This is a genomic window from Chryseobacterium sp. Marseille-Q8038 (assembly GCF_965111995.1).
Window position 1 is genome coordinate 1 of sequence record NZ_CBCOPN010000001.1, and the last position, 115,343, is coordinate 115,343.

General features: G+C 35.7%; 110 protein-coding genes and 3 pseudogenes (1 of these 113 running past the window's edge). 46 read left to right on the top strand and 67 right to left on the bottom strand.

Annotated features, from left to right (window positions below; all coding sequences use genetic code 11):
- Positions 1-401: 401 nt before the first annotated feature.
- Positions 402-611 (bottom strand): annotated as a pseudogene (locus ACWPWS_RS00005) (arsenical-resistance protein); the annotation flags it as partial.
- A 76-nt stretch (positions 612-687) separates the two neighbouring features.
- Positions 688-2,058 carry a hypothetical protein gene (locus ACWPWS_RS00010; protein WP_454045010.1) on the bottom strand — a complete coding sequence of 457 codons (1,371 nt, stop codon included), beginning with the start codon at positions 2,056-2,058 and terminating at the stop codon, positions 688-690.
- A gap of 617 nt (positions 2,059-2,675) precedes the next feature.
- Here ACWPWS_RS00010 and ACWPWS_RS00015 point away from each other — a divergent pair.
- Together ACWPWS_RS00015 and ACWPWS_RS00020 are read left to right on the top strand one after the other, a co-directional pair.
- Entirely contained in the window at positions 2,676-4,295 is a 1,620-nt protein-coding gene (locus tag ACWPWS_RS00015) for a helix-turn-helix domain-containing protein (RefSeq protein ID WP_454045011.1), read from the top strand.
- Positions 4,296-4,451: 156 nt separating this feature from the next.
- A pseudogene (locus ACWPWS_RS00020) lies at positions 4,452-4,610 on the top strand (efflux RND transporter permease subunit); the annotation flags it as partial.
- A 101-nt stretch (positions 4,611-4,711) separates the two neighbouring features.
- Here the strand turns inward: ACWPWS_RS00020 and ACWPWS_RS00025 are convergent.
- Both ACWPWS_RS00025 and ACWPWS_RS00030 read right to left on the bottom strand, forming a co-directional pair.
- A complete protein-coding gene (locus tag ACWPWS_RS00025; RefSeq protein ID WP_454045012.1) occupies positions 4,712-5,173 on the bottom strand; it encodes a hypothetical protein in 462 nt (153 codons plus the stop codon).
- A 40-nt stretch (positions 5,174-5,213) separates the two neighbouring features.
- Positions 5,214-6,125: pseudogene (locus tag ACWPWS_RS00030) on the bottom strand (IS3 family transposase); the annotation flags it as partial.
- Positions 6,126-6,406: 281 nt separating this feature from the next.
- Between ACWPWS_RS00030 and ACWPWS_RS00035 the strand changes: the two are divergent.
- Positions 6,407-8,140, top strand: coding sequence for an ATP-dependent nuclease (locus ACWPWS_RS00035; RefSeq protein WP_454045013.1), 1,734 nt, complete (start codon positions 6,407-6,409; stop codon positions 8,138-8,140).
- Between the two features lie 13 nt (positions 8,141-8,153).
- Positions 8,154-9,839 (top strand): UvrD-helicase domain-containing protein, encoded by a 1,686-nt coding sequence (locus tag ACWPWS_RS00040; RefSeq protein WP_454045014.1) that lies wholly within the window; start codon positions 8,154-8,156, stop codon positions 9,837-9,839.
- A 55-nt stretch (positions 9,840-9,894) separates the two neighbouring features.
- Here the strand turns inward: ACWPWS_RS00040 and ACWPWS_RS00045 are convergent, their stop codons facing one another.
- The 5 genes from ACWPWS_RS00045 to ACWPWS_RS00065 form a co-directional block, all read right to left on the bottom strand.
- Complete coding sequence (locus tag ACWPWS_RS00045) at positions 9,895-10,860, bottom strand: hypothetical protein (protein WP_454045015.1); 966 nt, start codon at positions 10,858-10,860, stop codon at positions 9,895-9,897.
- 44 nt (positions 10,861-10,904) lie between these two features.
- Positions 10,905-12,512 carry an Eco57I restriction-modification methylase domain-containing protein gene (locus ACWPWS_RS00050; RefSeq protein ID WP_454045016.1) on the bottom strand — a complete coding sequence of 536 codons (1,608 nt, stop codon included), beginning with the start codon at positions 12,510-12,512 and terminating at the stop codon, positions 10,905-10,907.
- The gene (locus ACWPWS_RS00055) at positions 12,499-15,477 is read right to left on the bottom strand and encodes an Eco57I restriction-modification methylase domain-containing protein (RefSeq protein WP_454045017.1); all 2,979 of its coding nucleotides are present in this window, start codon (positions 15,475-15,477) and stop codon (positions 12,499-12,501) included. Before ACWPWS_RS00055 ends, ACWPWS_RS00050 begins: the two co-directional genes overlap by 14 nt.
- 161 nt (positions 15,478-15,638) lie before the next feature.
- Positions 15,639-16,757: a site-specific integrase gene (locus tag ACWPWS_RS00060; RefSeq protein ID WP_454045018.1), complete on the bottom strand. Its 1,119-nt coding sequence runs from the start codon at positions 16,755-16,757 to the stop codon at positions 15,639-15,641.
- A 117-nt stretch (positions 16,758-16,874) separates the two neighbouring features.
- Positions 16,875-17,225, bottom strand: a complete 351-nt coding sequence (locus ACWPWS_RS00065) for a helix-turn-helix domain-containing protein (protein ID WP_454045019.1) — start codon at positions 17,223-17,225, stop codon at positions 16,875-16,877.
- A 585-nt stretch (positions 17,226-17,810) separates the two neighbouring features.
- Between ACWPWS_RS00065 and ACWPWS_RS00070 the strand changes: the two genes are divergently transcribed.
- The 4 genes from ACWPWS_RS00070 to ACWPWS_RS00085 all read left to right on the top strand — a co-directional run bounded on the left by ACWPWS_RS00070 (position 17,811) and on the right by ACWPWS_RS00085 (position 21,439).
- Complete coding sequence (locus tag ACWPWS_RS00070; protein WP_454045020.1) at positions 17,811-18,827, top strand: hypothetical protein; 1,017 nt, start codon at positions 17,811-17,813, stop codon at positions 18,825-18,827.
- An 83-nt stretch (positions 18,828-18,910) separates the two neighbouring features.
- Positions 18,911-19,717 carry a trypsin-like serine peptidase gene (locus ACWPWS_RS00075; protein ID WP_454045021.1) on the top strand — a complete coding sequence of 269 codons (807 nt, stop codon included), beginning with the start codon at positions 18,911-18,913 and terminating at the stop codon, positions 19,715-19,717.
- A gap of 175 nt (positions 19,718-19,892) precedes the next feature.
- Complete coding sequence (locus ACWPWS_RS00080) at positions 19,893-20,885, top strand: HNH endonuclease (RefSeq protein ID WP_454045022.1); 993 nt, start codon at positions 19,893-19,895, stop codon at positions 20,883-20,885.
- 17 nt (positions 20,886-20,902) lie between these two features.
- Positions 20,903-21,439, top strand: a complete 537-nt coding sequence (locus ACWPWS_RS00085; protein ID WP_454045023.1) for a hypothetical protein — start codon at positions 20,903-20,905, stop codon at positions 21,437-21,439.
- Between the two features lie 15 nt (positions 21,440-21,454).
- On the opposite strand, the gene ACWPWS_RS00090 is transcribed toward ACWPWS_RS00085, so the two are convergent.
- Genes ACWPWS_RS00090 through ACWPWS_RS00105 form a run of 4 tightly spaced genes read right to left on the bottom strand, consistent with a single transcriptional unit; the run spans position 21,455 to position 28,785 of the window.
- On the bottom strand, positions 21,455-21,985 hold the full coding sequence (locus tag ACWPWS_RS00090) for a hypothetical protein (protein WP_454045024.1): 531 nt from the start codon (positions 21,983-21,985) through the stop codon (positions 21,455-21,457).
- A 4-nt stretch (positions 21,986-21,989) separates the two neighbouring features.
- Positions 21,990-26,879, bottom strand: coding sequence for a hypothetical protein (locus ACWPWS_RS00095; protein ID WP_454045025.1), 4,890 nt, complete (start codon positions 26,877-26,879; stop codon positions 21,990-21,992).
- 2 nt (positions 26,880-26,881) lie between these two features.
- On the bottom strand, positions 26,882-27,949 hold the full coding sequence (locus ACWPWS_RS00100; RefSeq protein ID WP_454045026.1) for a ComEC/Rec2 family competence protein: 1,068 nt from the start codon (positions 27,947-27,949) through the stop codon (positions 26,882-26,884).
- Positions 27,950-27,981: 32 nt separating this feature from the next.
- The gene (locus ACWPWS_RS00105; RefSeq protein WP_454045027.1) at positions 27,982-28,785 is read right to left on the bottom strand and encodes a hypothetical protein; all 804 of its coding nucleotides are present in this window, start codon (positions 28,783-28,785) and stop codon (positions 27,982-27,984) included.
- Positions 28,786-28,991: 206 nt separating this feature from the next.
- On the opposite strand from ACWPWS_RS00105, the gene ACWPWS_RS00110 reads away from it, so the two are divergent.
- Positions 28,992-29,252 carry a hypothetical protein gene (locus ACWPWS_RS00110; protein ID WP_454045028.1) on the top strand — a complete coding sequence of 87 codons (261 nt, stop codon included), beginning with the start codon at positions 28,992-28,994 and terminating at the stop codon, positions 29,250-29,252.
- Positions 29,253-29,586: 334 nt separating this feature from the next.
- Here ACWPWS_RS00110 and ACWPWS_RS00115 read toward each other — a convergent pair whose 3' ends face one another.
- A complete protein-coding gene (locus tag ACWPWS_RS00115; RefSeq protein ID WP_454045029.1) occupies positions 29,587-29,808 on the bottom strand; it encodes a GtrA family protein in 222 nt (73 codons plus the stop codon).
- A 477-nt stretch (positions 29,809-30,285) separates the two neighbouring features.
- Between ACWPWS_RS00115 and ACWPWS_RS00120 the strand changes: the two genes are divergently transcribed.
- From ACWPWS_RS00120 to ACWPWS_RS00135, 4 genes are all read left to right on the top strand, one after another.
- A complete protein-coding gene (locus ACWPWS_RS00120; RefSeq protein ID WP_454045030.1) occupies positions 30,286-30,666 on the top strand; it encodes a hypothetical protein in 381 nt (126 codons plus the stop codon).
- A 223-nt stretch (positions 30,667-30,889) separates the two neighbouring features.
- Entirely contained in the window at positions 30,890-31,285 is a 396-nt protein-coding gene (locus ACWPWS_RS00125; protein WP_454045031.1) for a DUF3408 domain-containing protein, read from the top strand.
- A 145-nt stretch (positions 31,286-31,430) separates the two neighbouring features.
- Positions 31,431-31,634 carry a hypothetical protein gene (locus ACWPWS_RS00130; protein WP_454045032.1) on the top strand — a complete coding sequence of 68 codons (204 nt, stop codon included), beginning with the start codon at positions 31,431-31,433 and terminating at the stop codon, positions 31,632-31,634.
- Positions 31,635-31,745: 111 nt separating this feature from the next.
- Positions 31,746-31,898, top strand: a complete 153-nt coding sequence (locus tag ACWPWS_RS00135; RefSeq protein ID WP_454045033.1) for a hypothetical protein — start codon at positions 31,746-31,748, stop codon at positions 31,896-31,898.
- A gap of 290 nt (positions 31,899-32,188) precedes the next feature.
- Here ACWPWS_RS00135 and ACWPWS_RS00140 read toward each other — a convergent pair whose 3' ends face one another.
- Positions 32,189-32,656 carry a hypothetical protein gene (locus ACWPWS_RS00140; protein ID WP_454045034.1) on the bottom strand — a complete coding sequence of 156 codons (468 nt, stop codon included), beginning with the start codon at positions 32,654-32,656 and terminating at the stop codon, positions 32,189-32,191.
- 7 nt (positions 32,657-32,663) lie between these two features.
- Positions 32,664-33,917 (bottom strand): C10 family peptidase, encoded by a 1,254-nt coding sequence (locus ACWPWS_RS00145; protein ID WP_454045035.1) that lies wholly within the window; start codon positions 33,915-33,917, stop codon positions 32,664-32,666.
- A gap of 825 nt (positions 33,918-34,742) precedes the next feature.
- Between ACWPWS_RS00145 and ACWPWS_RS00150 the strand changes: the two genes are divergently transcribed.
- Genes ACWPWS_RS00150 through ACWPWS_RS00230 form a run of 17 tightly spaced genes read left to right on the top strand, consistent with a single transcriptional unit; the run spans position 34,743 to position 42,622 of the window.
- A complete protein-coding gene (locus tag ACWPWS_RS00150; protein ID WP_454045036.1) occupies positions 34,743-35,147 on the top strand; it encodes a single-stranded DNA-binding protein in 405 nt (134 codons plus the stop codon).
- A 23-nt stretch (positions 35,148-35,170) separates the two neighbouring features.
- Entirely contained in the window at positions 35,171-35,443 is a 273-nt protein-coding gene (locus tag ACWPWS_RS00155; RefSeq protein WP_454045037.1) for a hypothetical protein, read from the top strand.
- A 26-nt stretch (positions 35,444-35,469) separates the two neighbouring features.
- Positions 35,470-36,003, top strand: a complete 534-nt coding sequence (locus tag ACWPWS_RS00160; RefSeq protein ID WP_454045038.1) for an antirestriction protein ArdA — start codon at positions 35,470-35,472, stop codon at positions 36,001-36,003.
- A gap of 50 nt (positions 36,004-36,053) precedes the next feature.
- Entirely contained in the window at positions 36,054-36,227 is a 174-nt protein-coding gene (locus ACWPWS_RS00165) for a hypothetical protein (RefSeq protein WP_454045039.1), read from the top strand.
- A gap of 11 nt (positions 36,228-36,238) precedes the next feature.
- Positions 36,239-36,655: a hypothetical protein gene (locus ACWPWS_RS00170; protein ID WP_454045040.1), complete on the top strand. Its 417-nt coding sequence runs from the start codon at positions 36,239-36,241 to the stop codon at positions 36,653-36,655.
- 25 nt (positions 36,656-36,680) lie between these two features.
- Positions 36,681-37,100, top strand: coding sequence for a hypothetical protein (locus ACWPWS_RS00175; protein ID WP_454045041.1), 420 nt, complete (start codon positions 36,681-36,683; stop codon positions 37,098-37,100).
- Between the two features lie 48 nt (positions 37,101-37,148).
- Positions 37,149-37,397: a hypothetical protein gene (locus ACWPWS_RS00180; RefSeq protein WP_454045042.1), complete on the top strand. Its 249-nt coding sequence runs from the start codon at positions 37,149-37,151 to the stop codon at positions 37,395-37,397.
- A 2-nt stretch (positions 37,398-37,399) separates the two neighbouring features.
- Positions 37,400-37,768, top strand: a complete 369-nt coding sequence (locus ACWPWS_RS00185) for a DUF1281 family ferredoxin-like fold protein (RefSeq protein WP_454045043.1) — start codon at positions 37,400-37,402, stop codon at positions 37,766-37,768.
- 50 nt (positions 37,769-37,818) lie between these two features.
- Positions 37,819-38,226, top strand: a complete 408-nt coding sequence (locus ACWPWS_RS00190; protein ID WP_454045044.1) for a hypothetical protein — start codon at positions 37,819-37,821, stop codon at positions 38,224-38,226.
- A gap of 1 nt (position 38,227) precedes the next feature.
- The gene (locus ACWPWS_RS00195) at positions 38,228-38,410 is read left to right on the top strand and encodes a 3-isopropylmalate dehydratase (protein WP_454045045.1); all 183 of its coding nucleotides are present in this window, start codon (positions 38,228-38,230) and stop codon (positions 38,408-38,410) included.
- On the top strand, positions 38,407-38,664 hold the full coding sequence (locus tag ACWPWS_RS00200) for a hypothetical protein (RefSeq protein WP_454045046.1): 258 nt from the start codon (positions 38,407-38,409) through the stop codon (positions 38,662-38,664). Before ACWPWS_RS00195 ends, ACWPWS_RS00200 begins: the two co-directional genes overlap by 4 nt.
- 11 nt (positions 38,665-38,675) lie before the next feature.
- Positions 38,676-39,059 (top strand): hypothetical protein, encoded by a 384-nt coding sequence (locus tag ACWPWS_RS00205; RefSeq protein WP_454045047.1) that lies wholly within the window; start codon positions 38,676-38,678, stop codon positions 39,057-39,059.
- A gap of 29 nt (positions 39,060-39,088) precedes the next feature.
- The gene (locus ACWPWS_RS00210) at positions 39,089-39,649 is read left to right on the top strand and encodes a PRTRC system protein E (RefSeq protein ID WP_454045048.1); all 561 of its coding nucleotides are present in this window, start codon (positions 39,089-39,091) and stop codon (positions 39,647-39,649) included.
- Between the two features lie 18 nt (positions 39,650-39,667).
- Positions 39,668-39,886: a PRTRC system protein C gene (locus ACWPWS_RS00215; protein ID WP_454045049.1), complete on the top strand. Its 219-nt coding sequence runs from the start codon at positions 39,668-39,670 to the stop codon at positions 39,884-39,886.
- Between the two features lie 18 nt (positions 39,887-39,904).
- On the top strand, positions 39,905-41,095 hold the full coding sequence (locus ACWPWS_RS00220) for a hypothetical protein (protein WP_454045050.1): 1,191 nt from the start codon (positions 39,905-39,907) through the stop codon (positions 41,093-41,095).
- Complete coding sequence (locus ACWPWS_RS00225; RefSeq protein ID WP_454045051.1) at positions 41,085-41,816, top strand: PRTRC system protein B; 732 nt, start codon at positions 41,085-41,087, stop codon at positions 41,814-41,816. The genes ACWPWS_RS00220 and ACWPWS_RS00225 overlap by 11 nt, the downstream gene beginning before the upstream one ends.
- Positions 41,813-42,622 carry a PRTRC system ThiF family protein gene (locus tag ACWPWS_RS00230; RefSeq protein WP_454045052.1) on the top strand — a complete coding sequence of 270 codons (810 nt, stop codon included), beginning with the start codon at positions 41,813-41,815 and terminating at the stop codon, positions 42,620-42,622. The genes ACWPWS_RS00225 and ACWPWS_RS00230 overlap by 4 nt, the downstream gene beginning before the upstream one ends.
- Positions 42,623-42,834: 212 nt before the next feature.
- Here ACWPWS_RS00230 and ACWPWS_RS00235 read toward each other — a convergent pair whose 3' ends face one another.
- The 4 genes from ACWPWS_RS00235 to ACWPWS_RS00250 form a co-directional block, all read right to left on the bottom strand.
- Positions 42,835-43,218, bottom strand: a complete 384-nt coding sequence (locus ACWPWS_RS00235; protein ID WP_454045053.1) for a hypothetical protein — start codon at positions 43,216-43,218, stop codon at positions 42,835-42,837.
- Between the two features lie 68 nt (positions 43,219-43,286).
- The gene (locus ACWPWS_RS00240) at positions 43,287-43,673 is read right to left on the bottom strand and encodes a hypothetical protein (protein WP_454045054.1); all 387 of its coding nucleotides are present in this window, start codon (positions 43,671-43,673) and stop codon (positions 43,287-43,289) included.
- A 141-nt stretch (positions 43,674-43,814) separates the two neighbouring features.
- Complete coding sequence (locus ACWPWS_RS00245; protein WP_454045055.1) at positions 43,815-46,247, bottom strand: hypothetical protein; 2,433 nt, start codon at positions 46,245-46,247, stop codon at positions 43,815-43,817.
- A 124-nt stretch (positions 46,248-46,371) separates the two neighbouring features.
- Positions 46,372-47,133 (bottom strand): XRE family transcriptional regulator, encoded by a 762-nt coding sequence (locus tag ACWPWS_RS00250; RefSeq protein ID WP_454045056.1) that lies wholly within the window; start codon positions 47,131-47,133, stop codon positions 46,372-46,374.
- 76 nt (positions 47,134-47,209) lie between these two features.
- Between ACWPWS_RS00250 and dinB the strand changes: the two genes are divergently transcribed.
- Positions 47,210-48,358: a DNA polymerase IV gene (gene dinB, locus ACWPWS_RS00255; protein ID WP_454045057.1), complete on the top strand. Its 1,149-nt coding sequence runs from the start codon at positions 47,210-47,212 to the stop codon at positions 48,356-48,358.
- A gap of 11 nt (positions 48,359-48,369) precedes the next feature.
- Positions 48,370-51,417: a DNA polymerase III subunit alpha gene (locus tag ACWPWS_RS00260; RefSeq protein WP_454045058.1), complete on the top strand. Its 3,048-nt coding sequence runs from the start codon at positions 48,370-48,372 to the stop codon at positions 51,415-51,417.
- Between the two features lie 45 nt (positions 51,418-51,462).
- Here the strand turns inward: ACWPWS_RS00260 and ACWPWS_RS00265 are convergent, their stop codons facing one another.
- The 27 genes from ACWPWS_RS00265 to ACWPWS_RS00395 all read right to left on the bottom strand — a co-directional run bounded on the left by ACWPWS_RS00265 (position 51,463) and on the right by ACWPWS_RS00395 (position 73,899).
- Complete coding sequence (locus tag ACWPWS_RS00265; protein WP_454045059.1) at positions 51,463-52,008, bottom strand: YcxB family protein; 546 nt, start codon at positions 52,006-52,008, stop codon at positions 51,463-51,465.
- A gap of 334 nt (positions 52,009-52,342) precedes the next feature.
- Positions 52,343-52,669, bottom strand: a complete 327-nt coding sequence (locus tag ACWPWS_RS00270) for a hypothetical protein (protein WP_454045060.1) — start codon at positions 52,667-52,669, stop codon at positions 52,343-52,345.
- Positions 52,666-53,154 (bottom strand): HEAT repeat domain-containing protein, encoded by a 489-nt coding sequence (locus ACWPWS_RS00275; protein WP_454045061.1) that lies wholly within the window; start codon positions 53,152-53,154, stop codon positions 52,666-52,668. The genes ACWPWS_RS00270 and ACWPWS_RS00275 overlap by 4 nt, the downstream gene beginning before the upstream one ends.
- Positions 53,138-53,356 carry a hypothetical protein gene (locus ACWPWS_RS00280; protein ID WP_454045062.1) on the bottom strand — a complete coding sequence of 73 codons (219 nt, stop codon included), beginning with the start codon at positions 53,354-53,356 and terminating at the stop codon, positions 53,138-53,140. Before ACWPWS_RS00280 ends, ACWPWS_RS00275 begins: the two co-directional genes overlap by 17 nt.
- Positions 53,357-53,406: 50 nt before the next feature.
- A complete protein-coding gene (locus tag ACWPWS_RS00285) occupies positions 53,407-54,312 on the bottom strand; it encodes a hypothetical protein (protein ID WP_454045063.1) in 906 nt (301 codons plus the stop codon).
- Between the two features lie 3 nt (positions 54,313-54,315).
- Positions 54,316-55,713 carry a hypothetical protein gene (locus ACWPWS_RS00290; protein ID WP_454045064.1) on the bottom strand — a complete coding sequence of 466 codons (1,398 nt, stop codon included), beginning with the start codon at positions 55,711-55,713 and terminating at the stop codon, positions 54,316-54,318.
- On the bottom strand, positions 55,706-56,458 hold the full coding sequence (locus ACWPWS_RS00295; RefSeq protein ID WP_454045065.1) for a hypothetical protein: 753 nt from the start codon (positions 56,456-56,458) through the stop codon (positions 55,706-55,708). The genes ACWPWS_RS00290 and ACWPWS_RS00295 overlap by 8 nt, the downstream gene beginning before the upstream one ends.
- Positions 56,459-56,546: 88 nt before the next feature.
- Positions 56,547-58,589, bottom strand: a complete 2,043-nt coding sequence (locus tag ACWPWS_RS00300; RefSeq protein WP_454045066.1) for a type VI secretion system Vgr family protein — start codon at positions 58,587-58,589, stop codon at positions 56,547-56,549.
- Between the two features lie 345 nt (positions 58,590-58,934).
- Positions 58,935-59,210 carry a molybdenum ABC transporter permease gene (locus ACWPWS_RS00305; RefSeq protein ID WP_454045067.1) on the bottom strand — a complete coding sequence of 92 codons (276 nt, stop codon included), beginning with the start codon at positions 59,208-59,210 and terminating at the stop codon, positions 58,935-58,937.
- A gap of 139 nt (positions 59,211-59,349) precedes the next feature.
- Positions 59,350-59,877 (bottom strand): hypothetical protein, encoded by a 528-nt coding sequence (locus ACWPWS_RS00310; RefSeq protein WP_454045068.1) that lies wholly within the window; start codon positions 59,875-59,877, stop codon positions 59,350-59,352.
- Positions 59,878-59,944: 67 nt separating this feature from the next.
- Positions 59,945-60,397, bottom strand: a complete 453-nt coding sequence (locus ACWPWS_RS00315) for a TraQ conjugal transfer family protein (protein ID WP_454045069.1) — start codon at positions 60,395-60,397, stop codon at positions 59,945-59,947.
- An 11-nt stretch (positions 60,398-60,408) separates the two neighbouring features.
- The gene (locus ACWPWS_RS00320) at positions 60,409-60,969 is read right to left on the bottom strand and encodes a conjugal transfer protein TraO (protein ID WP_454045070.1); all 561 of its coding nucleotides are present in this window, start codon (positions 60,967-60,969) and stop codon (positions 60,409-60,411) included.
- A gap of 19 nt (positions 60,970-60,988) precedes the next feature.
- Positions 60,989-61,888, bottom strand: coding sequence for a conjugative transposon protein TraN (traN, locus tag ACWPWS_RS00325; protein ID WP_454045071.1), 900 nt, complete (start codon positions 61,886-61,888; stop codon positions 60,989-60,991).
- Positions 61,889-61,912: 24 nt separating this feature from the next.
- Positions 61,913-63,241 (bottom strand): conjugative transposon protein TraM, encoded by a 1,329-nt coding sequence (gene traM, locus ACWPWS_RS00330; RefSeq protein ID WP_454045072.1) that lies wholly within the window; start codon positions 63,239-63,241, stop codon positions 61,913-61,915.
- Positions 63,231-63,512 (bottom strand): nitrogen regulatory IIA protein, encoded by a 282-nt coding sequence (locus ACWPWS_RS00335; RefSeq protein ID WP_454045073.1) that lies wholly within the window; start codon positions 63,510-63,512, stop codon positions 63,231-63,233. Before ACWPWS_RS00335 ends, traM begins: the two co-directional genes overlap by 11 nt.
- Before the next feature lie 10 nt (positions 63,513-63,522).
- Positions 63,523-64,146, bottom strand: coding sequence for a conjugative transposon protein TraK (traK, locus tag ACWPWS_RS00340; RefSeq protein WP_454045074.1), 624 nt, complete (start codon positions 64,144-64,146; stop codon positions 63,523-63,525).
- 29 nt (positions 64,147-64,175) lie between these two features.
- On the bottom strand, positions 64,176-65,159 hold the full coding sequence (traJ, locus tag ACWPWS_RS00345) for a conjugative transposon protein TraJ (RefSeq protein WP_454045075.1): 984 nt from the start codon (positions 65,157-65,159) through the stop codon (positions 64,176-64,178).
- Between the two features lie 4 nt (positions 65,160-65,163).
- Positions 65,164-65,796 carry a DUF4141 domain-containing protein gene (locus ACWPWS_RS00350; RefSeq protein WP_454045076.1) on the bottom strand — a complete coding sequence of 211 codons (633 nt, stop codon included), beginning with the start codon at positions 65,794-65,796 and terminating at the stop codon, positions 65,164-65,166.
- 19 nt (positions 65,797-65,815) lie between these two features.
- Positions 65,816-68,323 (bottom strand): TraG family conjugative transposon ATPase, encoded by a 2,508-nt coding sequence (locus tag ACWPWS_RS00355; protein ID WP_454045077.1) that lies wholly within the window; start codon positions 68,321-68,323, stop codon positions 65,816-65,818.
- Complete coding sequence (locus ACWPWS_RS00360; RefSeq protein ID WP_454045078.1) at positions 68,320-68,658, bottom strand: DUF4133 domain-containing protein; 339 nt, start codon at positions 68,656-68,658, stop codon at positions 68,320-68,322. Before ACWPWS_RS00360 ends, ACWPWS_RS00355 begins: the two co-directional genes overlap by 4 nt.
- A 9-nt stretch (positions 68,659-68,667) precedes the next feature.
- Positions 68,668-69,498, bottom strand: a complete 831-nt coding sequence (locus ACWPWS_RS00365) for a DNA adenine methylase (protein WP_454045079.1) — start codon at positions 69,496-69,498, stop codon at positions 68,668-68,670.
- A 30-nt stretch (positions 69,499-69,528) separates the two neighbouring features.
- A complete protein-coding gene (locus ACWPWS_RS00370; protein ID WP_116011302.1) occupies positions 69,529-69,834 on the bottom strand; it encodes a DUF4134 domain-containing protein in 306 nt (101 codons plus the stop codon).
- Between the two features lie 213 nt (positions 69,835-70,047).
- On the bottom strand, positions 70,048-71,589 hold the full coding sequence (locus ACWPWS_RS00375; protein WP_454045080.1) for a hypothetical protein: 1,542 nt from the start codon (positions 71,587-71,589) through the stop codon (positions 70,048-70,050).
- 216 nt (positions 71,590-71,805) lie between these two features.
- Complete coding sequence (locus ACWPWS_RS00380) at positions 71,806-72,420, bottom strand: conjugal transfer protein TraD (RefSeq protein WP_454045081.1); 615 nt, start codon at positions 72,418-72,420, stop codon at positions 71,806-71,808.
- A gap of 2 nt (positions 72,421-72,422) precedes the next feature.
- The gene (locus ACWPWS_RS00385) at positions 72,423-72,698 is read right to left on the bottom strand and encodes a DUF3408 domain-containing protein (protein ID WP_454045082.1); all 276 of its coding nucleotides are present in this window, start codon (positions 72,696-72,698) and stop codon (positions 72,423-72,425) included.
- Positions 72,699-72,728: 30 nt separating this feature from the next.
- Complete coding sequence (locus ACWPWS_RS00390; protein ID WP_454045083.1) at positions 72,729-73,127, bottom strand: DUF3408 domain-containing protein; 399 nt, start codon at positions 73,125-73,127, stop codon at positions 72,729-72,731.
- Positions 73,120-73,899, bottom strand: a complete 780-nt coding sequence (locus ACWPWS_RS00395) for a ParA family protein (protein ID WP_454045084.1) — start codon at positions 73,897-73,899, stop codon at positions 73,120-73,122. Before ACWPWS_RS00395 ends, ACWPWS_RS00390 begins: the two co-directional genes overlap by 8 nt.
- A 779-nt stretch (positions 73,900-74,678) precedes the next feature.
- Here ACWPWS_RS00395 and mobA point away from each other — a divergent pair.
- Both mobA and mobB read left to right on the top strand, forming a co-directional pair.
- Entirely contained in the window at positions 74,679-75,110 is a 432-nt protein-coding gene (mobA, locus tag ACWPWS_RS00400; protein WP_454045085.1) for a conjugal transfer protein MobA, read from the top strand.
- Entirely contained in the window at positions 75,107-76,369 is a 1,263-nt protein-coding gene (gene mobB / locus ACWPWS_RS00405) for a conjugal transfer protein MobB (protein WP_454045086.1), read from the top strand. Before mobA ends, mobB begins: the two co-directional genes overlap by 4 nt.
- A gap of 15 nt (positions 76,370-76,384) precedes the next feature.
- On the opposite strand, the gene ACWPWS_RS00410 is transcribed toward mobB, so the two are convergent.
- The 7 genes from ACWPWS_RS00410 to ACWPWS_RS00440 form a co-directional block, all read right to left on the bottom strand.
- Positions 76,385-77,410: a hypothetical protein gene (locus ACWPWS_RS00410; protein ID WP_454045087.1), complete on the bottom strand. Its 1,026-nt coding sequence runs from the start codon at positions 77,408-77,410 to the stop codon at positions 76,385-76,387.
- Positions 77,411-77,427: 17 nt separating this feature from the next.
- Positions 77,428-77,757, bottom strand: coding sequence for a hypothetical protein (locus ACWPWS_RS00415; RefSeq protein WP_454045088.1), 330 nt, complete (start codon positions 77,755-77,757; stop codon positions 77,428-77,430).
- Positions 77,758-77,783: 26 nt separating this feature from the next.
- Entirely contained in the window at positions 77,784-78,629 is an 846-nt protein-coding gene (locus ACWPWS_RS00420) for a DUF2314 domain-containing protein (RefSeq protein WP_454045089.1), read from the bottom strand.
- A 62-nt stretch (positions 78,630-78,691) separates the two neighbouring features.
- Positions 78,692-79,684, bottom strand: coding sequence for a hypothetical protein (locus ACWPWS_RS00425; RefSeq protein ID WP_454045090.1), 993 nt, complete (start codon positions 79,682-79,684; stop codon positions 78,692-78,694).
- Complete coding sequence (locus ACWPWS_RS00430; RefSeq protein ID WP_228434861.1) at positions 79,681-80,052, bottom strand: hypothetical protein; 372 nt, start codon at positions 80,050-80,052, stop codon at positions 79,681-79,683. Before ACWPWS_RS00430 ends, ACWPWS_RS00425 begins: the two co-directional genes overlap by 4 nt.
- Positions 80,053-80,072: 20 nt before the next feature.
- Positions 80,073-81,158, bottom strand: coding sequence for a putative toxin (locus ACWPWS_RS00435; protein WP_454045091.1), 1,086 nt, complete (start codon positions 81,156-81,158; stop codon positions 80,073-80,075).
- A gap of 23 nt (positions 81,159-81,181) precedes the next feature.
- On the bottom strand, positions 81,182-82,570 hold the full coding sequence (locus ACWPWS_RS00440; protein ID WP_454045092.1) for a transglutaminase family protein: 1,389 nt from the start codon (positions 82,568-82,570) through the stop codon (positions 81,182-81,184).
- A gap of 594 nt (positions 82,571-83,164) precedes the next feature.
- On the opposite strand from ACWPWS_RS00440, the gene ACWPWS_RS00445 reads away from it, so the two are divergent.
- The 5 genes from ACWPWS_RS00445 (at position 83,165) to ACWPWS_RS00465 (ending at position 91,741) form a co-directional block, all read left to right on the top strand.
- Positions 83,165-83,695, top strand: coding sequence for an RNA polymerase sigma factor (locus ACWPWS_RS00445; protein ID WP_454045093.1), 531 nt, complete (start codon positions 83,165-83,167; stop codon positions 83,693-83,695).
- A gap of 82 nt (positions 83,696-83,777) precedes the next feature.
- On the top strand, positions 83,778-84,590 hold the full coding sequence (locus tag ACWPWS_RS00450; RefSeq protein WP_454045094.1) for a FecR family protein: 813 nt from the start codon (positions 83,778-83,780) through the stop codon (positions 84,588-84,590).
- A 157-nt stretch (positions 84,591-84,747) separates the two neighbouring features.
- The gene (locus tag ACWPWS_RS00455; RefSeq protein WP_454045095.1) at positions 84,748-87,840 is read left to right on the top strand and encodes a SusC/RagA family TonB-linked outer membrane protein; all 3,093 of its coding nucleotides are present in this window, start codon (positions 84,748-84,750) and stop codon (positions 87,838-87,840) included.
- 101 nt (positions 87,841-87,941) lie between these two features.
- Complete coding sequence (locus tag ACWPWS_RS00460) at positions 87,942-89,222, top strand: RagB/SusD family nutrient uptake outer membrane protein (RefSeq protein ID WP_454045096.1); 1,281 nt, start codon at positions 87,942-87,944, stop codon at positions 89,220-89,222.
- A 2-nt stretch (positions 89,223-89,224) separates the two neighbouring features.
- Positions 89,225-91,741: a prolyl oligopeptidase family serine peptidase gene (locus ACWPWS_RS00465; protein ID WP_454045097.1), complete on the top strand. Its 2,517-nt coding sequence runs from the start codon at positions 89,225-89,227 to the stop codon at positions 91,739-91,741.
- Between the two features lie 17 nt (positions 91,742-91,758).
- Here ACWPWS_RS00465 and ACWPWS_RS00470 read toward each other — a convergent pair whose 3' ends face one another.
- The 7 genes from ACWPWS_RS00470 to ACWPWS_RS00500 all read right to left on the bottom strand — a co-directional run bounded on the left by ACWPWS_RS00470 (position 91,759) and on the right by ACWPWS_RS00500 (position 98,178).
- Positions 91,759-92,019, bottom strand: coding sequence for a DUF6520 family protein (locus ACWPWS_RS00470; protein ID WP_454045098.1), 261 nt, complete (start codon positions 92,017-92,019; stop codon positions 91,759-91,761).
- A 1-nt stretch (position 92,020) separates the two neighbouring features.
- On the bottom strand, positions 92,021-93,619 hold the full coding sequence (locus tag ACWPWS_RS00475; RefSeq protein WP_454046877.1) for a DoxX family protein: 1,599 nt from the start codon (positions 93,617-93,619) through the stop codon (positions 92,021-92,023).
- A 131-nt stretch (positions 93,620-93,750) separates the two neighbouring features.
- Complete coding sequence (locus ACWPWS_RS00480) at positions 93,751-94,542, bottom strand: hypothetical protein (protein WP_454045099.1); 792 nt, start codon at positions 94,540-94,542, stop codon at positions 93,751-93,753.
- A gap of 180 nt (positions 94,543-94,722) precedes the next feature.
- Positions 94,723-96,723: a conjugal transfer protein MobC gene (gene mobC, locus ACWPWS_RS00485; protein ID WP_454045100.1), complete on the bottom strand. Its 2,001-nt coding sequence runs from the start codon at positions 96,721-96,723 to the stop codon at positions 94,723-94,725.
- 125 nt (positions 96,724-96,848) lie between these two features.
- Positions 96,849-97,139: a hypothetical protein gene (locus ACWPWS_RS00490; RefSeq protein WP_454045101.1), complete on the bottom strand. Its 291-nt coding sequence runs from the start codon at positions 97,137-97,139 to the stop codon at positions 96,849-96,851.
- A 135-nt stretch (positions 97,140-97,274) separates the two neighbouring features.
- Positions 97,275-97,712 carry a DUF1896 family protein gene (locus ACWPWS_RS00495; RefSeq protein WP_454045102.1) on the bottom strand — a complete coding sequence of 146 codons (438 nt, stop codon included), beginning with the start codon at positions 97,710-97,712 and terminating at the stop codon, positions 97,275-97,277.
- 217 nt (positions 97,713-97,929) lie between these two features.
- Positions 97,930-98,178 (bottom strand): hypothetical protein, encoded by a 249-nt coding sequence (locus ACWPWS_RS00500; protein ID WP_454045103.1) that lies wholly within the window; start codon positions 98,176-98,178, stop codon positions 97,930-97,932.
- A 261-nt stretch (positions 98,179-98,439) separates the two neighbouring features.
- Between ACWPWS_RS00500 and ACWPWS_RS00505 the strand changes: the two genes are divergently transcribed.
- The 6 genes from ACWPWS_RS00505 to ACWPWS_RS00530 all read left to right on the top strand — a co-directional run bounded on the left by ACWPWS_RS00505 (position 98,440) and on the right by ACWPWS_RS00530 (position 108,470).
- Positions 98,440-100,191, top strand: coding sequence for a helix-turn-helix domain-containing protein (locus tag ACWPWS_RS00505; RefSeq protein ID WP_454045104.1), 1,752 nt, complete (start codon positions 98,440-98,442; stop codon positions 100,189-100,191).
- Positions 100,192-100,301: 110 nt separating this feature from the next.
- Positions 100,302-100,889 carry an RNA polymerase sigma factor gene (locus ACWPWS_RS00510; RefSeq protein WP_454045105.1) on the top strand — a complete coding sequence of 196 codons (588 nt, stop codon included), beginning with the start codon at positions 100,302-100,304 and terminating at the stop codon, positions 100,887-100,889.
- Between the two features lie 61 nt (positions 100,890-100,950).
- Complete coding sequence (locus tag ACWPWS_RS00515) at positions 100,951-102,099, top strand: FecR family protein (protein ID WP_454045106.1); 1,149 nt, start codon at positions 100,951-100,953, stop codon at positions 102,097-102,099.
- 123 nt (positions 102,100-102,222) lie between these two features.
- A complete protein-coding gene (locus ACWPWS_RS00520; protein ID WP_454045107.1) occupies positions 102,223-105,753 on the top strand; it encodes a SusC/RagA family TonB-linked outer membrane protein in 3,531 nt (1,176 codons plus the stop codon).
- Between the two features lie 17 nt (positions 105,754-105,770).
- Positions 105,771-107,147: a RagB/SusD family nutrient uptake outer membrane protein gene (locus tag ACWPWS_RS00525; protein ID WP_454045108.1), complete on the top strand. Its 1,377-nt coding sequence runs from the start codon at positions 105,771-105,773 to the stop codon at positions 107,145-107,147.
- Between the two features lie 18 nt (positions 107,148-107,165).
- On the top strand, positions 107,166-108,470 hold the full coding sequence (locus tag ACWPWS_RS00530) for a TlpA family protein disulfide reductase (protein ID WP_454045109.1): 1,305 nt from the start codon (positions 107,166-107,168) through the stop codon (positions 108,468-108,470).
- Positions 108,471-108,506: 36 nt separating this feature from the next.
- On the opposite strand, the gene ACWPWS_RS00535 is transcribed toward ACWPWS_RS00530, so the two are convergent.
- From ACWPWS_RS00535 to ACWPWS_RS00560, 6 genes are all read right to left on the bottom strand, one after another.
- Entirely contained in the window at positions 108,507-108,782 is a 276-nt protein-coding gene (locus tag ACWPWS_RS00535; protein WP_454045110.1) for a DUF6520 family protein, read from the bottom strand.
- A gap of 88 nt (positions 108,783-108,870) precedes the next feature.
- A complete protein-coding gene (locus ACWPWS_RS00540; protein WP_454045111.1) occupies positions 108,871-109,332 on the bottom strand; it encodes a MauE/DoxX family redox-associated membrane protein in 462 nt (153 codons plus the stop codon).
- A gap of 269 nt (positions 109,333-109,601) precedes the next feature.
- Positions 109,602-111,689: a DNA topoisomerase 3 gene (locus ACWPWS_RS00545; RefSeq protein ID WP_454045112.1), complete on the bottom strand. Its 2,088-nt coding sequence runs from the start codon at positions 111,687-111,689 to the stop codon at positions 109,602-109,604.
- An 11-nt stretch (positions 111,690-111,700) separates the two neighbouring features.
- Positions 111,701-113,152 (bottom strand): DUF4099 domain-containing protein, encoded by a 1,452-nt coding sequence (locus ACWPWS_RS00550; RefSeq protein ID WP_454045113.1) that lies wholly within the window; start codon positions 113,150-113,152, stop codon positions 111,701-111,703.
- 78 nt (positions 113,153-113,230) lie between these two features.
- Complete coding sequence (locus tag ACWPWS_RS00555; RefSeq protein ID WP_454045114.1) at positions 113,231-113,545, bottom strand: helix-turn-helix domain-containing protein; 315 nt, start codon at positions 113,543-113,545, stop codon at positions 113,231-113,233.
- 407 nt (positions 113,546-113,952) lie between these two features.
- The gene (locus ACWPWS_RS00560; protein ID WP_454045115.1) at positions 113,953-114,804 is read right to left on the bottom strand and encodes an RteC domain-containing protein; all 852 of its coding nucleotides are present in this window, start codon (positions 114,802-114,804) and stop codon (positions 113,953-113,955) included.
- Positions 114,805-115,175: 371 nt separating this feature from the next.
- Between ACWPWS_RS00560 and ACWPWS_RS00565 the strand changes: the two genes are divergently transcribed.
- A protein-coding gene (locus ACWPWS_RS00565; RefSeq protein WP_454045116.1) for a hypothetical protein crosses the window boundary here: on the top strand, positions 115,176-115,343 show its 5' portion. The gene runs 39 nt beyond the window's last position; only the first 168 of its 207 coding nucleotides appear in the window; the start codon lies at positions 115,176-115,178; the stop codon falls past the right edge of the window.

The window sequence follows — 115,343 nt, forward strand, 5'->3', positions numbered from 1 at the left end:
AAAATAACTCATTAATAATTGAAAAGACATTTCAAATCGATCTCAATGTCAGTAAGATCATTTCAGTAAACAATGATATCACTAAAGGATTTCCCGCTGGTTCTATAAATTATACCATCTTGAATAAATCTGGTGACTAGTGATGAATTCCTTAAATTTATAGGAAGTATTGCCATTTCATTTTCAAAAATCCAATAATCTGAATCCCTCCAATTACTCGGATGTATTTTGGTGATCATTGCTGCATTTATCCGCGTATTTTGACCCTCGTCGTTTCTACATGTAAGAAATCCGTCATGTTCACGAAATTCCTGAAATGCATTTTGCTTGGGTAATTAATTCCGGTACCCATCAAACAATCCGTTACATCATCCTTATCTAGAGCCAACATATCAACTGCGGTTTATTGTGGGTACAAATTTTCTATTGTACCATTCTATACCTTTTGATTTAACTAAGATATATCAGCTTAGGAAGCCGGTCAGAAAAGGAATACCCAAATAGATAAGAACACTTTCTGTGACGTCCTTCATTGAAATACTGACATTGAAGTTGGCTAGTCCTAATTTACCGGGCAGTATATTGATAAATAACCATACAAAGAGGCTATAAGTAAAGACAAGTAATGAAATCACTTCTTCCTTACTTTTAATGGTTAGGTTGTAAATTAACAATTTTATTTTAGCCTTACTGAGCCAGTTTAGTGATGGAAATACCTCCGTAGTCTACAATATTATTGGTAGTAGCATTACAGCTGAAACGAACCCTTACTCTGTCTCCGGAATTTAAAAATCCTGTCCAGTATAAAGTATTGCCATTGTCTACAATAGTACCAGCAAGATCAGAATAAGTATGTTTTATCATTGTATTCCAGCTTGTTCCTCCATCAGTACTTCTTTCATAATACGCCGCTGTATGCCATGTAGGTGTTGCTGTTCCCGTACTTGTATGTCTATTAGAATTTTGCATGACTATTATGTAGACTCCATCCATACCAGATGGAACTGTAAAAACATTATTCGTCCATGCATTATGAATATCGAGGCCTTCGTTTGTAAACTGACCAATGGCAGCATTAGGAATAAATTGCCCTTGCACATTCTGTGTTCCTGGTGCATTTGCAAGTACAAGTACTTTTGATGTTCCTGCATCTGTTGGCACTCCTTCAACATATCCAAGCACACCATTTGCATCTGCAACTACTGTTCTGGCAGCAGTAAAAGTTTGGTTTTGGGTAGTAGATGCTGTACCTCCAGGGGTTGTATAGATAGCATTTGCAGCACCATTTAGTGGAAGGCTTCTAAACCGGGCAATGCCACTAACATCAAATCTTTCTGTAGGGGTATTACTGCTTATACCCACATTTCCCCCTCCTGTAATAATCATCTTTTCATTCCCCGCAGCACCTCCTCCTGCGCTTGTGATAAATCGAATCGGCGCTGCCGATCCAGAATTTAAATGTGTTCCTATATTAAGTGCAGTAGAAGCACCCAAAGCATACATCTGCGTAGCGCTATTGGTGTCGGAATACAACTGAAATTGACTAGCTCCATTATTTGTTAACCCTATTGAAGCCCTACTTCCACTTCCTGAGCTTTGAACTAATCCACCAGTCCCATTATTGAAAGTTGTATTCTGTATGTTTGAAAATCTCAAAAATTTTCCGTCCTGTGTGACAGTCCGATCCGATGTCAGTGTGCCATTGTCTTTATAGATATTTATGTCTGGTGTACTAGACGGCCCCGATCCAGTGAATACCCGCCACACTGATCCATCAAAGTAGTAATAGCCCGCTGCATCTACATTTACTACCTGTCCAGAAAGGGAAGCTGCTGATGCTGTAGCATAGATAATGGCCCCTGTTTGAGCTGTGGTATACGTTTTGGTAGCCAACTCATCACCTGTAAGCCTTGGTGCGAGGATGCCATCTAGGGCAGTAGGTTCTGTTGGTTTTCCCACTACATCAAGTGTGGCTTTTGGAGTTTCAGTATTAATACCTACTTGAGAGAAGAGAGGCATTGAGAAGCTTAAAGCTCCTAAGAATAAATAAATTTTCATGTTTGATTTGGGTTTTAAGGGTTGATCTATATTGATTGTGTTATTGTTTTTAAAAGCAGGAAAGGTATGATCTCCCTGCTTAATCAAATATTAAAGTTACTTATGAAAGTTGTAGTAAGACCTGAATGAGGGGTAAGGGTTAAAGGTAATAGACTAAGTTCTTTCTCATGATTTATGACGCAAATGTAATTGAGGTTTCCTAGTTGGTGCAAAACAATTATGGAAGCAATATTTAATTTATGCTAAGTAATTTGGTTTAAATTGATAGAAATATGTGTGAAGTGTTTTTTATAGCGTAAGTAGTAATTAATCAGATAGTTATTTTTGAAAAAGATTGGAATAAATAATTAAAATATTCTATTAAAAATATTACTTAAAGAGAAAGGAATCTATACATTTGTATTGCCAAATGAAATAACTTCAACTTACTAATTTATTTTTTCATGAAATTATTTTTCTATGTATTCCCTGTCTTTTTCTTTTTACCCCAAGTCTGCAATCAGTACAGCAAGAAAATGGATCTGCTTAATAAATATTTTCCAGAATTATGAGAACATTTACTCTTTGTATATAAAATTGAAAAAAATATTAAATTGTATTAAACAGATTTAAGAATTATGTCTAAAAACTTTTATTTTCTATTGTTACTGATTTTCGGAATTTCTTGCTCTAATACTAATAAAGAACAATTGAAAGCGGAATATAGCTTTCAAAAAAAAGAAATCCGCGAACTTAGCCAATTAGAGTTCTCCGGAAATACTCCATTGCTCATTAAAGAGGCGCAAAAAGCGAAGCAAAAAGCAAAAAAAATTGACTATGATTATGGTGTATTCCGCTGCAATATATTTCTGATGTTAGCTTTTAACGGAAGCGGAAAATACAAAGAGGCGACTTTATTAGGTCAAGAAAATGAGGAATTGGTCAAGAATATAAAAGATGAGTTTTTTATTTCTGCAAACTATTCAAATCTAGCATCTTCGTATTCATATTTAGGTCTTCTCGATGAATCTGAAAATTGTTTGAATAGAGCATTAAAACACAGCCTAAAGATTGAAGATAAAGACAAAAGATATTACACGTTGAGTGCAATATATGACGGGTTGGCATATGTTGAAACAATGAAAGGGGAATCTGCTCCCAATTTGGATGAGGTAAAAAAATATTACCTAAAGCAATTATGGGCAATCCAACAATTAAGTGAGACAAATAAGAATATTGCGATGAGAAAAAATGCGCAGTTATCTAATATCTATGTAAACTTAGGAGCTACAAGTTCCCGGCAGAAAAAAACAGAGGAAGCACAGAACTATTTCTATAAAGCTTTAGTGATTTGTAAAAAGTATAAATTTAATAATCCTGTTCCGCTTATGGCGCACACTTCAATGGCCAAGCTTTTCCTTAGTCAGAAAAAATATGACAGCAGTATGGTATATGCCCAAAGAGGGATTGTACTTGAAAAAGAAGGTCATTTACCAGAGGTAAGAAGAGATCTTTTTGAAATCTTATATAGAGCTAGCGAAGCAAAAGGTGATAAACAAAATGCTAAGAAATATACCGATTTTTATATGAAACTCAATGACAGTATAATAAATGCTGAAAAAAGAGGGATTAATACTCCTGTAAAAATAATCATAGAGAATAAAGAAAAAGAAAAAACGAATACCGTGAGGAGTATATTTATAGTTTCTGCGGTGATCCTTCTTGTATTCACTTTGACGGGTTGGACATACTGGAGAAGAAAAAGTAAACTCTCCCACAAAAAATATGATGAACTGATCACTAAAATAAGAGAAGAAAACACTCAGAAAGCCGAGCGTAAAGAGTTTCAGAAATTGAGTAACGAGAATGGAAGCAAATCACTTGTAAGCATTACCGATGAGACAGCAAAATCCATTCTACAAAAGCTGGATAAGTTTGAGATGTCAGGTAAATTTCTGAAGAAGAATATCAACTTGCCTTATCTGGCAGGGCAACTGAACACTAATACTACATATCTTTCAGAGATCATTAAAATCCACAGAGAAAAAAGTTTCAATGATTACATAAATGGGTTAAGGATCAGCTATATCACCCATAAGCTCGTAGAAGACCAACGTTACAGGGAATATAAGATTACCTACCTTGCAGAGGAATGTGGCTTTGCTTCCAGCCAGGTCTTTGTAATCCATTTCAAAAAGATAACAGGTTTCACTCCTTCCTATTTTATTGAAAACCTGAAGAAGGATAAAAACATTTGAGCGTTGTCTTTTCAATAAATTATTATTGAGTAATTTGTGGGATTCATATAGATCCTTTCAATAATTTTATGTTAAAATGATGGTAGAACTACCAGTTTTAACATAAATCAGCAGTAATGAAAAATGAGGTAAAAAAGCGCCTTGAATGGGTAAACCTCTGGAGCAGGAGCAGAATGGAAAAACGGATTAGCTTGGGTACTGATAGGTGGGCTGACCAGCTCTATGCTGCTAACAATGATTATGATTCCTGTGGTTTATCTGGCTGTTGATACTATAAAAGAAAGAAGTCAGCAAAGAAAAGCCAGTCAGGTTTAAAATATAGTAGGACTAACTATTCCTGTATGATTTTTAAGAACAAATTTGAATCTTGAAAAATAAGTAGCTACAGTATTTTGAATGACATAAAATAAAGCTATTTATTTTCTCATCATATCTATTAAATCATTTGATTCTTCTATTATCCATTGATTGCATCGGATTAAATCATTCATAATGCTCAATTGTTCAGGAGTTAACACAGTGTCTATATTTTTATTTTTGATATTTTCCCATTTACTATTATGTTCTGTTTCTTCAATCCCTTTCGGAGATCCATTGGGAGTAAGTAATTGGATGCTGGGGATTTTTTCTTTCACTAAAGGGTAAATTACATACAAGCCATCATAATCCCAATCACAGGAGTAATAGATGGGTAGTCCTCTTGTATTTGCATAATCCAACTTGGTAACATTTTTACCTCCTGCATACCATAGCTCTATCTGGTTGGCTCTGGCCAATGTAGGACGCTTTAAAAAATCGATATTTTCACAGAGTACTATGCATTGGGGGGCGCTACATTCTAGCACGTATTTGTATTGAAGATCTTTATCATCGGCCAATGAACTTGCAACTATTTTTGAGACAAAATTTATATACTCTTTATGCTACATTTTTAGATAGATTAGACATTAAATTTTGATACTCTTTTATGGTTAAATTCCCTAAAGCCGAATGCCTTCTCTGAGTGTTATAAAATGTTTCTATATATTCAAACACAGAGTTTTTAGCATGGTCTCTAGTTTCATATTTATTTTGATAAATAAGTTCGGTTTTCAGAGTCTTGAAAAAACTCTCCGCTACAGCATTATCATAACAATTTCCTTTTCCGCTCATACTTCGGGTAATGTTTTTTCCGACTATTGACGTAAATTCTGTGCAGGCATATTGTATCCCTCTGTCCGAATGGAAAATTAAACTATCATGATCCTGTAAAGGACGGTGAAGCCGTGCCATTTTCAAGGCAGCAATACTTGTATCCTGAGCCTTCATCGTCTCACTTAATGACCAGCCGATAACTTTTCTGTCATATAAATCAATGACCGTTGTGAGATACAACCAGCCCTGACCTGTTCGGATATAGGTAATGTCAGAGACCCAGACCTCTTTACTGCTTTTAACCTGAAAATTCTGATTCAGATAATTCTCTACAACAGGGTATCGATGAGAAGAGTTGGTGGTTTTCTTAAATTTCTTCTTTACAATACTTCTCAAACCTCTTTCTCTCATCAGCTTTGCTACAAAAGGGCGAGAAGCTCTTATCCCTTTTGATTCCAGTTCCCTGACAATCCTGGGGCTCCCATATCTGCCACGGCTCCAATGATAGATACTGAAGATCTCCGCAGATAAAACAGTTCTTCTTTCTGATCGCATAGTAGGTTTTCTTTTCTTCCAATGATAGAAACTGCTCCTGCTTACCTTTAATACCTCACACATCTTCCCGACAGGAAACACACAAGCGTGTTCTTTGATAAATTTATATCTTACCCGTCTCTCTTGGAGAAGATGCCTACCGCCTTTTTTAAGATGTCACGTTCTAACTTTGTTTCTTCAAGTTCCTTTCGAAGCCTCAGTAGCTCTTCTCTTATAGGATCGATACAAAATGTGAATCATCTTGACAGTCAATAGTTTAATTCACCAAGAGGGGTAAATAGGGTTTGTATTTTTTCTAACTATTAATAACTATATCAAAGTTACTAAATTTCAGAATAATAACAAGTAAGAATTGGGAACAGATTCAAAAGTTCTAAAAATAAGTTGTACCTTAACTGAAAACTTAACCGATTTTAAATTTCATGAGATTAGCTTTAGTTGAAATACAGAACTTCAGAGGAATTTCTTATTCTAAAATTTTTTTTAATGGACATAATGTAATAATTGGAGATAATAATGCAGGGAAATCTACCGTATTGGAAGCCATTGATCTTGTCCTTGGCCCAGACCGATTAAATAGAATCCCCGTAATCGATGAACATGATTTTTACAATGGGATTTATATGCCAAATGAAGAAAACCCTAATGAAATCCAGATCGAAGTAATTCTGACTGACCTTGAAGAGGAACAATCAAGAAGGTTTAATGCTTATCTAGAATTTTGGGATACCGAAAAATCAAAATTATTAGTTGAAGGTGAAATTGACAATATAGATAAACCTAGTATTTTAAGTGCATTACGGGTTAAGTTTGTTGGAAGGTATGATATCGAAGAAGATGATTTTGTTGGTGAAACTTTTTTCTCTTCAATAGAAAAACAAGATGGTACATTATCAAAATTTACGAAAAGTGATAAAAGAGAATGTGGTTTTTTGTATTTAAGAGCACTTCGAACGGGTTCACGAGCCTTAAGTATGGAAAGGGGCTCACTTCTAGATATTATTTTAAGGATCAAAGAGCTAAGACCAAAAATGTGGGAAAGTCTGCTTGAACAACTTCGGGAAATTAAAGTTGCCGCAGATCCTAAACTTGGTATTTCAGATGTGTTATCAGATGTCCAAAAAGCTCTAAAAGAATTTGTTCCGGCAGATTGGGGAGAAGCTCCAATCCTTAAGGTTTCTGATCTAACACGGGAACATTTAAGAAAAACTTTAACTGTTTTTTTAGCTACTGGAAAAGGTGGATATAATGCTCCTTTTCATCATCAAGGAACTGGAACAGTGAATACAATGGTACTAGCACTACTTTCGATGATAGCAGAGGCAAAAAAAACAGTGATTTTTGCGATGGAAGAGCCGGAGATTGCCATTCCACCCTATACACAAAAACGAATTATCCATCATATCCGCCAGAAATCAACCCAGGCAATATTTACTTCCCATTCACCATTTGTCCTAGAAGAATTTGCGCCAGAGCAGATTATCCTTCTAAAAAGAGATGATGCAGGAAAACAACGAAGTGATTTTATATCATTTCCTAAACACGTCAGGCCAAAAAATTATAATGCACAATTCCGGTCAGGTTTTGCGGAGGCTCTTTTGGCCAAACGGATATTGATTGCAGAAGGAAGTACCGAATCTATCCTGTACCCTGCCATTGCAAGACGATTAAGCGAAATTAATCCGGCTGAGTATTCATCCTTGGAAGCAATGGGTATCGCTATTTTTAATGCTGAATCGGAAAATAATATTCCTCTATTTGGCGAGCTATTTAAAAAGCTCGGCAAGGATGTGTTTGCTGTTTTTGATAAACAAAAACCAGAAAACCTTAAAAAAATAGAAGATAATGTCCTATGCGGCTTTGAGATTCCTTACAAAGGGATCGAGGATCTCTTATTAGAAGAAACAGATGATTCAGTTTTAACTCAATTCTACCTTCAACTTATAGAGAACGATGAGATTCCCATGAATTTAACGGCAGCAAATGACCCAAACGATCCAGTTGAAATCAAGAAATTTCTTGACCGTTATTTTAAACAGTCAAAAGCAAGTAGAGGTTCCTCGGAACTTATAGAATTATGTGAAAATGAGGATCAGATATCTGGAACTATTCGTGGTTTCTTGGTGACAATCAAAAATATATTGGATTTAATTTAGCAAAAATGGCTTTATGATTATTTGCGAAAAAAGGGAATCTGTATTGAACTATCAAGGACATATTTTAGTAGAAGGTGGGCCAGGTGCAGGGAAAACAACCCTTGCATTATTAAAAGCGCATTCCATATTTCAACAGGGGCTTTTGAATAAAAATCAGAAAATTTTATTTTTAAGCTTTGCCAGGGCGACTATTTCAAGAATTGATGAACAGGCAAAACTTCTGTTAAATAATATGGAGAAGAAGGAGCTCGAAATCAATACTTATCACGGTTTTGCCTGGTCCATCATCCAATCCTATGGATACCTGTTAAACAAACACAGACAATTCAAGCTAATAAATCCTCATAATTTTGCAGCCGAAATCGCGGGTTTTCAAGATCGAAAAGAGGCGGAAGCTTATAAGCATAGGCTTTTGAACGATGATGGAATAATTTGTTTTGACCTTTTTGCGGAAATAGTGGCTGAAATACTGCAACGGTCAGAAAAGATTCAAAAAATTATTTCTGATACCTATCCCTATATCATTGTAGACGAATTCCAAGATACAGATTCAAATGAATGGAATATTATAAAACTTCTGGGAAGAAATTCTAAAATAATGGCACTAGCTGATCTTAATCAAAGAATATTTGAATTTCGAGGCGCCTCCGTAAAAAGAATTCCTGAATATAATTCTCATTTTAATGGACTAAAAGTCGATCTGGGAAAAGAAAATAACAGGAGCAATGGATTAGATATTATTCAATTTGGGGATGATTTACTAACCGGTCAAAATAAAGGTAAAACCTATAAGAATGTACACGTAATAAAATATAAATATTATAGGTCTGATTTAAAGCTACCATTATTTCTAAAAATACAAGACGCATTTAAACGTAAGAATAATTATGATAATAACGATTGGTCCCTTGCTATTTTGGTGAAAAGAAAAAGTGACACTCTGAAGATTTCCTCTTACCTTAATTCAAAGAAAATATTTCATGAAGTCATCATCGACCCTGAAGGCCCCTCACTTGCGGCTTCAGTTATTGCAAAAGTTATGGAGCCTGTCACCGATTGGAACATAAGAGCTTTGATTCAAAGTATTATACAACATATAAAAGGCAGAAAAGGTATCAAAATAAGTCAAGCTGATCTAAAATCAATCGCTTTTATGGAATCTTACAAACATGGTGATAAGATAGTAGGCTCAAAGAAAAAACTTCTTATAGATGATATTCAAAAAATAATTACAGACCGAAATAAAATCATATTTACCGGAAGTCCTGACAAAGACTGGCTTCTCGTGAGGAATCTTTTTCAGGATTCCAAACATGAAATTTTAAGATGTATCTATGAGGATGCACTTTATTTAAGATTGCTTAATAAGGGAGCAATACTATTGGAAAAACTAAGTGAAAACTGGAGAACTACCCAATCCTACCAGATGGCTTCCTTTCTCGTTGAAGAGGCTCTTACTCAAGAACATTTTGCCATGACTAATAGAAAGTATTCGGGGATATTTGTAATGAATCTTCATAAATCCAAAGGAAAGGAATTTGATGAAGTAATTATTTGGGAGGAATTATATAATCCCATTGTTAACCCAGACCCCAAGCGAATCGAACAGGACAAACTTGTATTAAGGGTAGCGGTGACTAGAGCTAGAAAACTAACTTCTTTTTTAACTCCAATTGGCCAACCTTGTGTTCTATTGTAAAATGAGTGAGGTATACAATTATTTTAAGGATAATTAAATTAACTGTATACCTATATTACAAAACTTGATTTTCAAACAGGATTTTGTTTTTGATACAGTATTCCTCAACTTCGGTGTCGTTTTCAAATACAGTATCACAATAGTTATCAAATTCTTTTTCAGTGGCACTATAATAACGATCATCAACAGAAAGGAATCTTTCCACATGTTCTATAAACTTGCCAAACTCAGCGTTCATTTCACAAAGTTTGTCTAATGTCTTGAAGTCAATCTCCTTATAGCGTGCTGGGTAAAGGATCTTGCTTAGATAAGGGTTAGCATTGAGCTCAATAATTCCAATACCAAATGATTGATTGAGTCTGTTTATTTCATCATGAAGACTATCTCCAAATTCAAATGCAACTAAATATCCATAGTTTGCCCAGCTTGAGTTGGATACAGCTTGGAAATAGGCTTTCTTTAAATCATTGTCGCTATTTATCTCCCTTTTTAGTTCATAGGCACGCAGCTTAAAAGTATCGGCTTTATTAATGGATTTCAATAAGTTTTGACTATGAGAACTCTTAAGCTTTAAAAAGTTTATTCCTACCATGTCTGGATGTGTCCAGACTTGATTGTTGTCTTTGGCATTAGATTGCTCATGGAAAATCGTTTTAGTGTAAACCCCTGACGATTTTAGATAGCTGGATAATAGTTTGTGTAAGCTCCTCTCAGTATAGGTTTTTTTAGCATTTATTTTTTCAGTAGCGACAGATTCACCTTCCAATTGGCTTTGCTGTATCTGCATTTCATTTTTTGCTAGGTAATAGGAATATACACCTCCCTTTTGTTTGATTCGTTTTACACGTATATCCCCCTCGCGGATAAAATTCCCCAGCAGTGCAGATACAGTAGATGCAGGAGTAAGAGCCTCTCTAAAATCGTAATAATTATTGCTGATGATATGTTGGCAAACCACCTGATAATTTGTCAAACCGCCAATTTCTTCTAAACTTCTTAAAATCGAATCTTTTAAAGTCATAATTACTGTTTTATAGATGCTGATAACATACGCCTGCTATATTTCTATTTCCCTCTGTTCAATCTTCTTGATGACAGTTTCTGCCAAATGCTATCGGCTAATTTGATTTGGGCCTCAGTGAAACCAAAATTATCGCGAAGGATCCTTTGATTTGTTATTTCTAGGATTTCTCGGATATCCGTTCTAGCTCTTATCAAACGGTCTATTTCAGGCAACAGCTCTGCGTTGTTGGCATGGTAAGGTAATAGGATTTCTTCAACCTCATTTGGCATCAGCTCTAAGACTCCGCCACCATGACTTCGGCCACATATCTCAGCAAATGCCAGCGACAAAGAGTTATAATAGCTGGCTGTCAATGCGGTTATCTCTGCATTCGCTAGAACCGTTACACGGTGCATAGTATCCGTTGTATAGGCTCCGGCTTCGTTAATGATAAGTTTCGGATAGATATTATTCCTGCGAATAAAAAGTGCATCAGATACGCGAAGAGAAGGTACTATCTGCCACTCTTCACGGATACGGCATTTATAGCCCTTATTGATCTCTTGCTCTTCTCCTTGGGCAATATATTCTCGCGCGCCGACAGAACCGTTTAAGTCTTGCATTTTTGGGAAAGCGAGTAAGTGTGTACGTGCTTCCATCTGACGATTGAGCTGCCAATCCTGTTCGGTAAAGATCGCACTAGGCACTTGTACACTTCTGCCAACAAGCGGTCTAGCATATTGCTCCAGGTTATATTGTTCTACCGTTGAAAGCGGAACCGTAAAAAACGGATTTGCTCCGGTTGTGATACCTACTTCCACCTTTGCAAACTCTCCTAATTTTGGAATAATTGCCTCCTCTTGTAAATCTTCTAAAAAATCTATTTCTTCCTGATCCAAGAAATAAAAGGTCCATTTGTTAGATCTGAAATCAATCCGCTTATGTGGCCTCTCAAGTAGGTTGATATCCAGATTTTGAAGCGCATCAGCATCGCGCAATTCCAGGTGTTCGATTAAGTGAGTATCCGTATCATTCTTTTCACATAGTAATAGTACTACTTCCTGCTGTATATCAGGAAAGACCAGTTTCTCAAAAGAGATAATATTGATCTTGTTATAATAATGCGCTAAAAACTCACGTAATGTCTGCGCATATGAGACCTGCAATATTTCAGCAGGAAGCACAAAGCCAATCTTTCCATTTTCCTTTAGTATGAGAGAAGATCCAACAACAAATGATACCCAGGCATTGGTCAGTTTGGAATATCTTAGATTTGCACGTCCAAATATTTCAGCAGCATATTCCTGTTGTTGTTTATTAAAATATTGATAGCGTATATAAGGCGGATTTCCGATAACAACATCAAAACGCTGATCAGTATTGATACAGAAATTATGAAAATCATCATGAATTACTTCTGCATTATTCAGTGCAATATCTCTGGCCTTTTCGACCTCGATTTCATCAAATTCAATAGCTTTTACCGAGTTGTATTGGTAACCGCCGTTTCTTATTTCTTCCAAAAATACACCATCACCACAGCTTGGCTCTAAAATATCCAAGTCGTCATGACCATTGAGTGCCCATCTTAACATAAAGGCCGCAATAGGGTTCGGTGTATAAAAGCCACCCCTCAACTTCTCCTCGGTGGCATTTTTAATGAGCTGCATACAATTCCGAAATTAAAGGGATCAGGTTGTCCTGTTCTCCCAAGTTATATAATGTTTTTAAAGTAGCGTCCAATTTCTTTTTCTCGTTGTCAAATCGACGTTGCAAGGGAATAAGCTCCCGCTGATTACTATTGTTTTTATCGATCTCACCTTGCAGATGGATCAATGTTTCTTGCGTAGCGGCAATTTCGTCGTGTAATCTTTTTTCTGTTGCGTCTGCAAAGTTAATCCTTCGGATCGGAAGACGTTTCAATACTTTTGTTCCCCGTGCAATATACCCACCTCTGAAGACTTCACCTCGGAGTGCTGAAAACCATTCTAGATATTTAGAATTCAGAAGCGCCTGGATATAATAGATCGAATACTGAAAATTGTCAGGTAGAGTAATCATACAATAGCCTGCTGTTCCCCCCGAAGAAATCAGTGTGCCATAGTAGTCAATCGCATATTTGTTACCCTGCGAAAGTACTCCGACAATAATTTTGGCAGGTACGTCACATTTATCCAAGCTTTGGTGTCTGCCATAGCGATACCACTCATTATCCGTTTCAGGTGTAGGCTTGATATCCCTCTTTGGATTGTTCAGCATTTCCTTATAATGATTTAAGAAGGCAAAAGCATAGGGATAATCATTTTCTAACTGATCGATTTCTACAAAATGAATATTGTTGTCAATCTTTAGATAAGGGTAAATAACAAAAGCATTTGGTGCAAATGGGCGATAGGTATTAAGATTGTCTCGACCGCTTGCTGTCTTGAAGTACGGCCGCGTCAGTATTTTTTCAATTTGCCAATCCAAACTATCCTTTTGAAAATAATAGTACTTGTCATCTTCACGGATAGCATTGTGTATATAGATGTTATTGGCACTGGTTTGAATACCGTTATAGATATTTTCTGAGCCTATCAACGTCTCCAATGTCGCCGATTGTTTTTCTATTGATTCAAATGTAGCTTTTAAATTACCCGGGATAAGTACCCAACCTTCATCATCGAGTTTATTAAAATCGACTATATCATAGTTATCAGGTGCTATATTTCTCGTGCGCCAACTCTTTAACGATTGAACTTCTAGATAACTTAAATTTGGTTGATCAGCTTTCTTTAGGAATAGCAGACAAGTATATGTTGTTTTGTCCTCAAACAGCTGGTTAGCACCAAATCCGACAATTTTGTAAATGGCTCTATTGGCTACCAATAATTTTCGGAGCTCTTTCGCAGCCCCAACTTTTGCTAATTTACTTGGTGCAATATAACCTAATGTTCCATTTGGTTTAAGCAGATCAAAACCTCTTTGAATGAATAGGAAATATTTGTCGAACTGTTTGTAGGCCGACGAATATAGCGTTTTGTACAGTGGCAACTCTAAAGGTGTAAATTGTTTCATATGCTCCGTAGCCATATAAGGCGGATTACCTATAATCACATCAAATTTTGCAGCACCAAAATCAAAAGGATTTATGTCCCGTTCATTAGCAGGTGATGTTGCAGAGCTGTCTAATAAACTATTTCCAAAATAGATGTTACTGTCGAGACTAGGCAAGGCAGGAGTAGGGATGGTATTATGATCCTCGTTTTCCAGCAGTTTGAGCAAAAGGCCAAACTTACAAGCTTCCACCGCATTAAAGTCCTTGTCAACACCGAAAATACAATTGGTAACGATCTTCTTTTTCGTCTCAAACTTAAGCTTATAAATATTGATACCTGTTTGAATTAATTCTGCTGGATTATTCACTAAATAATAATCGACTAAAGTATCATGGAGCAATTGATATGTCTCCAATAAAAATGCGCCAGAGCCACAGGCGATGTCAGCACAGGTGGAATCGAAGATTTCGACATCTGTTTTACCAGCACAATGTTTCGTAACAGTTTCGGCGAGTATGTCACGAATGATAAAAGTAGGTGTCGTTACAATATCCCTGTCAATATTTTCAGGTTTTTTTTCAAGTGTTATCTCGCCATCCTTTATTTTGAGCTGTTCGCCAAGGAATATTTCGTAGATATTACCGAGAATATCTGAAGAGAAGACGGCAAACGAGTAGACACTTTCTGGAAAATATAATTGCTTGATTATTGTCCAGAAAGCCGAGCTATTGTTGGTGATTATTGCTGCGGTCAAAGGATGATTGAAGAGCCCGGCATTATATTTTCGGTCCGCTTGATGAAATAAGTCAATCAACGCATTATAATTCTCTTCAGTCGCAAAATGAAGCAAAGTTTTATACACTTCGAGGTTTCTATCTTCGCAGACACGCAAAAAGATAATGCTGTTGATATATCTTTGGACAATATCATTCAATTCGACTTCACTAAGCTGATTTTGATTGGCATATATGTCTCTGCCAAGTATTAATCGCCATTCGTTGATCTGTTTTAGGAATAAGTCATCTACACCATGCAATTTGATCTGTTGTTCAATGTTTTTCCACGTATCATCAAAAGATCCCGAGTAAACAGCTTCATGCCCCAATTGCTTTTTTATGTCTTCAAAAGCATCTTCGTACTCCGTGTAATGATAGAGACTTATCCGCGCTTTTGTGACGGAGTCATTGCTGTCAACAAGCTGAGAGCAGTCATAGATAGCAAGATATTCAAAATTGCAGAGAACAGATATTTTGAGTTTGGCAGTAAATCCATAACGACGGATCTGTTTTGCTGGAGCAGGATCAGTATCTATTTTCACATGTGGTTTCTTTGCCTCTAAAAAGAACTTTCTTTCGGCAAAGAGTCTGAATGTATAGTCAGGTTTTTTTGTATTGCTATCTATATCTGCACGGAGACCTTCTTCGACTAGTACTTCTCTTTCATTGGTGGACTTACCTTGATTATTTTTTATATCCCAGCCTAACAACTCAAAAAGGGGATCTATAAAATCTACACGCAACTGTGTTTCATTATAATCCGCTCTTAAATAGGTTGCTCTATTTGCATGATACTTCTCAACAAGATATGTTATAGTCATGGAATTTACTCAAAAATGAAAATTGTCTGCTAATTTACTAAAAATATTAGTCTATTAAAGACTCTTTTAGTTTATAAATATATGGACTATTTAATAAATAATATTAGATTTTGGAAAGTATCACTTAGTTAAAAAAACTATCTTTCTATATCCCAGAACTATTAGAATTTATTATTCAGATCCAATTTGATTTTTTCAGAGGCGCTTTTGGTCAATTCATCCACAATTCTCACATACACTTCAGTGGTCTTAACATCTTTATGACCTAATAATTTTGAGACTGTATAAATATCCGTGCCTGATGACAGCTGTAGAGTGGCAAATGTATGACGAAAACCATGAAATGTAAAATACTTTTTTATTCCTGCATTGTTAAGCCATCCGGGAAGATATTTGATTACAAGATTGTACTTCAGTCCTTCAAAAATTTTTACATCATCTTCTCGACGAAGACCCAATAATTCGAGCGTATCATCGGACACCGGGTAATATTCCGCCTTTCCTGTTTTATTCTGCTTAAATAAAATATAGTAATTGCCGGATTTTCCCTGTATATCGCTCCATTTTAGACTTTCAATATCACAATAGCGAAGGCCTGTTAATGCCGAAAACAGTCCTGCTTTCTTGACAATGGAGGAATTACAATCAGCATTAGCCATTCTTTGTAATTCATCTTTAAAAAGATAGGGCCTATGCGTATCATCTACTTTGATATTATGAGTAAAATTTCCCAGATCTGCCGAAATGTATTTGTTTCTATAGGCTTTTTTAAGAACGGATTTAAATCTTGAAAAATAAGTGGCAGCAGTACTTTTTTGAATCTTTATTTTTGAACGTCCAACTGCAGGAGAGGATAATAGGTATTTTTTATAGCTCTCACAGAAGGCTTCATTAAGGTGTTTAAACAAAAAGACTTCACCTGCAAACTTTTTAAAATAGGCAACAGCCATACTCCATTGCATTGCCCCTGATTTGCTATCGACTTCTGCCTGGAAAAAATCAATAAAGTTGGAGTTGAATTTTGTCTTATTCAAAAAACCATAGTCAGTACTGTGAACATCAATTTGTCGTTGAAGACGTACACGTTCAGCAAAAGAGCTAATTTCTTCATTATGGAGTTTTTCAGCTTCAGATCTTGGGCTGTTGTAGATGAACATTTTAAGATAAAGTTTTCTAAGCAGCTTTCCTGTGGTTTCACTTTGTATAGGAGGATAAATTTCTAAATACAGACTTTGTCGTCCTTTACTTATCGGTTTATACCGTAAAGTTACCTTGGTCATGACATCGGTATTAAAGGGTGAAATTCAATTGGATATTGTCAAATTGGCTCATAGCCACAGCTATTGAAGTCCTCTAAAATATTATGAAGTCAATCTTCTGGTGTTTGATGATTGGTTCTAATAAATTAGTGCTAAATCAAGTAATTTGATTCTTGTTTTTCTTACAGATAGGTTGATGGCTTTTAAACGGCCGGTATTGATTAAGAAATACACCATTTTCGCACTGCATTTCAATATTGCAGAAGCCTCTTTTACAGTTAGGTATACAGGATTGTTTATAGGCTGATATTGCCGCTCTTCAAAACTTCGTATTCCTTGCCTCGCATAACTAATTTTTAAATTTCTTTGTTCAAGTTTATAGGCTTTTTTATTACACGTATGACTGCAGTATTTGGTAACTGTAGTTTTGGCTATAAATTTTGTACCACAATATTGGCAGACTTTTTCAATTCTGATGTTTGAGCTCATGATCAGATTTTTAAGTCTTGAAGAATACTTATTTAGGCCCAAGGCTACAATAATGGCACTGAGTTGTCATTATCCCCCCATATTCAGGGTCATTACATATAAACGAATACAAAATTCATCCCAAAAGACAACCTAATCTAATATAAAATATTTGAACATTTTTTCTTCTCTTTGTTCAGATTGTTTTTAAAATTTGACTTTAATTTTTATAAATCATCAAGCTTTGGATGTCAAAAATTAATAATTTCTCCAAATTAAGGGTAGATATAATCCAATAGTCTTTTTTATGAGTAAATTAATGACCATTAGAGGATATAAGCCCCTGAAGCTCTATAGCAATTTTATTTTTCGTTTGCTTAAATTTTGTGTTTTAATGCCAAAGGGGCAAGAAAAGGGGCAAAAATTGTAGCATCAGAACGCATAAAATCACATAAACAACACTAAATCAATAGGTTATAAAAATAGCCTTAAAAACACAAATAGTTGTATATCAACGATTTATAAATTCTATTTCCCGCTCAGGAAAAGCCCAAAGACCTTACTTCTGAAGCAGCTGTAGATTCTTTAAAAAAAAGGATGCTCACATTGGAAAAATCTCTTGAAGAATCCAAAATTCTTATTAAGGACACCCAAAAAAAGAGCATAAAAGAAAGATATGAAATAAATTTACTTTCTCTAAGGACAGGCTTGGTTAATGGAACAGAAATAGAAGTTCTTGTACCTGCAGCTACAAGATTATTAGCAGCCAAAGATCTTAGTGAAACTCTTTCAGAAATTAACAATCCTACTTCAAGCAGTTTAGGAACATCATTTTCAGACCTAGTTTTGGAATCAGCCTCAAAGAATCTACTGCCCAAATACAGTAAAGATACTGATAATGTAAAGGCAAAAACAAAATTCTCTTCGATTTTGGGAGCTATCCTAAATAGTCCAATAACGCAGTCTGTACTTAATAGTAACCCAATATCTAGTATAATCAATTCAACCATACAGCAAGCTGGACTTTTCCAAAAAAGCAATACAAACATAACCATTACTAAACAACAATTAAAAGATAAGAATGACTTTACACTACCTGTCAATTTAGAAAATACAGATGGACCATCTTTTGGAAATAAGGAGCTGAATGACTTCTATTCAGAAATAAAAGAAAGGGTTTCTTTTTATGATGAACTAAAACGATACAATACGGAACATAGTGTCATAACCGAAAGACTTTATATTGACGCTGGTATTATTAAAAAATCATTAAAAGCAAGTAAAACAGAAATATGTAACCTCCTTTCGATTTCTCGTGAAAATGCTGTTCAAGATTTTGAAACAACATATAATATTCAAGATTCTGAACTTATGAAAAATAAAATGAATGACCCCAAATTTAAGAAAGCTGTATCGCTCTCGGATTATGCTCTTGAGCAACTTCCAGAAGTTCGAGAATTCAATAAAAGTGTTGTAAACGCTATGGCGAACTATATTGATGGTTATATAAAAATTTTGGAAGACCATTCCAAAAATCCAAAAGCAAAATTAGATCCTACAGCAGTCAAAATTCAAATTGCAAAACTGAACTCCATTAAAGACAATTTCACTAAAGTAAATTAAGGCTCCATAAAAGTTACTTTCTTATCGGTAGCCTTTCTGAACTCAATTCTTTAAAACGTTAACATTACAAAAAATATTCTGTTATGAAAGCTTTAAAATTATTTTCTATTGGTATACTTCTCCTATTTGGTAATCTAAGTTACTGTCAAATAAAAATACATAAAGACTGCGGGCCAGAAAAATATTTAAATACTAGAAGTTTTGTTGAATCTGAGGTCCTTAATACTAAACCTTACAATTCAATAGTTCATTTAAATGTACGAGGAATTAAGAAATCTTGGGGAACTGCTACATTCATTAATGAAAGTACACTAATTACCGCAAGGCATGTAGTTGATAAATGGCTTCTTAATAAAATTGTAGTTTATAAGAATATATTTGAACAGGGGAAAATAAAGACCATTGAGGTAACATTAGACAAAAAAGACATAACGATAAAAAATGCTCCCAGAAAAAAAGGAAGTTATTTTAGTGATGATATTTCTTTGATAGTACTTTCCGAAACCGGTAGGAATAAAATAAAGTCTATCTATTCAAGTAGTATTGAAGTGACAAATTATAAACTTCTAGATCTGGATCCTGATGAACTAGTTACGTTAACTGGCTACCCTGTGGATTTGGCAGAAAGTGGAATTGATCATTCAGATATACTTTCCAATAAATCCACATCATTTAAAGAACTTATTTTTCCGAAAGAATATGAACTGGTCGGATATCCGCTCTTCACTTGTAGCGGTGATAGCGGAGCTCCACTTTGGGTCAAAGTGAAGGATAAATATTATGTGATCGGTATACATCATGGAGGACCAGAAGGTGTAAAAGACTTTAAACCAACAGAGCTGAGTGCATCTGCATTAATACCAGCAATAGACTGGATTCATCAAAAATAATTGTGACGTTCAGAAACTACTTTCAAGTACACAATTATATTAAACTTTTTAACTCCTATATGAAAAATAATGCCTAAATATGCGTTAATTTTATCAGATAATGTGATCCAATTTGTAGCTTGAAATTTTTAACAAAGTGATTATAGATTTATATCTGAAAAGTAAAAAATACTAAATGGCCAATACCATAACTACCATGACAATTGAACAGCGAATTTTAAATCTTGAAAATAATTACATCCCCCACAAGACGTTTCATCTAAACACTAATGAGAATATTTATCTCGGCAATAATGAAAATAAAAAATGTAGATTCTGCAAGAAAAGTGAACCGGACGTCAATTTTAATAATATAGCACATGCTATTCCTGAATTTGTAAATAATCATCGATTAATTAGTTATTACGAATGCGATTCATGTAACTCAAAGTTTGCAAGGACACTTGAAACCCATATGGGTGATTATATGAATGTATATCATACTTTATCACAGGTCCGCGGCAAAAAAGGGGTTCCATCTTATAGAAAAGGGGGTGAAAAATCTGCAATAAAGCGCACCTCTAATGGTTTGCAAATTGATCACCACGAGGGAGAAAGAGAGAATTTCATTTTAGATGAAGTTAACAAAACAGTCACCATAAAGGCAATACGTGCGACCTACATTCCAATTGCTATTTATAAATGTCTAACAAAAATGGCATTAACAATAATGGACGAAACTGAGTTAGAAAATTTTGAAAATACTTTAAAATGGATAAACGAAGAGGAGCATAGTAAAAGCGAGTTTAAAATTAACGGTTTAAAATGTATTTTTTCTTTTACACCAGGTCCATTACCGCATGATTTTACTAGTTGCCTTTTATTAAAACGAAAAAACAACCATACTGACAATGTTCCATATATGCAATTCTTACTAGCATACGGAAATTTTACGTTTCAAATAATTTTGCCAATATCAAGTATGGACTCAGCAAGTAACACCTTTAATATAACGCCAATACCTACGCCTTTTGATTTCAAAAATGAGTATGGTAAGCCCAAATATACTGTTCTTGATTTTACATCAACCACTAAAGTCAAGAATGAAGAAGTTAGTTTGAATATGAGTTACGAAGAAATGGCAGAAAAAAATTTAGAGGATAATAGCGATGATTCACTCGCTAACTAAGCTTTGAAAATTAAATTATGAAAGATTATTATAGATTAACCGCCAGCAAAAAGGAGGAAATAGCTCAAAACCTAATTGATATTTTTGAAAGAGATATCGAGCCTTCAGTTGATACAAGACGTTTTATCTGTAACTGGATCTTAACTGACCGTAGTGAAAAGTTTAAGGCTTATTATGATGTCTGGGAAATTGTATTAAAAAATTTCATTCCAAAAACAAAACCTATCTTGATCAGAAGTATCCCCCGAAAATCTAAACTCGAATATATTGCGAGCTTCACAAATACAGCATATTCTGCTGTAAGATTCGGTGAAGGAAAAGGCTATTGGATTATATGCGATACGAAAGATTGTTTGCCATCATTAGAAATAAATAAAGGAAGATATAGAAATACCTTTTACCCCCTTAGTGACGTGTTAAAAAAAGCAAAAGCTAATGGTGGATACGGATTTTCTGACCGATTCCTAAGGAATTATGCCGGAGAAGACGAATACATTATGAAAATAGACTTTTCAGTGATGCAACTATTAAAATACATAGATCACAAATACTAATAGTTTTATATCAATCTAAACTAAGTTTTCTACCAAGATTTCCCGTCCATTTTGGAAAAAGCGAATGTCGTATGTGCCTGATTTTCTTTTGGTACCAAAAATTATTGCTATTCCTAACTTGTAGTTGTAGTGATTTCCCGAATAATCAATCGTTAGATGCTCAAGTTTTATGAGGTCAAATTCCTTGTGTTTGCGTGAGTGGGAGTCCTTTTTAACCTCGATTACTACGAGGTTATTTTTATTGGTTTCTCTTTTATGGATGATGATATCGGGACTTATTTTGTAGTTATCACCATCATTTGGTTCAAATCCAATTTCTATCATTCGATTTTTCGCAATATCGAGAGCTTTTCTGTCGTTCGGTTTATCAATATCACCGTTATATTCAGGATCAACATCAAAATCATGGAAATAAGGCTTTAGATAATACGCAAGGTGCGTGGATATATTAAGCTCATTAAGACCGCGAGCCAGGTTACCGGCTTCTTTTTCCAATAATACATCTATTGCGTCCTTAATATTTTGTAAAATTAAGTCTATATTCATATTTTTATTTGTATTGCAGTAGTTCATCTTTTAACATGTAAGCTTTAGGAGAAATTCTATTTATCAGAAAATCTAAGATAAATAGATAATGGCCTAACAGTTCTTTGTTGTTTTTTATGTCATTCCCGTATTTATAAAAGGCTTTTTCAGCAAACTTTTCCAATAATTGAACATTCACTTCATGAGCATTCTGGCTTTTCAGCATCATGGTTATCCAACTTAAAGAGTCAGGCGTAAATTGATGAAATGCAACACCATTCAAAAATTTAATACTTTCATTTATTTTATTGAATCCAAATTTTGTAATAAACTCTTTATAATAAAGATTTTTGCCTTCGAGCACATGCCAGTTTTCCGAATCTGGCGTCCAGTCAAGATCCATTAGAAAAAGAGGGATGTAAACAGTTGTATTATTTTCAAGTGTCCACTCCCGTAAAACTTCCCATAGTGCCCAAAAATGATCTACTTTCGATCCATTTGCAACAGATCTTATGAATTCTTTAACCAGACGGTATACATACTCTGTTTCTTCATTTGATCGTAGCTTGTTATCTTCTGTGATCGTAAGATCCAGCAATTCCCTAAATAGAGGTTTCGAAATTTCGGTAGGTTGTGAAAGCAAAAATCTTGGATAGAAGAAAGTAAATGCATGTCTGCTGTCATGGAAACCCGATTTGCTACCTGATGTGCGATCACCCAAAAATTCCAGATGAAGTCTTAGGATTTTTTGTGTCATGCCATGTTGCTGAGGATCATCAGTTGTCCATGGTATAACTCGGAGAGCATCGTCAAGATACCAATGAGTAGGCATATCAAGAGCGAAAGAAAGTTCTGTAGGTTTTTCAATACTCCCATCAAGAACTGTTTTAGTTAACTGATCTACGTAATCCCTTTCATCAACAATCTCCTCATTCTCGTTTGGTAATTCTATTCCATATTTCCACATGGACTCTCGGCGGAGCTGTTCTATGGAATTTATTTCTTTTTTATATTCAATAAAGCTTAGTAAGCCGTACCAGCAATTTAATACAAAATCCGGCTCATATTTAGAAAGGTGGTGGGCGATTCCGACTTGAAGGGCAATTCGTTCACCCTCATCCAAACCGCTTAAAAGCAATCGAAAAATCAATTCCTTTATTTTCAACCGAACTGAACTGTCGGTCTTTTCATTAATAATATATGATAATCCTGAAAGTGCAGCTTTTTTACCAAATACATCTAAATACATTTCCATAGATTCCTTCCCCGCAAGCTTTTTTGCAGCAAAGTCTATAATAGTTTCTCTGCACCATATTAATTCATCTTCGTTCAATTCGTTAGAAAAATCACGCATGGCAAGTGATGCCATTAATGTGGACGAAGTCATAAGATCATGATGACCTCCTGAATTATGAATATATTCATAGCCAACTTTCCATGTTTCATAATTATGATCTGGCATAGGTTTATTATCATAGGCTTGCTTTGCCCACAAGACGTTGACGGTGGGATGTGGTATGCTCAGATCAATTGTCTCGGTTACATTCTTTCGGACCTCCTCATCATAACCCGGTTGGATTTGAAACATATTTCTACCGTTATATTCTACAGGTATATATTCATATTTTCGAGCATCCATATCATATAGAAATTTTTTCCAGAGTATTTCTTCGGGCGGAGCCTGTTCCCACATGGCATCAATCTCCTTAAATAATAGATCATTCTGCGTTCGATAGATAAACATATACTCAGAAACAAAACCAATAAGACCTTGATAATACTTTCGTCGATGAACTTTTGCATTTGATTTTATCCTTTCATTTTTTTCGAACTCATCATCATTGAACACTTCTGTCATGTGTAATTCCGAAGACCAGCGGTTAGCATCCCACCAAAAAAATGAGGGTACACCTAGAAGAGAAACTGAAACTTCATCCAAAAGATCTGGCTTTGCCTGAATTACACTTGCAACAATTCCCAATAAAGAAACATTATTAGATTCTTTGATAATCCTTTGGATATACATCTTCAGGTTTTGATCATCATTTTTGCCGATCAGGTCAAGGAGGCCAGCTTCAAGCGCCATTAACAGAGACGAGATATGACGATTTGCTACTCTTGTACCACGAAACATGCACCAGTATTCCACGGTACCATAGTAGGTGGTTGACATGCCATCTTGAAAGTCTACATTGATGTTTTCAACATCCTCACCTTGTGACATTAAGATGCTTTGATTTTGTTCAAAAGCAGCATTTAAAAAAGTAAGAATGAAATCTAAAGCTTTATCCGGATGATAAAGAAACATCCAATAAAAAAAGGTGTGGTAAGCACTTGGAAAACCATATTCGGTGTTAAAGCGTCTGTCTAACCCGAAATCCCTGGCATCTGATCTATGAGAATTCGTAGGATGGTAATCCCTTCTTTTATCTTGCTCTTCTTTTGCCGACCACTCCTCGAGAGCTATCGCTATTACGTCATCGGGGAAAAAGCGGCATATTTGGTCTGCCATTACTCCCTCGGTAATATATGCTCGAATCTGATATAAAAATTGCGGATTATCCCATCGCTCATTTCCAACAGTTGGATTTCTCGCAGCCCGGATTAAAGATGCCACTAATAAAGGAGCTGCATCTGTCAATTGAAAAAACATTTCAATATATGGCTTTAAAACTGAGCTAACAGAATGGTATTTTGCTGGTCCAGTCAGTGGTTTTTGCACTCGGTGAATGAAACCCTCCAGGTAATAGGCTACACTTTTTGAACAAGCTGGAAGGGTTTGTGGTTTGTATTCAGGTAGTTGCTTCGCCCAGGCCGTAATAAGTGCAATATATTCGCTGTCGATATTGAATGATGAAATTTTTGAGAAGTTATCCCAGATAAAGTCGATTATATAGTCCCAGCCGGAACCTGTTGGCAACAACTGATCTAAACTTTGCTTGGTTGGATCGAGCCTTTTACAGCCAGTTTGAAGTAAAAATATTATGCGTTTCAAGAACTCACCTTCGTTGCTAAGAAGATTATCTTTTAACGCATCCAAAAGTATTGCAGCGTGCGTTGACCGTAGAGATACAACTAAAAGTTCGTCTTTCCAGGATTGCGACAATAAGCTGTCTTGCAGAAGTCCATGAACAAAACTGACCGATGCGATAGGCTCCGTAAGATAGTATTCTTCCATCCACAACCTAAATGCCCTTTTCATTGCGGGGGTAGTCTCCATGGATTCCAAGAAGGTCTTGGCGTCTGGTATCAGTTGTTTTTGCCCCGAAATAAATCTTATTAGTGCCCAATCTTCCAAAATATCATGTGAGGGACTGTATTCATGAGTTATCCCTTTATCGTTGGTTTGGATGATATTGTCTCTTACAAGCTGAGATATCACTTCCTCATTTCCTGAATAATCGGTATAGAGGCTCATTTCTCTTGACCTTTTTACACAAATTTCGTAAAATACAGTTCCTCTTGTGGCGCTCCCATTCTCCACGATGTGCTGCCACATCAACTTCTTAAATTTTACCTCATCTAACTGCTGTTCACTTTCCAAAAAAGGAATGATACGAACTGCTTTGTCAAGATAGTAAGGGTTATGAAGTAAATGATTAATTTTCGGGTTTTCCAGTAAAGTAGTAAGTTGAGGGATGGCCTCGCGGACAAGTTCCATCTCTGCATCATTAAAATCATTGACTTCCAGATATGTGGTGTTTTTTGGAAGCTCAAAACAAAAATTAATTCGAAACCTTTGTAATAAATACTCCCTAACAGTTATTAATAGGATAATACGTTGATTAGATTTCATAATTTGGAGCAATTCATTGAATGCACCGGAAAATTCAGACTCGATCAATTTTTCAAAGCTCTCGATCCAAATTAAAACATTTCTTGCGGATAATGGACTACCTACAATTTGTTGGATCGTAGCATTATATCCGGCGCTCTTCATTGCCTCATCTAAAGTCTCACAATAGAGATTTTCTGGAGTAAATGTAATGACTGTATGATTACCTCCAGATTTTAATTCTGCCACTGCAGCTTTGGCCAGCGCCGATTTTCCCACACCGGGCTTCCCATGGATAACAATCAGATTATTTTCTTTAATAGCACTAATCAAGGGGATCGTATCACGGGGTACAGTGAATGAACCAACTGTTTCCCTGGTTCTTATATTGATTATTTCCCTATTTTTATCCATTTCTCCATAGCTATCCAATATCGCAGAATTAGTTTCGGGTTTTAACGCTTTAATACGCTTGAATTTATCAGGAGGAATAAGCTTATTATAAGCTAATATTTTCGTTGCTAGAAATGTATTTCCATCTTCATAAGTATGGATTATTCCCGCAAAATAGAGATTGCCATAGAGATAAGCATAGGCACCTGATCCGGAAAGGCCAGATACATTTGACATGGCCTGCTGATAAAAAGTGTCTAATGACCCTTCATGATGCAATGTAAATACATTTGGATTATGCTTTTTGTTTTCAATAAATTTTAGTGAAAAAGGTTGATCATCTTTTTGACCATTAAAATTTGCAAACCCCCTGATCCTATACTCCTGAATAGCATCATCAGTGTCGATTACCTGACAAAAAAATTGTTTCCCGGTAAGCTCTACAATATCATTTGTAGGGACTATCAATATAGCGAGATCCTCCTCATTACTTTTGGAAGTTATTACTACTGCGGTTTCTGAAAGGACATATGAATGATATGAGGAAGTCTCCTCATTAAAAATCTGATCTAACACTATGCCTTCTTTAGTATATGTTTTGTCAAATTTTTCTCCAGTCAGACAATGTTTGGCGGTGAGTATATAGGCATATTCCGTATCTGCATCAGGAAAGTAGATCACAGCTGTGCCAACGTCGCCATTGCACTGAATTCTTATTGTAGAAAGCTGAGGTAAATTTAGGTTCATATTTAATCGGTAATTGCTGAATATAAAAAGTATTTGTTTTCACGACCAATTTGTTTATATGTGCATTCAAATTCGTAGCACGACTGCACATCGGCGTCAACTTTAAATAGGTCTCTCAGTTCGTGCGTATCACAAACAAAATGAATTTTTATCTTTTCTTCCTTTTTCTTTCCTTCTTCCAATAATCGAACTAAAGCTTCCTTATCGGGATGCCTATTATGGATGCCATTACCGGTTATAACGAAGTTATTTGTTCTAACCATCTCTAATAAACCTGGGCTCGTGTTAGCTTTGCTTCCATGATGAGATAATTGCATAAAAGACAGCGGAATTGGATTGGTTGAACTGAAATGCAGAGCAGAAAGGCTGTCCTCAATATCTGATGGATGGCTGTCTGCTAAAAGCAAAGCCCTCATGTCGCCAAATTCTACAAGAATAGCAATCGAACTGCCGTTTACCTCATCTGTATCTTGATGAAACCGAAGATCTTTAAGCTCGTCGATAGTTTTCGCATGATCTGACTGTGAAGCAGTTCTGCCAATTTTCATAGACCGTTCTTCCTCAGCCCATAAATCTTTAGCTTTTTCTTGTTTTTCAGGTGTAGGCGAAAGTATAGTAATTTGCAAGCCATGAACCTCAATGGGCTTTGTTTTTGTATTAATGGAAGTTTCGGTTTGGATATGGTTATCCTTAATATATTCTCTTAATGTAATGCCATCACGTACTGAAATTTTCTCACTGGGAACTTGTATCGGTTCGGAAGTAGCATTAAATAAAAAGCTCCTTACAGCTTCATTTTTATTTTTAATTGTTTTATCCTGTAAATACCCCAGTACCGCGCCGATATGATCTCTGTCAATGTGACTGACAATCCAATGGTCAACTACTTCATCCGAAGCTAAAATTTCTTTGATAAGCGGAGCAAATGCATTTTTATATTCGCGCGGATACCCGCCATCAATAAGTATGTTGTGCCAACTTGAATCTTCTCCAAGAAATCTGATATGGATAGCATCACCGCCCCCGGTATCGTAAAAATGGAAACTAATTTTATGAGTTTTTTGAAGCATAATAATGGCATTGAATTAAATAATAATTAACATTAAGCGTCGGCCAATTTTTTACGAGCTTTAATATGTTTTAGTAAATAGGCATCCAGGAAATAAAGTTTACTATCTTCATCAATCCTGCTTTTATCGTAATATTTAGCATCCATCGCTTTGAAACAGTTTAAATATCCTTTAAATGGCATTTTTTTTAAAGTTGCATATCTTTTCAATACATATTTAGCGTACCTTTTTTTTATCGCAACAAAATCATCCGCAAACTCCAAAATAACAAAATCGTAATTCTGATCTACCTCATAATCTAAAGATAGAAAACCTAATACCTGAAGATCTGGAATAATTTTTTTAAAATTCATTTCTCTTGTGAAATGGTCTCTGTCTAAAACATATTTGATTACGTCAACTTCTACCTCAGGAATCTCCAAAAACTTCGCTAGGCATAGACGGTGCTGTCCACCAATTGTAAAATAGTGATCCCCATACTGGACAACTGTTTTGGCTTCTTCCGCAAGGTGTATATGATGAATTACCTTCACTTTAGTTGGGAAATTATCAATGACACGATCCAGCCTTCGTAGATCAGTAAAAAACTGTAGCCAATGATATCGCCAGTCTTTTGGTTTATACATAATACAATTATACCCGTAGGAATAGTCAATTCCACAAATTTTGGCCGGGTTTATTTTCTCTCTGAACGTCCCCGCAGATTTGAAAAATTGCAGGTGTTCAATATGGCTGAAATGAACAACTACGTCGTCATGCCATTTCTGGTCAATAAATTTCGGATTTAAACTTTTTAACCAATCTATTCTTTGCTCATCTGAATATTTATAAGACATTTATTAGTAATTTTTTGTAACAGGAATATACTAATTATTTTACTTCCCGTGGATGAAATATCGACCATAGACAATTTTTACACTTAATTCTTCTACCCTTTATTGATTTTTTTAAAATAAAATTTTAACAACACAATTTCCCTCGTTAACAAAAAAAATTGATTAGCTTTTTTAAATTACTTTTTTTAGATTCATATTTGAAAATTATGGAAGATACAATTGACTCAATATTCGATACTAATTCAGGACAAATTTTTAGGATCACTTATAAAAATAGAGATTTTCAGGTTCGGCTTCTAAAACGAGGGCTCAAAAGAAATGTCACCGAAGTGGATCTACTTTTAGACGGCGTAGTTCAAAAGATGATGAAGGAGAAAGATACGTGGCATTTTGAACATGGTAATGATCAGGAACTTGCAAATGATATCTGGCGCGCGATTTCTTTGCGATATCGTATTTTCGCATAATTATTTTTGCATCTGCTATACATATTCGCAATCGTCATAAAACGTGTCCGACTGCCAGAATTCCTTTGAATCAATGTCCATAATTGTTAATTTCTAAATCGAGCCTGCGCCGGTTAAGGAGATTACTTGAATATATTGTCTATGATAGTTGGGAGAATAGTCTTTTTATTATTTTAGCCGTATTTAAAAATTCAATTCATATATTTGCATACTCCTGTCCCTAAAGGAGTTATTTGTCAAAAGTAAAGCCAAGGCACCGAAGTCATTTTCGGTGTCTTCCTTTTAAATGGATGTTACTCATTAAAACTTTATTGAATTTTCGCTTGATCTTAGTTTACATTTTCTTTTTAAATGAAAAGACCTGCTGCAAAACATAACTGAAAATAGAAACTAAAATAGTTGTTAGTAACGCCGAAGGTGTCGGATAGAAGTGAAGCTCTTCTACAAAAAATTTGATGAAAATATAATTCAAGAGTATACACAATAGTACGACAAGAAAATACCTAAACAAGTGTATCCTCCTTTTTTCTGTTTGCCTGTTGGCTAAATACAACATACATATTCAAATAAAACCCCAAAGGAAAGGTGATCAGAAAAGCGACGATAAAAGCTCCAATATGGGGCGTTACTGCTAATGTTTCAGTAATTTGTATAATTTTCTTTTTAAAAATAAAATTATACGAAATGAAATAAATGAAGATGTTCAGGACAGCCACTCCTCCTCCACAAGATGCATATCTAAATGTCTTGATCGGTAGAAAGCGAAAAAATATATTATGGATATAATCCAATAAATTTATTATTAGATTTTTGGTAATTAAATGTAGTTTTCTTAACAAAATCATAAACTGTCCTTCGGTGTGTCTATCACTAAAACAGGTGCAATACTAACATTTTATTTTTAAAATTCCCCTTCTGCTCCAAAAAGTAATAACAAAAAAGTGATTTTATTATTATTTAGACAAAATAAAAATAATTTTCATTTTCTTGCGAAGTTAGTATATATTTGAATTACATAAATTATTTATTATATATGAAATTTTTAAAATTTACAGGAATAGGAACTAGCTGTTTAGTTGCCATTCTCACATTCACTAGTTTTAAAGTAAACAATAGTAGCTCATTGGGTATCTCACATTATGTCATTAGGGCGGGAGTTTATATTCATGATGGCAATGCAATGGCAGCGTGCGATGCTGAAACTTTCAATAGCCAAATTAAATTGGAGGAAATTGAAAATGATCTTTACTATAGTAAGGCATGGGCGGTTTTTGATTATCCGATCTATTGGTCAGATCCAGTTCCCGTCAATTCGGATATTCCTGTCCACGTAAACCATAGTGGAACGATTGACTATTGCGAATGTTGGATAAAACATGACCCCGTTCTTACAATAGAAAAAGTAAAGAGGTAAATATAATTACATTTGGAACTGTTTCTGAAAGTGAAGAAGCTTTGCGGAGTTCGATTGGACTCCGTTCTTTTTTTAAATTAATATTTTTATGTATCTCTTGAGAGTTATGGTATAGATTATTTTTATGAGGGTTCAAGCCTTCTTCCGGCAGAGTCCCAATTGCTGAAAGCTACGCGTATGGATTTATTTATACAGGAATTTTTAAAAATCATAACTATCTGATATGGCGAAAGGACGTAGAGATTTTGAAAAACCGATTGTTGATGAAGAGTACCTGATGAACATTATGAGCGGGGAAGAACCGTTACCCATAAAGACCGAAGCCAGTGCTGATGTCCCAAAAGATGTGAAGCCTGTTGAGCGTCCAAAATCAAAGAGTACAAAAAAGTTCGACTATCGGGAAACATTTCTTGTGAACCGTTTCCCCTCGGGCAGGAATGGAAAAGTTGTCTATATAAGGGAGGAATATCATGAACGGTTACTAAGGATTGTGCAGTTGACAAGGGAGGATAAAGTTACGCTGTATTCTTATATCGATAATATTCTTGAACATCATTTTCAGGAGTTCGGAGAAGATATTACGGATTATTTTAATGATAAATTTAAACCCATTTTTTAAACAACATATGGAAGGTTTACTACAAGTTATCATATTGATCTGTCTTATTTTGATTATCATCCTCTTAGGAATTGATAAAGTGAAGATCGTCAGAATGGATTAATCACCTGCTCCTGAAAAAAGGCCACAAAATAGCATTAATATTATGGGACAGGTTTCTGTCGCTACAAAAGTTGATCCTTTGGACAATAAGGTAAAAAGGAGCAATATTTTTGAAAAATTGATTACTGCGGAAACTTTAGAAATTAAGGAAAAAGATATTGGAACGGATACTATTGAAAATAGTGATATCATCATTGATTTGGATGAAGAATCAGATGACGAATTTGATTATGTGCCAGACGATTAACGTTTTAGCCAGGTAGTTTCTTTAGATGAGCTCAGTAGAGTAGGAAACCTGCTTCAAAACAGTAACCTTGATGACTTACAGGAGAAAGAAACGATTGAAATCATACAAAAAATGCAAGGGACAGAGATGTTTACTAAAATGCAGGCTTCGATTGATGGAGCTTCACAAAGAATAGCGAAGCTGTTGGACAAGTCTTTCAACAATGAAAATGATTACTGCAATACTTCGCACAGTAAGGAAATCGACAATTTTGACATCGGATAATTACTTCTATTGAAACTTTATATACAATTTACGGTTTCTAATTCAGATATCAATTCGAATTGCCGGATAAAAAGCTAAAGTAATATCAGATTTTAGGTTTAACCTGAAAAAGTCCTTCTGAAAAAAAATAAAATAATTGCCCAATATCAATGAAAGCTACCCTATTTTTGGGATAGCTTTCTATTTTTCCTCTTTGTTCTATTAATAAATCCCATCTTCTGATGCTTTTATTGCAATTACAGAAATTTTTGCAACCACAGACTGAATAAGATTAGGATATTCAGAACAAATTATTTTTTAAGTTGGACTTTCAGTGGATTAGCCCTAGAGTCTACCGAAATACTTTCTCCATTTACAAATAGATCAGAGTACCCAACGCTACCATCGGTTTTTTGAACCTTAACCTTAATTGTTATATCATCATAACCTTTAACTTTTAATATGCTTTCAGCATACTCATTATTTTGTGCTTCTACATTTGCAAACACAATCAACATCTTCGCCTGCCCATCATTTACAATATTCATATTCTTTGGAAAATCCAGGTTTTCATGATTTTGAAGGACTTTATCACCAGTACTTGTGACGTAATATAGATCCAGATCAGCTATTGTCAACTTTGAATTAAGGACATTTACACCATTCTCATCTACTAAATTTAGCTGAACCTTGTCATATAGGTTTGTTTGCTTAGCTTCCTCTTTCTTACATCCAAAGAAAGAAAGAACACTTACGATTATTAACAATAACTTGTTCATATTGATCTTATTTATGAATATTATAAACCATTTGTCGTTTATATTGGTAATTACCATTACCTGAATTTGCATCGGCATAACCGAACCAGCCGTTATGCGACCCTCCCCATCCCCAATTCATGTGGAACCACAGATAACCCCCTCCGCCAACTGTTGAACCATCAGGCAAAGTTTCAGGACATGTTATGAGGTGGTGTGCTCCGTCTACTACCCATACATGTCCGCCGCTGTATGTAGGAAAAAGTGATCCGCTTTTGGTACTGTAACCTGATAATATAGCGGGCCTGTTACTTGTTATTTCACTCAAAACTGTCGCAGAATTAAAATCACCCGAAGTTGCAGAAGTGGAATACCCAATACTTTTAAAAGTAGAGGAAATATCACTTATATCTGCAGCCGCTCCAGTTCCATCACACTTATAATCTGAACCAACTGCATCCGCTGCCAGCCACATGAGTTTAGAGATTTCATTTGCTCCTGCAGAAACATCTGAATAATTTGGCACACTACTGGGCATAATGCTATAATTAAATGTAGTTGGATACTGATGATATCTCATGACCTGTGCCATTGCAGTGCCTACACAACCTGTAAAAGCTTTACCATTGCAATAATAAGGAGTGCAACTTTTCGCCGGCATATAATTATTATAGCCACCGATTTGGTCCCAATTTGTTGAAAGAAGTGGACCTTTTACAAAATCACTATCCTCACATTTTGGGGGTGGCGGTTTTGCGACATTTCCTCCAACTGCCTTTGTTTTTATAGTAGAGACCATGTTACCGGATAATAGCTGTGTATATTTGGCTTTCTTCAATAGAATATCCGCAACATTTGTTCGCTGTGTTCCTCTTGCTTTGATAGCATCAATTTCAAGCTTCGTGTCATTCAGCCATGCATCTGTAGCAAGTGGCACAGTATCTGAAGAAAAGGAAGTTTCGTCTGAATATGCTAGCACAGGGTTTGCTCTTCGGTCAGCTGCTAAAATAATAAAGCCGCCATCGGTATAGTTAAATATACGCATGACAACCGTTCCATCACTGCCTACTATTTCTTTCTCTAGAACTGTATTACGGCTTTTATTAATTCCCGCACTGGCTTTTGCTTTCCTATGTAATATGTACTGCTGTAAAGAGTCAGCAATTGATTTGCTCTCCTTTAAGGTAACATAATTCTCATCATTTGAGTTATCCGTATTAATATCCTCCCTGTTACATGAAAAGAAGATAAGAATAGCTAAATACAAATAAATTTTTCTCATAATCTAGTTTTTATGGTTAGTATTATAAATATACAATAAAAATAATCATAAACTTTAATTAAAGAAATAGATAACTTGTTTTTAATCTATAAAAGTTAATGAAAACAATAAATCAAGTACGATTTCGCAATTTTTTTATGAATTGATTTTAGGGTTTAGAAAATTAGAAAGTCCAACAATTTCATAACAATTTTTCAGGTTCCTCAATAAATGAAGCATGATCCAAATTTTATGTTTTTTCCTAGGAGCATGTTGAAATTATGGTATAGCTTCTTTTTAACTGGGGCGTGTCTAATTCAGACCGCGCTTTTTGTTCCAAGTCCTCGCTGAGCTGTGGGCTATCCACTTCAATCGCTCACGCATTATTGTATGTTTGCCATTGCGCACGCCAAAGCACATTTATCTCCTGGCTTCTTTCCGTCCCATAAAAGAGCTTTTGGCTCCCCATGATCAGAAAATTGTAAGTCAGATCCCACAACAGTTCCCAAAATCTGCCTTCCAAATCTCTAATGTCCGGACAACTAAGTATCCGGATTTTATATGCATAAAAATTCAATGAATATCATTTTCAAAGAAAAGGATAAAAAGGCAGCCAAGTTAGTTCATCCATCCGACCCACATCCCACCAATAGAAAAAAGTGAATGAACGGTTTCCCCCCAAGGGACCCCCCATTAAATCATTTTTTCTCTTGGTCTACGCAGTTGTATGATCTGTTTGTCTGCTTTCTTTTTTTCCTTTTTTTCTTTTGAAAATAATATCGGGGACGAGCCTCGGAAGGACTGGAAGAACATAACAAGCAATGTAAAACAATAAAACAAAACGTTATGAACATCACAGCAAAAATCACAAGAACAGCAGAAGTTAGAACAACTTCAAACGGCAAAGAGGTAGTAAATTTTGGCGTAGCGATCAGGCACACCTTCCGAAACAAAGAAGGCGAAAAAATCAGTCAGCCCACATTTTTTGACTGCGCATACTGGAAAACCCCAAACATTGCCCCATACCTGACAAAAGGCACTATTGTAGAACTTTCGGGAAGGGTCAGCCCTAGAGCATGGGTAGACAAAGAAGGCAACCTAAAGGCAGGACTGAATTTTCAGGTATCTGAAATAGTTTTTCACGGTGGGGACACAAAACAGAGCGGAGAAACAGTAAAAAAAGAAACCGTAAAAACTGGCAACTCTTCACCTGTATTTTCGGGGGATAATGACGATGATCTACCATTTTAAAACAAGCAAAATTTTAAAGCATTATGAAAAATTCACTTGAAAAATCAGGGATTCAGATACCCGAAAATATAGCACAGATTGCCCTAATGGTCACAAAAGACTGGAAAAACATCTATTTCGGGGCTGTGCCTTACTTGGATGCAATGCGCTCACTAAATAGCGTAAACGACAACTATTACGAAGATTCGGCAAGCTCGATAATCAATTATTTCCTTGCAAATGCGACAACTTGGCGCGGAGAGGTTGCAAGGGCGGTAAAAGCCAAATTAAAAAAGCTTGTGGCAAGCGCAAACTAATCTTTAAACCTTTAAAATTTAACATCATGGCAACAAATATAGATATAACAGAAGCCAACGTTTACGTGGGAACCTATGCCAAATATAATAACGGTTCGATTTTCGGAAAATGGCTAAAACTGTCAGATTATGCAGATAGGGGCGAGTTTTACGAAGCCTGTGCCGAGTTGCACAGTGACGAGGAAGACCCCGAATATATGTTTCAGGATTATGAGAACATCCCAAAAGGTTTAATCGGTGAATGTTGGATCAGTGAAAATATTTTTGACGTACTGGAAGCCTTAAACGATCTGGACGAAGACAGATTGCAAGCCTTTTTAATATGGTGTGAAAACGATCACAAGGAATTATCAAGTAGTGATATTTCTGAACTGATGGAAAATTTTGAGAACGACTATTTAGGGCTTTACGACAGCGAAGAGGATTTTGCCAGGGAACTGATGGAACAGCGTGAAGACCTCAGTGATTTTGCAAAGGAATACTTTGATTGCAAATCCTATGCGAATGATCTTTTCTGTACAAGCTATTGGAGCGAGGACGGACACGTATTCTATAACTAAACTTTAACCACAGGCGACTGTGAAAGCAGTCGCCTATAAATCTAAAAAAAATGGTACTGGAAACATTCAAAATAACATTGAAACATGATACAGGTTTTTTCAAGGTCAAATTAACCTCACTCAGCGGAGAGCAGGGAGCAATTCAGCAGGTAATGACCTGTGAAAGATGTCCAATAGGGGCAATAATCAGGATTATGAAAATTGGGCAGAAATCTATCATTTAAAATTTACCGCAATGAATGTTGGCGTAATAACATACAAAAAGTACGACGAAAATGTGCTACTGAATGCACATTTCAATGTAGATGAATTATTCAGGATCATCCTGCACGACAAAGATTTTGTACGCTTTGAAATCTTCGACAGGGAGAAGAAATTACTGGCATCTACTTATTACCCGAATGTTGACGGAAAGGGGCTGTATATCCATCCGGTTAAGGTGTTCAGGGACGAGGAACTTAAATGGATAGATTATTACGCATTTAGGTCGCCTTCCACAATCAGGTATTATAAAGTGACTTGGAAAGTAGATGGTGCGGTTTTCCGAACAAGGAAAAAAGCCAATGAATATGCAAATCTTGTCAATAAAAGAGTTGCATATAGAATTGAACCTTTCATTGACCGAAGCACTTACCGCAGGTCGCAGAACTGAATTTTACACATCAAAATTTATCAAAATGAATTCATTGGACGAAATGAAAAATATAGAAAGGGCGTACGTGTTAGCCCGATTATTTCCCAAAGATTTAAAAGACCTTATCAGCTTTGTTCAAAAGGAAATAACACATTTTCGGGAAAAGCAGGAGGATATTAAAAAGGCTTGGCCACCCCACTGCCTGATAACAGCGAATTATTGGTACAGCCTGATCGCAGAAATTGAAAAGGTATTGGAAAGGCTCAATGTTCAGCTTCACAGAAACCCGAAAATATTTTCCGAACATCTTTTTTGGGGACACAATTCAATTTTTATGATACACTGCCTTGTGCGCTTTGTCGGGTGTGAAAATCCCCACCATAGCCTGAAACTGGCAATAGAACTGCTGTTCGGAGAGAAAGAAATAGTATCCATAGAATTTACGGAACAAACGGAAAATTAAAGTTTAACCACAGGCGACTGTGAAAAGTCACCTGTAAATACTGGCAAAATGACACAGGCAGAATTAGCGGAAAATTTCAAAGCACTGATGACCATAAACCCACCCCTAAAGGAAATTGAAGAACTTTTCTTTAAGGCAGTCAGCAGTGGCGCACTGGATTTTGAAGACGAACCGCAGGACAGTTATAGGACTGCTAAGATTATTTATCATGCCATTCTTTGTACGATGGCGGCAAAATGGTTTCCCCTTGCAAAAGAAAATTGGGAGGAAGCCCAGAACCTTAAAAAATTCTTGTAATCATGGCAAATTGGTGTAACAATACGGTTGTCTTTTTGGGAACGCCCGAAGCAATCGAGCAGATAACAACGCTATTTAATACAATAGCAGAAATGGGACAACAATCGGAAAATCAAAAACTACCCGATTTCCTAGCAGGTACAGAAGAACATTTCTTTTACTTTATCAGCCATAACACGGACGGTAAAATCGAATATGTAACGAAATGGACACCCAATATAGAAGCTGTGGTGCGGATAGCAAAGCATTATAAAGTTGATTTTGTAATGGACTATCAGGAAATAGGCAATTGTCTATATGGAATGGCAACCTATACTAAGGGTATTCTCAAAACTATCAGTTTAGATCCAATGGATTTTGGCAGGTTCTAATATGAGGGCGATAACCTTAAAAAATTTCTTTAATAACAAAACGTAATGAAATGAAAGCATTAACAGAAATGGACAATATTGACAGGGCATATTTGTTTGCAAAACTGTTTCCTGACGAACTGCAGGATATAACGGAGTTCATAAAAACCGTGGCTGACGAATATACCAAGAATGAAGATTTCGTCAGGTCGGTATGGAATGGCAACCCCGTAGATATTGATACCTGGTATGGGCTTGTTGCTAATTTTAGATACAGATATACTGCCAACGGTACAAGATTATACAAAAACTGTCGGGTATTCACAGATCAGCTATTTGATGGTTACGATGCCATATTCACTATCGATGCCCTTTTAAACTATACTCAGCAAACACAGTGTATCACGCAGTTAACGCATGCTATCCATCTATTTTTTGGAGAACATAAACAGATATTGGTCAAACTAAAATTTTTTTGAAATGAAAATCACGGATTTAAACGGGCTAGAGATCACAGTGACCGACTTGGACAAAGCTATTGAGCAGGCGGAACTTTTTAAGGATATGCACCATGTTCCCCCCGTCCCTTCCGATAAGGAAAGACAGGCATACTGGAATGACATTTATAAAAAATTTTTGGAACTAAAATCAAAAATATCATGAGCAATCTAGCAGATAAAACAGAATATCGGGCATTATCGGTAATAGCCCGAATGGTTAAGGATTTTGAACGTTTGCACTGCCTGAATATGACAGCATCGGACGATTGGGATGCGACAGGGGCAAGGAACCTTTTGGAAGGTATCATACAGAGCAACGGATATAAGGTCAATTATGAACGTACGGCCAAGGGGGGAAATAGACCGCTTCTCAAAGATGACAGCATCCCCAAAGCAAACCACAATTATACACGCTAATTTTTTACATCATGGAAAAAGATAACAGGTTTATGGACTATCTCTTCAATGAGTTCGTGGAAATAGAACGGCGCATCGGAAAAAGTCAGTCACATCGGTTTTTGTCCATTATTTCTAACTATATCGAATGGGGGTTCAAGTATGATAATCCCGAAAAAGCACAGCAATATGCATGCAGGAACTATTCAAGTATTTTACATGCCATTTATAACTGGAAAACACATTTACTTGATCTTAAAGAAGAACATGGGCAGGATGCAAAAAAAAATGTGAAAAAGTATATAAAAAGACTAAAATACCTGAAATATTCCGAGGACGAAATCGCAAATCTTCTGATTGAAAGGTATAAGCTGAATAACCCCACTGAAATCATTTCCCCATACGGGCAATTATAAATAAATCAATAATCACAAACAACAATATTATGGAAGCGAATTTTTTTAAACAGATAGCGAAAATGGACTTGCAGAGCAAATTAACGCTAACGGTTGCCAAAGCAACAGAAGATAAAATAGTAGTCTCTATTTTGGTGCAGAACGATGGGTGCACAGATAAAGCAAAAAATATTATCCCGCCCCTTAACCTGAAAGGAACGGCAGAAGAACTGGATGCTGAATTTTTCTCACATATCAAAAAACCAGTGGAATCCGCTTCGGGACTTATGTCAAATATGGAAAATTTCATGAAGCAGATGGAGGAAGCCAAAAAACAGTCCGCTATGGAAAAAGAAAAAGCGGATAAGGCTAAAAAGGATAAAGATGCCAAAAGTAAAAAATATAGCGATGCAATGGCGAAAGCCGAAGCACTCGAAAATGAAGGAAAATTTAAAGAAGCGTGGACAGCATTGCCAAAGGCATCTGAATATCCTGAACATGCTGTGACAATCGGTCAGAAACAGGATTTATATCAATCCCATTTTGCACCCGATCTTTTTGCAGCAGCGCAGGACGAAACAGACGAGCCCATAGCCGAAATGAATGTTTAACAATAAAATAGAAAGATCATGTTATTAGCACTTGAACTAGCGCGAGTTTTTATACTCATGGACAAAGGACAAAAAATTGTTCTGGACGACCCCGAACCACGGTGGAGCTTGGATGCAGTGATGAATTTTTACGCAAATACTTATCCTATATTGACGACTTCAAAAGTATCTGCGCCTGTAATCAAGGATGATTCAGTGATATATACTTTTGAAAACATAATGGGTACGAAAGGATAAAACCTAAATTTTAAAACAATGAACAATGCAAAAACAGATCATGTCGGGAACAATAAAAGTTCCCGAAAAAGAAAGAGAAACCAACCTGCACCAAAGGATTGCGGAGTTCGCCACTTGGATGCAAAAGGCGAAGGATGCGCAGGAAATTTTCAGGGACAAAAGGAAATCCGTACCGATAGCCATGTTGCCAATGGTTTACTGAACTGCACATTTCTGCCCAAGTTCAGGCAAACAGAAATGAATCAGGTAAATGAAACATCTGCTAAACTTGAAAGCGACTTCTTCCAGTCGCTTCGGGGACTGGAAGAACACTATAAAATTGAACCATTTGTTCAGTCCGATGAGTTCAGGTTTCCGTATAACATCAACCTTGCCATTTCGGACATAAAGCAGAAATTAAAAAAGAACGTGCTGAACTGGAACACTATAAGTTTTAAAAAAGAAAATGATAAATTTTATCTGGTTTCCCAAGAACGCTATGATACAGGTGCTACACTCTTTTACATTCCTGTTATTCCGCTTTTCAGAATGCTCAGCGACAAAATGCGAAAAAAGACAGCGCACCTATTATTATCCGTGTTTTCCTATCTCTACCACATTGCTGATATACCCTATTACAGACAGGAAGGTAGCTATTTATATTATGAGTACGAAATGCTGAAAGACTGGATAATGGATGATCCCTATCAGGACGATGAAGAGGACGAAGACCACCGATTAAGTGAAATCGATATTGCGGAATGGGTAGGGGATAAAATTGAACAGAAAATTTACAACCGTGAGAACCTCGCTTTTTTCGATCAGCGGATTGCTCGGTTCGATCCCAAAGATGATTTTGACGTTAACTGTTTGATGTTGGCACGCAAAACATTGGCAATTTACAGGGAATATCCCGATGCCAGTATTTTTCGTAATGCCAGTAGTATGCTCGATGATGAAGGTGAATATCTGGAAGATCAGATCATTCCGATGGAAAAATATATTTCATTCTATGCCGATAATAAAGGTTGGCTCGCAGGAACAATATTTGAATCCGTCAATAACCAGTTTCAGGAATATAGCGAAACACAGGAGCCTGTCATAACAAAGTGTTTTGATGGACAGGAAATCAGCTCCAATGACCTAGTGTTTGAAAATCGGCTTTTTGACCTACTGCATGACATTACAGATTTAATTTATGATTATAGAAAATTGAGCGATGGAGAATAAGAATATTGATATTACACAGGATTTTGATAAACTTTACTACCCCAAGTGTGCTATGGTGCTTTATGAATCGCAGGGACTTAACCCTGACGTATATGTTGAACATTTTGATATGGACGTTAATGGAAACCCTATAAATGCCCATCCGCTTACGGTAAGGGAAGCGAATAATCTAGCGAAAGCCTTATTGGTCGAACAGGAAAAAGAAAGCGCATTTTTAAAACCGAAATCTGTCCTTCCAAGTAATGTGCTGAGCCTTGACCCTAGCACAGAAAAAGGCACAGTAATATGGCACACAAAAGCTGGGGTAAAAGAACTGTTTTTTGTTGAAAGTCTGGGCATTCCAAACGGCAAAGCCCATGTGCCACCTATGCTGTGGAAAGCGAGTAAATCCAGTCTTACGGTCTTTGCTCTTAAAAGCAACCGAAGACCTACCTTAAAAACACAGCTCTACCATTGCCCATTTTTCAATATCTACGCAGATGGTAAGGTATGTTTGGGAACGATAAAGATTGACATAAAAAATTCTACTTCCGTGGAAGATTTTATAAAAGCATGGGAACATTATTTTTTTCACAGCTATTTCAGCCATGCGCTTGTTTCAGGTGGGCAGACCAAAGAAAACAGTGTAACACTATGGAAAAGGCTGATAGAACAGGGAACTGTTTTTCCTATAGATGTGCTACTGCCCCATAAATTAACCTTTAAAAATATACTGTTATGAATACCGGAAAACCAAATGTACATTTTACGGATAATTATCTTTTAGCCCCGACAAATCCGATCAGCGTGAACCTTATCGGAGCAGGGGGAACAGGCTCAAAAGTGCTTACGGGATTGATGGAAATCAATGAAAGTTTATTGGCACTCGGACATACTGGACTGCAGGTCAGGTTATGGGATGATGATATTATTACCTCCGCAAATTTGGGCAGACAGCGTTTTTTTGACTGTGAAGTCGGATTGCCAAAGTCAGTGGCACTCATTAACCGCATTAACCGATGTACGGGTTCCAACTGGAAAGCAGAAACAGTAAAATTTGAAAAGGATAAGTTTGGTAATATCCCAAAACAGTCAGTCGCAACAATTACGATTACCTGTGTTGATACAGTACAGGCAAGATTCGGAGTTGCCGATATACTGACGGAAATCAGCGGACAGCGAAACCACTATCGGGATTCACCCAAATATTGGGTGGACTATGGAAATAGTAAACAAACAGGTCAGGTTATCCTGTCAACCGTGGGTGATATTCGTCAGCCAGATTCAGAAAAATACAATCCCGTAGCCAATATGCCCTTTGTTACCGAAGAATATGGTGAACTTCTTTTACAGTCTGAAAAGGACGATAACACACCGAGCTGTTCACTTGCCGAAGCATTGGAACAGCAGGATTTATTTATCAATGCTTCATTGGCGCAATTGGGATGCAAGTTGCTGTGGAGCATGTTCCGCTACGGAATGACCAAATACAGGGGATGTTTTCACAATCTTGAAGATTTCAGAACAAGCCCGATATTGATCGATTGATCCCTTATCGGGCAAAAAGACATTTCCTTAGCAGGAATAGTCTTTTTGCGTAAAGCGAGATTGCCGCTTTAGGATATGCCCAATTAAATTTCGTCCCACTCAGGGCCCAATGCAGGCATATCTTCTTTTCTTTTCGCAGGGACGACCAAAGAAAAGATGCAAAAGAACGTCGCCTGATTAAAAGAGGTAGCTTTTAATATTTTTAATATATGCTAAACTTCATCAAGATAATAATATTCACGATCCCAATTGAATTTGGCTTCCAAAAATGCCCAGGCTTTATCAAGTACTATATTTTCATCTTGACCTAGATTTTTTGTGTTATTTTTAACAAAGAATCCTGTATAATTTTCATTTTCATAAACAAAATCTTTGTGTCTGGAAGTAAAATTTTGAGCTTCCCGCCCGTTCATATATAAGAACTCAATTAACGATTCACTTTTTAGGTGATATACCCAAAGTCTCTCGTCTTTTATCTCATATGCTTCGACTTTTGAATCCAATATCTCATATTCAATTTCCCCGTCACGGTCATAGTCTGGCATACTCTTCTCACAGAGAAGAAATTCAGGTTGATGAAATTCAATATTTTCCATTTTGTATTAAAATTTATTATCAGGCTGATATGATTTTCTTTAAGATTTCAAGTGCTGCGGAATATGGATCAGTTGATATTAAAATCATTCCCGGATCGGATAGATTTTAGGTGATCCTTTATATTGATTGTTTTGTCTTCCCAGATAAAAAAGCTTTCTAGGTAATCCCAGGCTAGATCTAATACCGTATCTTCATTCTGTTTAGTGATAGTGCAGTTGTTCTGAACAAAAAAACCGATATAACGATAGTTGAAATAAGAAAATTCCTTATGCTTTTCCTTGAAATTATAGGTTCCCAGCTCGTTCATGAAAACAAATTCTACGAGCGATTGACTTTTTAGGTGATACACCCAGATCCTTTCATCATTGAGTATGTGATCCCCCAAAAGCGAGGAGTCCTTTATGCCTATTTCGCAAAGAAGAAACTCAGGTTGCTCAAATTTAAAATTGTTCATATCTCATTTTTTTATGATCTAATTTACATCTATTTTTTTTGTTCCTTTGAAATTTAATGCTTTCTGGGAATTCTCTATTCAAATACTGAAATTGAGTATACTTTTCTAGTTCTATGTAAATGTTCTTTTCCGATTGATGCATTATTCTTCACTCAGGAATAGTCGATCCAGTTCCTCATCAATATTTAATTTTATCAAGCTATTATATCGCTCATTCCGCTGCTCAATATCTTCGAGGTTTTTACTGAAGTATTCTGCCATAAATTCTGAGAAGAACTTATGGAAAACTCTAACGTAAGTCTGGGCTTTTTCTGCAATGTCCTGATCTCCAATATTTATTAAGCCATGAAGAGCCAAATAGAATCTGTATAGCAGATTGAAGTTCCTTTCCTTTAATCCAAATTCATAGAGTAACTTCATCTCATTTGGAATTGCAAGGAAGCATTTCTGAATGGACTGGACTATAGGTTCAATAATCCCTTCTTTTCCGCTTATAATCTGGCCTATGCCTTCCCATTCGTAACTTTCATAAGATCTCATATTTCCTAAAGATCTGCTGTCTGCCCTATGGATAAAATTTGGGTCTGATGCAATCGTGCGTATAAACGTTAAGTGGAAGTTGTAAGGGGTCAGATTTAAATCTTCAAGATCATGATTTTCATCACCCATCGGAAACGCAGCTAATTGCGACAGTACAGCAAAAGGAAAAAAGTCAGCGATAAATAAACCATCATTTCCATACTTTTTTGCCTCATAATCGAAATCGATGTGCCCCGCATTTTCATCGAATAACATTAATTTTGTTTCGTCAGAAATAGTTTCTTTTTTTGGTGGTATTTTTAGCATTCGGTTGATAAGATCTGAAAACAGTTTTGGTTTAGTTTTAGATAGTTCGATCAACACTGCTGCCCCAACTATATCACAATAAGGAACCGCCACCGTTAATTCACTAAAATAAGTGAGGTTTTGATCAATATTCTTGCGCTCTGAATTTTCTGCAAGAAGACGGGAAATTATTGGAATACAATAGTATGCTAATAGTTCGGGAAGCTTGGGATATAGGATGCTTAGACCATTATTACGAAAATGCCTGATCACTGTAATAGAAGATTTTAGCAATCCTTCATAGTGGTCATTATATTTCCTCTTAAATATATCAATTGTCACAGACCCGCTTCCTGAAGCAGCAATATTAAGCTCTGAATTTTGTTTGCGTAAATTAAATTCTTCAATAAAGCAATCTGCCATCATGGACATAAGACGATGGATTTCTTTTGAATATGTTTCGTTGTTTGCTAATAACCCAAGAAGGTAAACATCAGGAACAGCCTGAATCTTATCATATTGTCCCGCTATAAGATCGTCATTTTTAGACAGAGAAATTAAATGCCTTATTATCCGCGGCTCTCGATATTCCGGCGCATAATGTCCGCCATTTTCAATAATTAATTTGAATTTATTGAACATTAAATCATTCGCCTGTAAATACTCTATATCGTTGAGCTCATCCAATTTTACTATTTTACTTTTGTCACCTATAACCGTTTTATAATTTTTGAAAGGCACATATGCTAATTGTTGGAAATTGAATTCATCTACAGTATAGAGGATGCGGTGATGTCCATCGTCAAAAATATCAATAAGCTCGAGGATTTCGTCCATAATAACTTTGGATACGCTATCATTGAAGTTATCCAGTAGTAAATAGAACCTATATTTACGACCAGCTCTTAAGGATGCGTGAAGCCATTCACGTATCTGCTCTTCACTAACACGTATTCCAGAGTTTTTAGTGAACGTATTGGCTAATTGTCTATATATCGAGTAATTGTGGTCATAACAATCCAGGTAAAACACAAAATTTTCGCTTGAACTCAAAGTTCTAAAGAATTGGTACAGCAACATGGTTTTTCCACTGAATGCTTGCCCCTGTATTCCGATCAGAGGATTTTCCTCGTCGAATGCTTTAATAATTTGGGCAAGAATGGTTCTGTCAATTATAAAATCCGGGCATATCGATTTTGTTAAATCTCCTATTTCTCCTGTCAGCCTTAAAAACTTTTGTTCAGTGATCTGATTAATAACGTGGGAAAATAATTCGGGATCATTATTCAGCAAGAGATTTACAGCATCCTTGAAATCGTTTGCCGCCAAAGTGAAAGAATCTTTGATGCAAGCACTGATCATTGAGAAATCTACGCTGTCAGTTATGATTTCTTCTTTAGTATATGTGTTAAAAAATCGATTTGTTTTTCCATTGGAAATTAATGTTATTGCAGGCATCTGATCTAAAAGCCGGGCGTAGGAAATTCCCTGAGCTATATCAGCAGAAGAAATATCGACATTCTCCTGTTTAAGCTCCAGGAGAATCACATTTTGTCCGTCGATTTTTAAGATAATATCGGAAATTCCCCTTACGGTATTTTTAGCTGCATAGCCGGAGTCAAAAGGGATATTATGATGTCCAATTTTAAGGGTAAAAGAGGTTTGATGTTCAACTTTTACTTCCTTAAATGTCGGAAATACAGTATGTAGTACACGGTCAATTCTTGCCTCTAAGGTTGCTTCATTCATGGTTAATAATATGTGTCTATTTTGATCCCAATAGATCTTATTGAGGAACTAAAGCAATTTACATATTTTTTACCAATAGATTATCTTTGCAATTTCCTGATCTTTTAAGATAATCGCTCTTGAATTATGGTGTTAGCTTGGAAAGAGCAGATTTGATATCATTGAACATTTTTATAATAGTTGCATTATCCAGTTCGATGTTATTGCTTTCATATTCTTCAGTCGATACACTGCATCTGAATTCCCATATTTCTAGCAGATTCTCTTTTGCGATTTCATATGATTGATAGAATTTGTTGTCAGCGGAAACTTTAACTTTTCTTGAAAATTGATCTTCCAGTCTTTTATAGGTAATTCCTTCTCGTGTTATAAAAATATAGGTTTTTCCTATTTTGAGATCACCGAGAGATTCAACATATTGGCCAATAATAAAATTTCCATCTTTGTAAGGTGGCATAGAATCGCCTTCTACCGGAAATGCCCGATATTTTCCATGATTGAGAAATGGAAGGGACATAGTCTGCAGGTTTTCAATATAGTCTGGATCAGAATAGCCAACTAAATAACCCATTGAAGCTTTGAAAGGAACGACTTCAATTTTATTTTCGCCCTTGCTATCCGTTTTGATCGGTAATAATATCCTATTATCAGATAGTTTTAGGAGATCTTCCAATTTATATTTCCGTAGGTCTATAGAAATCAACAGATCAACACTTACCTTATAATAACGAGATATTTTAAGCAGAATGTCTATCGGGGGATCACTGGCCCCATCTTCATATTTGCTATATCGGCCCCTTGTAATAAAGAGCGCGTCCGCAACAGATTGTTGAGAGGCATTGAGTTCATTCCTCAGAAAGCGCAGATTTTCAGCGAGTAATAACATTGCTACAATTTATAGCAACAAATTTAGTGTATTTTGCTAAAAATCATAGCAATTTTGTAAAAGAATTTTAAGTGTTATGGAGCGTGCTATCGTACATATGGATTTGGATACATTTTTTGTATCCTGTGAGAGACTGGTCAACTCAGAGTTGAACGGTGTTCCTCTCATTATTGGAGGTGGGGACAGAGGAGTCGTTTCATCTTGCTCATACGAAGCGAGGAAATTTGGTGTCCGTTCGGCAATGCCCATGCGAATGGCGCTCCGTCTCTGTCCACAAGCAAAAGTGGTCAAGGGGGATATGGAATTATACAGCAAAATGTCGCATACTGTCACAGAGGTTATTGAGGAAAGTGCACCATTGATGGAGAAAGCATCAATAGATGAATTTTATCTCGATTTGACGGGTATGGATAAATTTTTTGGTGCGTACAAGTGGACGAATGAACTGGGAGCGAAAATCGAAAAAGAAACTGGCCTTCCGATCAGCTATGCATTGTCGGTCAATAAAACAGTTAGCAAAATTGGAACGGGCGAATCAAAGCCTCACGGTCATCGTGAAATTCCTTCTGTGGGCGTTCATTCCTTCTTGAACCCATTGTCGATAAAAAAGATGCCGATGGTGGGGAATGCAACATTTCAGCTCTTTTCAAGAGTAGGAATCAGAACCATCGGTACTTTAGCTGAAATGCCTGTTGAGATTCTCCAACAGATGATCGGAAAAAATGGAACCGACCTTTGGAAAAAGGCAAACGGTGTCGATGAGACACCTGTTGTTCCGTATTCAGAAAGAAAATCAATATCGAAAGAACGCACCTTTAGCAGTGATACGATGGATGTAAAGGAAGTCAAAGGTCTCATTGCGGGTATGGCAGAGCAATTAGCACATCAATTGAGACAGGAAAAATGGCTGACCTCCACTGTGGTGATTAAGATCCGATATTCAAACTTTGATACAGAAACCAAACAATGTCGGGTGACATATACTTCAGCAGATCATACGCTGGCCAAGGTTGCGGTGGAACTTTTCGATAAAATATATTCCCGGCGTATGCGACTTCGACTGGTAGGCTTACGTTTTACGGATCTGGTTCATGGTAGCTACCAAATGAACCTCTTTGAAGATTCATCTGAATTGATTAGCCTGTACCAGGCGATGGATAATATCAAGAATCGATTTGGAAGCTCTGCTGTCGGCCGGGCAGTAGGTTTTGACTTTTTACGTTAGGACGCAAAAGTATGTTTTTAAACTGTCATTCATACAATAGCCTACGATATGGAACATTATCCATAGATGACCTTGTATCCCAAGCTTCGGCGTTGGGAATAGGAGAACTTGTACTGACCGATATCAATACTGTTACAGGTATATATGAATTTAAGAAGAAATGCGAACAACATGGTATAAAACCCATAGTAGGAGTAGAGGTTCGAAAGAACAAGATCCTCCAATATATTTGTATAGCTAAAGAATTTGATGGCTTATCTGAGGTTAACAGGATATTGTCATCTTATAACTGCGATGATGTTGACCTTCCTGTCAGGCCGAGCCTCCCGAATAACTTTATAATTTATCCACTTAATAATATTCCTACAGATCTTAAGGATAACGAATTTGTTGGAATACGGGAAGAAAAATTAAACCTTTTGATTCGAGCTGAATATAAAAAGCTAATTCCGAAGATGGTCATACTACATCCGGTAACATTCAGTACCAAAAAAGAATATAATCTACATCGAATTTTAAGGGCAATAGATAATAATGTATTGCTTTCACGCCTGCAGGAAGATGATGTATGCGCGAAATCTGAATACATGAAGTCGCCAGATACTATTTTAAAAACTTATGAAAATTATCCCCGGATTATCCAGAATACAGCGTCATTGCTAGCAGATTGTGATTACGGATTTGAATTTGGGACACCCAGAAATAAAAAACACTATACCGGAACAAAGGCTGACGACTTAATATTATTGACAAGATTAGCCTATGCGGGCTTGGAAAGACGATACGGAAGAAATCACCAGTTGGCTAAAAAACGGATTGAAAAGGAATTAAAAGTAATTGATGAATTGAATTTTAGTGGTTACTTTCTGATTACATGGGATATCATCAGGTATAGCAACAGTATGGGATTCATGCACATCGGCCGTGGGAGCGGGGCGAACAGTATTGTTGCATATTGTTTGGGGATCACTGATATATGTCCTCTGGAGCTTGATCTCTATTTTGAACGCTTTTTAAACGAAAACAGAAAAAGTCCGCCAGATTTCGACATAGATTGGAGCTGGCAGGAACGGGACATCATTTTGGATTATATCTTTAATCGTTATGGTAAAGATTATGTGGCATTCTGCGGTACAAATGTAGAATTTAAATACAGATCAATTATCCGTGAGGTCGGTAAAGCATTTGGTTTACCAAAGGAAGAATTAGATGAACTCAGCAAAAATCCTGAAAAGGTTTTTCGGGATGAGATTGTCCAGCAGGTACAGAAATACGGAAAGCTTTTAGAAAAATTTCCGAACCAGCGTTCCATGCACTCGTGCGGTATACTGATTTCTGAGGAACCGTTGACAAATTTTACAGCGCTTGAAATGCCGCCAAAGGGCTTTCCAATCGTACAATGGGACATGCATGTTGCAGAGGAAATCGGATTTGAAAAATTTGATATTCTGTCACAACGGGGGCTGGGAACGATCAATGACACCGTACAACTCCTTGAAGAAAAGCGAGGGATAAAAGTGAATATTAAAGACACCACAATTTCTAAAGATGAAGAAAATTGTAATGAATATTTGAGCCAGGGGCGGACGATCGGATGTTTTTACATCGAATCGCCTGCTATGCGGGGATTGCTCAGAAGACTAAAGTGCGATAATTATAAGGTATTGGTAGCAGCTTCATCCATTATTAGACCAGGAGTCGCACAATCAGGTATGATGCGCGAATATATTTTTCGTCATAACAATCCTGACAAGTTTGAATATTTTCACCCGGTATTTGAACAGCAACTTGGTGACACCTATGGCATCATGGTATATCAGGAAGACGTCATCAAAATAGCCCTGCATTATGGTGGGGTTTCGGCTGCTGATGGAGATATACTGAGACGTGCAATGAGCGGAAAAGGCAGATCACTTTCGGCCTTACAAAAGGTTAAGGACGATTTTTTTGCATCTTGCAGCAAGCAGGGACATCCTGAAGAGTTGAGTAAAGAAATTTACAGACAGATAGAATCCTTTGCAGGCTATTCTTTCTGTAAAGCCCATTCCGCTTCCTATGCCGTAGAAAGTTACCAGAGTTTATACCTTAAAGTCAATTATCCTATTGAGTTTATGGTATCTGTAATTAATAATATGGGGGGATTCTACAGAACCGAAGTGTATGTCCATGAGGCAAGAATGTCAGGAGCAACAATATTAAACCCATGTGTTAATCATAGTGAGTATCAAACTACAGTATTTGGTGATCAGGTCTATTTAGGTTTTATGCATCTTGAAAAAGTCGAAACAAAGTTAGGTGAACTGATACCCGAAGAAAGGCGCAGGAATGGAGATTATAAATCAATGGAAGACTTGATTAAAAGAATCCCGATAGGTATCGAAACACTTCAGATCCTTATTTTCATTGGCGCTTTTCGTTTCAGTGGTGTTCCAAAAAATGAGCTACTTCTAAAGGCGCGGGTTCTACTAGGTGAATTTAAGCCGGAACGTCGTTTTGAAACTTTATTTGAGGAGCCAGTAAAAGAATTTAAGTTTCCCGAATTAAAACGTGACATCTTTGAAGACGCTTTTGATGAAATCGAGATCCTGAGCTTTCCTGTTTCATGTACTCCGTTTGACCTTCTAAAGACGAACTATCGGGGAACTGTAATGGCAAAAAACCTTACGGATCATCATAAAAAAGAAGTTAAAATGCTTGCCTATCTTATTTCTAGGAAGCATGTGCCCACAAAGAAGGGAACAATGTATTTTGGTACATGGGTCGATGTTAATGGTGACTACTTTGATACAGCACATTTTCCAGACTGTCTGGGGAGATATCCATTTCAGGGCGGCGGATGTTATTTGTTGCTGGGAATTGTAGAGGTGGATTTTCATTTTCCGACGATTACAATTACGAAAATGGCAAAGATGCCCTTTATTCCTGATCCGAGATATTCCCATGATGAAGAAAAGAAATATGAAGCGCAAGAACGTATCAAAGAAGATGTCAGTATGACCTTTCGTGCTCCCTATCCACAGGAACATGAAATTGGCTTACCACGATATAAAGCCAAATAATTAGCAATATATGATTTTTTAGATCATTTAAATGATGGCGATATTTTACCATCTCCAGTGTTTATCATCAATGTATTGTAGCGAATGATCGGCACAAAATCGTTGGATGTAATCTAAAAACTCAGGCAAATCTTTTATCTGATCTTTTGGGAAAACCAGATAGTGTCCAACAATAAGTTTAATAAATATATTATCAGTGGTTTCAGAAACATAGCTAAAGTTGTCATAGTTATGTTTTGAACTTGCCATAGATCCCACAATTTCAAGATAAGTATCTTCAAAAGTTACAGTAAATCGATTCCCGAAGAGATTTTTATGTTCATCTGCTTTTACTAATTTTTTAAAGGAGCGTAAATAAAACCACCGCTGAAACCTTGGGAAAATAAAAACAGCAAGGCCCCCGACAATTGTAATAAATAGCGAAAGCTGCTTGTTGAAAAATAACGATATTATAGCAGAGCCAATCAAAATAAATACTAAAAGCTTTTTATTCGTACGCAGCAATTTCTGAAACTGTAGAGATTTTGAATTGGTATACAGTAAACCTTCAAGTTCTAACTTTTCTGTTCGGGTAAAAACTAATTTCATCATTATTGGTTATCTAATTCATGTGATAATTATCAACATTAGCGCTAAAACTAATTTTTCTATCTGAAAAACCAGTGTTTAATAATTCCCACATGATAATGGTCTGCATCATAATTATACATAAAAGGTATGAGAAATGGTGATGAGCAAATGAGCCTGATTTTGTTTCTTCAATATAAAACCTAAACATGCTATACTTATCAATAATCGGAATTTCACCTTTATACAATGATTTAAGTTCCTTTCCTAAATTTAATTCATTTAATATATTTTCCAACATAGAATAACAGCACTTAAACAAATCTAAAGAGTAATATACGAAAAGGGGATCTGTTTACTACCAACTCATAAAACCAAAGTCATTTGGTATTTGCCAATTTGGATTATCAAAAGCAGATTTAATTATATCTACACATTTATCATAATCGCATTCTTTCTGAAAGGAACCCCGTTTCTGTGGATCGGGAATATCCGCCATCCACAGATTATCATCGTTCCAATCAAATTGAATTATTTTATCATTGGTCTTAAAGCCAATAAAGCTTCCTCGTTCTTCCGAGAGATTATAGAAAGTTTTTAATGCATTTTCTAAAGTCATTTCACGGGCTTCACTAGATTCAATTCCTTCGTCTGAGGATGAATCATAATAGAATGTCCTAATCATAATAAATTAAATTTTTTAATAATTTTATCTTTCGAACCAATTATGTTTCCTGAAATCTCTCCTGAAATTGGGTCTTCTTTTAGACCATATTTTATCTTTGTCAGATCCTGAAGTACAACAACAATTATAGCAATCAGCTGTTCATTTGATTCTGACTTTAACTTTTCATAAAGGAAAGATAATATCATGTCTTTAGCAGCTGGAATCCTAAAATATATCTGACGCACTGCAGTGATCAGAAAACATTTAAGATCCAGTTCTTTTTCCGTTAAAAAATGATTTTGTAAAATACTTATCATGTCTGTATCTCCTAACCATCCAATTGCGATAATAGCCTTATACCTTAGATCATAACTATTGCTGTCCAAATATGGAGTTACATCACTGAGATATTTCTTAACGCCGGATAATCCTAGTAGATGAATTACATTTGATTTTTTTGTTGTATCGTTTTCATTTTTAAGTGTTTCACTTAAAAAATTCAAACCAGCTTCGCCTCTCTTTTAAGAAACCTTTTCCTAGAATTCTTTTTAGATCTTTATTTTGACTGTCTTGGAATAACTGATAATGTTTTTCCATCCCTTCATGAGAAGTATCTAACAATAGTTGGTTTAGAAAGTCATTATGTACTTTGAAACTATCGGTTTTATTTGCTTTTTGATAGCTCAAATCTATATTATCATTCATTTTGCTATGTTTATGAACTGTGAAATTCATTCTTTAATTTCGCCTCACACTTAAACAAAAATAAAACTATCCATGTGACCGTATTTACTACACCAGAAGTCAGCCCATAAATGAAATGCTTTCTCAGTAGAGACTTGTTTTAGCCGCTGTAATCTTTCTCCAACCTCGTTAGGATTAAAGCCAGGTCCATTTATTGTAAGCCAAGCTTTGTCATATTCTTTTTTTACCATGTAATATTCAAATAATTCTTTCTTTTCAATATCCGGTTTAAGCCAATCAGGAATATTATCTAGGGGCTGATATTTAGGTTTCCTATTAAAAAATGAAAATCCTCTATTTTTAATACCGTATCCAAGCCATTCCTTTTGAAAAATTTCAAAGAAAGAAGCCTGTAAAATATTTCTTTCAATAATTACTAATTCATTGCTAGGATGACTACCGTTATAGTTATTTTTATTGTAGATGCAGTTTAATGGTTGATTCTCAATGAAAATTGTAAGAAAACATTCAGTGTTATTAGTTTCCCTTTCACTAATTTCATAAAATTTAGATAAAGCTTCCTCTGAAATCTGCAATTTTTTAGCAAGACTTAGAAATTCATCAGTCATCACATAATTGAATTGATCAATAAATTGTTCAAATAACATTCCTTCAATAAACTGTTCAGAGCTTCTGGCAGACTCACCTATTAGAAAACCGTTTCCAAAATCAATATATCCAAATGTATATTCTCGCTCACAAAACCAATGCTTAATAATTCCCTCTGCTACTGGAGTGGAATTATAATCAATTATGATCGGAATAAATAACGGAGGAAAGGGAAAGTCTGCTTTATCATTTTTGGATGTAGTTCCATAATATTCCCAACCGCTATATTCACTAAAGGGTCTTATTGTTCCCATAGAAATCTCAGTTATTCTGGGATCTGAACAAATTTCATTTAAAATTTCTTTCATATTTTAATCGTCATCATTATCATCAAATGGACGTGGATTATATTCGTACAAAGGTTTTTCGTGCTTAGGACTTATTGGTGTATTGTATGGATGTGGTCCAGTACTTGTAGTCCTGTGAATATCTCTATGCTGATTTTCAGTTGCCGTTTTTGGTTCCGTAGGATAAAGATTTTTAGGATCAAGCGCATTATCTGAATACTTTTCAATAGGCCAATTGTTGTGATGTATCTGACCACTTGGAACATCAACACCTTGTTCAGCAGCTAGCTTTCTAAATTCTTGTTCAACATAACTGAATGCTTCTCTTTCGTATGATACATTTCTTCTTCTGTTAGGGATTCTACCACGTTGACCATTCTCATATCTGGTTAAAGGATTTTCATTTCCCGTATTTCTAATATTTTCCTTTGCTTGTTCCCACAAGGCACGCCAAACAGGATTATCATACAGTGATTGCAATCCAAATCTGGCCTCTAAAGTAACACGCTCAAAAAGCTTACCATTTTTTAGGGCATTTGCTACTTGTGCTCCCTGTTTATAAATTCCAACTGCCAGATTTGGATTTGTCCTCGCACTTTCAACCATCGCTCTTTGCCCAACAAGTGATAATCCAGCATAATAAAAATCCTGCCAATTCAATGGTTGTGGATTTGCGCCAGTTGCTTTTTGGTATATCTGAATGAAAGGTTGCTCAAACATAGTTAAACCTGAAATAACTTCGTCACCTGTTTCGCTTAGATTTTTACCATTTCTTAATATCCCCTCGAAGCCTACTTGATCTACAACAGCAATTCCCCTTGCGGAAACATTCAAAAAAGCAAAATTGAGCAAGGCTGTAGACATCGTCGGTGTCGCTGTTCCTGCGAAAGCGCCAAACCCTGCCGATCCAAGTTTACCCAGCATAGCACCTTCTAAAACTGCCCAACCTGTGTTTCTAGCGGTGTAGATCATAGCCTGCCAGGTACTTGTAATTCCTTCTGCATAAGTAATCGTGCCACCTATAATGCAAGTCATTTGGCATTTTGAAGTTAAAGAATAGGCATCTCTACGACCATAGGCATTTAACGTGGAGTAACCTACCCACTTCCTGAAAGGAGCAGCCAGCCCTCCACAAAGTGCAGCACTCGCTGCCACAGCGACGGCAGCTAATACAACCAATGCTGCACCTCCCGTAACAATGCCAGCTGCTGCTATTGCCGCAGCTATGACCACTGTCCAACGGCAACAGAAATCTCCCATCTGTTGTGTTGCAGTATCATCTTTAACTAAATAATAGAATTTATCTTTTGTCCCGTGGTTTGTTTGTGTCGGGTACATCTTTGCCGGAGCAAGACCAGAAGAACAGGTAAAATACATATCACTGGTCAATGCGACGTAGCCGGTTTGTTCTGATTCACTCATACTGTTTAATTTTATAATGAACTTCACCTCCAAATTTATCATTGATCGCCTCAGAAAAATTCACCTCCCCATCAATAATAAATCCACTCAATAGGTCTATATTGTATTGTGCGTTATACAGATAGACCGGTTTTAAAGCATCAAAATCCAAAATCGGGAACCCGCCATATAAATCTTTCAGATGATTCTCTGCTACGATATTTGGATACCCATCAATCTTGATATTGTAGATATTTTCCTTATCCTGACTTTTATTCCCGTCATACTTCACCTCAAAAGGGATTGAACCTGACCTAAATAGATTTGGAATAGTTTTTTTAATTCTACCAAAAAAATCTCTGCCATAAATATTATTTAAAAATATGTCAAAAAATTCCATAGCCCTGACCATAGCATCGACACCGCCAATTTTTTCAAAAGCTTCATCTTGGATTTTAAACAACTCAACCAATGAGGTATTGGCCTTATTGTATTCAATTGTCTCGGCTTTTACGTCTTCCCATCGTTCCTTTATCTGTTCCAAATTTTTAACCTGCAGAAGTTTACCTTGCTTATCTACGGTAAAAGTGATTTCATTGAGAGCCTTTTGTAATTGACTGACAACTTTGTGAATTTCTATGTATCCCATGTTGTCCGCTTTTACCATACGGTGATCAAGCGTAATAAGTTCAAAAGTATAATAGTGGGAGCCTATTTCTTTAAGTGTAAGCATCCACCTTAATTCCACTTCTGTTTCACTCACCATCCCATTTAGAAGCATATTGCTAATTATGTTGACGAGGTATTTCTTATTACTTAAGGTCTTAAAATTTATATATTCCATTCAGATAACCTTAATTAATAAATACGTTTCCACCACTCCAAGAACCTTCGCCAGTAATTTCTATTTTTGTTCCGTTCACCTTGATTCCTGCCGTTGAGATTTCAAGACTGTTGTCACCAACTTTTAGGGTTAGCTTTTCCAGCGAGCTTAAATCAATGACACCATCTTTTCCCATTGTAAGCACACTTTGACCATTTCCAACATCTGTTTTGTGGGTATCTCCAACAGTTACCGTATTTTTTTCACCCACAGAAACTGATTTATTCTTGGTAGCATTGGTGTTCGCATTCCCAGCACCATCAAATTTCATGTTCGCCCCACCTTGATCTGTCAGGAAAACTGATCCTTCACCATCATTCAATTCTAGCTTATTTCCACTTCTGCTACTAAGACTTTTGATATTATTTCCTTCTCCTCCTCCGGCGCCAATCCCTCCGTGATACATTCCTCCCATAACAAAAGGACGATCAGGATGCAGATGGACATAATTGACAATTACCTGGTCTCCAACTTCTGGTATGGACATAAATCCCCGGTTTTTTCCAACTTTATCGCTGCTTCCTGCATCTGGTGACATAACGCGGATAAACTCCGTGGTATCCTGACCTTTTTGCCAGTCCAACTGTACCTGGACTCTTCCCTGATTTAATGGATCGGTATTGGATGTTACTTTTGCAAACTGTGGCTCCGCTAATGGATTGATATATTCTGGTCTTGGAAGAAAGCCCGTATCGGAGGCAATTGCTTTAAATGATCCTTCATAATAGCCTCTGGCATCCACCTCATGAAGAGCTTCAATAACCATTAATTTCGTAAAGAAAGTAGTCTCATTGGAATCCGGTTTACGCATTTCTATATCAGATATGCATCCTGGATAAAGAAATGGCAAACTTGTTTTTCCAGAGGTGACGAGTACCTCAGCGGCTTTGCTCCCTGCTGTACCTTTTTGAGAAGCATCAATATCCATAAAAGATATCGCTTTGATAGGAGCAACACGTAAAGAAGGTGTTTGAAAAGTGCGTTCTGAAATCTCATAAGCACGTTTTGCAATGTCTGAAGTATGTGTGATTTTTGAATTGCTTCCGATAAACTTTTCATCTTTACTACTATTGTAGCCATAAAAAGTTGGTTTAACATGCTGTGCCTTCATTTTGATCTTTACATCACTCAAATTGCTTCCATACACCAATTTTATTGGTTTCTCCTGGGGTGGCAATTTACCAAAATGAAGAATCTCGCCATCATAAAAGAACTGCTCACCATAAGCTTCAGCAATTCTTGACAGGTAATTAAAATGTGTTTCCTCATATTGACAACTGTAAGAAATATTGCCATGCTGAGCATCAACACGAAAATCAAATTTCCCTTGATCCAGGGCTTCTTTAATTACTTCATTTGCGATGCTATTCAAGCTGATCGGTTGCGAACCTCCGAAACTTTGTATATGAGGAGCCGCGTCTAATAAGATCGTTGGACTATAGCCCTTAAGAACAATGTTCCCTAAACTGCCTTTTTCCTGACTAAATCCAACCTGTGTAATAACACCGACAAAATTTCTCTCTGGGCTTTGATCCACATCTTTATATTTAAAAACTACAGTGATTCTCTTCCCTAGAAAGGTCTGTGCGTTTTCAAGATTATGGTTCTCAGGATCTCCCAATGCATCGTGTGCAAGAACCATTTCAAACTTGTGATGGTTAGATACCTTCTGTTTTAATCTAAAATGTTTAAAATGCTTGATTTGCTTACCTTCGACATGAATGTCAAGTTTTACAACCCGGTTAATTCCAGAAATTGCATTCTCCGGTATGGCCTGGGCATTGAAAATCTTTGAAGTCGGCTGATTGCTCCAGATCTTTTCATTGGAAATGTCCGCTTCGTTAGGGGTTATCGGCTTATTGAACATCTGGTTTCCTGAACTTATAGCGTCTTTAACTTTTAAGGCATCGTTTTTCAGGTTTTCAATATTTACATTTTTTCTGAATTCGTTCTCATAATTCATTTTATCCGAATACTTTCCGGTATGGGAAAGATTCTTGTCTTCTTGAAACATGATAATAATTTTTTCGGTTGTGTTTAAATAATATATAATCCTTTTGGTAGGATTCTTTGAGGACAACTGTAAATAAATAGGTGGTTCCTATTTCATTTACATTGATTTCACTTGCTTATAATTATAGCGAAAACTATCGGATATACCTCAACAAGAGGTGATTTGAATGTTAAATAAATGATTCATTATCGGTTTTAATAGGTTAATAATTAATGACTTGGTAAGCCAATATATAACTATAAAAATTCCTGACAAAATTTTATACCACCTTTTTGAGAAATTGTCGTAATTCTACGACCAGAGATATAAGGATAAGAATATTTTAAATTTTAGCTTTAAAAAAGCTTATTTCTGATAAGCTTCAATCTTCTTTTGGCGTCTTTCCTGATCTTTCTTATAAGTGCGCGCTGTCCATAAAAAACCAATTCCCAAAATGATTAAGGCATACGCGAACCATTTGCCCATCCTTTCAAGAAATGTGATGCCTACAGCCTTTTCATAGCTTGAAAATCCCTCTGCACCAGCGGGACCACGGCGGTAAAATTTTCGTCTGTTTATCCAATAACGTAATGCGAGTCCAAGAATTAAGGCAGTAATGCCCATAACTAATAAGGGTGTCATATTCAGTGATTTGGTTACATTAAAAATACGAAAAATAATTTTTATAGGGTTTGGATAGAATTATAAAGAGCTGCCTCTTATTGAAGCAGCCCTTTAAATTTATTCTTTCAGATCTATAATCCGACAAACCAGATTTTTTCTAGAATCCGAATCCTCTTTTCCGTTTCGGTTTATTGATCTTTTTTTGATCTGAAATACCTTGGTCTTGTTTATCTTTTTGTTGAGCAAACGGACTTTCTTTTCCAATTTGCCTGATAATATCAACTTTTTTGTCATTCTTACTATAATTTTCATTGGTAATATCCTGATTTTTAGTAGTGTTCGTTTGTTCTTTTTCTAGCCTTTCCAGATAGAAAAAAGTAGTTAATCCTATATCAATCAACTGTCCATTTTTAATTTTAATAAGCAAGGACGGATCTTTAATAGCCTCGAGCATTGCTTTATGTGCCCATTCAATAGATAGATAACTCACTAGGTCAACATCTGTTGTATATTCAAAAGAATATTCAATGGCATCAAAGTGTGACTGAAAAGTAGGAAGTGACTTTATGTGATCAAGATTGTTTGATTCATCATTAAAATCATAGGCAATGTATTTTTCACCTCTATCAAGCGTAGCTTTTAAGTAATCAATAACTTCCATATAATCCTTCTCTTGGATAATCATACTTAAGATTTTGGAGTAAATAGACTAAAGGGATAGTCAGAACCTGATTGCTGCCCCTTTATTGAAATTAATCTGCATTGTTGAATTGAAAGCTAAGTTGTCTTTCATTTCCAAAACTATCTAATATCCAAATATCAAATGCCTGCGTGACATTGGATTGAGAAGTATAGTAGAATGTGATCTCCGCGCTCTTGGCATCGGATAGAAAGTATACCTTATTAGGCAAAAATGCTTTTTTTCCTGCAGTACCAATTTGATAGATCAAATTTCCATTTCCGTCATATTGAAAATATCTAAAGAAATATTGGACGCCTGAATAACTTCCTGTATTTTTGATTTTCATGGAGATTGTCTCAGTATGTCCTACGGCAATTGTTTTGTTAACAGGAAGTACAACAACCTCAAATGGGAAGTTCTGCTGGATATCAAGATCATCATTTTTACATGAGAATAATAAGGAAATGCCCAAAAGTAGAATGAACCAGCTATACTGGAATTTAGCGTTTTTTAAGGTTTTCATATTCTTAAATTTTAAAGGTTAAAACGAAGGCCAATACCCGCAGAAGGCCGGAATTGATTAAAATCTGTTCCCCAAATATATTTCGCCCTCGCTTGTATGGAAATGATGATAAAATTGGTAAGATAAGTCTCTAATGTCAACCTTCCCCCAGCACCGTAAACGAAACTGCTTTTATTGTTTATCTGTGAACCATCCTGTAGCAGTAACTTGTTGTGATTTACCTGCTGATAACCGCCGCTGGCTTCTATTCCCGTATTTAAATTGATACTCTTATTGGGTAAACCAATAAGACGGAAACTGTAACCTCCTGATAGTAGAAATGTTTCTATCGGAATTGGACTTTCAGCATAGAATGCTGTCCTTCGTTGATATTCTGTAGAAAAAAAATGATAGTTTCCTTTTTTGTGATTGGTTGTCAGTTCCAGATTGACAAAATAATTGTCTTTCGGTTTATCATTGGAAAACCTACCAACGCTGATCTGCAATCCTTTTTGATGCGGTAATAACCGTTGTGCCAAAAGAGAAGTAAATGGCATTATAACCATTAAAAATATGCTTAATATCTTTTTCATATTGTTTTAAATAAAAATGTTACTTAATTTTCAGTGGGAGATCCTTTAACAGTATCGCACGGATCAAATCGTCATTTTCGATTTCCAGCCTTTGATGCCGACCTCCGTTCTTTTCAAAAACTTCAATGACCAGTATCTTGTCGTGATCCAATGTGAACTGGTCCAATAGATAAACTTCACGGCACGCTTTGTTTTCTGGAATTTGTGAAAGATCGCTATACGTTCTGACGATATTTAATGGCTTTTCCTGAAATACAGCGCGCTTAGCGACTTTTTTATCGATGATCTTAAAGTTTATAAAGTCTATCTGATAGGAAACATTGGTTTTATTTTGGATTTGTGTATTAAAGTAATATTTCCCTTCGTGTATATAAATCCCTTTGAGACTGAATTGAATTCCGAAACCTTTGGAAGCAATGTGCCTAATATTATTTCTGTTTCTTTTATAGATAGCTTCCATGAGCTGATCTGGAACAGATGGAGAAAAGCCCAGATCTTCCAGATGTATATTGGCTCTGCTGTTTGACCCAGGTTTATCCATTAATTCAAGATTATAGGTTAGGATCTGCGGATAGGAGCTGTAAAAAACACTGAAGCTGTAAAACTTTCCATCATCTGTAATCACCGAGAAATTGGATTCCTCTTCAAAATCTTTCACTGCCGCTTTGATTCGTAATACATTCTTCGCATCATCAGCTTTCCCCGCAGTAAGAAATTCACTTCCCAAATCAACGTAACGAATCGCGGAGGGAAAGATCAGGTGCGTTGTTTTATTAAAAGTAACAGTGATATGGTATGGATCAACTTCACTCGAATTAAAATTGTGAATTAAAGAGTCCGTAATTGCTTGTGCCTGTGAATTTATAAAACCAAGCATTGCACAAATCGTTATTAATATTTTTTTAATGTTCGATTTCATTTCTATTCGATTTAAGGTTTAATATTATTTTTTTGAGACCAGAAAGATCTGATGACCAGCTTTTAGCATCGCTTTAGGTGTACGCACCTTTTTTGAGAAATATCCCGAAATACCTTGTACTAATCCACGTGATAGATCTCCTGCTATTTGCTGGCCCGCGGAACGGCTCATCATTATTGAAGTTCCAGAAGATTGGCTCATATTGGACGCAATCTCACCCACAGCATTCATTTCAGCTGAATAAGGCACATTCAGTCCTTGTTGACCGTCCAGATCATAAATATTGATATCGACAGGGAAAATATTTCCGCTGGACTCGATTGATGAAATCTTTAGCTGTAAGCGTCCATTGTTGAATTTTGCTCCCGCTGTAACAATAGATCCGGAGGGAATAGTAAAATCCGGAGTTTTCGCAGATTCAAGTAATCGTAACTTCACCGTTCCATCAGTGGTTATGGTCGTAGTCTCATGAATGCATGCCCGGATGCTATTCTTCGGCTTGGAAACCTGTTCTGTAACGCCTACGGTGTAAAATCCACGGTTTCTTTCTCCGCTAACGCTCTCCAAAAAATCTTTATCTGTAGGTTCACGATAAAGGGCAGAAACTACATTGGCGCGCAAAGGTGAAAATGCAACAAAAGTTTCTTTCTGAATCTGCGTATTTCTTCTGGTTGTACTATCTGTCGTTTTTTGCTCACCACGATTATTAGGAAGATACTTGGACGCCATCTGGTAGGATTTTTCCATGAGTTGTAATTGGTCATTAACTGTCAAAGGAGCGGGGTTTGCATCCCTCTCATCAAGTTGCCTTTTTAGTCCGGCAATTTCTTTGCGAAGTTCCTTCGATTCGTAGTTTTCGTTACTGTTATAAAATGAACCTAAAGTCGCCTGCGCATTCCGATAGGAGTTCAAAGCAGTATTTTCAGTTTGATTGGTTTTTCCTAATGTATTGTTTGCTGCGCTTAAATTCAATCTGGAAGCCTGATTATCAGCTTGCATCGTGCTATCACTGTTCCAGTAATCAGAAAGTGATGTAAGCATGGTCTTTTTCTGCTGATTTTTTTCATCCATCATGGCCTGTTCATAGGCTTTTTGTTTATCAGACTGCATTCCTTTTTCTGTTGCCTGCGGAACAGCACCATTGAGGCCGGAATCTTTATTTTCATCCTTATCGGCCGATGGTTTAAAAATTAAATAAAGGCAGGCAAGGAAAACGATCCCCATTAGAACATAAATCAATGGTTTTTTAAACTTTTCCAGATTGGATTTCTCATTCCCATTGATTAAATCATCGGATTTCTGGTCTGAATCTTCGACTAGAATGCTGATCCGTTTATTCTCTTTATTTTCCATTATTCTCATTTTTTAAGTTAATTGAAATACTATCCGTCTTTTTTTGAGAAGACCTTTCTGCCTTTCCCACAGGATTCTCAATATGCCGGATTGCGACCTCCGGATCTACTGCTCCGGCATCTACGCCTACCTTGGCAACAACGATGAGTGTTAAAATGGTATAGAACAGGAAAAAGTATAAAGTATATTTTCGCTGCTTTTTTACGGGCAATTCGCGCCAATGGTCGTCAAGATCATTGATACGATTTTCGATTTTTGTTCTTATATTCATAATGATAGATTTAACGTTCTACAACTTCTAGATCTCTGTTCTCCAACACGGCGAATTTCTCGATATTGAAGCCCTGTGGATTATTGTCAGACCGAACGGAGTTTAGAAGATTACAGGAAGTCACCAGATTACGCTTGGTCACGTTGCTTGAACGGATAATAAATTGTGTGGCATAAGTTTTCGCAGAATAGGGGTAAGTATCGAAATTGCAGATAACACTATCAACCTCAATCCGTTGCTGTACATTTCCGCTTATGATGCGATTATAGTATCCCTTTTCCGCCAGGTCATTATAGTAATCAAAAACGCTTTTATCAGCGAGGTTAAAAGCCCGTTTCATATTACTCTCAATTGCATTTTTATCCGGGGCCAAGGTGAAAAATAGTTCGTGAAAACGCCTCACATGCTCTCTTGCTTCAACAGGACGGTTGATGCTGGCATCTTGTGCTAGCGCCAGCATCAATGATTTACCCTGATCAAGAACATAGATTTTTTCCCGTTGCCTTTCCGCAAAACTATAAGACTTCCAGATTGCATATCCTACTATTCCAGTACATAATACGGCGAATATTATCGCATAAAGCCTAATCTGGCGGAAGCTATTTTCGATATTTCGGAGGGTTTTAAATTCCATGTTTTTAATTTTTAGAATTTTTAGATTTGTTATTTTTTAAGTAATTGTCCACCGATATTTCCAGCTACTGCACCCGCACCACCACTGGCAACACTGGCCGCCTGCTGAATATTTTTGGTGTAATTTGTTCCACCAGAAGCCTGAATAATCCAGCCCGTCACTGTCGGAACCGTAAAGTATCCGACTATTCCGATAATCATAAAGATGATATAGACCGTGTTGGTCGTGTCAGGTAGAAAGGAGGGATCGGATAAATTTTCAATGTCGCGTTCCAGAATCAGAGACTGAATCCTGGCAAGGATGGAACTGAACAGGTCTGCAACAGGTAACCATAAATACACGCTTACATATCGGGTAAACCATTGATTTAACGTTGACTGAAAGCCATCCCAGACACTTATGGCAAATGCAATCGGGCCAAGAATTGAAAGGACTATCAGAAAGAATGTTCTTATGGTATCAATCACCAAAGCCGCTGCATTGAATAATATTTCCAGTAGTTCCCTGAAAGCATCTTTTATTTTCTGTCCCAGCTGGAACATGCCGCGCTCAAAATACATTCCGGTCATTGTGGATAGGTCACTCGGTGACCAGCCTAATTCTTCAAGCTTTTTGTCGAATTCTTCATCTGATACCAGATATGCTTTTTCAGGATTTCTGATCATTGCCTCATATTCCAATTGGTCTTTCTTTTCCTGTAAAGCATTAAGGTCAATGACCTGATTTTCCAGCATGGCATGGGTTCCCTTTACGACTGGACTTAAAACAGCATTAATGGATCCCAATACAATTGTTGGGAAGAACATGATACAGATGCCAAGTGCGAAGGGCCTCAGTAAAGGGAAAACGTCGATAGGTTCAGCGCGGCTTAATGCCTGCCATACTTTGAGGGCAACATAAAATAACGCGCCCAATCCAGCTACGCCCTTTGCCACTCCCGCCATATCAGCTGAAAGAGGGATCATCTCATCATAGAGTGAGCGCAAGATTTCGTGTAAGTTCTCGTATTCCATGATTTTACCAGTATTTTTGATCAGGAGTACCGTAGAGTTCAAGTACTCTTTTGGTATTGTTTTTCTTTTTGGCGCGGATAATACTTACCGAAATATTTTTATTGGTGAAGTATTTGACAAGGGCATGGTATTCTTTGACTTCCTTATAAACTTTGTCAATGACTTCCATTCTTTCCCTATCGTTCAGTGATAGGCCGTTTGCGGTGATAATTTGCTTTAATTCTTTCAAAAGCTCAGTGCTTTCGTTCAATAATGCAGAATAGCCGTTTGCAATGGCTGCCAATTCATTTGGTTTGAAATTGGGGTCATTCATCATTTTACCAAAGTTGGTGACGTACATTTCAGAAACGTCCCCTACAAGCAAGACAGTTTGCTGAACTTTGCGGGCGTCTTTTACAAGGTTGTTTACCGCCTTTAGTTTATCATAGTATTCTTTGCCCTGTTCATAAACCCGTTTTACCTCGTTAAAATTCTTCACTACGTTTGAAACAGTCGAGGATGTCTGGACAATCTCGTTTGCGCTGTTGACAATACCGGATGCAAGGTTGGTTGGATCGGTAACTACCCATTGTGCTTTCGCTAGTGGTGTGAAGGCAAATGTGAATGCCATCATTACCATGAAAATGATTTTTTTCATTGTTTTAAAATTTTAGAGATTAATTATTATTTTGATTTTCAGTATTTTTGAGTACGATGCGCTTTATGGCATGTTCAACGTTTCCGCCGAGTTCCTCAGCCAGTTGCATGACCTCCAGCTTTTCGGTTTCTTCCGTGGTATAGGCATAATATTCCGCCATTGAAACTTCAGTAGCGTATACCGCTGAGTGGGTTCCGCCCAGGCCGATCCAGACCTCCTTGTATTTTCGGGCAGGATCATTGTTCATATTGATTGAAAGTATCTGGGATTTCTCTTTTTCGGTTAATCCCAACATCGCTTGGATATCATCGAACTTATTCATGTATTTTCGCTGATCAAGAAGAATTTTGCAATCGGAATTATTGATGATAGTCTCTTTGACGACAGGCGAATGAATGATATCATCAACCTCTTGGGTCACCACGATTGCTTCTCCGAAGAACTTTCTAACCGTCTTAAAGAGGTATTTTATGTACTCTGCGAACCCTTCTTTTGCTATCGCTTTCCAAGCCTCTTCTATCAGAATTAGCTTTCTGATACCCTTTAGCCGTCTCATCTTATTAATGAAAGTTTCCATAATAATGATGGTCACAATGGGAAAAAGTATTTTATGATCTTTAATCGCGTCCACCTCAAAGACAATAAATCTCTTATTAAGTAAATCAAGCTCTTTTTCGGAATTTAACAGATAGTCGTACTCACCACCTTTATAGTAGGGTTCCAGGACATTTAGAAAGTTAGCCAGGTCAAAATCTTTTTCACGGACTTCTTTAGCTTTAAGGACTTTTTTATAGTCATTTTTTACATATTCATAAAACCCATTGAATGATGGCTTAACTTCGCTATTTTTGATATAATCAATATATCCGCTTACAGCGTTTGAGAGTGCCACTTCTTCGGAACGCTTCGGAGGTTCATCATCACGTTTCCATAGTGTCAGTATTAGTGTTTTAATGCTTTCGCGTTTTTCAATATCAAATGCATTGTCATCGGTATAAAAGGGATTAAAGGAAATCGGATTGTCTTCGGTGTACGTGAAATAGACACCATCCTGACCTTTCGTTTTTCCCTTTATCATCTCACATAAGCCCTGATAAGAGTTTCCGGTATCGATCAGCAGAACGTGGGAACCTTGTTCCCAGTATTGACGTACCATATGGTTTGTGAAAAAAGATTTTCCGGAACCTGAAGGACCTAAAATGAACTTATTCCTGTTTGTGATTATCCCTTTTTTCATGGGATAGTCCGAAATATCCAAATGAACCGGTTTTCCGGTAAGACGGTCTGCCATTTTGATTCCGAAATGCGACGGGGAATCGTGATAATTTGTTTCTGCGGTGAAAAAACAGAGAGCCGGTTCAATAAACGTATAAAAACTCTCCTCGCTTGGAAAATCCCCAGCATTACCCGGCATTGCTGCCCAGTATAATGTGGCAACATCTACTGTATTGTGTCTTGGTTTACACTCCATGAGCGCCAGCGCGCTTCCAGTATCATTTTTTATCCGTTTTAGCTCAGAAGGATCGTCTGACCAGGCGATCACACTGTAGTGCGCCCGAACCGAAGAAAGGCCGAAAGAATGTGCTTCATTGAGATATTTCTCAATCCATTCTCTGTTTATCTGGTTACTCCGGCTATACTTCGCCAACGAATGCATATTCCGCGCTGATTTCTCAAACTTCCTAAGGTTATCATCAGAATTATCCAGAAAGATGTATTGATTATAGATATGATTACAGTTGAGCAGCAGGCCAACAGGCGATGCAAATGATAGCAAACAGTCGCTTCGGTCTGTGGAGAGCTTCTCATATCGTGTATCGATCGAAACTGTTCCCGGTAGGTCCTCGGTGTCAGACAATGTGTGCATACAGAGCCTTTTGTTCCCGATTCGGACTTCCTCATTACCCAAAGAAATATCCTGTAATGGCTCATCTTTTGCCCTTGAAAGGGTAAAATATTGATCCAACAGTCCCTGGTGATTTTCAGTTCCAGTAATATCCTCTGTAGTAAGCCTCTCAAGCTCAATATAACCGCTATCGTTTAAAATCCGCTCAAACTGCGCCACTGCTTCCATAAAACGCTGGATATTTTCTTTGTCACGGATTTCTTTTGGAATCAAGACCCCTTTACACAGCGACGAAAAATTAGATTGCATTCGCATTCTTTCTTTACTGGTCTTGGTTAGAAATAGATAACAGTAGTGGTTCAAAAAGGGGCGTTCATTAAAATGTTGTTGATAGGATTTTCCCAAAAAGCTTATTCCTTCATCGGAAAGATCTGGTTCATAACTTTCTTTAATGAACCAATCCTGTTTTAGCACGATTGAATGATCGGGCAAGGTCTTAATTGCTTTATGCCAGGCAGAGTGCATGGCGTCATACTCGGCAGACGCTACCGTAAAAACCTCAGGAAGAATAACTTTAAAACAAACTGTTATGTCTGCCTCTTTTGAAATAATACAGTTTTCTTCAACTGCCAGGAGTGGAAATTTTGATTCCAAAGTCCTTGTTTTAGCCATGTTTCTCATGATTTAATGGATTTGGAGTTCAACCTGAATTTTAGAAAGCGCCGAACGGGTTTACGGCTTGAAATAAATCTTGGATGTCGCTTTTTGGATGCGGCTTTCATAAGCCCGTGTTCCCCATATTTCGTATTTAGACTGAAAGTTTGCCAGATTAGTACCGATGAGCCAGTCGTTCCTAGGATTAGACATACATAGGAATTTATACCGATCATATACATGATCATCACAAGGATCAGTATACCAAGAAGACCTGCGGCAAAAATGAAAAGATATTGCGCTTTAAGTCCTTTAAACTCAACCGAACGACCTACACCTTTATTGATATTAAATGTTTTCATGGGTAGGGTTTAAAAGTTTATAGTTCCTTGAATCGCATTCAGGTCGTAATTGGCAGTCAAGACCTCAATCTTCTTTTTATGTAGCTTTCCATGCGCGTTGTTAACCATTACACTTGACTGCATTTGTAAAGTGAACCAACCTTGATTTTTTATATATTGCTTCAACTCAGGGCTTGGATAACTACTTAATAGAAATTTTCCCTTTATCTCGGATAGACATTGAAGGAGGGAGGCATAATCTTCTTTTGAATAGCCATCGTAATGCCCACAATCAGAATTATAATATGGTGGGTCGCAATAATGAAATGCAGAAATATGATCACGAGAATTGATTATGCGTAGCGCATCCGTGTTTTCAATTTGTACATTCTGTAACCTTATCGCATATTCTTCTGAAAATGAGTTACGTTTATTACTGATCTTCTTAGCAGTTGTGGAGCTTGTTTTATCATACCCCCAGGCGTCACCGATAATAGAACTAAAGGATTGGTTGCAGAGAACCCATACTGCCCAGGCACGCTTCAATCGATCAAAAAGATGTGGGTTGTTATAAATGACAAGCGCATCGTTATGTAATGATCTGCTGTGAAGGCTTATTCTGATCAATTTTTCCAATTCTACGAACTGGTTCTGCACCATTTCGTAGAAATTGATCAATTCTCTATTGTAGTCGTTGATAACTTCAACCTCGGTAATTGGTTTTGACCAAAATATAGCCCCGCCACCTACAAAAGGCTCAACGTATGTTTTATGCGGTGGAATAAGTGGAATAATTACCTTTGAAAGTTTCTGTTTACCCCCATAATAAGTAAGCGGAGTAGTTATATTTTTTGTAGTCATATCTGCTGATTTAAAGGTTTGAAAGGAAGGCTACAGGAAGAATGATCGTAAGATCGTAGCAGCAACAATCAAGAATATGCAGGCGCCAAACCAGCTTGCCGCAGTCTTACTAGTATCGGGATCACCGCTGCTGAACTTGTTGTAAACTTTGACACCCCCTATCAACCCGACCACAGCGCCGATCGCATATACAAGCTGGGTTGCTGGATCAAAGTAACCAGTGATCATCTGGGTTGCCTCCTGAATACCACCCTGTCCGTTTCCCTGTGCAAATGCACCAACTGTTGATAGCATTAATACTGCTGTCAGCAAAATTCTTTTTCTTTGTTTTTCCATGATTTAAACGACTTATTTGTTATTCTTTTCCTGCTACTTGCAGGCTTACATGGCAAATGTGAGATAGAATTTAAAGCACCCTTTTAATTTGGAATTCAGTGGTTGTATTTGGCGTTAGAAGGTATTGGAAAGAGGTTTTTGTAGCTTGATAAGAAAATAAAAAAAGTGCTAGATCATTCGATCAGCACTTTTATTTTTATCATTTTTTTTAGGTTACATCTTTCTTCCTTTACCGTGATTTTTTGGCCTATCCTTCTGTTGATTTTCCTGTCTTTTTTGAAGTTCCTCTTTATTGTCTTTGATTATATCGACAATATAGGTTTGTTCCCATGGAATTGTCTTTGCCTCAAAATGGTTTTTTACACCAAGCCATTTTAAGTCTTCTTTCAAATCCCATCCTCCGGCACGGTTCCAGCCAATAGGATCTAGTTGGGTTTGAAATGGAAATTCAACAGCAATGAGATCTTTTGGGATACTGAACAGGTTATCGTAATCTAATTCCCGGAACTCCTTTTTTATGGGATCATAAGGTATAATATAAGCGTCCTTTTCTTCTGAATAATAATGGTCAATTTCATCAAAACTGATCCCCTTAGAAGCGAAATCTGTGGCTGAACGGAGCATGTTCATCCTCATGTCAACAGTAAAGGTATGACCTTCGATTTCTAACGTGGGTAATTGACCTTGCATCCGTATGTCAAACGCTTTTTGATCTACCATAAAATAGAAATCATCATGCTTTTTAACCTCATCAATCGACACATTATATTTCTTCGCCATTCCTTCAGGATCAAGTTCAACGAATTCAGGAAGAAATATTTCTTTATTTTTGTATATAACCATATAGCCACCTTCCTCATTGTCCTGCATCTCTTTCAATTGTATTGTATTTTCGGGATCTAACTTATCGCGATATTCGAAGGTGTTGATATCGGCAACAAACCTAGTGCCTTCAATCAATAATTCCATTTGTCCCTGCTCATTTCTGGTGATGGGAATTACCTGTCTGATCTCGCCAAGACTGAATGCAAGATCATATTCCAGCTTAAGGTCGTGGTAGATTAGGCCCAGTTTAAGTGGCAAGGCTTCGGCATGGTTCTTTCCAATAGGATCAATCGTACGTATGTTCGGAATCTCTACAAGCCGAACAGTCTCTGAATCCATTCTGCTCTCTTTTGAAATGTCAATCAAATTGCCACTTATGGGGTCATAAAAAATAGTATAGCTTCTGTTTTTATCACTGTAATAATCTTCCAAACCTTTAAGCTCAATATCAGGTTTCCCTTCCATTGACCATAATATGTCATTGTCAGGATCCACTACATACTGATTGCCACAGATATTTACTTTTACTGGATGGCCGTCAATCCTCTTGTTGTAAACCTCCTGGTTAACCATTAATTCAAAATCTGTCTTTTCGACCATATCTTTTGAAGTACAACCGTACTTTTTACTGAATCCCAACGGATCAAGTTCGGTAATCCTCGGAATTACAACCTCAATGCTGGTCTCAAAATAAGGATCAAGGATTATTTTTCCAGTGTCATCAAAATCGGGGTTGGTCACAATAAAATCATGATTTTTAGACAATGGACTATAATTAAAGGAATAATGTGTACCATGATCCTTCATATACGCAAAAGTGATTGCATTGCTTGGATTGTTTTTTTCAATGAGCGCCAATTTGTCAATGTCAAATTGAAAAATTGTCCCTTCTATCTCAATTACTGGTAATTGTCTTTTTTCCTGTTCCATAATAAATTATTTTTTTGTTATAGAGCAAAAATGTTCGATAAATCATTTGATTAGCCTAAAAGTGTATTGAGAGGCGTCCTTTGGCATTTAATTTCGTTTACTACCACATGATTTACTATCGCTTAGCTCAATGTAATATCCGTGGTTGAGAAAATCACTCTCTATAAAAAAGGTTCTTTAAAATTTTCACAGGTTTTAAAAAAGACAAAGGGGATCTTAAAGAAAATCCCCAATGTCAAAATCATCACCGTTCTCAGAAGTTTTAGGTTCCGCCTCGTTTGGCAAATTCTTATTCAAAAGATCTGCTATCTTACGGGAAGAACCATCCATAGCATTTTCCAATAGATAGAAAAGATCGGTACCTTCAATCTTACGAACTACAGCGACTGCCTTTTTAATAGAAGCGGGTTCCGGCGAATCGTCCCGTAATACCTGCCCGGCATCATTGAGTTCCTGAAAGGAAACCCCTTTGGCATACCCTCTGACCTCATTTGGACCCACTATGTTTTTAAATTCTTCCTCTTCTTCCTCGTAGTCAATATCCTCCTCGGAATTTTCCTCAGAATTTTTCTCTGGAACAGGATGTTTTAAACCCTTTCCCTCGGTGTTCATTTCAAAATTATCCTCTTTATCGTTTCCCTCATTTATTTGGCTCTCAGTGGATGTTGTTGGCGCAGAAAGGCGACTAACATACCTGGATTTACCCATGATGTCTTTTGGATCTTTCTTTGGAGGGACGACCGGATTTCTTGTAATCTTATTGATGACCAATTTATCTTTCAACAAAAGTATGATTATCGTTAAAAGGCATGTTAAAATCAATACTTCCATTGCTATAATATTGGTTTCTGGTTCATAGCGTGGATCGCGTTTATTTCATCATCGAAATTCTCAAAATGTTGCCTTAGGACATTATGTATATAATCGGTTAGCGTAATTTCACCGTCTCCAAGAATACAAACGATTCTGGTCAATTTCTTGTGGAAGTCGGAGCATATATAAACCGATTTTCCACATCTGGCTACCGTGCTGGTCGCCTTTAAAAATGAAGATTCATACTCATCAATATGAAGTGTTTTTTTCGATTGGTTCTGTTCTTGCTTTTTCATCGCTATAAATATTGTTCCAAATTGAAATAATTAGAAAATAGGTTTAAACTTATCATTGAAATCATCTGTAATCGCCTTTTCAAAAAGCTCAAAATGATGATTTAGAATATTGTCCAGATAGGCATAAAGCGGGATTTTGTCTTCACCAATAACCTGTACAATCCTTGATAGACGTTCGTGAGACTCCTGCCTTATGTAGATGCTCTTTTCACCTCTTCGATTCATAGAATGATTCTTTAGAAAAAGTTCTCCGTAAGTCTTTTCTGATTGTTTTCTAACTTTTGCCTTTTCTTTTGCCACAGGTTTATTTTCAACAGGCGGGTCACTGGCAAGTGGCAGATTTGGATCACGTGTTCCTTCAGCCATAACTTGCATCAGATATTCTTCATCAACTTCTGGAATATTCGCTTTTTTATTATTTTTATCCATTATCATGCATTTTTATTGTTTTCAAAAATTCCTCGATGAACATATCCATTTTACTAGACTTTATAAGTCTTCTATCCGGCGGGAGCAGAGTGGACCTAAAAACGGTCTTTGCTTCTGATTCACTTTCTTTGCGAAAACGCTTACTGTCCGGAACTCTTGTTTCCATCAATGTCAGTCCCAATTCATGAATTATTCGATCGTAATGATCATAAAGAACTGATTTTTCCCTGCCGTCTACCTGATTCCAGAATAGTCTGATTGTTTCAATCGAAGTTTGACCATTTTTTATTAGAACGTTAGTCATCACATCCGTAAAAGAAAGCGTACTTTCAAGCACAACCCGATCCGCGGTGATTGGAGAAAAAATGTGGTTCATTCCTGCAAGAGTGCTTAAAAGCCCCGGAGTGTTCACCGTTCCTGGAAGATCAAAAAAGATGATATCAACAGGTAGCTGTGACAATTGTAAATATTGTTCAGCTTCTTTTAAGGCCAGCTCTGGCTTACACTGAAATATGGGATAAGCTTTCTTATTTAATTCCTTAAATTGTTGGAAAGCTAATTTTTTAAAGGTCTCATTTTTCATAATTGCGGATTGGTCTCTCTGCCTCATCTGGGCAAGACTATGTTGCGGATAGTCGCAATCAAAAACAGCTACATTAAGTCCTCGACTATAATGTAATGTACTGGCTAAAATAGATGTGAAAGTACTTTTACCTACACCACCTTTTTGGCTGGAGAAGGCTACAAATAATGTTTTTTTCTTCTGTTCCATTTTCTCTGATTTTTAATAATTTTTGTGTAATTGTATTTTGTAAATCCTGCAAGCATGCCGGATATACGGAATGCTCTCTCGATATAAATCTTCTTTTCTGTACTGAAAGAATAATGGACTGATTACCTGTTAGGAAATCTTCCTGTGCGAAATCTTGCAGGTTTTCATTCTAGCTTCTAGACTTTCTATCCATCATGCTGATCTTAATTATATCTGGCATGCGTTCATTCTTTCATTTTTGCTTCCTTCACTGAATCCAGGAAATCTTTCTGGCCGGACAACATTTTAACTGGGCAGTCATCTTGAAAACTGGTTTTCTAACCTGTTTGAAAGCCTATTCTCCATTTAGCCCGCCTGATTATTTGCTTCCATGATTATTTGCATGCCTGATATCCAGGATACGATCAGCTCATCTAGCTTGATAGCACAAAGAACAAGTAATTATTAATCCATTTTAGATACCTGGAATTGATTGGCGAAATGCGGCACTTTTTGGCTCTGGCTCGTATGGTGAGCCTTTAAAAAAGTAGCCTTTACTTTGTATTGAATTAGTATAGAGGGGGTAAGGCAATATTTACTTTTGATGGTTCAACAGTATATAATCCATTAATTGTTTTTATTCAATCCGCCAATACTGGCGGAATCCTTTCATCGGAAAGGAGCAAGTTATCTTTTGAGCAGCTTGAAATAAATTCCGCCGCTCAAAACAACTTGCCCTAGCGGGGCTTTAAAAACACTCTCCGAAGTCGAGGTTTTCATTAAAACATTAATTTTTGACAATGGACAATCAAAAAAAGAGGCAAATCAAAAAGTCTGGGCGCAAGCCCAAGGTTGATCCGGCAAGACACCGGTATTCTATAAGTTTGAACGATAAGGAGAATGATCGTTTCTTATCGTTATTTGAGAAGTCAGGAATGAAAGTAATGGCACATTTTATCACAGCTTGCATGTTTGATAAAACCATAAAGACAGTGAAAATTGATATGAATGCAGTGGAATATCATACAAGGTTAACCAATTTATTTAGTCAGTTTCGATCAATAGGCGTAAATTATAATCAGATCGTGAAGATTTTGTACCGCAATTTTTCAGAGAAAAAGGCCGCGGCATATTTGTTCAAATTGGAAAATCAAACTGCTGAACTTGCAGAACTTTGTCGAAAAATCATTGACTTAACACTCGAATTTGGAAAAAAACATCTTGAAAAATGATCGCTAAAATTGGAAAAGGAGCAAACCTTTACGGAGTAATTACCTACAATTTTCAAAAAGTAGCAAGTGAAAATGGGCAGATTCTTGGTCTTAATAACATGCCGGAAAGTTTCGATGGAACTTATTCGGTCAGTTATCTGATGAAATGTTTTGATCCATATCTTACAGCTAACAACAAAACAGAGAAACCAATCCGTCATATTTCTTTAAATCCTGATCCGAATGATAAAGTAGTGAACGATGATCTTATTGCCATTGCAAATGAATATATGGAAAAAATGGGATTCAAAAATCAGCCTTACATTATATTTAAACATACAGATATTGAAAGAACCCATATGCACATAGTTACCACTTGCGTAAAATCTGACGGAAAGAAAATTCCCGATTACAATGATCACGGCAAATCGATGGCCATCTGCAGAAATATTGAAAAGGATTATGGGTTATTGCCCGCGACTGAAAAATTATCTAAAGATGAACTTAATTTTAGACCTGTTAACCATACAAAAGGAAATATAAAGAGTCAGATTTCGGCGGTGGTCCGATATCTTCCCCAACACTACCGGTTTCAGACTTTAGGGGCGTACAACGCACTATTGTCATTATTTAACATCACAGCCGAAGAGGTAAAAGGAGAAATTCATGGACAGCCAAAAAGTGGTCTTGTTTATTTTGCATTGGATGAAAAAGGCAAGAAAGCGAGCAATCCTTTTAAAGCTTCATTATTCGGAAAAAAGGCAGGAATGGAATTTCTAAACAATCATTTTGAAGAAAGCAAAATCGCTATGAAATCCAGTCCTGCAAAATCGATTATAAAAAATACCTGTGAATCTGTTCTAGCAATTACCAATAGCGAGGCAGAATTTAAAAAAGAGCTGGCAAAACAGGGAATCAATGTTGTAGTACGCAGAAATGATGAAGGTAGAATTTATGGTGTTACTTTTATCGACCATGAAAGTCATTCTGTCTATAATGGCTCCCAGTTAGCAAAGAACCTATCTGCAAATTTCTTTAACGAGTATTGGACAATAGGGGCAAGGCCAGTCAGTGATGATAATGGTATTGGTCAAAAAAATGACCTGCCGATCCATAAATTATTCGATTTCATAGATGAAGGAATTATAGCCAATCTGACCGAGAATTTTATTGAGGGAACGGGCTCAATAATACCAGGCTCACAGGGAGAAGATTTTGAGGAAATTGATTTTGAGAACCGGATGAAAAGAAAGAGTAAACGTAAGCGTAGAAAACTTTGATCGCTACATATGAATTCAAAGATTTACTCGCTGATCACTATATTTCTTTCTTTCCTTTTTTAATGAGGTTAACCATTCTAAATACATTCCTTGTGGCATATTTCTATAACCGATTTTATGTATATAACTGTATTCAGTATTTATTACTGACAGTAGCTTAACAGCAGATGAAGAAGTTTTTTCAAGCTTTAAATATTGGTTTTTATGCGTTTCCGCTTTTAGAATCAAGGCCGTTATCAGATTCGGAAATATTTGTACCGCACGATCAGCACATTTCAAAGCGAAGCTACCATCATTTTCGGGAAAAGATCGGTTGTATGCATTGGCAAGATCCACTAGACATAGTGCCAGACTTTCCTTACTATCCAGCGCTTTCATATAAACACCATTTTCAATAGCATTCAAATGAATAAATCCCGAAGCCATTAACCAGGCATCTTGCGGAAAAATACCGCTTGTCAATTCAGTATTATACCAACCTATCGACTTGATATTATGCTTGATATAAATATGATTAGGTGCGAGAGCAAGACTAGCATCTGCACCAATCTCCTCGGCTAGGATTTTATAAAGGTAGGGCAGAGAATTACAGTTACCTTTCTGTGTATTCACCAACTTGGAAACAAAAAGATTGGAAAGGTCTATGTGCCCAAATACATCATTAAAATCGTAGGAAAACGCTTTATACTTGAGCGTATCTCTATTAACAATAATTGGCGTTTCCTGGCAGATAACTGAAAATATAGCAGCGTATTTACTTACAGCCACTTTATCTTTTTCTTCATAGGTCAAGTCCCTATTTTCTATTATTTTTTTCGCAAAGTTTGCCATGAATTTTATTTTCCGGCTCACTTCGGCTGTATCTAGTTTACCCTGGTAATAGGCGTCTTCCACACTTAATACAGCAGTCTTAAAACTATAAGCCTGCTTATCAGTAAGCATATTCTCAATTGTGAGAAATGCATCATCATAAAAGCGGTTCTCCTGAGCATTAGCAAGATTGCTTAGCATTACAAATAAGGTTATAATAAAGTACTTCATAATGTGGCTCTGGTGAATTAAGAATATTGGTTATTGTTATTATCAAGATAATCAAGTACCTCAATTACCAAAATATCATCCTCTTTTTTGGAATATTTTGAAAGGAAAAAATTTATCAAATTATTCAACTCCCTTATAGAACAGAGTTTTTCATAAGATATGTTGTTATCTTTTATAATTGCTCCCAACCCTCTTTTTGATTTAAAGAATTTATAATCAGTGTCAGCGCTTACAGAAAATTCGGCATAGATAATAATCCTATCAAAATCTAGATCAACAAAATTTTCCCCTAATAATTCCTTTACTTGGTTAATTCTTATGGCTTTAATTATTTCTTCTAATCTCATCGTTTATTTGCATTTCATAATTAGTTTTATTCAACTAGGTTCAACACTTTCCAGCCAGCAGCACCGGAATTCCAAACCCATAGCTCATTTATCGCAATTGACCCATCTCTATAAATAACTTTTTCCTCAATCAATTGCTGATCTTCCCTTTGATCTTTCAAGGTGAATACTCTTTCTACACCTTCAAAATTTGGAAAACCACTTATTTCTAAATAATCAACAAAAGATGTTTTCAATACGGATGTTATCTTTGAAAGATTTTTCTCATTTACCACTACAGAATGGCCAATCATGATATTTTCTGCCTCCTTTCTGAAATCTTTACAGGAAAATATACCATCAAGGTCCTTATTGTTATAAAACTCCTCAATTGTAATAATTGCACCCTCTGCCGTAGATAAATCCGGCCTGAAGAAATCATCTCCCTCATCAATTCGATATCCGCAATCTATTTCAAAATTCAGCTTTTCTTCTTCTCCAAGCATATTTCTATAATGCCTTACTGTATAACCTCCCAACATTCTTTGATTATCAATAATCAGCCAATCAACAGCTTCACTGAATGGAACTTTTTCGGGATCATTATTTTCCGCCAGAACTCCACAGTAATAGCTGTCTTCGATCCTGATATCCTCCAACCACACAAAAATCTCATCCTTGTTCTTAAACTTTATCGAAGAATAGCCCAAATAACCTTCTTTAATCAGTTTATCGAAATACCAGATGGTATTTTTTGCCTTATATAATAAATAGAGATATTCTTGGTTTTCTTCTAATTGAAAAGTATTATTCATTTTACAAAGGTTAGCGTCCCCACTGTTTCTCGTATTTTTATCGGATGATAGCCCGGAAATACCAGTTTTTTCATTCATAATTTATGACATCGTATTTGGGGTTATACAATGTTAATGCAGTTTCATACTCCCCAAACTTACTATAAGGTTGTTAGGGACAAAATATCTTTAATCCATTGGGCCGATTTCAAAAATCTTTTTGCCGTATCGTCGCCCCAAACCGCGCCATAATCAAACTCGTAGTTTTTAGAACTTTCATTTTCCACAACGCTATTTGCAGCTTGTAAAAATATGGCATTATCAATAGTTCCAGACAGTTCGTGAAATTTTTTGTTCCAACTTGCAGCAGGATTTGCCCCCCGGGCTGTATCGAAAAAATTAATCAGTTGAACTTTAATCTCAAAATCATCCCAAGCATTTTCAGCTATTGCCAAATTCAAAATGTCATTGATAATCTTATAGCAACCCTGTTTATTTATCACTTCAAATCTCTTCAAATAATCAATTAATGCGATATCTTTTGCTGATACTAATTTTAAAATCTTTTTAAAACATATAATATCATGGTGAAAGGCTTTTTGATGGATAATGTGCAGTATATTTTTCAAAGTTGAAAACTTAACATCGTTAGTAGCCTGTTTAAAAATACCACGAACATGTTCTATTTTTAGAATGTCTTCTATGAAATTACTGTTGGGCGAAACGAAATAGTTATCTCTAAGATAAACAGTAATATGAAAAAAATCCTCTGGTGAATAGACAATCATCTTGTCCTTTACAAATTTGCTTATCAAATTATCTCTGAGTAAAGCACCTAATCTTACTACATATAATGACCTCAAAAAAGCATCATTGAATACGTTGTTGTAATGCAATAACTTAGGAAGGATGTATTTATAACATTTCCTTTCGATTTCTGATGAAATGAGTTCATTGAATTTTGCTTCCAATTCTTTTTCTGTTTTTACCTGCTCCTTCTTATCATGAATTGCTTGCTCATGTTTCAAAAGCAATAAGTAAAACCAATTTTGAATTTTAATAAAATCACTTGCAGAAATATTTAGCTCTTTAGCTAAAATCTCTGATTTCGCAAATTCATCATTTTTAAAAGTCAAATATGGATTATCTGTCATGATTTTTTGAATAAATTCTCACCAAATATTACTTTCTTATTCTCAATTTTGTATGGATATAGCTGCTGATATTTGTCTTCTGGTGATAGGACAAACTCTACTACTAATACATCTTTTCCTTGATACTTACCATCCATAGCTATAGCATAAGCCCGAACATCTTCATCTTTAAGATCTTCATACGCTCCGGCCAATAAAACATCATACATTTCTTTTGAATCGGTTGATTCTGAGTAAGCGGAAATATAAGTCAGTTTTCCATTTGCTCTAACATAAGTAGCGTATGGAGCAAATTCACCATTTTCAAGTAAAAATTTTTCTGCTTGCTCTTTAATAGCTTCAAGCAATATTTCAATATTAGTCATCATTAAATATAATAAATTTAACACTACGCACAACCAGGAACACCGTTACAAGGATCTTTAGGTTTTGGTACAGGCATAAGCTTCGGCGCTGGAGCAGGAGTAACTTTCATATTATCTATTTTTGGTTTTGGAGGTGCAACATATCTTTGTATTTTAATACCTGAATTTTCTAAAGGCTTAGTAATTTCTGCTGACTTATTTAAATGTAATATTGCCTCCTGACCGTTGCCTTTAGAAATTTGTTGCTGACCCCTGAGTTGTTTCGTGAAAGACTGTTTAACTACATGCTTTATTTCAATTGTTCCACCTTCATCTGTCATTGCATCTGGAATCGTACGCCCTGTTTTCCCTGTTTTTGGATCTGTAAATTCATAAGTTTGCGTATTTTTATCCTTTCCCATTTCAGCAAGCTCCTTTTTCTCAACATATCGGCCAAAATTAAAACGTTCCTGTCGAGCTGAATTTTCTGCTGCTTTAGTTCCTACTTCTCCTGTTTTTGTAAGCGTTTCAATAACAGTTGGTTTAATTGAGGACTCCTCAAATAAAGGCATTAGCCGAAGCCACCAGCAACATCCATTAACCTCTTCTGGAGCTCTACCGTCAGGATCTATAAACTTTAGTGGATTATTAAAAGACATGTTGTAGGGACTCCAACTACTAAATTCCTCACTTAGGGGATCGGGACTGATCCAGCGACCATGTGTGTCTCCGATCGGTTGAGCATCTGGATCGTCAAGATTCACTTCTAAAAAATCGACAACTTCACTCTTTTTTACATTAAATCGCACCGATCCAATAGTAACCACGCTATCCTGATCGTGAAATTCCAAGTATTTTCCCTTGCTTAACGTCGCAACCTTGGGATAGTAGCCATATTTCTTAAAGGGATTTCCAGCTTCAATGTTCTTTCTTCTTCTTTCAGCTTCCTGAGGGCTCAGACTATCTCTAGTTTTTAGTACCTCAGTCATATAGGGGCGAGATCGCTCTTCCTTGGTCAGTTTAACGGGATTTACCCATTCCTTTTGTTTTGTGTTCTTTTTCTTTTGATTTACCTGCGCTTGCGAAAAACAGACGAGGAAAAGGAAAACAAAAAATAAAATCTTTCTCATAATTTATTTGTCTTTTGATTTTTTTATAAAAATTCCTTTGGAATCTTGTAGATCTTTAGGGATTCTTTTTTCGGAGTGATTGGTTTTGGTTTTTTATTGGCTTCTTTTTGCTTTTGCGCATTTAGGATCTTAATCCTTTCAGCGATTTCATCACTTTTTTGCTGGTTTTCTGTACTCTTTAATGATCCAAGCCATTTTTCGTACTGATCAAGTGGCATCTGGGTAAAGCCTGATTGATCAATATAATCAAAGCCTATATTTATTTGGCGAAATTGATTTTCCAATGGAGGATAATTACGGATATTTTGAAGCTGCTCCTTAATTTGAGGATCAATCCCAAACCTACTACAAGCCTGCATAAAGCGTACTTGATCCGTATTACTCTTCCATAATGTTGCATTTATATTATTTGGATTGAGTATTAATGCTTTATCGAGAACTTTGGAGACAAATTCATCATAACCATATTTGTGGATATATCCGCTGGCAAGATCTACATAAGTCTGTGATAAGATCTCACGCTTAGTTAGATTCTGCATATATAGTTTGTTCTTTAGTGCTTCTGCTTTAATATACCCCGAATTAAGCACAAATGAATTTGCAGAAAACATCCCATTGGTAAGCTCAACACTTAACATTTCGCCATCAGCATCTTTAAACCGGATATAAGAGTGATTGGGTGACATAACCAAGTAAGCTTCCGCACCAATTTGTTCAGCTAAAATGAGATACAATAAAGGCATCGAATGGCATTGCCCAGAATTTGTCTTCATCAATTTAGATACAAACATCTTCGAGTAGTCTTTAGCACCCATATAATCCTCAAAATCATACTTCATTGCTTTGTGGACTACTTTTCCGTTTAGTTTACTGTCCTCTGCAAAGTATTTGAAAATGGACAGATTTTTAGAAACATTGTCGGAATCTTCAATTCCACTAGTTTTAATTTCTTTCCGAATGATATTTGTGGCTTTTTGGATTTGGCCCTGATAAGTTGCCTGAAAATTTTTATCATTATTATTGTACGCGTTCTCAACAAGGAAAACAGCGTCAGCAATTGAATAACTTTCGGGATCAAGTTTTGAAAGATTTTCATAAGCATTGTAATAAGCGCCAGTTCCCTTCTTATCCGATAAGGGAGAAAGCATAAAATTTCTCGAAAATGATTCCGCTCGTATCTCTGCAATCTGACGTTCAACTTCTCTGTTTATATGTTCATGATCAGATTTTGGACTTACATTCTTGTAAGCTTTTTCAGCAGAATAATTCGACTTTGGAAAAATCACCTCTGATTTGTATTGTGTTTCCTTAGTGCTATATAAGGTAGCTTGCTGTGGAGTTGCAGGCAACTTTGGTATCTGGCCAAAGCAAATGGGACTAAATACAATAAGGTATAATAATGCTTGTTTCATCAGATAAATGTGTCTTTTTAGGTCAGTAGGATTGGCAATTTAATTTATTTTTATATTGTCGGATATAGGTATTTTCACGGAAATTTGATTTATTTTCAAATATTCCTATATCATAAATCTATAAAGCGAAGGTATATCGTGGAAACGTCAGAACCCGTCGTATTTTAAACTTTTAAAAGTTTATCTAATTTTCCTTATGTATTAAGTTGGGATAAACACAAAAAGGCATGGGTACTGAAGCCAATCGTCTAAGAGGTACCGCTAAGAACCCAGATGCCGAAAAGACTTAGCCCATGCCAATAGTAGGCACAGGCGTAAGTCTATCGAATTGCATCTTTTTTGAAAATTAGCGGTTTTCTTAGATTAAATTTTCGATAGCTTACGCTCGTTTATATTTTAATATTCTATTAAATATTCCGACTGCTAATATATTAATATTTTATCTAATAAATTAAATAAAGAATTTTTGGGTAAGCTATTTATAAACCAATTATAGATTTTGCTGTTTTTGAGGTGTGTAAGATATCTGATATTGAAATTTGTTTAATAATATTGAATGAATTATTAAAAAATTATTAAATTTGTTGTTCAGACATGTTGCCATCCAACCGACATATTACTCCCGAAGAGCAATCTTTTAGAAATCATCTTCAAAAATTTCGACCTCTATTACTCTCAATAATTTCTAAAAAAATAAAAGAAAGAGATGATATAAAGGATGTATTTCAGAATGTCCATATCCAATTGTGGATTAACAGAGCCAGATTGAATACTAAAGATGTTGAAGCAATAGTCGTTAATGTTTGCAATCAAAAAATTGCTGACTTTTACAGAAAGAACGTTCAGCGATTAAAACATTCCGCTCTTGATGAAGACTTAAGCTTAATCGAATCTGATTCTCCTGATTATGAAATAAAAGAACAGCAACTTTCAAATTTAGAAATTGCTATTGATGATCTTATCCCTCCAATACGACAAAAAATATTCAAAATGAATAAACTGGAAGGAATCACACAGGAAAATATAGCCGTGGAGCTGAATATTCCCAAAAGAACTGTAAAATACCACATACAGCAATCCTTGCTATTTATAAAAAATCGCATATTTAATCATAAAAATAGTTAAAGTCTGTTAAACTAAGTTAAAAAACACCTCTTTTACTGTCCTTTTTTTGGGTTCTCGCGAATATATAAGAAAGAACCAATTCATGGACGATAAGAAAAAACCTTTTCAGGATTTTACAAAAAAAGAAGAAGAGGAAATCTGGAATAACATTTTTAGTGCTACCAGAACATATGACCGTAAAAGAAAAAAAAGAAATTTACTACTGTTTAGTAGTGCATTAGCGGTAACAGTTTTCTTCTTAGGAATTGCAGGCTTTTTATTTTTAAAGACCGAGACTTATAATGCTGGAAATAACAATCTCCAAATTGTACTTTCAGATAAATCCGAAATCACGCTATTCCGCGGTTCCTCGCTTACTGTAGATAATTTTTTGTGGAAAAATGCCAGAAATGTTTATTTGAATGGAAATGGCCTTTTTAAAGTAAGTAAATCCAAGGAACAGCCCTTTATAGTGCATGGGAGAAATTATGAAACCAAAGTTTTGGGAACTATTTTTAAGATTTACCAAAGTGATAAAACTTTCAGTGTCGATCTATATGAGGGTAAAGTAATAGTATATAGGTCTGAAAAGCCTAATGAATCTTTTGAACTAAAACCAAAAGAAACATTTTCAAATTTGGGGATTACACAAGTCGCAAGAATATCTCCAACATCAAAATCAATAGAATCTAATATTAAATCAAGTTTATCATTTAATGATTGTTCCCTAATTAAAGTGGCTCAAATCATAGAGGAAACCTATAATATAAAATTATTAATCCCTGATAAAGATAAGGATGTAAAGATTACCATTTCATCCACAAATTCTACTGCTAAATCACTTATAGAAATCATTGCTTTCCAATTCGATTTCAACATAAAACAAATCAATGATAAAACATTTCAATTGGAGTGAAAAACTATGGGCTTTAATTATGCCCTCGCTCGATGACGATACTTGACCCAAGGAAATTTTAAATGTTGAATAAAAAAATGACCGACGGTTGGCCCCGTCGGTCCTGTATTCAACTAAGATCTCGGTTAGATATTAATTTAAAATACTTTACAAAAATATGAAAATTTTGTACAAAGCCGCCGTGTTCTTTTTGATCGGATGGCAGGGCCTCTATGCCCAAGAAAATCTCTCTATCATGAGGGTAAACTATGATTCGGAATCTGTACCAGCAACAGATGCTATCGAACTTTTTTTGAAAGAAAATAAAATACGTCGTTTTTCTTACAACAAGAAGTCATTAATAAAGTACAAAGTTCCAAGCACTAAATGCAATAATGAGTTATTACTCGACTGCCTAGCAAAGCTATTCAAAGACCTTCCATTGGAAATATCTATTTACAATAATTCCATAGTTATCCGTGAAAGGGAAAGTAAGCCAGTATCTACTAACGGAGAGTTCTCCCCAATGCCTATGGCGAAGCAGGATAACATAAAAAATACTGCTGAGGTCAACAAAATCGATGAAATTGTGGTTAATGCCGGATATTACAAAGTAAGAGCAAAGGAGCAAACTGGAAGTATTGCAAAAGTAATAGCTAAGGATATTGAAAATCAGCCTGTCACCAATGTACTGTCCTCTTTACAGGGACGTATGTCAGGAGTCAATATTTCGCAAAACTCAGGGATTCCGGGTGGTGGTTTTACAATTCAGATTCGAGGTCAGAATAGTTTAAGAACTAGTATGAATTCAGCACTAGACGGCAATTTGCCACTCTATGTAGTTGATGGTGTTCCATTAAGTGAAATAACAGCTGAAAATACTCAAATAGGTGCTACAGTGATGCCTTCTGGTAAAATTAATCCATTAAATAGCATAAACCCCAATGATATCGAGAGCATTGAAGTATTAAAAGACGCTGATGCAACGGCAATTTATGGGTCTAGAGGTGCGAATGGCGTTATTCTAATAACCACCAAAAAGGGCAAATCGGGCAAATTAAATGTACGTCTCACAACCAATTATGGTATAAGTGAGGCCCTTTCAAACCTCAAATTACTGAATAAGGATCAATATCTCGACATGCGCCATAAAGCCTTCGTCAATGATGGCGTTATCAATTATCCGGCAACAGCTTATGACCTTAATGGGACTTGGGGAAACAATGAAACGGACTGGAAAAAAAAATTGATTGGTAATAAAGCGACGTTTAGTAACACACAACTTTCCGTAAGTGGGGGTAGTGAAACTACAAATTTTTTGGTCAGTCTTGGGCATAACGAACAGACAACTCCTTTTGGACATGGCTACAAATATATCAGCAATACTTTCAATTCAAATCTTTCCCACCGTTCAAAAGACAACCGTTTTCAGCTCAGTCTATCAAATATGTTCACCAATCAAAAAAATAATGTTGTTAGAACCGATATTACAAGCAGTGCTTATACTTTGGCGCCTATTTCACCAAACCTATACAATTCCGATGGAAGCCTCAATTGGGCAGCAAATACATTTACAAATCCTTTAGCAGCTTTCAATGCCAGTTATAGTAATGATACCAAACTCTTTCAGTCTAATATAAATGCGGAATATAAAATTTATTCTGATCTAAGTTTTAAGGTAAATGCTGGATTAAATTATACTGCTATAAATGAAGTATCCCTTCTTCCCAATACAGTAAACAATCCATCGCTTGCCAGCGGGGCTTCCAGTGCAACTTCCCAATCGAGAAAAAAAGATCAGGAGATATTTTCAATTATTATTGAACCACAATTAAACTGGATAAAAAGCTTCGGAAATCATAAACTTGATTTTTTGGTCGGTGGTAGTTTTCAGCGAAATGTCAGGGATACCGACGAGATAACAGGGATTGGTTTTGAAAGTAACCAGTTTATCGGAAATGTTGCTGCCGCAAAAACAATCAGGATGGGTGATCAATCATCAATTGAGTACCGATATGCAGCACTATTTGGACGGCTGAATTACCAATACAAAAACAGATACATTGTCAACATAACAGGAAGACGCGACGGGAGCAGCCGCTTTGGACCAAATAACAGATATGCCAATTTCGGGGCTATTGGAGCTGCTTGGCTGTTTTCAAATGAAAACTTTTTAAAAAATTCTAACTGGTTATCCTTTGGAAAACTTCGCGGAAGTTATGGTTCCACAGGAAGCGATAATATTGGGGATTTTCAATTTTTGGACAATTATACTGTTTCCCCGACGTTGATATACAATGGAGTTACTGGCTTATTACCCGCCCGGCTTTTTAACCCAAATTATAGCTGGGAAAAAACCCGAAAGTTTGAAGCTGCAATTGAACTAGGCTTTCTTAATAATCGGATTAACGCCAACATAGCCTATTACCGTAATAGATCTTCCAATCAATTAGTTGGTTATCAATTGTCGGCTGTTACCGGATTTCCCAGTGTAACCGCAAACCTTGACGCAACGGTACAAAATACCGGATTGGAATTTGAGTTAAATATCAAACCGATTTCAGATAAGAATTTTAATTGGGAGACCAGCTTCAACATCACCTTCCCTGAAAATAAATTATTGTCATTCCCCGGTTTGGCTGGTTCGCCTTATGCTAGCCAATATTCCATTGGCTCTTCAACTCAGATTGTTAAACTCTATCAACTGGAAGGTATAAACCCTCAGACGGGATTGTACCAATTCACAGACTTTAACGGAGACGGCAAAATATCTAGCCCAGAAGACCGCCAGGTTATTGAAGATCTTCAAATTAAATTTTTTGGAGGCATAAATAACAGTATACGCTATAAAAACTGGGACCTATCTGTCTTGTTTCAATTTGTCAAAAAGAAAAACTACAACCAAAATTCAATTATGCCGCTTCCCGGAACAATGGTTAACCAGCCTGTTCAGGTCTTAGATGTTTGGTCTGAAGGAAATCCCAATGGTTTATATATGCCATATAGCGCATCCAAAAACCTGCTCAGTCACAATTTATTTAAAGGAAGTACAGCAGCGGTATCGGATGCTTCCTTTATAAGATTAAAAAATATTGAATTGGGCTACAACCTGCCAATAAAATCACGTCCCTTTAAAAGTGTTAAAATCTATTTTCAGGGACAGAACCTTGTCACCTGGACTAAATTCTTTGGGGCTGATCCAGAAGCATTGATTTCCGGTTTTCTACCTCCATTGAGAACTTATTCTTTCGGATTACAGTTAAATTTTTAATTCTTTATCTCATGAAAATATCTAAAATACTATATACATGCGTTTACGCATTTTCCATAGCATACGTTTCCATTTCTTGCGAAAAGTTGATAGAAGTAGACATGCCAAACAATCAGATCGCCAGTAATGAAGTGTTTCAAGATCTTCAAACTGCCAATTCTGCTCTATCGGCGTTGTATGCGGATGTAATGACCAACTCACCAATTTCAGGCGCCAATCTTGACGCTGCATTAGGAGTATATACTGATGAACTGGATGAATTTAGTACAACAATTACTCCAACCAGGGAACTTTATCTTAACCAGCAGACGGACACGAACCAGACTGTATACAGTATATGGGTTTCATCTTATAAGCATATTTATACTGCTAATGCCATTTTAGCAGGTGTGGATAAATCTACGGGTATATCAGCCTCCGACAAAAAATATTTGAAGGGTGAAGCTTTATTTATAAGAACATTAATGTTTTTTTATTTAAACCAGCTTTATGGAGATATTCCTCTACCAAATACTACTGATTATAATGTCAATCAGATCATTAAAAAAACACCTTCATCAGAAGTACTCTCGAAATTGGAAAACGATCTCAATCAGGTTTTGACACTTCTTCAGGATGACTATAGAAATACAGAACGTATCTATCCCAATAAAATGACAGCAAGACTCCTTCTGGCTAAAATTTATATGGCACAACAACAGTGGATACAGGCAGAACAAATCCTGAAAGAAATTATTCAATCTTCTATATATCTGATGGAAACAGATATAACAAAAGTATTTCAAAAATCTGGAAAACATATTCTTTGGCAGTTAAAACCTGCCAATAACACTTCTCTCAAACAGGCCACATTATACTATTTCTCAAATGCTAAACCGAACTCCTACACCCTAAACAATAATCTGGTAAATTCATTCTCATCCAATGACCTAAGAAAACAGCATTGGATGGCAGTGGTATCCTACAATGGAGAGAGCTGGTACCGAGCCGAAAAATATAAAAACCGTGACAATACGAATACAAATGAATATTCCATCATATTCAGGATAGAAGAGCCTTATCTTCTTTTGGCTGAGACATTGGCAAATCAGAATAAACTTACAGAAGGGCTTACTTATCTCAATCCAATCAGACAACGTGCCGGATTAGCACCTTTAAGTAATTTAAGCCAGCCGGATCTACTCAGTGAAATCCTTTTGGAAGATAGACGTGAATTCTTCACAGAAACGGGACACCGTTTCCTTGATTTAAAAAGAATGGGTAAACTCAACACCTTTTTAAATGTTAAACCTAATTGGAAGAATTATCACAATCTCTGGCCTATCCCGCAAAATGAGCTTCTACTGAATTCCAATCTTAAACCGCAAAATACCGGCTATTAATTATGAAAAACGTAGTGATATTAATGCTTTTGACAAGATGTCTATTGATGTCTGCTCAGCAACAAGAAGATACCATAACGAAGTGGAAAGCGAAGTTTGCCACATTGGGTGGGATTCCAAAGATTTCCTCAGAAGGAAATTGGATAGGGATCAATAAACAATATAAGCTTGGCGGAGATACGGCCTATGTGGTAAGTACAAAAGGAAAAACGGTACACCAGATTATATCGACAGGATTATTGGATTTTCTAAAAGAAGATGGTGTTTTTGGAAGGAAAGACAATCAAGTGCAGTTTGTAAACCTTAAAAGCAGCAAATCATATCAATATAATAACGTCAGCAATTATTATCGGCTGGATTATTTAAACAGATATGCTCTTCATACCAAAGATAAGTACCTCCGTTTTTATGATCTTACTGGAAATCAGTTACAGGAAATATCAAACATTGACGGTCTTTTGGTAACGGATTATAAAAGTAAGCTATACTTTGTAAAGCAAATTGAGGGAAGAAGCGAGATCTTTGCAACCACAGGCACAGACCACGAAATAGTGTACTCAACAGAAAATCCAATTGGAAAGATCGAACTTACGCCATCAGGAAAACAGCTGCTCATTACCGAAGTTCAGTCTCAGAAAGAAAATAATCAATTGACTATACTTGATACAGAGCTTGATTTTAAACAAGTGGTTCAACTGGATCTTCCAAGTAAATCGGAAGTGAATCTGAATCAAATACAAAATGGAAGGTATTATCTTATCAATTCAAAGGTCAGATTCTCCGAAGAACAATCTCCCTTGGTGGAGGTATGGTATGGAAATGATCCTTTTGTTAATGTACATAAAAAAAAGTATGTAAATAACGAGTATTGGTTATGGGACACTAAAAAGAATAACGTACTGCCAATAAAACTGCCAGAGGGACATGAGCTTGCTTCTTTAGATAATGCGCGTTTTTTCCTGTGTTATTTACCAAGAAAAGGGTACAACTTTACTACGTTCAACCCCGAAATTAATGATGCAGACGTATTAGATATGACAACCGGAAATTTAGTGAAAATAGGAAACTTGAAGCAGGTTCAATATTTAAAAAAAGGTTGGCGGTCTGACTTTCTGGGAAATCGGGTTTTCTGCTCCAAGGATGGTCGATGGTTCTTGGCCAGCAATGATGGCGTAAGATGGTCTTTGTTCAGCTCATCTGGAAAAAAAGAAGCCTTAATAGAACAGAACAGCCTTGAACAGCCGATATTTTCGGCGGATAACAAACAGATCTATTTTGAAAGCAACAATGATCTGTGGAAATATGACATTAAAACTAAGAAATTGACAGCCTTGGAAATAGCTAAAGGAAAAACTGTCCAAATAAAAAATCTCATCAGTGATCCGAGTAGTGGCACAATGAGTTCATTCCTTCGGGGAGATTCCATATTGCTCGAAGTTTATGATAATCATATAAATAGAATTTCTTATAAACTGTACCAAAAGGGGAAATGGAAGCAAGTTGTGCCGGAAACAGAAAACAGGATTGACCCTGGTCATTTACTTTTCAATAAAGACATGACAACCGTTTATACGTTGGAAAGAAATTTCAACCTGCCCCCTACACTATATTCATATAACGCTAAAGGACAAAAAAGTCTATTGTTTGACGCCGCGATTAAAGATACTAGAGCAAAAAGGATCAAACAGGAAATCTATAATTTCAAAGCCGTTGGAAAGGAATTAAAGGGCATTTTATATTATCCGATAAATTATGATCCAAAGAACAAGTATCCGATGGTTGTCCATATCTATCAAGTACAACGGACTTTAAGTAATGATTATCTCTCTCCCAATAATGTGTCGCCAGTAGGCTTCCAGATCAGGACTTTGCTGGAAAGGGGATATTTTGTATATCTGCCTGATATCGAGCAAGGCAAGGCTGGTCCAGGTATGTCAGCACTGGAATGCGTCAACCATGCGCTGGATGCTGTATTGAAAAATCCTTTTATTGATCAAAAAAGAATTGCCCTTGCCGGGCAGTCATATGGTGGTTATGAAACCAATTTAATCGCCACCCACTCGAAGCGTTTTAAGACATATGTATCAGGAGCAGGACCCAGTGATTTGATCAGCAGTTATTATTCCTATTCCAATAATTTTCTAATGCCATATTATTATATGTATGAAACTGAACAGTTTAAGATGGGAACCTCAGTGGCTGAGGATAAGGAACGCTATTTACTAAATAGCCCTGTTTTAGGCGTCGAAAACGTCAATGCACCAATATTACTTTGGGCAGGTAAGAAAGACTCAAACGTCCCATTGGGTCAGGTCATGGAATTTTATGTAGGTTTAAGGCGTTATCAGAAACAGGTTATTGCACTTTTCTATCCAAAAGGTGATCATGATTTCCTTGGTTTGCCCCTAGAAGAAAAAGACCGGGACAAAAGGATATTGGAATGGTTCGATTATTTTTTGAAAGATCAAAAAGATATTTTTTGGATCAATAGGCAAATTGAAAAGAAGGCGCCTTTTTAGACGCCTTCTCTCCGAACTTATGGAGTAGTTCTAAATAGTTCTTGTGAACATTGAGTTTCGCTGTCCATAAACTCGTATAATTGTGAAGTACCATCCCCATTCCAGGTACAAACAAATCCTAATGCGGCGTTACAATCTTGTTGTACCTGAACACATTTGTTGTTCGCATCAATACGATAGGTCGGAATTACTTTAGCTGCCTTACTCGCCATATTGGAAGCGAAAGCTGCTCCTGCACCCATTGCTACAATAAGGGCAGGTAATAATATCTTTTTCATATTAAGTGTTTATTGGTTTACGCCTAATCTTTTCAAGGTTTTCGGCAATCCCTTTTTTTGTTCCCTTATCCACAGGCTGCTCCCAGAGCGGCCTGTTTCGTTTTGAATTCACTTTGAAAGCTCCCGGCCTGATTTTGTAGCGAACCAGTTCGTTTCCGATAAGAACGAAAAGGTTGTCATCACTGACAATCATTGCTGACATGGGTATATTGTTTTTATGCCGGATATAAAAACTACCTATATATTGCTGTTGATCGGTTCTGTATACATCTATTATTGAAGATGTCTTCCAGGATTTAGAAGGTTCGTGTTTACCTTTCAGGTTGGATTGGTTAAATAGTAGATTTCCACTGATCATTGAACCTTTATTGACACTAAAAGGTGGGGCACTCATCTTATTGTTACCATTGGATAACCGGGTGACGGAGATTTTGGCGCGGGTTGTCGTATCAATGGTATTTAGCCGATTCAATATCTTAAAACTGCTGTCCATAACAATGTACTGATTCCGGTAAACATAAGTGTAGACCAATTTTCCGTGGCGACTGTCAGAACTTAATATCCCATCGACATCAAAAATACCGTCAATCTGTTTCTCTAAAATATCAGGTTTTAGTTCCAGCTTTTTATTTCTATCTAAATCTAATGAAGCCAGGATATATTGTTTATCGGATCTGCGCTGAGTTCTGATTGCGAATTTCATTGAATCCAACACAGTAAGCTGATTAAAATAAGCATCACCATGACTGATTGTATGGGCTAACGAGTCACCAAGTCTTCCTTGATATATAACTGGTACCGAACCATCATACATATAGTAATAAGGGGTGCGAACAGATAATTTTAAATTGCGGAAAACATGGTTTTTATTATCCAGCATTACTTTGATATCTGAGATGCCACTTAGTCCCGTATCAATTTTTGTAATGAACAACGGCGCAGTTGTGTTTCCTAAGTAGATGTTTCCGTCCCCCATTCCTGCAAAATAATACGAATTTATCCCCAGATCAAAACTCTTTTCTCTCAGAATTGGATGCTGAAGAAACCGTCTGGTAAAATTATTCTCTCTTTTAATAACTTGCTCTGAGCTTAAAAATAAAGCCACCACAACTCCACAACTGACAAAAATAGTTGTGACCGAAATAGATAGAGGTAAGGTTAATTTTTTGAGCGGATTTTGTTTCCTCTCTCGGTAAAGAATGGCTGTAAAAACGAGTAAGACAATTACAATATTAAAAATAAGATGTTCTGTCCATCCTAATTTCTCCAGTATTCCTCCACATGAACAAGGAACAAAGTCACTGTATTTTAAAATAAGGTATATATAAATAGTGAATGCAGACATTAATCCTAATGAACCATATAAAGCGAGTAATTGATAATCTGGAACACAGAGATATAATGCCAGCCCAAATTCAATTATAATTACACCGTAGGAAATAAATCCGGCATATGCACTTAGCAATGGGGATTGAGCCAACTGTACTTGAAAGTTCTCAAAATCTAAAAGTTTACTCATCGCAGCGTATACAAAAAGCAACGCTGTTAAATAAGCGACAACATTTGCATAATCTTTTAAATATTTAAGAAAACTCTTCATCACAATCTGTTTAATGATTATTTCATAATCAAATTTCAGAAACCTTATGTGAAAAAAATATCTAATAAGGGAGAATGTATATCATAAAAAGACTTTGTTATTGTATAAAATTCCTGTTAGTAGGAAAATAATTATGGATAATTTAATATTTGTCTAAATCTTGGTATGTCATCCAAAGATATTTTATAATGTTTGCTGAATACACGATACATATTTAAATAATCATTGAACTGATTATTATAAGCAACTTCTTTCTTGGTCTTCTCAGTGAAAAATAAATCACGGTTTGCACCAATCATTTTTAATTTCATGTAAAATTGATAAAAAGTATCTTCTAAATAGACTTTGCAATCTTTTTGAAACTGCTTATAGTTTTTATTAAACGAGGCAACATATTCCTGCAGGGATGGTTCTACTTTTGTTTGATACCCCTCTAAAAGTCGTTGTATATATACCAGGTCCCTTGGAATGATATTTATGATCATCTTCGGTATTGCAAATTCATGAAGCATAAAAACTATATTTTTACCGCAAGGGTCGGTCGCTGCAATACCGGTCAATAAGGCGAAATTTGATGTCTTGGAATATTGAAGATGGATAGGAACTATACGATTTTTAATATTGTCTGAAATCTGGTCAACTACAAAGGAGAAGCCCAACAAAATTTCATCATTTTTTGGTTTTTTAAAATCTTTTATCCTTCGTTCAATAATGCAGGAACTTTTAAATAGATCCAATTCTTTTGGCAGAAACCCTGTTTTTTGAAAAAAATCAATGTAATAATCCATCAGTTTATTTAACTGAAGTTGAAGTATATCAATCTGGTTCGTATGAAATGCCGAACTGATCCAGGGAAGTTTGGCAAACTCTTCAATTGATTCTTTAACTGTTTTTTCTACCTGTGATAATAAATACGTATTCATAAACTGGCCAGCTAGTGTAACAAATTTCTTATAGAAAAGAAAATCCAAATTATTTTACTAATTAAGTAAATATTTTTGGCTTTCTAAAAAAAATAAAAATATTGTATAACGTAACAGGCACTGTATATTTTGATAATCAATATGATGCATCGCAATATTGGAACACAATAATATATGCCACTATTCCTTCTTTAGTAAATGAGCTAAATCCGGATCATTTGCAATTCGATCTAATTCCCTATCAATAATTCCAAGAATATCTAGTTTGACCTGCCTATAATTCTGCTCAATAACTTCTTTCATGCCATCTACTCCATTATCATCGGTGAAGGATAATATCTGCGGAATCTTTTTATATCCTTTAGTTTCATTGGTTACCTTTTCATTATCCACGACGATCTCTGCGTGAAATATTTTTTGTTCGATGCGCTCATCGAAATTATCGGAGACCGCGCCCACAAACATTCCTTGTGTTAAGGTCGAAATTTTTGAAGCTGGAATAAGACTATCTAACTGTGTAGAAATGGAAGTGGATTTATCGTTACGATTGATAGTCATACTTTGTCGTTTCTGCAATACCTTTCCGAAACGTTCTGATAGACTTTTCGCTGTTTCTCCAACCACCTGCCCGCTAAAAATATTCCCAACTGTATTCTGGATTACCTTAGCTTCTTTATCACCATAATCACGTATTAACTGTGAAAAATCTTGAAAGCCCAAACAAACCGCCACTTTGTTACTTCTCGCAGTCGCGATAAGATTATCGAGTCCCCTGAAATATATCGTGGGTAGCTCGTCAATAATAACCGAACTTTTTAATTGTCCTTTCTTATTAATGAGTTTTACAATTCTTGAATTGTACAACCCCAATGCGGCAGAATAAATATTTTGCCTGTCTGGATTATTACCCACACACAAAATCTTAGGCTCTTCGGGATTGTTGATATCCAGAGAAAAATCATCTCCGGTCATTACCCAATACAATTGCGGGCTTATCATTCTTGACAAGGGAATTTTTGCAGATGCTATCTGTCCCTGTAACTGGTCTTGCGCTCCTCCTTGCCATGCGTCCATGAAAGGTGATAAATAGTTCTCCAATTCAGGGTATGAGGTAAGAATAGTAAATACATCTTCATATCTTTTATTCAGCAATTCTATTGCGTGAGGGAAAGTGCAGTACTTGCCATTATCATAGATTTTCAGATACCAGATGATCGCCGCCAGTAATATAATTGGTGACTCGACAAAAAAATCCCCTTGACGCTGAATCCACGACCTGTTGAGGTTAAGCATGATAGTATAAGCTGCTTCGTAAGCATCTGAAATATCGGTCATAAAGTTAGGGTTGAGAGGATTACATCGGTGACTACGGCGCGGATCATCAAAATTAATCACAAAAAACTGTGGTTTGATTTTATATTTATCTGTATTCTTCAGCAAGTGATTGTACGCAATGGTAGAAAGGTCGTCAAACTTGAAATCATAGATATACATTGAAAAACCTTTTTCAATTTGTTGTTTTATGTAATTGTTTACGACCGCGTATGATTTACCAGATCCAGGTGTACCCAATACAATCGTTGCTCGGAATGGATTTACAATATTTATCCAGCCATTGTTCCATTTCCCTTTGTAGTAAAATTTCGTTGGAAGATTTATGGAGTATTCATTCCCCATTAGTTTATTTTCTTGCTGAAAACTTTCATTTTCATTATTGAACACATCATCCATCAGATTATTTTTTAATAATCGACTTAACCAAATCCCACCTACCATCAACGAAATGTATCCAATACTTGTCGTAAGAATATATAGAAAGAAGCCTATTTCGGGTGAAAGAAGTAGTAATGATGTGTTTAGAAAAAAAAGAACAAATCCAATTATTAAAACAGAATTAATTTTTGTCCAGGTAATTTTTTCATTTTTTACACCTTTCGTTCCTAAACAACTTAAAGCAAGAAGCAGGAATGCAAAAGCCTTTGTATAGATAGTATGTGAAAATAAGCCTGCCGTCCTTTGGAAGTTGGTTAAAATGCGGTTGAAAACTTCTATAGTCCAGCCCTTATCGGCAAACGCACTGAAGCAAAACCAATAAAAATGTATAAGTATCAAAATGATGCTCACTGCCCGCATAAAAGCAATAATTTTTGCTAATCCTCTTAAATCATCATCTCCTTGCATATCAATATGTTTATTGTTGCAAGCGAAAGTAATTGTGATAATTATCCGATTGTTATTATGACCTTCATAGGCATTTGGAGGTTACTTTTGGCAATATGTATCAATGAAAATGAAGGAGTTTGGATTTAATCTTTTCCAAAAATATTTTGCACTTCGCTAATTAGAAGCCAAAGCTCTTCAGAGATGTAAGAACCTTTGTAAAGATTATTTTGTGAAACTTCGGCGCACCAGTAACCAAATTTATCGTTCCACCATATTAAGCCATGAAAATGATAAGCTATAAATTCAGCAATTAGAGGTTTATTCAATATTTCATTTGCAATTTCCATATTCAATTCATTATCGAAATTTGAATATAATGGACCTTTGATAGAATAGAGCTTGAAGTTCTCTGGTATTTTGATTTCAGCTTTCATACATAAAGATAAAAAGAATAGTACTTTTTAAAAATCAATAGTGGCTTTACAAAAAAAAACTGTTGATAATCTTAAAAATTAACAACAGTTCTTCTTTTGTTTTCTGGTAGTGTAGGGTCTCTATTTAAATTAGGATTACGGATTTAGGTTATTTTTTAACCAGACCGCAATATTCTTCTTTAGATCTCGATAAAGATAATCATAGGAAGTACTATATGCAAAATCATCCGTTAAATCATATTTTTTAAATACAACTTCACACTCTCTAAGTATTCTTAATGCAAATGGTCTTAGCTCTTCGTCCATGAAATAAGTATCGAACTCATAAGTGACGACTTCTAATATAGTGTTGAATTTGGAAAAGTATAGTCGCTCAAAAAGTATTGAATTTGCAATTTTTTCAGCCTCTTCTTCGCTGTTTTTTCCTTGAAGTGCCCCTTCATAAGCTTTAAATGCCCAATTTGAACGTTTGGAAATGAAATTTGAATCATAAGCTTTTTCAGGAAAGTTTGTATCCAGCAGTTCTTGAAGACTTGACCGAAAATAAGACTGGTTTTTAACTAAAATATCCATACACATTAAATTTTTTAATTTTTAGATGGATAAACTTAAAAAAGGAAATCAATATCTTTTTAAACCTGGCATTTATTGGCATCTAAAGGATAAACTTGACATTTGATGACCTCAAATATTGATCTTTTATTTAGCCTCAATGCGTTTAGAAGCAATCTTGTAGCATCACATTCGTTTAAATATGCATTGCGCACTGCATATAAACGAACGATAAAATTTAATTTTTAATCCGCCATTGTCCCTGATTTTTTGGTGGTGGATCGCCTTCGAGTACTCCACTTTCATCGACTTCACTTTGATAAATCTGTACTTGGTTAATGCTATCAGCATCAATCTTTCCTTCTTTAGCCATTGTTTTTAAACTTTCATTTTTTACTGCCATAACAGGTTCTTCATCTTCCTGTGTACAGGAGTGCATAATCACAATTCCCGCTAAAATTGAAATTATTGAGATAATCTTTTTCATTGTAAATAGTTTTAAGAATTATCCCGGTCCCGGATATTAATAGAATTCTGATGTCGAAATTATAGGTCTTTCATGTGGTAGGAAACCCTTACTCGCGCTCATTCACGAATGCGCACGTGCTAATTCATGAATTGACTCATCTCAAAAATCATGTAATTACATTGGTTATGTGGACGTTAAATAATTAAATCAGCACCTACTTTGGCCGTATTCATAATTGGGTGAATTTTTATAATTTTGATGGAAAACTTTCCATATCCCATGAAAACCAAGGCTAGCCAATATTTTATTATTCTATTAACCATTTTTGGTGAATGCCTTTTTGCGCAAAAGAATGAGAAATACAGTGATTACTATATACTACGGCGAAATTATGAGGGTCTTCCCGAAAACGATTCTAGTGCTAAACCTTTTGTAGAAAAATATATTGTAAAAGCAAAAAAAGAAAAAAATTATGAAAGGCTTGTTAGAGGATATTTGGACGGTTTATTATTTTCACCATCACCAAATGACAAGCTTAAATATGCTGATAGTACAATATGGGCATCAAAAATGACAAGAGATGAAGAAAGGATCAGTTCTGCATATCTTGAAAAAGGTGTTGTCTATTACTTCCAATTTAAAAAATACCAATTGGCATTAGACGAATTTCTGAAAGCATCTGAATATTCAATAGATGGAAAAGATATCTTCTACCAAAATAGGTTGTCTTATTTTATTGGTATAGTTAAAAGCTATATTGGCCACTATGGCGATGCATTAGAACACTTTAAGAAAACAAGTGCTTTCTTCCAAAATGAATCAAGAAAAAAGATGCATCCTAACCTTCTGTACGCAAATATACGTGGTTATTTAAACAGTATACATCAAATGGCTGTCTGCTACCGTAATCTTAAAGATTATAAAACTGCAGATTCCCTTGTATCCATTGGGCTATCTGAGACTTCCGGAAGCAAAGAATACTTGCAAGAATATGGCTATTTCTTAAAAGAAAGAGGAATAGCACAATTTAGGAAGAAGGATTATAAAAATGCGATTTCTTCACTAAAATCATCAATAGGCTCTATTTCGGCAGTAAATGACTTTGCGTGGGTATCAGTTTGTTACTCCTATATTGGCAAATCCTACCTTGCCAGTGGAGAAAATGTTACTGCGGTGTTATATTTCCAAAAAGTCGATTCAGTCTTTCAAAAGCACAATTTTGTCTTGCCGGAGGTAAGAGATAATTATGAACTGCTGATTAATCATTACAAAGGCGAAAACAATATTCATAAGGAGCTTTATTATACAAAACAATTGCTAAAGGTTGATGCCCTTCTTTCCATAGACTTTAGATATTTATTCTCTAAGCTTTATAAAGAATATGATACAAAGAGATTGACCCAGGAGATGAAAAGATTAGAAAAAGAGTCCGCGCGTGCATCTTGGGTTAATATTTCTGTCTTTTTATCGGCTGGTGTTATAATAATTCTTATCACTTTAAAATATAATAAGAGGGAAAAACAAATCAAGAAGAACTATAAAGCCCTTGAACAGACCATTCTTAATAAAGATGTGTATATCTCCTCATCTACACCCATTAAACAGAAAGAGCATGATAGGCAGGATCTTGATGATAGACTTAAATACGGAATTCTGGATAAGTTAACGAAATTTGAAAATAATCTGGAGTTTTTAGAGAAAGGACTGACAATCGCTGAATTAGCTGTTAAATTTGATACAAATTCGAACTATCTTTCCCAAATAATAAATGACTATAAGGGAATGACCTTTAGTCAATATTTAATTGCTTTGAGAATTAACTATATAACCGAAAGGCTTTATAAGGAACGAAAATTCCTTACTTATAAAATCGCATTTCTCGCGGAGATATGCGGTATTGCTTCCAGATCCAATTTTTCAAAGCGGTTTCAGGAAATTAATGGGATCCGTCCCACAGATTTTATCAAAAACCGACAAAAAGACCTGGATACGTTTAGCTCTACAAATGAAGCTGACTCTTCCATCATATAAATTAAGTACTGGTTTTACGTTTCTTTTTGACCTAACAAATTCCCGATATTTTATGTAAATATTTTGCTTATGAAAAATATTCAGTAATTTTATATTACGTGACCCCCTGAATGATGAAGAACTTGGAAAATATAACACAGGATTTTTTCGTGCTAAGATTTGCAGAAGGGGATCAGTATGCTTTTAGCGAAATCTTCCATAAATTCCAGCCAGCACTTGTTTTCTTTGCCAATAGACTTATATTATCTTACAATCTTAATGATGCTGAGGAAATTGTTCAGGATATTTTTGTAAAACTCTACGAAAAAAGAAACTCTTTCAAAACGATGGAAAATGTAAAGGCTTTTCTTTATATATCTGCAAAAAATGCCTGCCTGAACAGGATAGCTAAAGAGAAAGTACGAGTACGGCGCTTTGACCAATACATTACATCATTTGATGAATCAGAAGATAATATTTTGAAAAACATTATTTATTCTGAATTAGTTAGAGAAATCAGCGCTGAAATTGATCTACTTCCCACAAAATGCAAACAGATAATGAAACAGTTTTTCGAGGAAGATAAAAATGCAAAAGAAATTGCAGAAGACCTTGAAATAACTGTAAGTACGGTAAAAGCTCAAAAAGCTAGAGCAATCTCTATCCTCAAAAAGAGGCTCAGCGGTGCCGGAATAGCATTTCTATTGATTAATTTATAATTTTTTTAAATTCTTTTAGTCCTGCCATACCTTTTTTCTGTTTCTATAGAAAAAAGGAAGAATGGAAAGGCAAGATATCTACAATAGTTTTGAAATAAGCACGATACTCAAAAAAGTTGTTCAGGAAGTTCCTCTGACAGATCATGAGCGCGAGACTTTCAATAATTGGTTACAGAAAGATAAAAAAAACCGAATCTTTTATGAGAATTTAAAAGATGATGAAAATCTTGCTAATGCAATAAAAGAGCAGTTCAGTACCGATACAAACTTCCAGTTTAAACTTGTTGAAAGAAAGATCAGACAAAAAAGGAAAATTAAGTTTTTTCGTGTTGCAGGAGTCGCAGCGGCCCTTGTTTTATCCATTGGTGTAGGAACATGGGTTTATATCAACAATAGGGATAAAGAAGCGCAATCAGCGCTTACTGCCTTTGGAACTGACGTGCTTCCTGGTTCTAATAAAGCAACAATTAAACTTTCCACAGGTCAATCCATAAATTTAGATAGTCATCAGGGAATCCGTATTACGAATGCTGGATTCTCCTATGATGATGGCACTAGCGTAGCAAATGTGGCCAATGCTGAGTCCGCTACATTAATTACGCCAAGAGGTGGACAATATCAGATTACCCTTTCAGACGGAACTAAAGTATGGTTAAATGCTAATTCGTCTCTTCAGTACCCTTTAGCGTTTAAAGGCAAACAGAGAGAAGTACAACTGAAAGGAGAAGGATATTTTGAAGTTACGCATAATCCAGCAAATGCTTTTATTGTTAAAACTGATATGCAGCAGATCAAAGTATTGGGAACAGCATTCAATTTACGTGCTTATTCCGAAGTACAATTCACAACGCTAATTCGTGGTAGTGTATCAGTCACTTTAAATGATGCTGGATCTCCTGAAATACTAAAACCCGGTGAGCAGGCCATTGTCCAAAATCACATCATTTTAAAACAAAAAACTGACGTGAATGAGTATGTAGGATGGAAAGACGGTAATATTATTGGATCAAGTGTCAGTCTGGAAGTAATTGGTAGCGATATAGAAAATTGGTACGATGTGGATTTTATTTACCCTAGAAATTTTAAGAACTGCGAAAAGGCGTATATCAATATCAATAAAAATGAAAAGCTTTCTTCCGTTCTGAAAGCAATAGAAAATACTTATGGTGTCAAAACCGAAATCCGAGGAAAGGAGGTGTTTATCAAGTAAAGACGTTTCATATGTGTTTATGCCCGTAGTTTTTTAAAAATATACCGTCCCGAGGTCCAGTCGGGACGGCTGCGGGTTAAAATTGAATTTATAAAGCTATTAACTAACCCTAACTCAAATGTAATGATTTATACCATTAAAGACAATGGTAAACGGCGGTCTATTCCCAGAAAAGATCAGCTATACATTGTCACGCACTCTAACAGAAGACCAGCCATGAGAACTACGATCTTCTACATGTTCTTACTCTTATTCTTGGCATGTACCAAAGTAACAGCACAGAAGATTGTTCTTTTCTCAAAAGACACACCATTTAAAAGTGTTATCCAACAGGTTCAGAAACAATCTGGTTATTCATTTGCCATAAACGACAGACATATGCGCATGGCTAAAACAGTCACGATTTCTGCACAGGATAAAGACCTTAAAGAAGTTTTGAATGAAATATTTAGCAGTCAGCCATTTGGTTATATCATTGATGGTAAGGTGATAATTTCTGTGGATAGGGGTAAGGAGCCCAAAACAAAAACTCCTCTAGAAAAAGAACAGGAACCCATCAAAGGAAAAGTCAGCAATGAAAAAGGGGAAGCACTTGCTGGCGCTTCTGTTAGGATCAAAGGAACAACTGTAGATTTTTTTACAGATGCAAACGGAAGATTTGAAATTCCTGCCAATTATAATGATGCAGTTTTGCAGGTGTCATATATAGGGTATGCTATAACTGAAGTATCCGCTAGCGAAGCTTCCAATATTTTTTTGAGTCTTTCTAACAATACCATTGATATCGTTGATGTTGTATCAACTGGTTATCAAACGTTACCAAAGGAAAGGTCTACAGGGTCGTTTGCTACGGTAGGAAAAAAACTGTTTAACGAGCAGGTTGGTACTGATGTTCTGAGTAGGCTCGAATATATCACCAACGGCGTATCAGTTTTTCGAAATAACGCGACCACAACTTCTCAATTAATGGTTCGAGGACTGAGTACAATTAATGGTCCATCTGGCCCTCTTGTAGTAGTCGATAACTTTCCTTACGAAGGTGATATAAACAATATAAATCCTAATGATGTAGAAAACATTACGGTATTAAAGGACGCTGCAGCGTCGTCAATTTGGGGAAGTAGGGCCGGAAATGGAGTAATTGTAATTACGACTAAAAAAGGTAAATTCAATCAACCGCTTAGTATTGAGGTAAATTCAAATATAAAAATTGGAAACAAACCAAATCTTAGCTATTTGACACCTATGTCTAGTAATGATTTGATAGATATGGAAAAATTTCTATTTGACAAAGGTTTTTATAATAGTGAAATAACAAATATAAATAAACCAGTCCTATCCAATGTTGTAGAACTATTAACAAAGCTTAGAAATGGAAATATTTCTCAACAAGAAGCGGATGAAAAAATTAACTCATTTCGCAATCTTGATGTTCGTGACGACTTTTCTAAATATATATATGAAAAATCTGTCAACCAACAATATTATTTGAACATGAAAGGAGGTGCCAATAAAATTACGTATTTGTTTTCGACAGGATATGATAAAAATATTGATAATCTGTCAACTAGATATGATCGTTTGAATCTACGTACAGAAGCGTCTTTTAAACCATTATCTACCTTGCAAATGAATGTTGGTATACAATTTACGAATAGCAATAATAAGTCAGGTAAAATTGGTTATTCCGAAATGTTTAAAATTTACCAAATGTTAGCTGATGAAAATGGAAACGCAATACCGGTTCCACAAACATATAGTCAATCGTATAAAGACTCTGAAATGTCTAAAGGACAGTTACTAGACTGGAACTATTATGCTTTAAATGATCATAAAAATTCATCAGTAAAAAATAACACTCAGGATGTTTTAGCAACCTTTGCAGTCAATTATAATATTATACAGCCCTTAAGTATAGATCTACGTTATCAATACGAAAAACAACAAGATAACAAAGAAAGTCTTTTTAATCAAAATAGTTATTTCGTAAGAAACCTTATTAATTCTTTTTCCCAAGTGAATAGGAATAAAATTTCTAACATCATTCCCAAAGGAGGAATTTACGATCAGAATGATGGAAACCTCACCTCAAATAGCTTTCGACTTCAATTAAATTTTGACAAAACTTGGAAAGAACACAATACGACTATAATTGTAGGTGAAGAGGTAAGACAAATCAACAAAATTCTCAATAGGTATCGTACATATGGTTATCAAGAAGATGTGCTTACAAGCTCTTTCGTAGATTATCAAAATCTATATCCAAATTACGTAACAAATCAAATGGTGCGTATACCAACTAACAATGGCTTCTCAAAAACTGTAAATCGCTTTGTTTCTTTTTATACTAATGCAGCATATACATATAAAAAGAAATACACTTTTTCAGGAAGTATGCGACGTGATGCCTCAAATATTTTTGGAGTAAATACAAATGATAAATGGACACCACTTTGGTCTTCTGGAGTAAGTTGGCTTTTGTCAGATGAGAAGTTTTATAAAACGAATTTAATTTCCTTTTTAAAATTACGCGCTACCTATGGTTTTAGTGGAAACATTGACCCTAGTTTATCAGCAGTCACTACAATAGCTTATAATTCTGTTCCATCAGAATATACAGGAACCCCAGTTTCTCAGATTCGGAACTTTTATAATCCGGAATTAAGATGGGAAAAGGTAAGAACAACCAATTTAGGACTTGATTTTCGTGCGAAAGACAATCTGTTTTGGGGAAGCATTGATTTCTATCAAAAAAAAGCGACAGACCTATATGGCGAAATACCCGTAGACTATACAGTTGGATTAATTAATGCAACTATTACTAAGAATACAGCTTCTATGAAAGGGAATGGACTTGACGTTGAATTGAACAGTATTAATATAAATAAGAAGTTCAAATGGGAAACTGTATTAAACTTTAATTATTATAAAGATAAAGTGACTAACTACTACTTAAGAACTTTTAATGGTAGTTCCTATGTTAATAATACAAAAATTCCGCGAGAAGGTTTTCCAGTTTGGGCATTATATGCGTACAAATTTGATGGTCTTGATAACCTCGGAAATCCACAAGGATTCATTAAGGGCGAATCTAGTATTGACTATACAAGCCTCATAAGCTCTGGTACAACAGTTGATGATTTAATTTATGGTGGTCCGCGTTTACCAGTTTATTATGGCTCTTTAGGAAACACGTTTTCTTATGGTCCAATTTCGGCTACAATAAGGTTTACGTATTCTTTTGGAAACAATTTTAGAAGGCAATCTATTAATTACTCGAGTGCAGCTGTAGGGACATCAACTCATTCAGACTATGTAAGGAGATGGCAGAAACCAGGTGATGAATTGATAACTGACGTACCATCCTTCGTGTATCCACTTAATTCTTCTAGAGATAATTTTTATTATGGATCAGAATCATTAATTGAAAAGGCAGATTGTATCAGACTACAATACATTAATATTTCTTACAGCGTAGTACCCTTAGAGAGTAAACGCTCACCCTTCAAGAATTTACAGCTATTCCTTAACGCAAACAACTTGGGTATAATTTGGCGAGCAAACAAATATGGAATTGATCCTGATTATGCTTTTACAGGCTCCACATTTCCATCTCCAAAAAATATAGCAATAGGATTTAGGGCAGAATTATAAACTTTAAAAATAAACCTATGAAAATTTCATTTTTGGTAACATGCCTTTTAGTGTTAATTACGGCACTAATTAATGGTTGTAAAAAATATCTTGATATAAAGCCTGATCAATCGTTAGTTATTATAAACACACTTGATGATATGCAGAGCCTTTTGGATAACTTTTTTACTATAAATACGTTAACTGTTTCTGCAGATAATGTAAGTGCTGACGACTATTACATAACACCGAATGATTATCAAGCACTAACTACAGATTATTATCGTAACATGTATATATGGAATGCGACCGATCTTTGGGCTGAATACACGATATCTGTTAATGATTGGGGGCAGGTATATAATAATATATATTTAGCCAATACAGTACTTGCTAATATTAACAAAGTACAACGAACGGCAGAAAATGCAAGCACATGGGATAATATTAAGGGGCAAGCACATTTTTTAAGAGCTTATTCTTTTTATAAAGCAGCGTCAATATTTTGTCTTGCATACGATGAAAATTCCGCGTCAAATGAACTTGGTCTGCCACTACGTTTAGATCCAGATTTAAATATTCCTTCAAAAAGATCAACGCTGAAAGAAACCTATGATCAGATATTAAATGATGCGCAAATGGCAGCGGATTTGTTACCAACTTCACCACTGCATGTTTCTCGTTCGGCTAAACCCGCAGCTTATGCACTGCTTTCAAAAATCTATTTAGCTATCAGACAGTATGATAAAGCATTTATAAATGCAGATAATAGTCTCAAACTATACAAGGATTTAATAGACTACAATACTTTGAATTCCTCTTTAACGTTTCCCATAGGTATATTTAATAAAGAGGTTTTATATCATACCGTTTCTGGAACTATAAATGCCGCTCCTGCTAGTTCCTTAAGGGCTAAAATTGACACTACACTATTAAAATTATATGATGACAATGACCTTAGGAAATCAGTGTTTTTTAGAGATAACCCTGACGGTACTAAAACATTTAAAGGCAGTTATAATGGTTCAAGCTTATATTTTAATGGAATTGCTACAGATGAGGTTTATCTAATAAGAGCGGAATGTTTTGCGCGATTGGATAAACCAATAGATGCTATGAATGATATAAACGCATTACTTATGAACAGATATAGAACTGGCACCTATAAATCTAAGCCTATTACAAATACATCACAAGTACTTTCTGTAGTACTTGCCGAGAGAAGAAAAGAATTATTAATGAGAGGAATTAGGTGGATGGATATTAAGCGTCTTAATAAAGAAGGGTCAAAAATTTCTCTCAAAAGGATAATAGACAACGTTGTATATACTTTACCACCAAATGATTTACGCTTTGCTTTACCAATACCCGAAGATATCATACTACGGTCAGGAATGCAACAGAACCCAAGATAATTATTAAACGAAAAAAAAATGAAAATTTATAAAACAGTATTTTGTATTATAGCTTTATTATTCATATTAGTATCTAATATTCACGGCCAAGTAAAACCTTTGAAAATTGGTGACAAATGTCCTGCTGACTTGTTGGAATACTTACACTCCCAAAATGGTGTAAGTAAAGATAAATCTATAATATTAGATTTTTGGGCAACATATTGCGTTCCTTGCTTAAAGGCTTTTCCATTGCTAGACTCTCTTCAAAAACAATATGACTCGGAACTAAGTATCGTTTCAATTACAGATCAAAATGATGATCTGGTACAAGAAGTTTTAGATCGAGTATTTGATAATAAAAAATATAGTTTGACAATTTTAACAAAGAACAATTTCATTAAACAGTATTTTCCACATATGACTATACCACATTATGTTTGGATTAATAAAGATGGGCTTGTTAAGGCAATTACTGGTGAGAAAGAGAGCTTGGTTTCTGGCATGAAGGAATTCTTGCATGATGAAGTAATAAGTGTAAAAATGAAAATTCCGCAAATCGAATATTTGGGAGGGAAACCACTTTTTGGCAGCAATATAGTACAGGTCGGAAATGAACTTAAGTATCATTCATTAGTTACTAAATATAGACCTGATTTAAGTGGTGGATACTTTAGGGGAGAAAATTTTATAACATGTGTCAATGCACCTATATCTAAGCTTTATCAAATGATTTTCGGTAAATTTGATTTGGCTTTTTGGTCTGATCATAGACTTGAAGTTAAGGGTTTAAATACGGAACGAGATTCAGTCGAACTGGGGATATTTACTTCGCAAAGATTAATAGATTTATATAAGCAAATAAAACCTGATGTTGCATATAGTTACGAACTTGTTATGCCCGATAGTACTTATACAATTGATTCACTATTTTCAATTGCACAACAAGATTTAAACCGTTTTTTTAGTTCTAAAGGACTTGAAGGCCATCTTGAAAAAAGAAAAACAGAAATTTTAGCATTAACCATCATTGATAACGAGAAATTCAAAATGACTTGTACGGAGGAAAATAACCCGAATATTTATACAACCGACCTATCCATGAAAATAAGAGATCAGTCGATAAATTATTTAATTTCTCAATTTGCACCATTGGTTGAATCTTTAAATCTACCTTTGATTAATAAGACGAATTATAATGGGCGATTAACGGTGGAACTGAATGGCGACCTTAAAGATTTATTCACTCTAAATAGAGAACTTAAAAAATTTGGAATGTATTTAGAGCAGAGGAAAGAATTTACTGATATTGTAGTAATTACTAAACTTTCGAAAGAAAAATAATAAAATAAAGCCCCTAAGAATTTAGGGGCCTTTAGTTTAATCTCGTGGTAATACCTGATTTGCAGGCTTAGTGATGTCGGTAAACTGAGCCGCACAAACTTTAGATTCACCTCCACAACCCGAAGGCGAACTATGAGCAGTTGATGGGTTGTAATTGCTGAAATTTGCTATCCCTGGATCAGAATAGGACAAATTTGGATTTGTTGGCAAATACCAATTCGCATCGTAACTTTTGTTTTCTGGTGCATTTGTAAATGCGCTACCTACGGCAAACACTACGGCTGCGGCAAGTAAAAATCTAAAATTTTTCATAATTAATTATTTTTAAGATTAGTTTTGCCTACTCTAGTAAGGTTTTCGGCGACTCCTTTTTCTGAACCTAATAATTTATATTACTTTATTACTGATCGCTTGAATTTTCCAAGAAATTTAAATATTGATCTATTTCTTTTTTTTCTCGACTCAATCTAATTGATATAGAAATTATGACTACAAAAAATAGATTGAAAATGAGATGTTGAGTCCAAGATAGATGTGTTATTACTCCTCCACAGCTGCATGGGACATCATCAAAAAATTTAAAAAGTACAAGAGCTGTATATATTGTAAATAAACTCATGAGTATGAAAGACCCATATAATCCAATCATTCTTGTTCGCTCAAAAAATAGTGTTATAGCAATTCCAATTTCCAGTATTGGTAAGACCCACTTTAGAATAGGAGTTAGAGAATTTGGAAAAGGTTGACTGTTCAGATCACGAGCAAAACTGTCAAAATCCACAAATTTGCTCACTGCGGTATAAAGAAATAGTATCACCAACAGCAGGACAACGATGTCTATAATTAATCTTTTATTTCGCATGGCTTAGTTTATTTGTTAGTTTTTGAAGGATTTTGATTTTAATAATTTCCTTTCGGCTTTATTTTACAAGCCCCATTAAATTGAAAAATCATATCGTGAACAAGACAAATGTAAAGTTGTATTTCGTTAGAAAGCAATACTTTAAGGTGCTAATTCAGGAATTAGCACCGCCAGAATAGCGCTACCATTGATCAACATTGCCTTTAACTTTTTATATAAATTTGAATAAAAAATTAAATGGTGACATTTTAGCCACCATTTAACCTGTATTATTTTCTCTTTTTTTTCGGTTTTGCAAATTCAAATGATGTTTTCCCATATTCATCTAGTAAAATATACGCATCAAACTTGTTTCCTGACCGACTTTTCATTCCTCGTATAAGGGATGTTTTCTTTTTTAAAATCAAGTTCTCTATTTCTTTATCACTAAGCATAACCTCACAAACAGATTTAAATTGGATCCATTGGCAATTCTGGTCAGGACATTTAACAACATAATCATTAAAAATTAAATTATGATTTTTGCATTTTGGACATGTTAAAGCTGGAGTATTGGGTACTATAGTGGTAGATAATAATTCCGAAGTAATACTTTTAGCGTAATCCTCCATTTCCTTTTGGAACACCTGTGAATCCAATTCATTGTTCTCTATTTTTTGAAGAGCTAATTCCCACTGGGCAGTCATTGATACGTCGGCGATTTTCTTTTCCTTTACAAGTCCATATACTTGAATTCCTTTTTGGGTAGGGACTAGATTTTTTTTATCTCGTATAATATAATTCCGATCAAATAAAACCTCAATTATTGCTGCACGGGTGGCAGGAGTACCAATACCAATATTATCAAGCGATTTTCGCTCTTCTTCATTCTCAATCTGTTTACCAGCATTTTCCATTGCTGATAAAAGACTCGCCTCAGTATAAATTGCCGGCGGTCGAGTTTTCTTTTCCAAAATACCTACTTCTTTAATATTGAGTGAATCACCTTCTTTTAAAATTGGAATGTCCATTAAAACTTCCTCCTCGTTTTCATCATCTTGATAATGATTTTTTATAGCACGCCAGCCGGGGTCTATAACTCGTGACCCTTTCAAATTGAATTCATAATGTAAGGATTCAAGTTTTATATCCGTAATTTCTTTAGTGCATTGATAGCAAATGGCTTCAAGGAGCCTTAGGGCAATCATGTCATAAATTGCATTTTCCTTGGTTGAAAGAGCAGAAGGAATTTTTTCTGTTATCAATAATGCATGATGATCAGTAACCTTTAGATCATTAACAATCCTTTTATTAAATCGACCCCATTTGACATTGTTGATCCGTTCTTTATATCCTTCTCGATTTTCCAGGGCTCTTACCAAATCTGGTATTTCCGGCCAGATATCGTTAGAAATATACTTGCTACCAGTTCTGGGATATGTAATGAACTTTTTCTCATATAAGGTCTGAGCAATGGATAAGGTTTCTTCGGCTGTAAGGTCAAGTTTCTTGTTAGCTTCTTTTTGAAGAGCAGTAAGATCAAAAAGTAAAGGGGGCTGCTCGTTTGAATTACGGGTAATTACAGAATTAACAACTGAATTTCCGAGACGCTCAATGGATTTCATGACCTCCATCGCTTTATCTTTATCTTTCCATTTATCTTTGGACGTGCTAGAAAAGTTCATTCCATCTTTTGAATATTTTAGTTCTAATTGCCAATAGGTTTCAACTTTAAAATTTTTATTGTCAATGTATCTCTTGCAAATTAAACTCAAAGTCGGGGTTTGGACTCTCCCTAAAGAATAAACCCCATTTCCGGCTTGCAATGAAAGTGCTTGCGTTGAATTTATTCCTACCAGCCAATCAGCACGGCTTCTTGCTTGGGCAGCAAAGAATAATCCGTCAAAATCGTATCCCGGCTTTAAAGCAGCAAAACCTTGATTGATGGCTTTTTCTGTTAATGAACTAATCCAAAGCCGTTCAAATGGTTTTTTACATTTTAAATAATTATAGATATACCTGAATATAAGTTCGCCTTCTCTTCCTGCGTCAGTAGCAACGATTATACTTTCACATTCTTCAAAAATCGTTTCTATAATTTTCAGCTGCTTTATTGCTCCTGGATCATCTAGATACCCTTTTTCTTTCTTTACTTTCCTTACAGTTAGTATGAATGGATCTGGTAAAATTGGTAGACTTTCCTTTAGAAAGCCTGTTATACCATAATCTGATGGCATTGCTAAGGAAATCAAATGACCTATCGCCCATGTTACAAGATACCCATTGCCTTTGAGGTATCCATCATGCTTTTCTGTAGCTCCCAGAAGAGCCGCTATTTCACGGGCAACGCTTGGTTTTTCTGCTATTACTGCTTTCATGATTTAGACTTTTATGATACTTTGCGACCTCTTTTTTTAGGAGAATTAGATACCTCATTTTGTTTATTCTGCTGCGTTTTATTGCGAGGTCCAGTTTGTCCTGATTTTAATGGCTCCTTGATATTCTTTGTAGCTTCATTTGTTTTACCCTCAGAATTAACTGCAACTTGCGTTTTATGAGTTTCTGCAGGGGTTGACTTTTGCTTAAGATTATTCGGATTTTTAAAATTAAAGTCTAACTTTCCACTCTCTTTATTAAGCCAAACATATCCCGGATATTCTTTTCCTGAACCATTTTTAAAATCAGTAATATATACTGTTTCGCCGTTTGAAATCTTATTATACTGGTCGAATGTAAACTCTTTCCTTCTGTAAACTTTAGGTATCTCAGTTGATTGACTTTGAGAATTTTCCTGATTTTGGATTTTAGAATTACCTTTATCAAACTGAAACTCAATATGGCCTTTAAATGCATTAAATTGAATTTCTCCATTAAACAAAGAATTACGCTTTGAAAGCATGCCTTCAAGGTATATTGATTTTCCTTCCAACAACTCTTTTTTTTGTTCCGGTGAAACCGTCACTCCCTTGATCACATCATCAATTTGAATATTTGCTACTGAATAAGCAACCACTTGCTTTGTATCCCTATCAAGGCTTATTAAATGGGGTAAATGAGTTTTACCGTCTTCAGTCAGATTAACTGCTCGTCCCATGTTTCCTTTTTCCAACAAATTAGCCTTGTCTTCATCTGTAAATTGATGTCCAAAAAAAGGTATCTCCAATTCTATTTCATTCTTCTTAGGAAGCATGTTAAAGACAGCTTTACCATTTTTGCCCATTTCAAGCCAAAGTTTGCCTTCTGTATCGAGTTTTTGATTTCCGACTTTTACTGATATTGGAAGCATTTCGGCTGTTTTAAATCCTTTTAATAGAGAGTCAAGTAGACCAGTTTTTACGAAATCTTCCTGTGTCCAACCAAGATTTTGAAGACTCTTCCAGTCAATTTTGTCTACTGAATAGCGGGGGCTATTTTCAGGTTTGTTTTCTTGTTGTGCCATAGTATTTTTATTATTTTGTGGGTTTAAAATTTCTTTGAGACCTTTCAAAAGATCTGCTCCTTCAAGTTTTGCAGTATTAACAAACTGTTGCATTTTTTTTGCTATTATTACAGCAGTCTGAATCGGGACTTTAAAAAAATTAAAGCGTGTAGGATTACTAATCTGGCTAAAGAAATTCCTTAAAAAATTGGAAAGCATATCTTCATTTTTATTAATTTTCAAAAATGAATTTTCCTTTCTTTTTGTAGGATCTACAGTTTCTAGTTCATCCTTCTCTCCAGGTTTTTTCTTGACACCCTTTACGGCCAAAATTTTATTGGTCTCCTTATCGTGCACAAGTAGAGTATCCGTTAAATCATTTACCTGATCTGTTTTTTTCTTTGGTGATTGATTATCGCTCATAACATTAATACTTTATAAAATCTCAGATCAAGGTATTTTATATATTGATACAAACCAGTAAGTTGGAATTAGAAGGAACTATTCGTCTGTCATTTTCCTTTTACGTTTGGTAGGAGTATTGAAGCTGTCCCGAATAAATTGGTGTACATCCGACAATTTGTAATAAAGTTTACCACTAATAGTGTAATAGAGTAATTTACCTTCGGACCTGTATCGTTGCAAAGAACGATTACTAATTTTCAGCATTTGAAGTAGATCTTGATTGTCAAGCAATTCTTCTCCATCAATTGCATTGTTGTTTTTTTTCATTTCTCTTACACATTGAGAAAGCAAATCGAATCGATCCATGATTCGATCCATCCAGGCAATAAATTCTAATCTGTCTATATTCATAACATTTTGTTTTAATTATTTCTATTGACTAAGCTACATTGTGAAGTTTTTGAAACTCCTAAAGGTGGAATTGAATACCTTATTTTTCCGCTGGTTTCCTATCGCATTTAATAGAATTTGTAAGTAAGTTTGAATTGATTCCTTTCCTTTGAATAATTTCTACTAGACAAAATTGAAAAGTTTGTTTGGGTTTGATTTCCTATATGTGTCTATCGGAAACATATATTTTTATATTTTTTATAAAATATTTTAAATTGTTGTTTATTAATATGTTATGATTATTTGTTTAATACTATGATTATATTTTAGGGAGATTTACCCATAGACACATATAGGCCAATGCACAAAAAAATAACAGCACTGAAGTGCTGTTATAAAACGTATATTAAAATGGCTGTAAATAATAGCTAGTAAGTATCCTCTTTATCCATATACTCTTCTAAGCTGTATTTCAGCTGGTCTATAAATAACGTTCTTGAACCAGAACGGGTTTTCATTCGGTGGAAACTATTATGTAAATCGTTAAGAGAAATATGAAATAAAACTTGAAATACTCCGCTAATTTTGCGTATGCCTAGTTTTCCATGAGAAATAGCATCAACTGCATGGAGGGCATATATTAATTCGATAAGTGCATTCTTTGTCTGAGTCCAAAGAATGTCTTTTGTCTCACCAATCTGCAAAATAAAAGAACTTTTATCTTCAGGATTCAATCTTTGCTGTATATAATTATACAAAAGATCGTCGGCATGAATGTGAGCCACTTTATAATCGTAATAAGTTGAAAATTGTGGATCAATTTCAAAAACATAACTGTTCAGTCCATCCATAATATCTATTTGACCCAATCTAAAGTATTTTTCATCTAGGTCGGTCCTTCCAGATTTGATATACCTATAGAAGTCTGAATCGATAAAATATTCCTTAAATTCTTTGTTCAGCTTTTCTTGTTCCTGCTCAAAATATCTGGTATAGATTTCTCCTCCCTTTGCTGGGCATGATATTTCGATTCTATAAACTTTATTGTAAAAGATAAGTTTCCCAAGTATCTGAGGCTTTATATCCTTAAAAAATTTTATCTCTTCATTTTTGTCCAAAAAGCCTTTTTCAGAAACAAGATCTTTTGTCTCATTTAGAAGTTCCTTTAAAACATTGGTCATTTGATGGGCTTCTTCTATTACCTTTTCGGTATTTAATGTAATTTTGCACTCTTGAATTTCAATACGTTTTACTATAGTATCATAAATTGATTTTATCATGGTAAAAATATATTAGAAAGGTTCTCATTATCAGGTCCAGTGATATCAGCAGTCTTAAAAATATAATATTTTTCCCTTTGTAGCGATTTATTTAATTTATCAATTAATTATATATTGTTTTGCTAATAACCTTATTGTATTCCTCGAATTCTATTAAAATATTTTATTCATTCATAATTTGATTCAAAAGCAATTTAAATTAATGTATTGTGTAATTATTTGCTATTTAATATTTGAAAGTATTAAGCCAATATTCGTAGGCTACTGTACAGTTACCGTTTATGTCAAAATCAATTTTATTGGCTTTTATGAAATGTAAACATTAATCGAATTTTAGTGTTAATGCTTTATTAATTAACTAGTTTCCAATTATGACTAAAAAAAGAAAAGTAAGGGAAAATTATCAAATGCTTACAAATTCATGTTTTATTGAAATAGAAGGGGTAGACCTTGAAGATATAAAGAAAATTATGGAAAAAGAAGGTACTCCCGTTTCTGACGAACAAGCAGAAGAAATAGGCGAATTTTTGAAGCTTCTT

Bases quoted from the DNA above. Each gene is read 5' to 3' on its own strand.
- ACWPWS_RS00170 (WP_454045040.1), top strand. From the start codon at position 36,239: ATGAATGTTGGCGTAATAACATACAAAAAGTACGACGAAAATGTGCTA.
- ACWPWS_RS00155 (WP_454045037.1), top strand. From the start codon at position 35,171: ATGAAAAATTCACTTGAAAAATCAGGGATTCAGATACCCGAAAATATA.
- ACWPWS_RS00055 (WP_454045017.1), bottom strand. From the start codon at position 15,477: ATGACTATAACATATCTTGTTGAGAAGTATCATGCAAATAGAGCAACC.
- ACWPWS_RS00180 (WP_454045042.1), top strand. From the start codon at position 37,149: ATGACACAGGCAGAATTAGCGGAAAATTTCAAAGCACTGATGACCATA.
- ACWPWS_RS00520 (WP_454045107.1), top strand. From the start codon at position 102,223: ATGATTTATACCATTAAAGACAATGGTAAACGGCGGTCTATTCCCAGA.
- ACWPWS_RS00445 (WP_454045093.1), top strand. From the start codon at position 83,165: ATGTTGCCATCCAACCGACATATTACTCCCGAAGAGCAATCTTTTAGA.
- ACWPWS_RS00270 (WP_454045060.1), bottom strand. From the start codon at position 52,669: ATGATTAGGACATTCTATTATGATTCATCCTCAGACGAAGGAATTGAA.
- ACWPWS_RS00015 (WP_454045011.1), top strand. From the start codon at position 2,676: ATGTCTAAAAACTTTTATTTTCTATTGTTACTGATTTTCGGAATTTCT.
- ACWPWS_RS00190 (WP_454045044.1), top strand. From the start codon at position 37,819: ATGAAAGCATTAACAGAAATGGACAATATTGACAGGGCATATTTGTTT.
- ACWPWS_RS00360 (WP_454045078.1), bottom strand. From the start codon at position 68,658: ATGAAAACATTTAATATCAATAAAGGTGTAGGTCGTTCGGTTGAGTTT.
- ACWPWS_RS00370 (WP_116011302.1), bottom strand. From the start codon at position 69,834: ATGGAAAAACAAAGAAAAAGAATTTTGCTGACAGCAGTATTAATGCTA.
- ACWPWS_RS00510 (WP_454045105.1), top strand. From the start codon at position 100,302: ATGATGAAGAACTTGGAAAATATAACACAGGATTTTTTCGTGCTAAGA.
- ACWPWS_RS00135 (WP_454045033.1), top strand. From the start codon at position 31,746: ATGCAAGGGACAGAGATGTTTACTAAAATGCAGGCTTCGATTGATGGA.
- ACWPWS_RS00085 (WP_454045023.1), top strand. From the start codon at position 20,903: ATGAAAGATTATTATAGATTAACCGCCAGCAAAAAGGAGGAAATAGCT.
- ACWPWS_RS00235 (WP_454045053.1), bottom strand. From the start codon at position 43,218: ATGGAAAATATTGAATTTCATCAACCTGAATTTCTTCTCTGTGAGAAG.
- ACWPWS_RS00465 (WP_454045097.1), top strand. From the start codon at position 89,225: ATGAAAAACGTAGTGATATTAATGCTTTTGACAAGATGTCTATTGATG.
- ACWPWS_RS00530 (WP_454045109.1), top strand. From the start codon at position 107,166: ATGAAAATTTATAAAACAGTATTTTGTATTATAGCTTTATTATTCATA.
- ACWPWS_RS00200 (WP_454045046.1), top strand. From the start codon at position 38,407: ATGAGCAATCTAGCAGATAAAACAGAATATCGGGCATTATCGGTAATA.
- ACWPWS_RS00440 (WP_454045092.1), bottom strand. From the start codon at position 82,570: ATGAAACAAGCATTATTATACCTTATTGTATTTAGTCCCATTTGCTTT.
- ACWPWS_RS00075 (WP_454045021.1), top strand. From the start codon at position 18,911: ATGAAAGCTTTAAAATTATTTTCTATTGGTATACTTCTCCTATTTGGT.
- ACWPWS_RS00250 (WP_454045056.1), bottom strand. From the start codon at position 47,133: ATGTTATTACTCGCTGAAAATCTGCGCTTTCTGAGGAATGAACTCAAT.
- ACWPWS_RS00265 (WP_454045059.1), bottom strand. From the start codon at position 52,008: ATGATGAAATTAGTTTTTACCCGAACAGAAAAGTTAGAACTTGAAGGT.
- ACWPWS_RS00220 (WP_454045050.1), top strand. From the start codon at position 39,905: ATGAACAATGCAAAAACAGATCATGTCGGGAACAATAAAAGTTCCCGA.
- ACWPWS_RS00515 (WP_454045106.1), top strand. From the start codon at position 100,951: ATGGAAAGGCAAGATATCTACAATAGTTTTGAAATAAGCACGATACTC.
- ACWPWS_RS00140 (WP_454045034.1), bottom strand. From the start codon at position 32,656: ATGAACAAGTTATTGTTAATAATCGTAAGTGTTCTTTCTTTCTTTGGA.
- ACWPWS_RS00320 (WP_454045070.1), bottom strand. From the start codon at position 60,969: ATGAAAAAGATATTAAGCATATTTTTAATGGTTATAATGCCATTTACT.
- mobC (WP_454045100.1), bottom strand. From the start codon at position 96,723: ATGCAAGGAGATGATGATTTAAGAGGATTAGCAAAAATTATTGCTTTT.
- ACWPWS_RS00100 (WP_454045026.1), bottom strand. From the start codon at position 27,949: ATGCTTCAAAAAACTCATAAAATTAGTTTCCATTTTTACGATACCGGG.
- ACWPWS_RS00290 (WP_454045064.1), bottom strand. From the start codon at position 55,713: ATGAGTGAATCAGAACAAACCGGCTACGTCGCATTGACCAGTGATATG.
- ACWPWS_RS00335 (WP_454045073.1), bottom strand. From the start codon at position 63,512: ATGAATATAAGAACAAAAATCGAAAATCGTATCAATGATCTTGACGAC.
- ACWPWS_RS00125 (WP_454045031.1), top strand. From the start codon at position 30,890: ATGGCGAAAGGACGTAGAGATTTTGAAAAACCGATTGTTGATGAAGAG.
- ACWPWS_RS00355 (WP_454045077.1), bottom strand. From the start codon at position 68,323: ATGAGAAACATGGCTAAAACAAGGACTTTGGAATCAAAATTTCCACTC.
- ACWPWS_RS00450 (WP_454045094.1), top strand. From the start codon at position 83,778: ATGGACGATAAGAAAAAACCTTTTCAGGATTTTACAAAAAAAGAAGAA.
- ACWPWS_RS00505 (WP_454045104.1), top strand. From the start codon at position 98,440: ATGAAAACCAAGGCTAGCCAATATTTTATTATTCTATTAACCATTTTT.
- ACWPWS_RS00365 (WP_454045079.1), bottom strand. From the start codon at position 69,498: ATGACTACAAAAAATATAACTACTCCGCTTACTTATTATGGGGGTAAA.
- ACWPWS_RS00410 (WP_454045087.1), bottom strand. From the start codon at position 77,410: ATGAAGTACTTTATTATAACCTTATTTGTAATGCTAAGCAATCTTGCT.
- ACWPWS_RS00500 (WP_454045103.1), bottom strand. From the start codon at position 98,178: ATGAAAAAGATTATCTCAATAATTTCAATTTTAGCGGGAATTGTGATT.
- ACWPWS_RS00560 (WP_454045115.1), bottom strand. From the start codon at position 114,804: ATGATAAAATCAATTTATGATACTATAGTAAAACGTATTGAAATTCAA.
- ACWPWS_RS00310 (WP_454045068.1), bottom strand. From the start codon at position 59,877: ATGATTATCCAAGAGAAGGATTATATGGAAGTTATTGATTACTTAAAA.
- ACWPWS_RS00120 (WP_454045030.1), top strand. From the start codon at position 30,286: ATGAAATTTTTAAAATTTACAGGAATAGGAACTAGCTGTTTAGTTGCC.
- ACWPWS_RS00430 (WP_228434861.1), bottom strand. From the start codon at position 80,052: ATGATGACTAATATTGAAATATTGCTTGAAGCTATTAAAGAGCAAGCA.
- ACWPWS_RS00555 (WP_454045114.1), bottom strand. From the start codon at position 113,545: ATGAATATAGACAGATTAGAATTTATTGCCTGGATGGATCGAATCATG.
- ACWPWS_RS00315 (WP_454045069.1), bottom strand. From the start codon at position 60,397: ATGAAAACCTTAAAAAACGCTAAATTCCAGTATAGCTGGTTCATTCTA.
- ACWPWS_RS00305 (WP_454045067.1), bottom strand. From the start codon at position 59,210: ATGACACCCTTATTAGTTATGGGCATTACTGCCTTAATTCTTGGACTC.
- ACWPWS_RS00165 (WP_454045039.1), top strand. From the start codon at position 36,054: ATGGTACTGGAAACATTCAAAATAACATTGAAACATGATACAGGTTTT.
- ACWPWS_RS00195 (WP_454045045.1), top strand. From the start codon at position 38,228: ATGAAAATCACGGATTTAAACGGGCTAGAGATCACAGTGACCGACTTG.
- ACWPWS_RS00525 (WP_454045108.1), top strand. From the start codon at position 105,771: ATGAAAATTTCATTTTTGGTAACATGCCTTTTAGTGTTAATTACGGCA.
- ACWPWS_RS00350 (WP_454045076.1), bottom strand. From the start codon at position 65,796: ATGAAAAAAATCATTTTCATGGTAATGATGGCATTCACATTTGCCTTC.
- ACWPWS_RS00095 (WP_454045025.1), bottom strand. From the start codon at position 26,879: ATGAACCTAAATTTACCTCAGCTTTCTACAATAAGAATTCAGTGCAAT.
- ACWPWS_RS00390 (WP_454045083.1), bottom strand. From the start codon at position 73,127: ATGGATAAAAATAATAAAAAAGCGAATATTCCAGAAGTTGATGAAGAA.
- ACWPWS_RS00245 (WP_454045055.1), bottom strand. From the start codon at position 46,247: ATGAATGAAGCAACCTTAGAGGCAAGAATTGACCGTGTACTACATACT.
- ACWPWS_RS00425 (WP_454045090.1), bottom strand. From the start codon at position 79,684: ATGACAGATAATCCATATTTGACTTTTAAAAATGATGAATTTGCGAAA.
- ACWPWS_RS00010 (WP_454045010.1), bottom strand. From the start codon at position 2,058: ATGAAAATTTATTTATTCTTAGGAGCTTTAAGCTTCTCAATGCCTCTC.
- ACWPWS_RS00455 (WP_454045095.1), top strand. From the start codon at position 84,748: ATGAAAATTTTGTACAAAGCCGCCGTGTTCTTTTTGATCGGATGGCAG.
- ACWPWS_RS00545 (WP_454045112.1), bottom strand. From the start codon at position 111,689: ATGAAAGCAGTAATAGCAGAAAAACCAAGCGTTGCCCGTGAAATAGCG.
- ACWPWS_RS00150 (WP_454045036.1), top strand. From the start codon at position 34,743: ATGAACATCACAGCAAAAATCACAAGAACAGCAGAAGTTAGAACAACT.
- ACWPWS_RS00230 (WP_454045052.1), top strand. From the start codon at position 41,813: ATGAATACCGGAAAACCAAATGTACATTTTACGGATAATTATCTTTTA.
- ACWPWS_RS00495 (WP_454045102.1), bottom strand. From the start codon at position 97,712: ATGGATATTTTAGTTAAAAACCAGTCTTATTTTCGGTCAAGTCTTCAA.
- ACWPWS_RS00375 (WP_454045080.1), bottom strand. From the start codon at position 71,589: ATGGAACAGGAAAAAAGACAATTACCAGTAATTGAGATAGAAGGGACA.
- ACWPWS_RS00385 (WP_454045082.1), bottom strand. From the start codon at position 72,698: ATGAAAAAGCAAGAACAGAACCAATCGAAAAAAACACTTCATATTGAT.
- ACWPWS_RS00460 (WP_454045096.1), top strand. From the start codon at position 87,942: ATGCCAAACAATCAGATCGCCAGTAATGAAGTGTTTCAAGATCTTCAA.
- ACWPWS_RS00415 (WP_454045088.1), bottom strand. From the start codon at position 77,757: ATGAGATTAGAAGAAATAATTAAAGCCATAAGAATTAACCAAGTAAAG.
- ACWPWS_RS00035 (WP_454045013.1), top strand. From the start codon at position 6,407: ATGAGATTAGCTTTAGTTGAAATACAGAACTTCAGAGGAATTTCTTAT.
- ACWPWS_RS00300 (WP_454045066.1), bottom strand. From the start codon at position 58,589: ATGTTTCAAGAAGACAAGAATCTTTCCCATACCGGAAAGTATTCGGAT.
- ACWPWS_RS00040 (WP_454045014.1), top strand. From the start codon at position 8,154: ATGATTATTTGCGAAAAAAGGGAATCTGTATTGAACTATCAAGGACAT.
- ACWPWS_RS00480 (WP_454045099.1), bottom strand. From the start codon at position 94,542: ATGAATACGTATTTATTATCACAGGTAGAAAAAACAGTTAAAGAATCA.
- ACWPWS_RS00285 (WP_454045063.1), bottom strand. From the start codon at position 54,312: ATGAAAGAAATTTTAAATGAAATTTGTTCAGATCCCAGAATAACTGAG.
- ACWPWS_RS00080 (WP_454045022.1), top strand. From the start codon at position 19,893: ATGGCCAATACCATAACTACCATGACAATTGAACAGCGAATTTTAAAT.
- ACWPWS_RS00215 (WP_454045049.1), top strand. From the start codon at position 39,668: ATGTTATTAGCACTTGAACTAGCGCGAGTTTTTATACTCATGGACAAA.
- ACWPWS_RS00145 (WP_454045035.1), bottom strand. From the start codon at position 33,917: ATGAGAAAAATTTATTTGTATTTAGCTATTCTTATCTTCTTTTCATGT.
- ACWPWS_RS00550 (WP_454045113.1), bottom strand. From the start codon at position 113,152: ATGAGCGATAATCAATCACCAAAGAAAAAAACAGATCAGGTAAATGAT.
- mobB (WP_454045086.1), top strand. From the start codon at position 75,107: ATGATCGCTAAAATTGGAAAAGGAGCAAACCTTTACGGAGTAATTACC.
- mobA (WP_454045085.1), top strand. From the start codon at position 74,679: ATGGACAATCAAAAAAAGAGGCAAATCAAAAAGTCTGGGCGCAAGCCC.
- ACWPWS_RS00435 (WP_454045091.1), bottom strand. From the start codon at position 81,158: ATGAGAAAGATTTTATTTTTTGTTTTCCTTTTCCTCGTCTGTTTTTCG.
- traJ (WP_454045075.1), bottom strand. From the start codon at position 65,159: ATGGAATACGAGAACTTACACGAAATCTTGCGCTCACTCTATGATGAG.
- ACWPWS_RS00210 (WP_454045048.1), top strand. From the start codon at position 39,089: ATGGAAGCGAATTTTTTTAAACAGATAGCGAAAATGGACTTGCAGAGC.
- ACWPWS_RS00540 (WP_454045111.1), bottom strand. From the start codon at position 109,332: ATGCGAAATAAAAGATTAATTATAGACATCGTTGTCCTGCTGTTGGTG.
- ACWPWS_RS00130 (WP_454045032.1), top strand. From the start codon at position 31,431: ATGGGACAGGTTTCTGTCGCTACAAAAGTTGATCCTTTGGACAATAAG.
- ACWPWS_RS00105 (WP_454045027.1), bottom strand. From the start codon at position 28,785: ATGTCTTATAAATATTCAGATGAGCAAAGAATAGATTGGTTAAAAAGT.
- ACWPWS_RS00060 (WP_454045018.1), bottom strand. From the start codon at position 16,757: ATGACCAAGGTAACTTTACGGTATAAACCGATAAGTAAAGGACGACAA.
- ACWPWS_RS00535 (WP_454045110.1), bottom strand. From the start codon at position 108,782: ATGAAAAATTTTAGATTTTTACTTGCCGCAGCCGTAGTGTTTGCCGTA.
- ACWPWS_RS00395 (WP_454045084.1), bottom strand. From the start codon at position 73,899: ATGGAACAGAAGAAAAAAACATTATTTGTAGCCTTCTCCAGCCAAAAA.
- ACWPWS_RS00160 (WP_454045038.1), top strand. From the start codon at position 35,470: ATGGCAACAAATATAGATATAACAGAAGCCAACGTTTACGTGGGAACC.
- ACWPWS_RS00185 (WP_454045043.1), top strand. From the start codon at position 37,400: ATGGCAAATTGGTGTAACAATACGGTTGTCTTTTTGGGAACGCCCGAA.
- ACWPWS_RS00090 (WP_454045024.1), bottom strand. From the start codon at position 21,985: ATGAATATAGACTTAATTTTACAAAATATTAAGGACGCAATAGATGTA.
- ACWPWS_RS00490 (WP_454045101.1), bottom strand. From the start codon at position 97,139: ATGAAAGCTGAAATCAAAATACCAGAGAACTTCAAGCTCTATTCTATC.
- ACWPWS_RS00380 (WP_454045081.1), bottom strand. From the start codon at position 72,420: ATGGAAGTATTGATTTTAACATGCCTTTTAACGATAATCATACTTTTG.
- ACWPWS_RS00045 (WP_454045015.1), bottom strand. From the start codon at position 10,860: ATGACTTTAAAAGATTCGATTTTAAGAAGTTTAGAAGAAATTGGCGGT.
- ACWPWS_RS00295 (WP_454045065.1), bottom strand. From the start codon at position 56,458: ATGGTGAGTGAAACAGAAGTGGAATTAAGGTGGATGCTTACACTTAAA.
- ACWPWS_RS00110 (WP_454045028.1), top strand. From the start codon at position 28,992: ATGGAAGATACAATTGACTCAATATTCGATACTAATTCAGGACAAATT.
- ACWPWS_RS00260 (WP_454045058.1), top strand. From the start codon at position 48,370: ATGTTTTTAAACTGTCATTCATACAATAGCCTACGATATGGAACATTA.
- ACWPWS_RS00240 (WP_454045054.1), bottom strand. From the start codon at position 43,673: ATGAACAATTTTAAATTTGAGCAACCTGAGTTTCTTCTTTGCGAAATA.
- ACWPWS_RS00420 (WP_454045089.1), bottom strand. From the start codon at position 78,629: ATGAATGAAAAAACTGGTATTTCCGGGCTATCATCCGATAAAAATACG.
- traK (WP_454045074.1), bottom strand. From the start codon at position 64,146: ATGGAATTTAAAACCCTCCGAAATATCGAAAATAGCTTCCGCCAGATT.
- ACWPWS_RS00175 (WP_454045041.1), top strand. From the start codon at position 36,681: ATGAATTCATTGGACGAAATGAAAAATATAGAAAGGGCGTACGTGTTA.
- ACWPWS_RS00065 (WP_454045019.1), bottom strand. From the start codon at position 17,225: ATGAGCTCAAACATCAGAATTGAAAAAGTCTGCCAATATTGTGGTACA.
- ACWPWS_RS00205 (WP_454045047.1), top strand. From the start codon at position 38,676: ATGGAAAAAGATAACAGGTTTATGGACTATCTCTTCAATGAGTTCGTG.
- ACWPWS_RS00050 (WP_454045016.1), bottom strand. From the start codon at position 12,512: ATGCAGCTCATTAAAAATGCCACCGAGGAGAAGTTGAGGGGTGGCTTT.
- ACWPWS_RS00280 (WP_454045062.1), bottom strand. From the start codon at position 53,356: ATGAATGATAATATAGATTTGAGCTATCAAAAAGCAAATAAAACCGAT.
- traN (WP_454045071.1), bottom strand. From the start codon at position 61,888: ATGAAATCGAACATTAAAAAAATATTAATAACGATTTGTGCAATGCTT.
- dinB (WP_454045057.1), top strand. From the start codon at position 47,210: ATGGAGCGTGCTATCGTACATATGGATTTGGATACATTTTTTGTATCC.
- traM (WP_454045072.1), bottom strand. From the start codon at position 63,241: ATGGAAAATAAAGAGAATAAACGGATCAGCATTCTAGTCGAAGATTCA.
- ACWPWS_RS00470 (WP_454045098.1), bottom strand. From the start codon at position 92,019: ATGAAAAAGATATTATTACCTGCCCTTATTGTAGCAATGGGTGCAGGA.
- ACWPWS_RS00115 (WP_454045029.1), bottom strand. From the start codon at position 29,808: ATGTTGTATTTAGCCAACAGGCAAACAGAAAAAAGGAGGATACACTTG.
- ACWPWS_RS00475 (WP_454046877.1), bottom strand. From the start codon at position 93,619: ATGAAGAGTTTTCTTAAATATTTAAAAGATTATGCAAATGTTGTCGCT.
- ACWPWS_RS00225 (WP_454045051.1), top strand. From the start codon at position 41,085: ATGGAGAATAAGAATATTGATATTACACAGGATTTTGATAAACTTTAC.